The organism is Mesorhizobium sp. (assembly GCF_004962245.1).
Classification (GTDB): Bacteria; Pseudomonadota; Alphaproteobacteria; order Rhizobiales; family Rhizobiaceae; genus Mesorhizobium.
The window spans coordinates 1-115,343 of record NZ_SUHQ01000006.1 but is presented as its reverse complement, the minus strand read 5'-3'; the positions used below and the strand labels follow the sequence as shown (position 1 = coordinate 115,343).

Annotated in this window: 99 protein-coding genes, 1 pseudogene and 1 riboswitch (1 of these 101 running past the window's edge); of the genes and pseudogenes, 40 read left to right on the top strand and 60 right to left on the bottom strand. The window is 61.4% G+C overall.

Annotation, left to right across the window (positions count from 1 at the left end):
• The 6 genes in view from tssF to tssA are tightly spaced (at most 48 nt apart) and all read right to left on the bottom strand, a layout consistent with a single transcriptional unit that may run on beyond the window.
• Positions 1-1,778 carry the 5' portion of a type VI secretion system baseplate subunit TssF gene (gene tssF / locus E5X88_RS08605; protein WP_292160278.1) on the bottom strand. Its footprint begins 97 nt before the window's first position, so the window shows 1,778 of its 1,875 coding nt (coding positions 1-1,778); it begins with the start codon at positions 1,776-1,778; the stop codon falls past the left edge of the window.
• Position 1,779: 1 nt separating this feature from the next.
• On the bottom strand, positions 1,780-2,535 hold the full coding sequence (gene tssE, locus E5X88_RS08600) for a type VI secretion system baseplate subunit TssE (protein ID WP_292160555.1): 756 nt from the start codon (positions 2,533-2,535) through the stop codon (positions 1,780-1,782).
• Positions 2,522-2,977 carry a type VI secretion system tube protein TssD gene (gene tssD, locus E5X88_RS08595; RefSeq protein WP_145722234.1) on the bottom strand — a complete coding sequence of 152 codons (456 nt, stop codon included), beginning with the start codon at positions 2,975-2,977 and terminating at the stop codon, positions 2,522-2,524. The genes tssE and tssD overlap by 14 nt, the downstream gene beginning before the upstream one ends.
• Before the next feature lie 48 nt (positions 2,978-3,025).
• The gene (gene tssC / locus E5X88_RS08590; RefSeq protein WP_145722233.1) at positions 3,026-4,531 is read right to left on the bottom strand and encodes a type VI secretion system contractile sheath large subunit; all 1,506 of its coding nucleotides are present in this window, start codon (positions 4,529-4,531) and stop codon (positions 3,026-3,028) included.
• Positions 4,532-4,534: 3 nt separating this feature from the next.
• Positions 4,535-5,074 (bottom strand): type VI secretion system contractile sheath small subunit, encoded by a 540-nt coding sequence (tssB, locus tag E5X88_RS08585; RefSeq protein WP_145722232.1) that lies wholly within the window; start codon positions 5,072-5,074, stop codon positions 4,535-4,537.
• Positions 5,075-5,080: 6 nt separating this feature from the next.
• Positions 5,081-6,256, bottom strand: a complete 1,176-nt coding sequence (tssA, locus tag E5X88_RS08580; protein WP_292160271.1) for a type VI secretion system protein TssA — start codon at positions 6,254-6,256, stop codon at positions 5,081-5,083.
• Between the two features lie 330 nt (positions 6,257-6,586).
• Between tssA and tssH the strand changes: the two genes are divergently transcribed.
• The gene (tssH, locus tag E5X88_RS08575; protein WP_292160270.1) at positions 6,587-9,397 is read left to right on the top strand and encodes a type VI secretion system ATPase TssH; all 2,811 of its coding nucleotides are present in this window, start codon (positions 6,587-6,589) and stop codon (positions 9,395-9,397) included.
• Positions 9,398-9,921: 524 nt separating this feature from the next.
• Positions 9,922-10,818 carry a sugar phosphate isomerase/epimerase gene (locus tag E5X88_RS08570; RefSeq protein WP_292160268.1) on the top strand — a complete coding sequence of 299 codons (897 nt, stop codon included), beginning with the start codon at positions 9,922-9,924 and terminating at the stop codon, positions 10,816-10,818.
• A 122-nt stretch (positions 10,819-10,940) separates the two neighbouring features.
• On the opposite strand, the gene E5X88_RS08565 is transcribed toward E5X88_RS08570, so the two are convergent.
• Positions 10,941-12,386, bottom strand: coding sequence for a lipopolysaccharide biosynthesis protein (locus E5X88_RS08565; protein WP_292160266.1), 1,446 nt, complete (start codon positions 12,384-12,386; stop codon positions 10,941-10,943).
• A 986-nt stretch (positions 12,387-13,372) separates the two neighbouring features.
• Between E5X88_RS08565 and E5X88_RS08560 the strand changes: the two genes are divergently transcribed.
• Complete coding sequence (locus tag E5X88_RS08560; RefSeq protein ID WP_292160553.1) at positions 13,373-14,197, top strand: PIG-L deacetylase family protein; 825 nt, start codon at positions 13,373-13,375, stop codon at positions 14,195-14,197.
• 1 nt (position 14,198) lies between these two features.
• The gene (locus E5X88_RS08555) at positions 14,199-16,481 is read left to right on the top strand and encodes a VCBS repeat-containing protein (protein WP_292160264.1); all 2,283 of its coding nucleotides are present in this window, start codon (positions 14,199-14,201) and stop codon (positions 16,479-16,481) included.
• Positions 16,482-16,692: 211 nt separating this feature from the next.
• Here E5X88_RS08555 and E5X88_RS08550 read toward each other — a convergent pair whose 3' ends face one another.
• Positions 16,693-18,033, bottom strand: coding sequence for a nucleotide sugar dehydrogenase (locus E5X88_RS08550; protein WP_292160262.1), 1,341 nt, complete (start codon positions 18,031-18,033; stop codon positions 16,693-16,695).
• Between the two features lie 319 nt (positions 18,034-18,352).
• Between E5X88_RS08550 and E5X88_RS08545 the strand changes: the two genes are divergently transcribed.
• Both E5X88_RS08545 and E5X88_RS08540 read left to right on the top strand, forming a co-directional pair.
• Positions 18,353-19,315, top strand: a complete 963-nt coding sequence (locus tag E5X88_RS08545) for an NAD-dependent epimerase/dehydratase family protein (RefSeq protein WP_292160260.1) — start codon at positions 18,353-18,355, stop codon at positions 19,313-19,315.
• A 23-nt stretch (positions 19,316-19,338) separates the two neighbouring features.
• On the top strand, positions 19,339-20,613 hold the full coding sequence (locus tag E5X88_RS08540) for a glycosyltransferase family 4 protein (RefSeq protein ID WP_292160258.1): 1,275 nt from the start codon (positions 19,339-19,341) through the stop codon (positions 20,611-20,613).
• 796 nt (positions 20,614-21,409) lie between these two features.
• On the opposite strand, the gene E5X88_RS08535 is transcribed toward E5X88_RS08540, so the two are convergent.
• The 4 genes from E5X88_RS08535 to E5X88_RS08520 all read right to left on the bottom strand — a co-directional run bounded on the left by E5X88_RS08535 (position 21,410) and on the right by E5X88_RS08520 (position 26,109).
• Positions 21,410-22,465 (bottom strand): acyltransferase, encoded by a 1,056-nt coding sequence (locus E5X88_RS08535; protein WP_292160256.1) that lies wholly within the window; start codon positions 22,463-22,465, stop codon positions 21,410-21,412.
• Positions 22,466-22,725: 260 nt separating this feature from the next.
• On the bottom strand, positions 22,726-23,973 hold the full coding sequence (locus E5X88_RS08530; protein WP_292160254.1) for an MFS transporter: 1,248 nt from the start codon (positions 23,971-23,973) through the stop codon (positions 22,726-22,728).
• Positions 23,974-24,145: 172 nt separating this feature from the next.
• Complete coding sequence (gene phnF / locus E5X88_RS08525) at positions 24,146-24,931, bottom strand: phosphonate metabolism transcriptional regulator PhnF (protein WP_292160252.1); 786 nt, start codon at positions 24,929-24,931, stop codon at positions 24,146-24,148.
• Complete coding sequence (locus tag E5X88_RS08520) at positions 24,928-26,109, bottom strand: alpha-D-ribose 1-methylphosphonate 5-triphosphate diphosphatase (RefSeq protein ID WP_292160251.1); 1,182 nt, start codon at positions 26,107-26,109, stop codon at positions 24,928-24,930. Before E5X88_RS08520 ends, phnF begins: the two co-directional genes overlap by 4 nt.
• Between E5X88_RS08520 and E5X88_RS08515 the strand changes: the two genes are divergently transcribed.
• From E5X88_RS08515 to E5X88_RS08490, 6 genes are all read left to right on the top strand, one after another.
• On the top strand, positions 26,098-27,087 hold the full coding sequence (locus E5X88_RS08515; protein ID WP_292160250.1) for a PhnD/SsuA/transferrin family substrate-binding protein: 990 nt from the start codon (positions 26,098-26,100) through the stop codon (positions 27,085-27,087). The genes E5X88_RS08520 and E5X88_RS08515 overlap by 12 nt on opposite strands.
• Before the next feature lie 88 nt (positions 27,088-27,175).
• Positions 27,176-27,925 carry an ATP-binding cassette domain-containing protein gene (locus E5X88_RS08510; protein ID WP_292160248.1) on the top strand — a complete coding sequence of 250 codons (750 nt, stop codon included), beginning with the start codon at positions 27,176-27,178 and terminating at the stop codon, positions 27,923-27,925.
• On the top strand, positions 27,918-28,712 hold the full coding sequence (gene phnE / locus E5X88_RS08505) for a phosphonate ABC transporter, permease protein PhnE (protein WP_366664788.1): 795 nt from the start codon (positions 27,918-27,920) through the stop codon (positions 28,710-28,712). The genes E5X88_RS08510 and phnE overlap by 8 nt, the downstream gene beginning before the upstream one ends.
• Before the next feature lie 139 nt (positions 28,713-28,851).
• Positions 28,852-29,226 (top strand): phasin family protein, encoded by a 375-nt coding sequence (locus E5X88_RS08500; RefSeq protein ID WP_292160246.1) that lies wholly within the window; start codon positions 28,852-28,854, stop codon positions 29,224-29,226.
• 467 nt (positions 29,227-29,693) lie between these two features.
• The gene (locus tag E5X88_RS08495) at positions 29,694-30,254 is read left to right on the top strand and encodes a GNAT family N-acetyltransferase (RefSeq protein WP_292160244.1); all 561 of its coding nucleotides are present in this window, start codon (positions 29,694-29,696) and stop codon (positions 30,252-30,254) included.
• A gap of 183 nt (positions 30,255-30,437) precedes the next feature.
• Complete coding sequence (locus E5X88_RS08490) at positions 30,438-30,854, top strand: nuclear transport factor 2 family protein (protein ID WP_292160242.1); 417 nt, start codon at positions 30,438-30,440, stop codon at positions 30,852-30,854.
• Between the two features lie 41 nt (positions 30,855-30,895).
• On the opposite strand, the gene E5X88_RS08485 is transcribed toward E5X88_RS08490, so the two are convergent.
• The 9 genes and pseudogenes from E5X88_RS08485 to E5X88_RS08445 form a co-directional block, all read right to left on the bottom strand.
• On the bottom strand, positions 30,896-31,915 hold the full coding sequence (locus E5X88_RS08485; protein ID WP_292160239.1) for an LLM class flavin-dependent oxidoreductase: 1,020 nt from the start codon (positions 31,913-31,915) through the stop codon (positions 30,896-30,898).
• A 154-nt stretch (positions 31,916-32,069) separates the two neighbouring features.
• Positions 32,070-32,213 (bottom strand): annotated as a pseudogene (locus tag E5X88_RS08480) (aldehyde dehydrogenase family protein); the annotation flags it as partial.
• A gap of 83 nt (positions 32,214-32,296) precedes the next feature.
• Complete coding sequence (locus E5X88_RS08475; RefSeq protein WP_292160237.1) at positions 32,297-33,586, bottom strand: FAD-dependent oxidoreductase; 1,290 nt, start codon at positions 33,584-33,586, stop codon at positions 32,297-32,299.
• Positions 33,579-34,328: an ABC transporter ATP-binding protein gene (locus E5X88_RS08470; protein WP_292160235.1), complete on the bottom strand. Its 750-nt coding sequence runs from the start codon at positions 34,326-34,328 to the stop codon at positions 33,579-33,581. The genes E5X88_RS08475 and E5X88_RS08470 overlap by 8 nt, the downstream gene beginning before the upstream one ends.
• Positions 34,252-35,082: an ABC transporter ATP-binding protein gene (locus E5X88_RS08465; RefSeq protein ID WP_292160232.1), complete on the bottom strand. Its 831-nt coding sequence runs from the start codon at positions 35,080-35,082 to the stop codon at positions 34,252-34,254. The genes E5X88_RS08470 and E5X88_RS08465 overlap by 77 nt, the downstream gene beginning before the upstream one ends.
• Complete coding sequence (locus E5X88_RS08460) at positions 35,079-36,074, bottom strand: branched-chain amino acid ABC transporter permease (protein WP_292160230.1); 996 nt, start codon at positions 36,072-36,074, stop codon at positions 35,079-35,081. The genes E5X88_RS08465 and E5X88_RS08460 overlap by 4 nt, the downstream gene beginning before the upstream one ends.
• Complete coding sequence (locus tag E5X88_RS08455; RefSeq protein ID WP_292160228.1) at positions 36,074-37,024, bottom strand: branched-chain amino acid ABC transporter permease; 951 nt, start codon at positions 37,022-37,024, stop codon at positions 36,074-36,076. Before E5X88_RS08455 ends, E5X88_RS08460 begins: the two co-directional genes overlap by 1 nt.
• Positions 37,025-37,168: 144 nt before the next feature.
• Positions 37,169-38,281, bottom strand: coding sequence for a branched-chain amino acid ABC transporter substrate-binding protein (locus E5X88_RS08450; RefSeq protein ID WP_292160226.1), 1,113 nt, complete (start codon positions 38,279-38,281; stop codon positions 37,169-37,171).
• A gap of 141 nt (positions 38,282-38,422) precedes the next feature.
• A complete protein-coding gene (locus E5X88_RS08445) occupies positions 38,423-39,196 on the bottom strand; it encodes a GntR family transcriptional regulator (RefSeq protein ID WP_292160224.1) in 774 nt (257 codons plus the stop codon).
• A gap of 111 nt (positions 39,197-39,307) precedes the next feature.
• Here E5X88_RS08445 and E5X88_RS08440 point away from each other — a divergent pair, with 111 nt between their 5' ends.
• A complete protein-coding gene (locus E5X88_RS08440) occupies positions 39,308-40,057 on the top strand; it encodes an NAD(P)-binding domain-containing protein (RefSeq protein ID WP_292160222.1) in 750 nt (249 codons plus the stop codon).
• Between the two features lie 43 nt (positions 40,058-40,100).
• Here the strand turns inward: E5X88_RS08440 and E5X88_RS08435 are convergent, their stop codons facing one another.
• The 7 genes from E5X88_RS08435 to E5X88_RS08405 all read right to left on the bottom strand — a co-directional run bounded on the left by E5X88_RS08435 (position 40,101) and on the right by E5X88_RS08405 (position 46,338).
• Complete coding sequence (locus E5X88_RS08435) at positions 40,101-40,850, bottom strand: SDR family oxidoreductase (protein WP_292160220.1); 750 nt, start codon at positions 40,848-40,850, stop codon at positions 40,101-40,103.
• Positions 40,851-40,874: 24 nt separating this feature from the next.
• Positions 40,875-41,798 (bottom strand): 3-hydroxyacyl-CoA dehydrogenase NAD-binding domain-containing protein, encoded by a 924-nt coding sequence (locus E5X88_RS08430; protein WP_292160218.1) that lies wholly within the window; start codon positions 41,796-41,798, stop codon positions 40,875-40,877.
• The gene (locus E5X88_RS08425; protein WP_292160216.1) at positions 41,798-42,664 is read right to left on the bottom strand and encodes a hypothetical protein; all 867 of its coding nucleotides are present in this window, start codon (positions 42,662-42,664) and stop codon (positions 41,798-41,800) included. Before E5X88_RS08425 ends, E5X88_RS08430 begins: the two co-directional genes overlap by 1 nt.
• 1 nt (position 42,665) lies before the next feature.
• A complete protein-coding gene (locus E5X88_RS08420; protein WP_292160215.1) occupies positions 42,666-42,989 on the bottom strand; it encodes an NIPSNAP family protein in 324 nt (107 codons plus the stop codon).
• A 100-nt stretch (positions 42,990-43,089) separates the two neighbouring features.
• A complete protein-coding gene (locus E5X88_RS08415; RefSeq protein WP_292160213.1) occupies positions 43,090-44,379 on the bottom strand; it encodes an acetoin dehydrogenase dihydrolipoyllysine-residue acetyltransferase subunit in 1,290 nt (429 codons plus the stop codon).
• A gap of 11 nt (positions 44,380-44,390) precedes the next feature.
• Complete coding sequence (locus E5X88_RS08410; RefSeq protein WP_292160211.1) at positions 44,391-45,365, bottom strand: alpha-ketoacid dehydrogenase subunit beta; 975 nt, start codon at positions 45,363-45,365, stop codon at positions 44,391-44,393.
• Between the two features lies 1 nt (position 45,366).
• Positions 45,367-46,338, bottom strand: coding sequence for a thiamine pyrophosphate-dependent dehydrogenase E1 component subunit alpha (locus tag E5X88_RS08405; RefSeq protein WP_292160209.1), 972 nt, complete (start codon positions 46,336-46,338; stop codon positions 45,367-45,369).
• A gap of 103 nt (positions 46,339-46,441) precedes the next feature.
• Here E5X88_RS08405 and E5X88_RS08400 point away from each other — a divergent pair, with 103 nt between their 5' ends.
• Positions 46,442-47,188 (top strand): SDR family oxidoreductase, encoded by a 747-nt coding sequence (locus E5X88_RS08400; RefSeq protein WP_292160207.1) that lies wholly within the window; start codon positions 46,442-46,444, stop codon positions 47,186-47,188.
• A gap of 38 nt (positions 47,189-47,226) precedes the next feature.
• On the opposite strand, the gene E5X88_RS08395 is transcribed toward E5X88_RS08400, so the two are convergent.
• From E5X88_RS08395 to E5X88_RS08380, 4 genes are read right to left on the bottom strand one after another with little or no spacing between them, the layout of a single operon-like run.
• Positions 47,227-48,966 carry a cobalamin-dependent protein gene (locus tag E5X88_RS08395; RefSeq protein ID WP_292160205.1) on the bottom strand — a complete coding sequence of 580 codons (1,740 nt, stop codon included), beginning with the start codon at positions 48,964-48,966 and terminating at the stop codon, positions 47,227-47,229.
• Positions 48,963-49,766: an alpha/beta hydrolase gene (locus tag E5X88_RS08390; RefSeq protein WP_292160203.1), complete on the bottom strand. Its 804-nt coding sequence runs from the start codon at positions 49,764-49,766 to the stop codon at positions 48,963-48,965. The genes E5X88_RS08395 and E5X88_RS08390 overlap by 4 nt, the downstream gene beginning before the upstream one ends.
• Complete coding sequence (locus E5X88_RS08385) at positions 49,766-50,542, bottom strand: aspartate dehydrogenase (RefSeq protein WP_292160201.1); 777 nt, start codon at positions 50,540-50,542, stop codon at positions 49,766-49,768. Before E5X88_RS08385 ends, E5X88_RS08390 begins: the two co-directional genes overlap by 1 nt.
• A 9-nt stretch (positions 50,543-50,551) precedes the next feature.
• Positions 50,552-51,088 (bottom strand): cupin domain-containing protein, encoded by a 537-nt coding sequence (locus E5X88_RS08380; protein ID WP_292160200.1) that lies wholly within the window; start codon positions 51,086-51,088, stop codon positions 50,552-50,554.
• Positions 51,089-51,242: 154 nt separating this feature from the next.
• On the opposite strand from E5X88_RS08380, the gene E5X88_RS08375 reads away from it, so the two are divergent.
• Positions 51,243-52,847 carry an FAD-dependent oxidoreductase gene (locus tag E5X88_RS08375; RefSeq protein ID WP_292160199.1) on the top strand — a complete coding sequence of 535 codons (1,605 nt, stop codon included), beginning with the start codon at positions 51,243-51,245 and terminating at the stop codon, positions 52,845-52,847.
• Positions 52,848-53,156: 309 nt separating this feature from the next.
• Here the strand turns inward: E5X88_RS08375 and E5X88_RS08370 are convergent, their stop codons facing one another.
• The 13 genes from E5X88_RS08370 to thiC all read right to left on the bottom strand — a co-directional run bounded on the left by E5X88_RS08370 (position 53,157) and on the right by thiC (position 67,934).
• Positions 53,157-53,849 carry a hypothetical protein gene (locus E5X88_RS08370; RefSeq protein ID WP_292160197.1) on the bottom strand — a complete coding sequence of 231 codons (693 nt, stop codon included), beginning with the start codon at positions 53,847-53,849 and terminating at the stop codon, positions 53,157-53,159.
• Between the two features lie 29 nt (positions 53,850-53,878).
• Complete coding sequence (locus E5X88_RS08365; RefSeq protein WP_292160196.1) at positions 53,879-54,991, bottom strand: hypothetical protein; 1,113 nt, start codon at positions 54,989-54,991, stop codon at positions 53,879-53,881.
• A gap of 153 nt (positions 54,992-55,144) precedes the next feature.
• Positions 55,145-55,873 carry a TfuA-like protein gene (locus E5X88_RS08360; RefSeq protein ID WP_292160195.1) on the bottom strand — a complete coding sequence of 243 codons (729 nt, stop codon included), beginning with the start codon at positions 55,871-55,873 and terminating at the stop codon, positions 55,145-55,147.
• Between the two features lie 4 nt (positions 55,874-55,877).
• The gene (locus tag E5X88_RS08355; RefSeq protein ID WP_292160194.1) at positions 55,878-57,035 is read right to left on the bottom strand and encodes a YcaO-like family protein; all 1,158 of its coding nucleotides are present in this window, start codon (positions 57,033-57,035) and stop codon (positions 55,878-55,880) included.
• A gap of 30 nt (positions 57,036-57,065) precedes the next feature.
• Positions 57,066-60,227, bottom strand: a complete 3,162-nt coding sequence (locus E5X88_RS08350; RefSeq protein WP_292160193.1) for an AAA family ATPase — start codon at positions 60,225-60,227, stop codon at positions 57,066-57,068.
• 1,005 nt (positions 60,228-61,232) lie between these two features.
• A complete protein-coding gene (locus E5X88_RS08345) occupies positions 61,233-61,718 on the bottom strand; it encodes a cupin domain-containing protein (protein ID WP_292160190.1) in 486 nt (161 codons plus the stop codon).
• A 117-nt stretch (positions 61,719-61,835) separates the two neighbouring features.
• Entirely contained in the window at positions 61,836-62,606 is a 771-nt protein-coding gene (locus E5X88_RS08340) for a TIGR01458 family HAD-type hydrolase (RefSeq protein WP_292160549.1), read from the bottom strand.
• Between the two features lie 187 nt (positions 62,607-62,793).
• Positions 62,794-63,570 (bottom strand): hydroxymethylpyrimidine/phosphomethylpyrimidine kinase, encoded by a 777-nt coding sequence (locus E5X88_RS08335; protein ID WP_292160547.1) that lies wholly within the window; start codon positions 63,568-63,570, stop codon positions 62,794-62,796.
• Complete coding sequence (locus E5X88_RS08330; RefSeq protein WP_292160188.1) at positions 63,561-64,166, bottom strand: thiamine phosphate synthase; 606 nt, start codon at positions 64,164-64,166, stop codon at positions 63,561-63,563. The genes E5X88_RS08335 and E5X88_RS08330 overlap by 10 nt, the downstream gene beginning before the upstream one ends.
• Positions 64,163-64,936 (bottom strand): thiazole synthase, encoded by a 774-nt coding sequence (locus E5X88_RS08325; protein ID WP_292160186.1) that lies wholly within the window; start codon positions 64,934-64,936, stop codon positions 64,163-64,165. The genes E5X88_RS08330 and E5X88_RS08325 overlap by 4 nt, the downstream gene beginning before the upstream one ends.
• A gap of 4 nt (positions 64,937-64,940) precedes the next feature.
• On the bottom strand, positions 64,941-65,138 hold the full coding sequence (gene thiS / locus E5X88_RS08320; protein WP_292160184.1) for a sulfur carrier protein ThiS: 198 nt from the start codon (positions 65,136-65,138) through the stop codon (positions 64,941-64,943).
• Entirely contained in the window at positions 65,107-66,108 is a 1,002-nt protein-coding gene (thiO, locus tag E5X88_RS08315; protein WP_292160183.1) for a glycine oxidase ThiO, read from the bottom strand. Before thiO ends, thiS begins: the two co-directional genes overlap by 32 nt.
• The gene (gene thiC, locus E5X88_RS08310; protein WP_292160181.1) at positions 66,105-67,934 is read right to left on the bottom strand and encodes a phosphomethylpyrimidine synthase ThiC; all 1,830 of its coding nucleotides are present in this window, start codon (positions 67,932-67,934) and stop codon (positions 66,105-66,107) included. The genes thiO and thiC overlap by 4 nt, the downstream gene beginning before the upstream one ends.
• A gap of 100 nt (positions 67,935-68,034) precedes the next feature.
• Positions 68,035-68,151: riboswitch (TPP riboswitch) on the bottom strand.
• A 357-nt stretch (positions 68,152-68,508) separates the two neighbouring features.
• Here thiC and E5X88_RS08305 point away from each other — a divergent pair.
• On the top strand, positions 68,509-69,165 hold the full coding sequence (locus E5X88_RS08305) for a TerC family protein (RefSeq protein ID WP_292160179.1): 657 nt from the start codon (positions 68,509-68,511) through the stop codon (positions 69,163-69,165).
• Positions 69,166-69,261: 96 nt separating this feature from the next.
• Here E5X88_RS08305 and E5X88_RS08300 read toward each other — a convergent pair whose 3' ends face one another.
• Together E5X88_RS08300 and E5X88_RS08295 are read right to left on the bottom strand one after the other, a co-directional pair.
• Positions 69,262-70,392: a site-2 protease family protein gene (locus tag E5X88_RS08300; protein WP_292160544.1), complete on the bottom strand. Its 1,131-nt coding sequence runs from the start codon at positions 70,390-70,392 to the stop codon at positions 69,262-69,264.
• A gap of 219 nt (positions 70,393-70,611) precedes the next feature.
• Positions 70,612-71,049, bottom strand: a complete 438-nt coding sequence (locus E5X88_RS08295; RefSeq protein ID WP_292160177.1) for a CBS domain-containing protein — start codon at positions 71,047-71,049, stop codon at positions 70,612-70,614.
• A 407-nt stretch (positions 71,050-71,456) separates the two neighbouring features.
• Here E5X88_RS08295 and E5X88_RS08290 point away from each other — a divergent pair, with 407 nt between their 5' ends.
• Positions 71,457-71,867, top strand: a complete 411-nt coding sequence (locus E5X88_RS08290) for a DUF427 domain-containing protein (RefSeq protein ID WP_292160175.1) — start codon at positions 71,457-71,459, stop codon at positions 71,865-71,867.
• A 53-nt stretch (positions 71,868-71,920) separates the two neighbouring features.
• Here the strand turns inward: E5X88_RS08290 and E5X88_RS08285 are convergent, their stop codons facing one another.
• Complete coding sequence (locus E5X88_RS08285; protein WP_292160174.1) at positions 71,921-72,337, bottom strand: HD domain-containing protein; 417 nt, start codon at positions 72,335-72,337, stop codon at positions 71,921-71,923.
• Between the two features lie 77 nt (positions 72,338-72,414).
• Entirely contained in the window at positions 72,415-73,386 is a 972-nt protein-coding gene (locus E5X88_RS08280) for an SDR family oxidoreductase (protein ID WP_292160172.1), read from the bottom strand.
• Positions 73,387-73,780: 394 nt separating this feature from the next.
• On the opposite strand from E5X88_RS08280, the gene E5X88_RS08275 reads away from it, so the two are divergent.
• Positions 73,781-75,313 carry an FAD-dependent oxidoreductase gene (locus E5X88_RS08275; protein ID WP_292160169.1) on the top strand — a complete coding sequence of 511 codons (1,533 nt, stop codon included), beginning with the start codon at positions 73,781-73,783 and terminating at the stop codon, positions 75,311-75,313.
• Positions 75,314-75,360: 47 nt separating this feature from the next.
• On the opposite strand, the gene E5X88_RS08270 is transcribed toward E5X88_RS08275, so the two are convergent.
• The gene (locus E5X88_RS08270; RefSeq protein WP_292160168.1) at positions 75,361-76,404 is read right to left on the bottom strand and encodes an EscU/YscU/HrcU family type III secretion system export apparatus switch protein; all 1,044 of its coding nucleotides are present in this window, start codon (positions 76,402-76,404) and stop codon (positions 75,361-75,363) included.
• An 83-nt stretch (positions 76,405-76,487) separates the two neighbouring features.
• Between E5X88_RS08270 and E5X88_RS08265 the strand changes: the two genes are divergently transcribed.
• A complete protein-coding gene (locus E5X88_RS08265) occupies positions 76,488-77,288 on the top strand; it encodes a tetratricopeptide repeat protein (protein WP_292160166.1) in 801 nt (266 codons plus the stop codon).
• A gap of 72 nt (positions 77,289-77,360) precedes the next feature.
• Here E5X88_RS08265 and E5X88_RS08260 read toward each other — a convergent pair whose 3' ends face one another.
• The 7 genes from E5X88_RS08260 to E5X88_RS08230 all read right to left on the bottom strand — a co-directional run bounded on the left by E5X88_RS08260 (position 77,361) and on the right by E5X88_RS08230 (position 83,439).
• The gene (locus E5X88_RS08260; RefSeq protein WP_292160164.1) at positions 77,361-77,819 is read right to left on the bottom strand and encodes a hypothetical protein; all 459 of its coding nucleotides are present in this window, start codon (positions 77,817-77,819) and stop codon (positions 77,361-77,363) included.
• A gap of 13 nt (positions 77,820-77,832) precedes the next feature.
• Positions 77,833-79,182 carry a type II and III secretion system protein family protein gene (locus tag E5X88_RS08255; protein ID WP_292160162.1) on the bottom strand — a complete coding sequence of 450 codons (1,350 nt, stop codon included), beginning with the start codon at positions 79,180-79,182 and terminating at the stop codon, positions 77,833-77,835.
• A gap of 39 nt (positions 79,183-79,221) precedes the next feature.
• Positions 79,222-81,375: a type III secretion system export apparatus subunit SctV gene (sctV, locus tag E5X88_RS08250; RefSeq protein WP_292160160.1), complete on the bottom strand. Its 2,154-nt coding sequence runs from the start codon at positions 81,373-81,375 to the stop codon at positions 79,222-79,224.
• Between the two features lie 2 nt (positions 81,376-81,377).
• Complete coding sequence (locus tag E5X88_RS08245) at positions 81,378-81,641, bottom strand: hypothetical protein (RefSeq protein ID WP_292160158.1); 264 nt, start codon at positions 81,639-81,641, stop codon at positions 81,378-81,380.
• A gap of 65 nt (positions 81,642-81,706) precedes the next feature.
• Positions 81,707-82,147 carry a hypothetical protein gene (locus E5X88_RS08240; protein WP_292160156.1) on the bottom strand — a complete coding sequence of 147 codons (441 nt, stop codon included), beginning with the start codon at positions 82,145-82,147 and terminating at the stop codon, positions 81,707-81,709.
• Entirely contained in the window at positions 82,144-83,148 is a 1,005-nt protein-coding gene (locus E5X88_RS08235; protein ID WP_292160155.1) for an EscD/YscD/HrpQ family type III secretion system periplasmic domain-containing protein, read from the bottom strand. Before E5X88_RS08235 ends, E5X88_RS08240 begins: the two co-directional genes overlap by 4 nt.
• Positions 83,149-83,262: 114 nt before the next feature.
• Positions 83,263-83,439, bottom strand: a complete 177-nt coding sequence (locus E5X88_RS08230; RefSeq protein ID WP_164897755.1) for a hypothetical protein — start codon at positions 83,437-83,439, stop codon at positions 83,263-83,265.
• Positions 83,440-83,459: 20 nt separating this feature from the next.
• Between E5X88_RS08230 and E5X88_RS08225 the strand changes: the two genes are divergently transcribed.
• Both E5X88_RS08225 and E5X88_RS08220 read left to right on the top strand, forming a co-directional pair.
• Positions 83,460-84,509 (top strand): MurR/RpiR family transcriptional regulator, encoded by a 1,050-nt coding sequence (locus tag E5X88_RS08225; RefSeq protein WP_292160151.1) that lies wholly within the window; start codon positions 83,460-83,462, stop codon positions 84,507-84,509.
• 85 nt (positions 84,510-84,594) lie between these two features.
• Positions 84,595-93,582, top strand: coding sequence for a DUF4781 domain-containing protein (locus E5X88_RS08220; RefSeq protein WP_292160149.1), 8,988 nt, complete (start codon positions 84,595-84,597; stop codon positions 93,580-93,582).
• Here the strand turns inward: E5X88_RS08220 and E5X88_RS08215 are convergent.
• On the bottom strand, positions 93,567-94,538 hold the full coding sequence (locus E5X88_RS08215) for a LysR family transcriptional regulator (RefSeq protein WP_292160542.1): 972 nt from the start codon (positions 94,536-94,538) through the stop codon (positions 93,567-93,569). The genes E5X88_RS08220 and E5X88_RS08215 overlap by 16 nt on opposite strands.
• Positions 94,539-94,589: 51 nt before the next feature.
• A complete protein-coding gene (locus E5X88_RS08210; RefSeq protein ID WP_292160147.1) occupies positions 94,590-95,300 on the bottom strand; it encodes a L,D-transpeptidase in 711 nt (236 codons plus the stop codon).
• 192 nt (positions 95,301-95,492) lie between these two features.
• Here E5X88_RS08210 and E5X88_RS08205 point away from each other — a divergent pair, with 192 nt between their 5' ends.
• From E5X88_RS08205 to E5X88_RS08115, 19 genes are all read left to right on the top strand, one after another.
• Entirely contained in the window at positions 95,493-96,158 is a 666-nt protein-coding gene (locus tag E5X88_RS08205) for a type III secretion protein (protein ID WP_292160145.1), read from the top strand.
• A 16-nt stretch (positions 96,159-96,174) separates the two neighbouring features.
• Positions 96,175-96,840 carry a hypothetical protein gene (locus tag E5X88_RS08200; RefSeq protein ID WP_292160143.1) on the top strand — a complete coding sequence of 222 codons (666 nt, stop codon included), beginning with the start codon at positions 96,175-96,177 and terminating at the stop codon, positions 96,838-96,840.
• 76 nt (positions 96,841-96,916) lie between these two features.
• Entirely contained in the window at positions 96,917-97,684 is a 768-nt protein-coding gene (sctJ, locus tag E5X88_RS08195) for a type III secretion system inner membrane ring lipoprotein SctJ (RefSeq protein WP_292160141.1), read from the top strand.
• Positions 97,681-98,307, top strand: coding sequence for a SctK family type III secretion system sorting platform protein (locus E5X88_RS08190; protein ID WP_292160139.1), 627 nt, complete (start codon positions 97,681-97,683; stop codon positions 98,305-98,307). Before sctJ ends, E5X88_RS08190 begins: the two co-directional genes overlap by 4 nt.
• On the top strand, positions 98,307-98,921 hold the full coding sequence (gene sctL, locus E5X88_RS08185) for a type III secretion system stator protein SctL (protein WP_292160137.1): 615 nt from the start codon (positions 98,307-98,309) through the stop codon (positions 98,919-98,921). The genes E5X88_RS08190 and sctL overlap by 1 nt, the downstream gene beginning before the upstream one ends.
• Complete coding sequence (locus E5X88_RS08180) at positions 98,918-100,279, top strand: FliI/YscN family ATPase (protein WP_292160135.1); 1,362 nt, start codon at positions 98,918-98,920, stop codon at positions 100,277-100,279. The genes sctL and E5X88_RS08180 overlap by 4 nt, the downstream gene beginning before the upstream one ends.
• Entirely contained in the window at positions 100,266-100,757 is a 492-nt protein-coding gene (locus E5X88_RS08175; RefSeq protein ID WP_292160133.1) for a YscO family type III secretion system apparatus protein, read from the top strand. Before E5X88_RS08180 ends, E5X88_RS08175 begins: the two co-directional genes overlap by 14 nt.
• 64 nt (positions 100,758-100,821) lie before the next feature.
• Positions 100,822-101,847 (top strand): type III secretion system cytoplasmic ring protein SctQ, encoded by a 1,026-nt coding sequence (gene sctQ / locus E5X88_RS08170; protein ID WP_292160131.1) that lies wholly within the window; start codon positions 100,822-100,824, stop codon positions 101,845-101,847.
• Complete coding sequence (sctR, locus tag E5X88_RS08165; protein ID WP_145714106.1) at positions 101,840-102,493, top strand: type III secretion system export apparatus subunit SctR; 654 nt, start codon at positions 101,840-101,842, stop codon at positions 102,491-102,493. The genes sctQ and sctR overlap by 8 nt, the downstream gene beginning before the upstream one ends.
• Positions 102,494-102,525: 32 nt before the next feature.
• On the top strand, positions 102,526-102,795 hold the full coding sequence (locus tag E5X88_RS08160) for a flagellar biosynthetic protein FliQ (protein ID WP_145714102.1): 270 nt from the start codon (positions 102,526-102,528) through the stop codon (positions 102,793-102,795).
• Positions 102,796-102,797: 2 nt separating this feature from the next.
• Positions 102,798-103,607, top strand: a complete 810-nt coding sequence (sctT, locus tag E5X88_RS08155; RefSeq protein WP_292160121.1) for a type III secretion system export apparatus subunit SctT — start codon at positions 102,798-102,800, stop codon at positions 103,605-103,607.
• Between the two features lie 216 nt (positions 103,608-103,823).
• Complete coding sequence (locus tag E5X88_RS08150; protein ID WP_292160118.1) at positions 103,824-104,636, top strand: DUF1445 domain-containing protein; 813 nt, start codon at positions 103,824-103,826, stop codon at positions 104,634-104,636.
• Positions 104,637-104,819: 183 nt separating this feature from the next.
• Positions 104,820-106,181, top strand: coding sequence for an extracellular solute-binding protein (locus E5X88_RS08145; RefSeq protein ID WP_292160115.1), 1,362 nt, complete (start codon positions 104,820-104,822; stop codon positions 106,179-106,181).
• Entirely contained in the window at positions 106,169-108,103 is a 1,935-nt protein-coding gene (locus tag E5X88_RS08140) for an ATP-binding protein (protein WP_292160112.1), read from the top strand. The genes E5X88_RS08145 and E5X88_RS08140 overlap by 13 nt, the downstream gene beginning before the upstream one ends.
• Complete coding sequence (locus E5X88_RS08135) at positions 108,100-109,452, top strand: sigma-54 dependent transcriptional regulator (protein ID WP_292160109.1); 1,353 nt, start codon at positions 108,100-108,102, stop codon at positions 109,450-109,452. The genes E5X88_RS08140 and E5X88_RS08135 overlap by 4 nt, the downstream gene beginning before the upstream one ends.
• A 174-nt stretch (positions 109,453-109,626) precedes the next feature.
• Positions 109,627-110,946 (top strand): extracellular solute-binding protein, encoded by a 1,320-nt coding sequence (locus tag E5X88_RS08130; RefSeq protein ID WP_292160106.1) that lies wholly within the window; start codon positions 109,627-109,629, stop codon positions 110,944-110,946.
• 175 nt (positions 110,947-111,121) lie between these two features.
• The gene (locus E5X88_RS08125) at positions 111,122-112,831 is read left to right on the top strand and encodes an iron ABC transporter permease (RefSeq protein WP_292160103.1); all 1,710 of its coding nucleotides are present in this window, start codon (positions 111,122-111,124) and stop codon (positions 112,829-112,831) included.
• A gap of 16 nt (positions 112,832-112,847) precedes the next feature.
• Positions 112,848-113,945: an ABC transporter ATP-binding protein gene (locus tag E5X88_RS08120; RefSeq protein ID WP_292160100.1), complete on the top strand. Its 1,098-nt coding sequence runs from the start codon at positions 112,848-112,850 to the stop codon at positions 113,943-113,945.
• Between the two features lie 19 nt (positions 113,946-113,964).
• Positions 113,965-114,570 (top strand): histidine phosphatase family protein, encoded by a 606-nt coding sequence (locus tag E5X88_RS08115; protein ID WP_292160098.1) that lies wholly within the window; start codon positions 113,965-113,967, stop codon positions 114,568-114,570.
• Positions 114,571-115,047: 477 nt separating this feature from the next.
• Here E5X88_RS08115 and E5X88_RS08110 read toward each other — a convergent pair.
• Positions 115,048-115,343: helix-turn-helix domain-containing protein (locus E5X88_RS08110; RefSeq protein ID WP_292160096.1), on the bottom strand; the 296-nt coding region annotated here is incomplete at its 5' end.

Sequence of the window (115,343 nt, the reverse complement as noted above, 5' to 3'; positions counted from 1 at the left end):
GCGTGACGGGCAAACAGCCGTGCAAGCAAGGCTGAAAGCAGCAATGTGCTTTGCCCGGCCAGGACCGACTGGTCCACATGCAACGTCACTTCCGTGCCCCGTCCGAAGCACATCGGCCCATCGATCTGCAGCCGTTCGATGACCGACCGCGAGTCGACGCGAACGATCGAATGCACATTGCGGGCGAGACTCGGATCTCCCCGGTCGGCATAGAGATCGAGCAGCGCATGCAGCGGATCGACACCGCGACCCTCCTTGGCAAGGCTGAGAAAGTTGAGCGCCAGCTGCGCCACAAGCCGCCAGGCGAGATTGTCGGCTCGGGATTCGCCTTCGGCGCCCGCGGGCAGGGCGGCCGGGATGGCCGGCTGGGGCGGACGCAACGCACCGAGAAGCCGGACCGTTTCGACAGGGTCGCCTGTCTCCAGCGTCAAGGTTGGGGTGTCGTCGAGGATCGGCAGATCGCGGTTGGTGCAAAGCGCCATGATATCGACACGCTTCAGCGGCCGGTTCGCCGGGCTTCCGACCGGCCGTGAAATCGAAAGGAAGACGTCGTCTCCGGTGTATGAGGTGCGGGTCAATCCGTCGCGCCGCTCATCTTCGGTGGCCCGGCGAGGGCGCCGTTCGGTGGAATAGACCCAGCCGCTGCTGCGGTTTTGCCCCAGGCTGAAGAGCTCCGGAATTTCGGCGTCGGTGCCCTCCGTGTCGGCGTCCTCGACGCGGGTCACCCGATAGATTTCGAAGTCCCGCGCCCGCGTGCGGTCGGCATGCAGCACGTTCCGCGTTCGGCGGGGGTCAAGCTCGATGACGTTGCAGTCACGCTCGAAGAGGTTGATGATCGGCGTTGCAAAAAGTTCGAAATCAGCCGGTGTCACATCGGCAAGTTCGGGCACCGGACGCCGGAACATGAAGATGATCTCGATCCCGGCTTCGCATCTGCGCACGACCGGTTGCAGTCCTGAGACCCGCACGTAGTGAAAGCGCTCGGGCATCATGAAATATTCGCGCAGCAGACGGTAGCCTTCGAATGTCGGACGGGTACGAGGCATCAATGCCTCGTCGTCGCTGATGCCGACCATTTCGGGTTCCGGCAAAGGCGATAGCGGATTGGCCTTGCCCTCCGCTCGTGCACCAACGGCCGAGCAGGCGCCGAAAATCGCGTCAAACAGCAATGGCGCCTTGGTGCGCCCGGCAAAATGGAGATCAAGCCGGTCGAGCGCCAGTTCGTCGAGCTTGCCTTTTCCGGTCCGAGCCAGCGTGATACGCAGCGCCGCCTCGCCGCTCACGCCACCGATCGGCTTTATGCCGGCCGCTGCCAGCCCGCTGCGATCCTGGAAGTAGCTGACCGACGTGATTGTTATCGGCCACAGCGTCATGTCCTGCGCGGTGGTGAATGTGCAGCGCGTCGACAGGCCGGGTTGCAGACTGGACACCAGCCGCGTGTTCCGCTTGACGACATGGCCGGCAATCATCGATTGGACCTGCTGGCCGGGTTTCAGCACTGCCATCGCTGTTGCCGGCGCTGGTGTAACCAGATCGGGATACAGGACATCCAGGACGCTGCGTGAAAACCGCGAACGCTCGGCATCGACCTTCAACCGGGTGCGGGCAGCGAGGAAAGCGACGCCGTCGAGCAGCCGCTCGACATATGGATCCGGGCAGGGGACCGTATCGAGCGAAAGATTGCGCGCCACCGCCGGATGCATGTCTGCAAATTCGGCCGCGAGTCCGCGGATATGGGTCAGTTCCTCCTCGTAATATTCTACGAAGACCCGATCCATCTCAGGTGTCCCTAAATTCGGTCCGGGCCAAGCCGTTATCGAGATTGATTGTGGTGCGCAGGCGCATGCGTTCCGGCGTCGGCGTCATGATCAGCACAGCGTCTATCTCGATCTTCAGGCCCACGCTCTTGTCACCAAGGGTCACCGTTACCTTTGTTGCGCTTTCTTTGAGACGTGGCTCGAACGTGGCAAGGATCGAGCGGATCTCGCGCGCCAGGGTCTCGCGATCAAAGTCTCGGGACGAGCGGCCCGAGAAGGAAGGCACGCCGTAGTTGACCACACTTCGGCGCACTTCCGGAAAGTCGGCAAGCGATGGCGGATTGTCTGCAGCCTGTTCGCTTTCGAGATCGGAAAGAAGCGGAACAGCTTCGAAACGCTCGGTGTTGAACAAGGCCTCGATGTCGCGCCGCACGGCCTCCCTGAGGACCCGGGCCGATACAACCACGCCGCGGCTTTCGATCTCCGCGCGGTGTTGGGTCTGAAAGACCAGGCGGTGCAGACGCCGCTTCTGATCGGACGTCAGCTCCGCATCGGCGTCGATGAGCCGCGCACTGCCCGCAACGAAGGCTTCCAGTCGGTCCGCGCCAAGCTCGTCCTGTAAGGTTTGGCGCAGACCGTCTATCTCGGAAGTCAGGCCCGGCAGGTCATTGACGAGGCGATCCCAAAGAGAGGGCTGGACCGCTTCGCGTTTCGCTCGCGAACTGCCGGTGAGCTGTAGCTTGTCGGCGCCGGGCCGCCGCGCCTCACTTGCCGACATAGACATCCATTTCGATTTCGTCATCCTTGTCATAGACGAACTTGATCTTCTTGTAGGCGAAGCTGACCTCCTCCTCGATCAGGTCTTCCTCGTCCTCGGCCTGCGACATGTCGTATTCCATGATCGAGGCGTCGGTCAGGGTAACGACCAGATAGTCGCTGGTCTCCCCATCGATGGTCCGGCGGGCGGAGAACACAACTTCGTCCAGCGCCTTGTTGTCGAACAGCGCCTTTTTCAGATAGGGCGAGGACTTGTCATAGTGCTTGGTGAACTTGATCATCCCCAGGGACACACGACCGCGGCGTGAAAGCGAATTCGGATCGTACGGCGCGACTATCTTGTAATCGACCCCATGGACTTCGATTTCATCCTCGTGGCCGTCTCGAACGCTTGGACCTTTGATATCCGGAACCTTTAGAAAACCATCAATTTTCACTGGCATTGTCTTTCTCCACCGCTTTTAAACAGAACAAGGTGTGGTTGCTGCGAATCAAGTCTTCACGGACGGTAGTTCCGACACCAGTCGGAGCGAGGCGTTGATGCCTTCCAGCTGGTAGTGCGGACGCAGATAGAAGCGGGCATTGTAATAGCCCGGCCGCCCCTCCACGCTGTCGACCTGGACCTCGGCCGCGGCAAGCGGGCGCTTGGCGCGCGCCTTGTCGTCGGCGAAGGCCGGGTTGGCCAGCACGTAGCGGTTGATCCACTCGGTCAACCAGATCTGCATGTCGGAGCGTTCCTTGAACGACCCGATCTTGTCGCGCGCAATGGCCTTGAGGTAGTGCGCAAAGCGCGAAACCGGGAAAAGATAGGGCAGGTTGGCGCTCAGCCGTTCATTTGACTGGGCGTCGGGATCGACCAGCCGCCCGGCGCGCGTCTCGTCGTCCTGCAGCGAATGCGCACCGATAAAGGCTGCGAGATCGGTGTTCTTGCGGTGCAGGATGGGCATCAGGCCGAGCTTGGCCAGTTCCGCCTCGCGCCGGTCGTCGATGGCAACTTCCGTCGGGCATTTCATCGCGATCGACCCGTCGTCGGTGGGGAAGGAGTGCACCGGCAGGTTGATGACTGTGCCGCCGTTCTCGACGCCGCGGATCTGGGTGCCCCAGCCGTAGAGCTTGTGACTGCGGTTTATGTTGACGCCCATCGGGAAGGCCGCGTTCATCCAGACATATTTGTTGTGATCGGCCTGCACCTCTTCCTCGAAAGTGAAGCCCTTTACCGGAACGGTTTCCGAGCCATACGGCAGTCGCGCCAGAACACGTGGCATGGTCAGGCCGATGTAACGCGCGTCCTCGCTCTCGCGCAGCGATTGCCACGAGGCATAGGCCGGGTTCGAGACGATCATCTGCAGGTCCTGCGGGTTCGGCAGTTCCTGCCAGCTGTCCATGCGGAACAGGCGTGGCGAGGCGGCCGCGATGAACGGCGTGTGGGCGGAGGCGCAGATGCCCGAGATGTTGCGCAACAGGCCGACGTCACGCGGATGGTTAGAGAACTCGTAGGCGCCGACCAGGCAGCCGATCGGCTCGCCGCCCAGCATCGAATACTCGTCCGTATAGACTTTCTTGAAGATCGGGCTTTGATCCCACATCTGGCCTTCATAGTCTTCAAGCGTGTCGGCGAGCTGCTCCTTGGAAATGTTCATCACCCGGATCTTCAGCTTCTGATCCGTCTCGGTGTTGTTGACGAGATACCACAGGCCGCGCCACGTGCCTTCCATTTCGCGCACTTCCGGCGCGTGCAGGATCTCGTTGACCTGCTCCGACAGCATCTTGTCGATGCCCGCGATCAGCGACTTGATCGACTTGATCGCGTTGGACGAGATGGTCGTGGTGTCGGAACGGGACTGCGCCGCCAGCGCAAGATTGCGCACGAGTTGCTGCAGCTTCTCGCTGTCGTCCTTCTTGACCTTGAAATCCTTCTCGAGGAGCCCGCTGAATTCTCCCAGATCGATGGCTTCCGCCTCAGCGGCGACGGCTGCGGTTTTTTGTTGTTCGGCCATGATTTACTCCTGAACCTTGTCGTCGTCGGATAATGCCTGGTTGGCGATCTTGCCGAGAAGCGGCTCGTTGTTCAGAAGCTGCGCGATGCGCTTTTCGGCGTCGACACGGCCGTCCATGAAGCCGAGAAGTTCCTCGAGCTGACGACGCATCTTGAGGATTTCGGCCAATTGCGGAACTTGCTCGGCGATCTTGTCTGGCGCGAAATCACCCATTTTGGTGAAGGTGAGGTCAAGCGCCAGTTCCTCGTCCCGCTCGGCGCCTTCAGCCTGGGGCAGCGTATTCTTCACGCGGGCTTTCACGCGTGGCCCGAGTGCCTCCATGAACTTGGGGAAGCGGTTGGCGTCGGTCTCGACAAAGGCGCGGTCCAGCACCGATTTCGACGCTTCCTTGGTCTGTGAAGCGCCGGAAAGGTCGGCCATCACGCCCATGACAAACGGCAGTTCGATCGTCGTCGGGCTGCCGTAGGTCTCCACATCATAGGCGATCTGCACGCGCGGTGCGCGATTTCGTTCGATGACCTTCGCTTTGCTTTCGGCTGGCATGGCTTGTTACCTTTCATCCTTCTGAGCCATCTTCTTGGCATCAGGAACGCCAGCAAGAAGCCGGAATTCCTTCAGCCCAGACGGGGCGAGATCTTCCATCAGTTCAACAAAATCCATATGCACCATCCGGCGCACGCGCCGCGCCAGGTGCGGGATCGGGCTCGACGGCTCGGTGCGGTCATAGAAGGCGACGACAAGGTCGAGGCATTTGACGACGTCGTCGCGCGAGGAAATCCGATCAGGCAGCCCCGTGCTCGGTTCCGCGTAACTTGCCATACTTGCCATAGGATCGGCTCCGTGACCGTTTCGAATAGGCATTTCCGGACCTGCAGTCGTGGGGGCTGGCTTCGCCGCGCCGTTCGTCGTTGCGCCGATTGTGGAATTCCGTTCGAGGGTCGACAGCAAACGCTGCAGAAAGCGTTTCAATTCCGGGACGGCGGCGCCGCCGCCCTCCAGACGAACGTTGAGAGCCGTCTCGACCGCATCAAGAGCCGTGATCGCCGCTTGGGCGTCGGCGATGAGCGACGTCATCTGCGCATTGGCTTGATCAGCCTGTGCCGCGCATCCGCTGCGCACCCGATTGAGAAGCTGACTGTGCGCGCTGACAAGCGCTGCCTTTTCGGCCGCATTCAATCCTGAAGCCGCCTCCAGAAGCATGACCCGTTCGTCGAGCGCGCCTTGCTCCAGATCGCGTCCGCTGATCGGTCCGATCGCGCGCGGTGCGAAGAACGTCATTTGCCGCAAGTTCGCCAGCAACCCGTCCTGGCCATTTTGGAGGTCGAGCAGGGCGTTGATACGACGCAAGGCGGCGTCGCGTGGCGCAGCATTGGGCCGCAGCGCCGGATGCATGGTGTCCCAGTGCTGGTCGAAGGTCCGCGCAATAAGGGTCAGACCATGGGCCAGCCCGGCGAGCCCCTGCTCGTTGGCCAGCGCGCGTGTGACAATGACAAGCAGGCGCAGGTCCCGGCCATGCGCGCGCAATTCCTCCGCCTTGTCGAGAACGGCGGGCCAGTCGACCGGAATGGTGCTTTGCGACGAGGGCTTGTTGCTCCCGTCATGGACGACCTTGACCTGGGGTTCCGTGAGGCGCTCCAGCTCATGAAACGCTGGATCGTTGCGCAAATCCTCCCCTGACGGATTTTCACCGTCCAACGGATTCAGCCAGAGTGCGAGATCAATCACACCAACCCCCAGCAAGCGGCCCCTGTGCCGTGCGTGACCCAACGTTAGCACACTGCGACACTTTACCACAATTCAGTTACCGCTCAATCTTAATGGAAGCTTGCAAACCCGGTCCTGAGCTCGAAATCGGCAGCACAATTGTCGAATTCTGAAGGTGAATGCATCGCAAAAGATGGGCGTTCCATGGCTGTTTGCGGCCGATGGCGTGGGCTTTGTCGGACGTACGAAGTCGGTGGAATCGGACACTCAGGCGCCTGATCCATCACACGCTTTGTCAAGTCGCTGCTTATGTGGCAGTTTATTGACTGGCAGATCGCAGGAGCAAGTTCGATGGAACAGCGCCGGTCGTCGCAGAGCTTCAAACGCAAGGAACTGGTCGGTAAGCTTAATCCCGTCTGTTTGCGCGCCTTCAAGGCTGCGGCCGACACCGCCAAACTGCGCGGCAATCCCTACGTCGAGCTCGTTCATTTCGTCGAACAACTGGTGCTTTCCGAGCGCTCGGATGTTCAACTGATACTGGCGGACGCCGGGGTGGATGCGAGCCGGCTCACGGCCGATATGACCCGCGCCGTCGACAAGCTGCCTTATGGCGCCACGTCGATCGAGGAGTTTTCCGATCATATCTTCCACGCCATCCAGGAGGCCTGGAGCCTGGCGGGGCTGGAATTCAGCGTCGAGGAAGTGCGCAGTGCACATATTCTGCTTGCCTGCCTGAAGACGCCGGTGCTGGAAGGCTTGCTGTCAAAGATCAGCGGTGAATTTGACAAAATCGATGCCGACGCCGTCATCGCGCGGTTCGTGGAAGTCATGGAGGGTTCGCTCGAAGCGGGTGCCTCGGCTGCGGTTCCCGCCGCCGAACCGGCGCGGCGGGCTCCGGGCGGGGATTCGGCGCTGGCGAAGTACGCGACCGACCTGACCCAGCGCGCCCGCGAGGGCAAGATCGATCCGGTCGTCGGGCGCGATCCGGAAATCAGGCAGATCGTCGATATCCTGATGCGGCGCCGGCAAAACAACCCGATCCTGACCGGCGAGGCCGGGGTCGGCAAGACCGCGGTCGTCGAGGGCTTTGCCTTACGCATCGCCGAGGGCGACGTGCCGCCGACGCTGCAGGGCGTCAGCGTGCGCATGCTCGATGTCGGCTTGATGCAGGCGGGCGCAAGCGTGAAGGGTGAATTCGAAAAACGGCTGAAGGCGGTCATTGATGAGGTCCAGTCCTCTGAAACGCCAGTCATCCTCTTCATTGACGAAGCTCACACCTTGATCGGCGCCGGCGGCGCGGCTGGAACCGGTGACGCGGCCAATCTGCTGAAGCCGGCACTGGCGCGTGGTGAGCTTCGCACGATCGCCGCAACGACCTGGGCCGAATACAAGCAGCACATCGAAAAAGACCCTGCGCTGACTCGCCGTTTCCAGGTGGTCAAGATAGATGAGCCGTCGGAAGCGGTCGCCGTTCTCATGCTGCGTGGTGTGGCCGGTATACTCGAGCAGCACCACAAGGTGCAGATACTCGATGAGGCGATCGAGGCGGCGGTCAGCCTGTCCCATCGCTACATCCCGGCGCGGCAACTGCCGGACAAGGCGGTCAGCCTTCTCGACACCGCCTGCGCCCGTGTCGCCATTTCGCAGCATGCCACCCCGGCCGAGGTCGAGGATATTATGCGCCGCCGCCAGGCGCTGGAGGTCGAGCGCGGCATCATCGGCCGCGAGGCAGCGATCGGCATCGACGTGGCCGACCGGCAGGCTCGGGTCGAAACAGGGCTCGCCGAGACCGAACTCACGCTCACCGCCGCGCAGGAACGTTGGGATCGGGAAAAGGCGCTGGTTGGCGAGATACTCGAATTGCGCGCCAGGCTGCGCGGCGAGGGTGTGCCGCTCGATGCTGTGGAGGCTCCGGAGGCGGTCGCCGAAACGGCGGGCGCCGATGCGCCTGAGATCGAAACATCTGAGATCGAAACGCCGGCGATCGAAACATCTGAGATCGAAACACCTGAAACCGAAACGCCTGAAACCGATGCCGAGGCAATGGCCACTGCCGGTCCCTCTCCACCCGATCCGGCCGCTGATCTCGCGCGACTGCGCGAACTGATGGCCGAACTGGCCGAAGCGCAGGGTGAGACGCCGCTGATCCTGCCGTCAGTCGACCGCAATGCCGTGGCTGCCGTGGTACAGGATTGGACCGGCATCCCGACGGGACGGATGCTGTCGAGCCAGACCGAAAAGGCGCTGCGGCTCGCCGCCACATTGTCCGAACGCGTGGTCGGCCAGGATCATGCCATGGAGATGATCGCCAAGCGCGTGCAGACCAGCCGCGCCGGGCTCGGCGCGCCCGAAAAACCAGTGGGGGTCTTTCTGCTCTGCGGTCCTTCGGGTGTGGGTAAGACCGAAACCGCGCTCGCCTTGGCCGAGATGCTCTACGGCGGCGAGCAGAACCTCATCTCCATCAACATGTCCGAGTTCCAGGAGGCGCATACGGTCTCTACCTTGAAGGGCGCGCCGCCCGGATATGTCGGTTACGGCAAGGGCGGCATCCTGACCGAGGCGGTCCGGCGAAAGCCCTATTCGGTGATCCTGCTCGACGAGGTCGAAAAGGCGCATCCGGACGTGCACGAGATCTTCTTCCAGGTTTTCGACAAGGGGATGATGGACGACAGCGAGGGCCGGCGGATCGATTTCAAGAACACGCTGATCCTGCTCACCTCGAACGTCGGCTCCGAGGTCATCATGGACCGGACCAGAAACGGCACGCTGCGGGCGGGACTCGACGATCTGGACACAGCGTTACGCTCCCCGCTGTTGAAGGTCTTCCCGGCCGCCTTCCTTGGCCGGGTGGTGACCATTCCCTACTACCCGCTGTCGGATTCGATGATCGAAGCCATTACCCGCCACCAGTTCGCCAAGATCGCCCGCCGGCTGCGTTCAAGCAACGATGCCGAGCTGGTGATCGGCGACGGTGTCATGGACCTGGTCAAGGCCCGCTGCACCGAGATCGAATCCGGCGGGCGCATGATCGATGCCATCCTGACAAATACGCTTCTGCCGGAATTGAGCCGAGGGGTGCTGAACAGGTCGCTCGAGGGCCAAAAAATGACGAAGGTGACAGTCGGAGCCTCCGAAGGAGGTTTCACCTATTCTTTCGAATAGCTCGGGAGCAATTCGAACGAAGCCTGCGGACGGCTTTTGAGGAGAGCGCTACGAATTGAGAACAGTCGCCGGGGCGGTGGAGATTTGAAGCAGCGCCACCGGAAAATCCTTTGTTTACAATGGATCATTAATATGTGTTAATCCAGACTCTTAACAGCCCAGAACAATATCCAGTGAGCGGTTCAAGCGTTCGCTGCGGCGGCTGATCGCGACAACACAACACTGGAAATCCGAAAATGGGGCGTCCGTCGCGATTCGCGCGCCCTGATGCCAATGGAGCTATAGAGCAGGCTCGGGCCTTATTGATCAGGGCCACTAGCCGAAGCGCATGGTAATGCGGTGCTAGTCCTTGCGCCTGCCAATATGATCTCGATACGCCCGCGCGTCCTGTACGTTGCTTGTCGCGATCGCCTGAGCAATATGATTTCTAACAACCGAGCAGAAGCCCCTTGTTCCGTAGGGTCGCTATGGGGTCGAAGCGGTTGTCAGCCTCAAAGATGCGTGTACGAACATTGAAAGGGACGATGATGAATAAGCTGGGAGTTCATGCGCTGGTCTGGGAGGCGGGCTGGAGCCATGACGAGTGCGCGCGTGCCATTGCAAAAACGGCGGAGGTCGGGTTTGACTACATCGAGGCGCCGGCGCTCGATCCGAGCTCCATCGACGTCGACTTCACGCGTCGCCAGCTGGAGAAGAACGGCATCGGCATCAACCTCTCGCTGGGCCTGGACGCCGATACCGACATCTCGAGCGGCGACAGGGCCAAGGCCGCCCGCGGCAAGGCGAGGCTTGAACAGGCGCTGAGCGTCGCGCGTGATGTCGGCGCGACGCATGTCTGCGGCATCCTCCACTCGGCTTTTCAGAAGAACGCGGTGCCGACCACCGCCGCCGGCGTCGCCATGTCAGCCGACATATTGGCGCAGGTCGCCGAAACGGCCGCCAGGAGCGGCATCACGCTCGGACTTGAGGTGGTAAACCGCTACGAATCCAATGTGCTCAACACGGCGTCCCAGGGTGTCGAACTGTGCAAACGCATCGGCGCTCCCAACGTCAAGGTTCACCTCGACGTCTACCATATGAATATCGAGGAATCCGATATTCCGTCGGCAATCAAGGAGACCGGCGACTATCTCGGCTACTTTCATACCGGCGATTCGCATCGCGGCTATATGGGGTCCGGAAGCATCAACCTCGCCGAAGTGTTCCGCGCCATCGTGGCCTCCGGCTATGAAGGCCCGATCGCCTTCGAGAGCTTTTCCTCGCGCGTTGTCGGTCAGCCGCTCGAAGGCATTCTGGGCATCTGGCGCAACCTTTGGGAAGATGGTCACGACCTGGCGTCGCACGCGTTGATGTACACGCGGGCCCAGTTGAAATCCGCACATGAAAGTCTGAGGCAGGCGGAGCGCAGCCGCCTGCCATGAACAATCTGCCCGTTGCCGGTCGGTGGATCGATGGAGCGGCTGTACCGGCGCTGGTCATGATTTCATCGGCGCGCGCGCGGATGGGCCTCGAAATCCCGCATCTACAGGCCGCGCCCGACAACCTAGCCGCGAAGCCTGAGGAACAAGTCTCGCGCATTGAACAGCTCAGAGCGCACCAGCAAGAAGAGAGCCGTACCATAGACAGAGGCTCCAAGGAAAATTGCGCTAATAAGGAGTGTTTCCTCGGCGGCGTGCTCAGGCGCGCTGCGCAGCCACGCGCTGACGGCGCCGAACATCAGCAGGGCGGCGAGAGCCAGTCGTGGGAAGATCTCAAGGGGTTTCAGCACGTCGATACGCGCGATGCGCTGCGCGTAGAAGAGGAAGATTGGTAGGAGGACCAGGCTGCAGGCTACGAGCGCCACCATTGTCATCTCAAGGCTGATCTGCGCAGTGACGGACAACAGCATCGTTGCGACAACAGTGTAGGCTATGTTCAACATCAGGATCAACCTGGAGTGACCCATTGCAAGGATCGTAAACGCGCAGAGGCTGTCGATAGTGCGTTGCAGGCCCAGCAGCATGAGAATCTGGACAGCGACGACCGCGCTGGCCCATTGCGGGCCGAAGATAAAGGGAACCGCGATCGGTGCGATCGCGGCAAACCCGATGAATGCAGGAAATCCCGCTATCCCGGCCATGCGGACGGTCGTGTTGAAGAAACGGTCGATCTTTTCGGGTTGATCTTGAATCCGCGCCACGGTGGGCATGGTGACAGCCATCAGCGGACTGAGGAATACTTGCACCAGAAGGTCGAGCGGACGACGGGCGAGAGCATAGATTCCGACCGCATGGGGGCCGAGGAACGTACCGAGCAGGACCTTTGGAATTTCCTCGTTCAAAAAATTCCAAAAAGTCTGGACGATAAGCGGGCCGCCAAATCCTAGTAGGTCACGAACCTTCGCATAGGAGAAGGTCAGCCCGGGCCGCCAAGAACTGCCGACGAGAAGAACAGCGGTTTCCACAACCGCTTTTGCTAGGTGCATCCAAATCATGCTCCACACGCCGAAACCGGCTATTGCCAAGACGATGCCGAGTGTGCCGCCGACGAAGGTGCCGGCAATTGTGCGCAACGCGAACAAGCGGAACTCGAGTTGGCGCTTCAACACAGCCCCAGGTACCGACGAGAGGGCCTGAATTACGACGACCACGCTGCTCCAGCGAATGAGATCTTCGAGAATGGGCTGTCCGAACGCTGCAGCAATCAAACCGGCAGACGTCCAGATGAGCCCGCTAATCACAGCGCCGGTCGCGGCGAGAAGCCAGAAGGCCGAGTCAAAGTGTGAGGCCTCGATTTTAGGATGCTGGATGAGTGCCTCCGGTATTCCGATCGTGACCGGAACAGCAAGAATGACGGGTACAACCATGGAGAGGGCGGCGAGGCCGAATGCCTCAGGTCCGAGATGCCTGGCTAATACGACAAAAACGGCAAACATGGCTGCTTGCCGACCCCATGTTTCGACTGCTGCCCAGGCTGCGCCGTTGACAATCTTCGCGCCGATTGATGTCATCGCACGTCTCTTTGCCCGTTGGCATACAGGCCCGCGACTTTCGATCGCGCAGCCAAGGCTTTCCGACTTCGTTTCACGGCTGCGGCGCTAGCGATCCGGCCCGGTCTACGTGAATAGAAAGCAGAGCCGTCGACCTCTCTCCAGCTATCGTTTGTCGAGCTGGAACCTCGCGAACGCAGAGCCGTCGCGGGCCACGGACGGCGTTTAGCGTGATTGCTCGTCATTCTATTCCACCACCCACAAGCACCCATGGCCGAGGATACTGTGGTTGGAGAGGAAGGGTGGCTGCATCCAGTTGTTATTGGTCATAGGCAGCTCCCCTGGAGATCCTCTTTCTAGCGCAATCATCCTGATGTCATCGCCGCGGGCGCGTTGCTGGGGTTGGAATTCGTTCGAGTGCATCGTGCCGAACCTTACGCCGGAGCGTGGGAACGTAAACGTCCCCAAACGGCGTATGTCTGTTTGGTGCAGCCTGATTACCGATTGACCATCCCGCGTTCCACACGCCCATCCGCGCGGGCGATCAAGAAGCGGGCTTGCCAGCTGTCGCTTTGCGTGCCGGCCTAACAACAAGGTGCTCGGTCCGCTCGGCGGTGACCTTTCCAACTTATATCCCCGCTCGACCCTCTCTTTGAGCGCACGCCAGTCACGCAGCGTGGCGTTTCACATTCCCGGGTTGGGCCGTGGACCGTCATGTAATCGCTGAACCAGGGCTTGATGTGCTCGCCCTTTGATCCGAGCGCGATGGGTAGCGGTAATGGCGCATCATGATGTGCCACAGGATCGGCATCGAAGACCGATCTCGACCATCGGCTTGGGACGGCTCTCTGTTTCCTCGAGCCAGCCGCGGCCCAAACCCTGCCCGAGGATACCCATGTTCATAAGCCTTCCCCACCGGCAAACACGGGTCTCGAACGCTCGTGAGTTCTGTTACCATGGCGATCGGCGTTCAACGACGCCAGCGAACCGATGATGAAAGCGCACCGATGTGGACTTTTAGGCGGACCTTCAGCACCATGCTTGATAATCAATTGCGATTGCGACTTAGGCCGTTTGAGATAGGCGACTGGTCGGCGTCTGCTGTCATTGTTGCGCCCCATCCGGATGACGAGACGCTGGGTTGCGGTGGCGTTGCGGCCAAAAAGATTGCCTCGGGCGCCCAGGTCCGTTTTGTTTTCGTCACCGATGGCGCCGCGTCTCATCGCCACCTTATGCATCCTGAAACCTTGCGGGCGACACGCGAGGCCGAAGCCATAGAAGCAGTTCGTCGTCTGGGCGCATCATCCCAAAGTGTTACATTCCTACGCCTTCCAGACGGGGCGGCCAATCATCACCTTCATGAGATAACAGCTGCGGTCGTGTCGAGGCTCAACTCATGGCGGCCGCAGAGCGTTTTCGTGAACCATGCAAAGGATCCGACTTCCGATCATGTCGCCGTCAATGCAGCAGTTCGCGCGGCGCTTCGTGCCTATGGTCGCCCTGTCACGGTATTCGAATATCCAGTCTGGTACTGGTACCATTGGCCATGGACAAGTCTGTGGGGCGATTTGCCGAATATGTGGCGTGTTACTTTGCGGCAGACGATCAGGACGGCGGCAGGGCTGCGGGCGCCGTTCACGCTCAACAGCCTCGCCTATGTTGGCGATGTTATCGGCGTAAAGCGTGAAGCGCTGGCGGCGCATGCGTCGCAGATGCAGCGCCTGGAGAACCAAGATGAATGGCGGACGCTGTCGGACTTGTCGGGGGGAGATTTCGTCGGGCGGTTGCTGGCCGACTACGAAATGTTCACACGCTACGAAATCAACATTTAGCATGTTTGGCCGCCTGATCGCGGTCATTATGATCGGGTGCACCCTCGCAAGTTGCGACGCCGCTCAGGGACAGGGACCTCCCGAAGAAATTCTGGAGTCAGGTCTTGTTTTTGAACGCAAAGAGATTGCCCCCTATTCAGGAGACGTAAAGCTTGTCGGCGATATAGACGGCGATAATCGACTGGATTTCGTCCTTGGCGGCTTCCCCGAGGATGCGATGTCTTGGTGGCGCTGGCCCGATCTGGTCCGCACCGTAATCGCGAGGCCCCACGTCGAGTTCACCACCGACGGCGTGCTTGCCGACATCGATGGGGACGGTGATCCCGACATCGTCACGGCCGATGGGCCCGATGCTGTCAATCTCGTCTGGTTCGAGAACCCGCGGCCGAATGATAACCCGACCCACGGTCCCAGCTGGAAGCGCCGGGAAATCGGTGCAGTCGGCGGCTGGGGCAAAGACATCAAGGCGGCCGATTTCGACGGGGACGGCCTCGTTGATATCGTCGTTCGGGCGCCTGGCGAAGTGATGATTTTCTTCCAAGAAAGCCCCAGTTCCTGGATCCGCGTCGGCTTGTTCTCCTTCAACTTAGGCGAAGAGGGAATGGCAATCGGGGATATTGACGGCGATGCTGATGTCGATCTCGTCCTGCACGGAGTATGGGCGTCCAATCCAGGCGCAGCGACAGCACGCGATCCAGCACTATGGCGCAGCTACGAGCTTGGTCCGTTCAATCCTGCATTCAAGGCGCTCGTAACCGACCTTGACCAGGACGGCCGCGCCGACATTCTGACTTCGAGTTCCGAGCACACTGACGACGTCGCCTGGTTCCGGCCCCTCGCCGGACCGACGGGCCGCTGGATCCGCCATGTCATCCAGCCATCTGTCGCGGGCGCCCATACGCTACAGGCAGCCGACATGGACGGAGACGGGGACATCGATGTCGTGGTCGGGCAGATGCATACGACCGAGGAGCGCACACTCGCGATCCATTACAATATCAACGGGCAAGGAACGCGCTGGGCCCGTCATGTGATCGACGATGTGGGTCTCCACAACGGCGTCGTCGCCGATGTCGACAGGGACGGCGATTTCGACATCTATGGGGCGAACTGGGTGGGCAACCCGCCCGTCAGAGTGTGGATCAATCGGCTGGATCCGCCTGCATCGGTCCGCCTCGACCGCTGGACCTATCATCGCATAACGAACGGGCATGTCCGCTCCTTTGGGCTGGCTTTTTCCGACATGGATGGTGATGGTCGCACAGACATCATCTCGGGTCCGTTCTGGTACCGTCAACCGTCCGAAGCCTGGAGCACAGAATGGGAACGGACCCGGCTTGCTGAGGGTGTGGACGCGGTCGCAGGCCTGGATCTCGATGGCGATGGGCGCGGGGAGGTCATAGCACAGCGCGGCCGAGGCAGGGCGCTGCACCTGGTGTGGCTCCATGCCGAGGACATCGACGCGCACCGATTTGAAGCGCACGGGATCGGAGAGGTTCCCGCCGCCAGTCATGAGCTCGGCTCTCAGGGCCATGCGCTCGCCCAGATCGTAAAAGGTGGGAAGCCGGAGCTGGCGGTATCGAGCGGCGGCGGGGTTTTCTATTTTAAGATTCCTGACGATCCAACAGTCGAGCCATGGCCACGCACCCGCATCTGCGTCGACGCGTCTGATGAAGGGATTGCATTCGCCGATATCGATGGCGACGGTCTACTTGACCTTGTCGCCACGACCGGCGATGCAAAGACGGTCGCATGGTGGCGCAATCCAGGTGACGGCTCGCCAGACTGGGAGCTTCGGCATGTTGGAACAGTTCCTGAAATGGTCTATCCCGACCGCGTGGCGGCCGCCGATCTTGATGGCGATGGACGTGCGGACATCGTCGTGACCGAAGAAAATGGCCAAGCCGACAGCGCTAAGGCGTATTGGTGGCACAACCCCGGCGACAGCTCCTCCGACTGGGAGCAGCACGAAATCACCACGCGCGGTTCCCTTAACAGCCTTTCCGTGTCCGATATGACTGGGGACGGCAGGGTGGATCTCATCATGGGCGAGCATCGCGGCGCACTTCGCCTCTCAAGCTGGCATAATCTGGGTGGGGGACGGTTCATCGAGCAGCTGGTCGGCGAAGGGATGGAAAGCCATCTGGGAGCAAGGACGGTCGACCTCGACGGTGACGGGGATCTCGACATCGTGTCGATCGCATGGGACGCATTCGAAGCCATCCATGTCTGGCGCAATGACGCGGTCGGCGTGGATGCTTACGGCGACCAAAAGGTCCGCTGACGGGGAGGGGTGAGCATCGGCCGGCGCGCCGCATGAACCGTAGCGACCTCGTCCGCCACCACCTGTTTACACCGACTGCGCGGGCGCTCATGCCCCGGCGCTCAAGTCCGGGAAAATTCGATGCGCTGAACGAATTCAACCGCTCGACGTATTAAATCATTCGACATTGTCGATGACAGGTTGACCAAGCCAATGCCGCAAGCCGGGCCGCTCATGCCTTTATGACGTTGTCGGTGCGTGACTGACTACGCGCACAAGCATTTCTGGTATCGAGCACCAGCTTTGCGTGCTTGGCGACGTTCTGCCAATCAATCGCATCATGGTCTGTCGAGATGACAACGGCATCATACAATGCCAGACTGCTAGCGCAGATATCCACAGAGGGGCGACCTGCCAGGGTGGCGTACTCTCTTGTTCCGGGTATTTCCGGTACATAGGGGTCGTGGTAATCAACGACTGCCCCGCGTCGCTCCATGATGTCGATCAGCTTCAACGATGGGCTTTCTCGTGTGTCACCCACGTTTTTCTTGTAGGACATCCCGATCACCAAGATCCGCGAACCGCTCAGGCCGCGGCTGGCTCGCTGGTCCAAGGCCTCCACAAGGCGGGCAACCACATAATGCGGCATGTTCGTGTTGATTTCACCGGCAAGTTCGATGAAGCGCGTTGCTACTTCGTACTCTCTTGCCTTCCAGGTTAGATAGAATGGGTCGATCGGGATGCAGTGCCCGCCGAGCCCTGGGCCTGGATAAAACGCCATATATCCGAACGGCTTGGTCTTGGCGGCCTCGATCACCTCCCAGACGTCGATGCCCATCCTGTCAAAAATCACCTTTAGCTCATTGACCAACGCAATGTTCACAGAGCGAAATATGTTCTCGGTCAGCTTCACAGCCTCTGCCGTTGCGGTGGAGGCCACGGGAACGGTTTGCACGATGATCTGGTCGTACAGTTCCTTGGCAACCTGTAGGGACGATGGGTCGTCGGCGCCTATCACCTTTGCAACCGTAGCGGTGGTGTGTACATCGTTGCCTGGGTCCACCCGTTCGGGCGAATAGGCGAGAAAAAAGTCCTTTCCTAGAGAAAGATTCGTCGCCTCGAGCAGCGGCTGCACGACCTCTCGCGTCGTTCCTGGCCAGGTCGTCGACTCCAGAACGACAAGTTGACCGGGGCGCAGCCGCTCGGCGATCGCACGTGCGCTGTTTTCGACGAACGACAGGTTCGGCTCCCGGTTTTTGGTAAGCGGCGTCGGCACCGCTATCAAGATCGCGTCGGGTTCGCCCAGGTCGGCGAAATCGCTGGTGGCGCGAAACCGCTTGCTGTCGACAGCCATCTTGATGGCAGCACCAGGCAAATGATCTATGCCGGTTTCTCCGCGGTTAAGAAGTGCAACCCGAGACGCGTCGATGTCGAAACCGATGACCTTGAACCCCGCGTCCAGCGAGATCATGGCGAGCGGCAAGCCAACGTAGCCGAGGCCCATGATGCCAATGGTGTAGTCCCGCGCTCGGATGCGGTTAACCAGTTCCTGAAGGTCTGGAGCAGTCTGCATGAGATGCTGGCAACTTTCGCTTCAATGTCGACAATAAAGGATCGCCTCAATTACCGCGGGGAAGCAGTTCACAGCAATCAGCAAAATGTATGCGCTTAGCCAGCCCCAGAGCTGAAAATAGCATGGGTTGCACCATTGGGAGAACAGCCGAAGTGCTTACCCCAAGCCAAGTTGTCAAATAAATCTTGCGCTGCCACATTTAACTCTCAAGCGTCCTAAGGATCTGCGAGCCACGTTCGCTCGCGAGATCGAAGATGCCGCGTTTGGCGAAGGGACGCACATTGCATCAGTCGATTAAACTGTTCGGTTGAGGTGGATTATGACGCAATCGATCCTGGTAACTGGTGGAGCGGGCAATATCGGCAGTGCCCTCACTCGTGCGTTGGTCAAGCTACCTCAGACCCAGGTGGTCGTCGCTGACAACCTGTCGACCGGAAGTCGAGACAAGGTACAAATAGACGCGGGCAATCTGACCGTAGTAAAGGCGGATGCGAACGATTTCGACGACATCTCATCGTTGTTCTACCGCTTCCATTTCACCCACGTCTTCCATTTCGCAGCCGTGGTCGGTGTGCAGCGGACTTTGGCAAATCCGTTGCTCGTGCTGCGCGACATCACCGGCATCGAGAACGTGCTGAGGCTATGCAAGAACACCGGCGCCGAGCGTGTCTACTTCGCTTCGTCATCGGAGGTATATGGCGAACCTTTCGAGATTCCTCAAAACGAGAGCACCACGCCGCTTAACTCACGTCTGCCGTATGCAGTGGTGAAGAATCTTGGAGAGGTCTATCTGCGCACTTTTGAGCGTGAGTTTGGACTGCCATTTACCATTTTTCGCTTCTTCAACACCTACGGGCCACGTCAGAGCGAGGATTTCGTTCTGCCGCGATTTGTGCGTGCAGCCCTGCGCGGCGAGCCCCTGACGATTTACGGGGACGGTTCTCAGACCCGCACCTTCTGCTATGTCGACGACACGGTTGACGCTTGCATCGCGGTTCATCGAACGCGCGCGCACGAGAACGAAGTGATCAACGTTGGCAGCGACGTGGAAATGAGCATTCGACAGCTGGCCGACTTTGTCATCGAAGTGCTGGGCTCGTCATCGAAGTTGGAATTCCGACCGCCCCTTGCGGAGGGCGACATGACGCGCCGCTGTCCTGACACGAACAAGATGAAGGCTATATTGAACCGTCCCCTGGTGCCGCTCGAAGAGGGCATTCGCCGCCTCGCCGATCACCTCTCCCGACCGGAAGACCGCCCTGCACTTAGAAGAGTCGCCTGAACGAGCTGGCGGTGGGGAGTGACATGAAGCTCGTATATGTCGGTCAGCCGTACGATAGACTTTTTCCGCCTGTTCAAAACTCAATCGGTCTGATCGTCTACAATACGGCGCTGCGGCTCGGCGAAGGCCTGCAGATTACGCTCTATGGCAAGCATTATCGAGACGACACGGTGCCCGCGGACCTGCCGTTCGCGGTGCGGCGGGCTCCGGCGCGGCGTGACCGCGCGCTGCAGCGGGTCATCCACCAGTTTCCGCGTCTGGCGCGCTGGTTGCGGCTGGATCGGAAGGCCGATGACCACTCGCAATATCGTAACAAGGTTCGTCGCTACCTCGCCGTCGATCAACCAGATATCGTCCATGTGATGAATTACTGGGCATGGTGCAGGGAACTGAAGGCAGCCAACTCATCTCATCGGCTCGTGCTTGAGATGCAGTGTGAGTGGCTGTCACAGCGGGACCACGCTCAGGTGGCCCGTCAGCTCAAGGTGGTCGATGCGGTCGTCGCCGTCAGCGACCACATCGCAACGACCTTTCGTTCTGCATTCCCGGACTATCCTGGCGTCGTTGCCACTGTCGGTAACGGCGTGGACGTTTCTTACTTTCGGCCGAGCGAGCAGCGGGCTCCCGCATCCACCAGAACCCGACGTGTCATTCTGTTCGTTGGGCGGGTGTCGCCAGAGAAGGGGCTTCACACACTGATCGAGGCCTTCAGTGAGGTTGCGGCCAGGTTCGCGGACGTGGAACTGCGGATCGCAGGGCCGCATTCTCCGCTTCCGGTGGACTTCCTGACCAGCCTCTCGTCGGATCCGCGGGTAACCGCGTTGAGCCGTTTCTACGATCGCTGGGGCAATTGCCAATATCGGGAACACTTAGAGGAACTCATCGAGCGCCACGGGTTACGTGATCGAGTTCACTTCATGGGTAACGTGCCCCACAAGGACCTCGTAGCGACGTACCATGAGGCCGACATTGTTGTGAATCCGTCCCTCAGCGAGAGCTTCGGAATATCGGTCGTGGAGGGCATGGCATGCGGGATACCGGTGGTGGGAACGCGCGTGGGCGGGATGTGTGAATCCATTCTGGCTGGCAGGACCGGGATGCTGGTCGAAGTCGATGCTCCTGGCGAGCTCGCCCAGGCATTGATCACGATGCTGGAGGATACGGTCCGGGCAAGCGAAATGGGAAGCGAAGGGCGCAAGCGTGCCGTCGAGCTGTATTCGTGGGAGGCGCGCGCAGAACGGCTCAAGTCCGTCTATCAGAAACTGCGCCCAGGCAAGCGGGTCCATGTTTCCACGTGAGCCATTGAGCCTTGGCGGTGGGCGGCGATCGCCAAGTGCTCGCAGCTTGTAGGCCGATGTGATGCGCATGCGGCGATCCTCAGTGTAGCGCTCAACCCGGTATCGGTCTACGGACCAACCCATGTCGGATTGGAATGGGCCCGTCAGGCCCGCCGCTCTCTTCACCAACGGCCGTCAGGTGCGCCCAGCCCAAAGGGCGGGGTGAAGGAGGCCGAGTGGACCTGGCTTTAACGCTCCGCAACCTGTTGTCCAAATCGCAACGCATTGCTGGTGGCGAGGCGGGTGGCCTCAGGATCGTAACGCGGGCGGCGACTGAGATTTTGCGCGGGGCGCGCCTGCGAGCCGCCGGTCCAGCAGCACTTGCATCGAACCTGAACGCAGGTGGACCAATGTCTACGACATCGATTGCGCCCCACCGCGTGGGGCGGCAGGGCGCGTCTACGCATTTGAACCGGTGTCGCAAAGCGCTGGCGCGATTGAGCAGAGTGCTCGGCCCAACAGGTTCGACACCATGTGCATGTTCGCCGAAGCGGTCGGTCCTAGGCGAGCGCCTCCCGCAGGTGATCAATGAGCTCGACGACGCCAGGCGCGAAGGCTTCAGCGCAAGGCCCGGGCAATCACGTCATTTATGGCATCGATGGACTACCATTCTGCCCGCCTATACGCCAATGGCAACTGGCACGCCGAGCATGTGCTGGCGGTCCGGCGAGCGAAACCGCGCCTATCCGACGGGCGGAGCCGTCGGCTTCGACCGAGGTCGTCTTCAAACATGGGCACCGGCCCAACGACAGCCGAACTATGCAGTGCGCAGGATCGGCAGCCGCTTATGGATCGCGGGTTTCTCAACAAGATGCCAGCTGAGAAAGCCCGCGCAGACTGCTATAGGCAAGGTCAAGATCGTAAGCAGCATAGGCGTGATTGCCGGAACATACATGATCATTAGCTTCTGAATCGGCCATGCGTAGAGATACACGCCGTACGATATATCATTCTTTCGGTTGATCGAATTCAAGACGCTGTTCTCGTTCAGAAACGCCAAATACAGGAGCAGATAACCTCCAAACACGCCCACTGCGAGGGGCGCTAGCCGTTCCGAGAACATCCCAGCGATGAGAAGGATACAGCACAAAAGCGCTATCCGATTGCTCCTCCTCAAATTCTCCTTGAGCAACTGAAACAACGCCCCGATGGAAAATATCATCGTAAAACGTACGGCATCGTCCACGTTACCGATGGGCTCAAAGTTTCCTAGATCGTAGCGAAAGTAGACACCTTGCGAAATGGAACTAACGAGGATTATTGCCAGTAAAACCGAAATGATCGAAAAGACAAGCGTGGCGTGACCGAGGCAAAATACCACAATTGCCACAAGCACATAACAGCGAAACTCGTATGCAATAGTCCATAGTGATCCATTAACATCTGGTGCATGGGAGCCGGCAAACGCCGATCCTACCTGCGCCGGGTTCAGCAAGAGCGCCATTTTGGAAAGCTTAGCCGCCCACCGGCTCGGAGATAGTTCATCAAAGTCACCACCTCCCAGCCAAAATACCAGACTAATGCTGATCAAGTATGCTACAACAAATCCTGGAACTATACGAAGTACACGTCTAGACAGAAAGGCGTAGATGCTGCTTCGCATAGCGCTGTCGAGTACGAGGAAGCCACTAATGAAGAAGAAGCCGTAAACGGCTACCTGACCTGAGGTCAATGTACCGAAGATATTCTTCAATATCTCACGATTAGAGTTCCCATCTATAAGTTCCGGCGAATGAGATATAATAACAAGTGACGCAAATAGTAATCGGAATAAGCTTAGAGCGTTTGGCCTTCGTAAGTCGAAATCACTCATTTGGTCGCCCCCCCCGCGATGTGATCTCTTGCGTTGCGCCCTTTGCGACTCAGCAAGGAGAGTCGTTTTTGGGCGGAGCGCGTCAAAGTAAGCTTAGAGGCCGCCGGCGGGTATTATAAGTTCGTCCTTTGAGTGCCGAATACATCCTTTCGAAGGTACGTGCCTCACGACGGATTGGATGATTCCAACGTTTCCGAAGCAAGCGGAACAATGTTACTTTCATCGGTGCGATCGGTGGCCGCGTTTCGGATGACTGGTCGTCACGATTTCTTTGGTCTCGCCTTCCGACAGTGCCCAAGTGCCGGCACACGCCAGCGGACAAGGCCAAGACCAAGCAGCGCCAGCGCCGTGAAGCCCGCGCCCGCCAGGAAGGTCATCTGCGGTCCAAAAGTATCCCAGAGCAGGCCTGCCAGCAGGCTGGCGGCCAGCAGCGCGAGCCCGCCTGACAGGTTGAACATCCCGAACGCGGTGCCTCTCAGCTCCGGCGGCGCGGTATCGGCGACGAGCGTTGCCAGAAGCCCTTGTGTGAGTCCCAGATGCAGGCCCCAGAGGGCCACGCCGAGCGCGACACCAGCAAGACTCTCAGGGAGCGCCAGCACAAGGTCCGCAGCAATCAGGATCAGGAAGCCGAGAATTAGCATGGTCAGGCGATTGACGCGATCGGAGAGCGCGCCGGCCGGGTAGGCCGCGAGCGAGTAGACCACATTCATGACCACGAGCACCAGGGGAGCGAGAACGATCGGCAAACCCATGTCTTGCGCGCGCAGTATGAGAAAAGCCTCGCTGAATCTTGCCAACGTGAACACCGTGGCGACGCAGACAACGAGCCAGAAGGGCAAGCCCAGGCGCCGCAGCTCGGGCAGACTCAACGGCGCGCGCACCTTGCGCAGGTCCGCAGGTCGAGCCGGCTCGCGGACGGCAATGACCAGCACTGCAACCGCCAGAAGGCCGGGAACAACAGCGGCCCAGAACACGGTCACAAACTGATTGGCGGTGAGCCACATGAGGCCGATCGCCAGGAGCGGTCCGACAAACGCGCCAACCGTGTCAAGCGACTGGCGAAGCCCGAAACTGGCGCCGCGCGCGTGAGCCGGGGCGATATCTGCGATCAGCGCATCGCGGGGCGCACCGCGGATGCCCTTGCCGATGCGGTCGACAAAACGTGCCGCCACCAGCCAGTCGACCGAGGCGGCCAATGGGAAGACCGGCTTGGTGAGCGCGGCGAGACCGTAACCGATGACAGCCAGCAGTTTGCGTTTTCCCAGCCAATCGGACAACGCTCCAGAGAAGACCTTGGTGATGGCGGCCGCCGCTTCGGCGATGCCTTCGATGATGCCAACCGTCACCATCGATGCCCCCATGACGGTCACGAGGTAAATCGGCAGCAAAGCGTGGATCATCTCCGACGAGACATCCATCAACAGCGAGACGAAACCAAGCGCCCAGATTCCAGTGGGGATGGTGCGAAGCGAGGTGGGGGTATCTTCTGACGTCTCGAACTGTTTCATACTCCCGCCTCGACGGTTCGATACTGCCGCGATCGCCGCCTTTCCAGGTCGTGTTCAACGTAACGAAGCCGTGCTGGTCATGTCCATTCAGATCAACATCACGGCGCACTTTGACGCTTTGTGACTTCGGCGAATGAACGATCGCCGAATCATGCAGACGACAGCGCCAGAATCAGAACACGAATTCGACGGAAGTCAGCGGCCAGGAGCCGCGGGTCCATTCGATTGGTACGCCGTTGCGGTCCTCGTTGACGGCATTGATGCGGAATACTGGCGTTCCGGGCGTCAGCCGCAGGATTTCCGCTTCGTCGGGGGATGCAAAGCCGCCGCTGATGCGCGTCTCGACCCGCCGGTAATTTTCGACGCCATGCGCGCGGAAAACATCGGTCACCGACTGACACACGCCGTAACTCTGCTCGAAGTCTGGAAAGAGATGGGCTGGAAAGACCTTGGTGTTGACGTAAACCGGCTGCTTATCGGATGTTCTGATCCGGCACAGCCGGATAATGGTGGTATCTGGCGCGAGGCGCAACCGCTCCGCTACGGCCGGTTCGGCCGGTTCCCGAAGAATCAGCAGCGTCTGGGTGCCGATTTCCTGGCCGTGGGCTTCGAAATTGTCGAGAAAGCGCTGTCCGTCGCGAACCGTGAACGTCGAGGGCAGGTTTCGCACGAAGATGCCGACACCCTTGCGGGCGGTGAGGTGACCTTCGTGCTGTAACTGCAGCAGCGCCCGCCGAAGTGTGATGCGGGTGACCGCGAGTTTCTCCGCAAGATGCGTTTCTCCAGGAAGTTGGCTGCCTGGCGGAAGACAGCCGCTCTCGATCAGATTGAAGATGTGATCGTAGATCTGCTGCCAGATTGGCGTATCGCTGCGTGGCCGAAAGACCAGTCCGTCAAAGGCCAGAAGGCGATTGCCGCTGCGCTCGTGTGGTGCTGGAATTTTCGTATCCTGGTTCATGAAGCCTTGCTCATCGGCGATCGTTGTGCCGACCGTCGGTCTAAGCGGGAGAGTCCGGCGGAATAGACGATTTGTCCATGAACCATGGTGGCCACCACACGCGGATGCGCCGGATCGCCGGCGTCGACGAGGATCAGATCCGCCCGACGGCCGGCAACAAGCAATCCGCGGTCGTGGAGGCCGGCTACCCGAGCCGGATTTGCCGAGACCAGATTCCAGATCGAGGGGAAGTCGCTGGCGTCTGGCGAAGACAGCCTGAACGCCGCATGTAGCGGCGAAGGGTAGTGATAATCGCTGGTCAGCACCGTGCAGAGCCCGGCTCTGATGGCCTCTCTGGCATTCAGCGCACCATTGTGACTGCCGCCCCGCACGACATTGGGTGCGCCGAGGATCACATCCTCACCCATTTGCCGCGCGGCCTTCGCTGTTTCAAGCGTCAGCGGAAATTCCGAGGCCTTTGCGCCGAGATCGCGGAAATACATGCGTTCCTCGGGAGATGCTTCGTCATGGGCAAGAAGCACATTGCCATTGGCCCGTGCGGTCGCCGCCAGCTTCTCGATTGCGATCGCCACCTCGGCACGGCGGGACCAGATCTCGTCGAGCAACCTCATATATGCCTCCCGGCTCAAGCCGGATCGTTCCGCCATCTGGCCGATCTTGCGGGCGATCGTGCCGTTCAATACCGATCCGGTCGTGTGATCGTTGAAGGCGATGATCGGTCGCGGCGAAAGAGAGAGCCATTGTATGACCTGCGCCATCTGATCAAGCGCGAAGGTCTCCCAGCGCAGATGCAGACGCGTATCGCAGCCAAGAGTATCGCGCAGATCGCAGAGCGCGCCGATCAGGTGCTCGGCAGCTTCGAGCGAGCGAAGTCCAGGCTCCCACGACACCGTGACGCCGTGAAAGGCCGTGGTTACGCCGTTGGCGACAAGCTGGCGGTCCGTATCTTTCAGTGCCAGCGCTGTGTCGAAGCGGACGCCCGGCCGCGGCATGATTTGCCGCTCGAAGCCGTCGCCGTGGATATCGACGATTCCCGGAAGCACGAGCAGACCATCGGCATCGATTGCGGATGCACAGGTCGCTTGTACCTCTGACAGTATCCCGCCCGTAACGCTCAGGTCTGTCGTTGCAAGCCCCCGGTCGGTAAGGACGCGACCGCCCTGAATGTGCCAGTTCACTGTATCCCTCAAAAAGAAAAGCCTGCCCGGTGGCCCCGACGAAATGTCACGAGCACGTCATCTGCTGCGTATAGGGGTAAGCGGGTAACAGTTTCCTGTCTATACAGCAAAGGAAAAATGATGATCCGCACCATCGCAGCCGCACTCGCCATAATGCTCGCCTCCGCCCTTCCGGCTTTTGCTGAACCGGTGAAATTCGCGGTAACCGACATGGAGGGACTGGAGGCTCTTCAGCAGGAATTCGGCGCTTTCCAGGCCGCTCTCGAAGAGGCGACCGGCCTGGACATCGAACTGTTTCCGGTCAGTTCGCGGACCACTGCCGTCGAGGCTATGAAGTCCGGGCAGGTCGATCTTGTCCTGACCGGTCCTGCTGAATACGTGATCATGAAGGAATTGGACCAGCCGAAGATTGTTGTTGCCTGGCAGCGCCCCGATTATTTCGCTCAGATCGCCGTACTGGCGAATGGGCCGATCCGCTCGGTTGAAGACTTGAAGGGCAAGAAGGTCGCATTCGGCTCGATCGGCTCCACCTCCCAGCACCTCGGCCCCGCGCAGGCGCTGGCCGATTTCAACCTGAAATATGCCACCGATTACGAACCGGTGATCATATCGCGCAACATTGCGGCCGAGGCTCTCGTCCGCGGTGACATCGCCGCTATCGGTTTGAATTTCGGCTATCTGAACTCGGTCCGTGAAGCGTTCCCCAACGTCGCCTTCTCGGTAATCGCACGGGGCCGCGATCTGCCGAACGACATCCTTGTCGCTCGCAAGGACATTTCAGACGACGTGTTCGTCAAGGTCCGCGATGCCTTTGCGAAAAACGGCAACGAACTGATGAAAGCGATCCTGACAGGCGAAGACAACCAGAAATTCAAGGGCGGGTTCTTCCTGACTGATGTCAAGGATTCGGACTACGATTATGTCCGCTCGATGTATCGCACGATCGGGATCGAGACCCTCACCGACTCCGTGAACTGAGGCCTGCGCCTTTTGCTTCGTCGCAAGGCCGGCGGCTAATCGCCGGCCTACTTCGTAATCCCGATCCGGTCAGGGCCAAGAGGTTCATATGACAACAATCATTCGCGCGCACGACCTTGCGAAGAGCTATCCGAATGGAAAGGCCATTTTCTCCAATATCGGCTTCGACATAGCATCGCGCGAACGGGTTGCCTTGATTGGCTCGAACGGCGCTGGAAAATCCACGCTGATCAAATGCCTGATCGGCCTTTTGCCGTCGAGCGGTGGCGAGGTCGTCACCCTCGGCGAAAGTTTCCGCTCAACGCCATCCGTCGCCCAACTGCGGCGCATACGAAGGCAGATCGGATTTGTCTTTCAGCACCACGGATTGGTTAGCCGCCAATCCGTTCTTACAAACGTTTTGCAAGGAAAGCTCGGACTGCCCGGCGGCTGGCGCGGCTGGCATCATTCGATCGCAAAGCAACAGTGGCGCGAGGAGGCAATGCAAGCACTCGCCGACGTTCGGCTTCTCGGCAAGGCATGCGCCCGCGCCGACGCGCTTTCTGGAGGGCAGGCGCAGCGGGTGGCGATCGCCCGGGCGCTGATCCGGCGTCCGAAGCTTTTGTTAGCAGACGAGCCGGCGGCAAGTCTCGATCCGGCGGCGGGACACGATGTCATGCGCGTTTTTTCCGAGCTCACCCAGGAACATGGAATTACCTTGGTCTACACCACACACGACATGGAACATGCTCTCGACTATTCCGATCGCATGATAGCGCTCAAGGCGGGCAGGATCTTCTTCGACCGGCCAACAGCGCAGGTGGCCCGTGCCGATCTGAAAGACGTCTTCGATGCATGACCGCCTTTCGCCGAGCCGGGTTCCATCGATCTCGCCCCTCACTTTCAGCTTTGCCATCGCTTTGGCGGCTCTCGTGATCGTTTCCGCCGGGCAGGTTGCACCTTCACCTGAACAATTGGCAGGCGGAGTGCCCCGCATGGCCAATCTCGTCGGCCGCATGATACCCCCAAATATCGAGCCAGGCTTCCTCCTGCGGGTTTTCTGGCGCATGATCGAAACCTTTCAGATAGCGCTCGTGGGAACAGCAATCGGTGTCGTTCTGAGCCTGCCATTTGCCTGGCTCTCGGCCAAGGACTTGACCCCGCTCGGCCCGTTCCGGCATGTCTCCAGGATGCTGGTTTCGCTGTTCAGGACCGTTCCAGATTTGGTCTGGGCGCTTCTTTTCGTGTCCGCCGTTGGTCTCGGGGCGGTTGCCGGAACCATGACCATCATCGTCGATACAATCGGTTTTTGCGGACGGTTCTTCGCCGAGGCGATGGAGGATGCCGACAAAAGACCGCAGGAAGCGCTGTTTGCAATCGGCGCCAGACGGTTCTCGGTCCTCTGCGGGGCAGTCCTGCCCGACGCCATGCCGTCCCTGATAAACACCACGCTCTTTGCGCTTGAAAAGGCAGTGCGCTCGTCCGTGGTTCTTGGTCTTGTCGGAGCAGGTGGCATCGGACAGGAACTGAAGGTTGCGTTCGATCTTTTCCAATACAAGAATGCCTCGACCATTATTCTCGTGATCTTCGTCATCGTCGTGTTGATGGAGTTCGTGACGGAACGCTTGCGCTCAAAGGTCCAGTAGTCGCAGGCCAGCCATAAGGTGCGCGGCGCGTTGATCCTGATCAATGAAGGCGCACGGTACCGCTTTTAGTGTAGCCATCGAGGCTCGTGCATACCGGGCCGATCCATCTGTCGCCTTACCTCTCAACAGGAGTGCGAATATGCAACCCGCAGCAGATCAGCCCAATTTCTTCTCGCCTGCCATGGCCAACGGCCAAAAGGCCTTTCTCGCAGCCTCCCGCCTTCAGGCGCAAGCGTTCAAGGCGATCATGCGCTACCAGATCGAAACGCTTTCCTTCCTGAAGCACCGCTACGAGCAGGACGTGAAACTGGTCGACGACCTCGTCGGCAGCGACGAGTTCAGCGATGTCTTCGACGTGTTCAGCAACTTCGTGCAGAACGCGACGTCGGAATATGCCATGGAAGCCGGCAAGGTCGCTTCGATCGGCTCGAGGCTCGCTACGGAAACGGCCAAGGGCGTCCGCAAACAGGCCGAAGCCACGATCGAGGATATGGCGGCCACAACGATCGCCTAATCTGCAGATCCAGCTACACCATCGGCGTGCGCCTGCATCTTGCAGCCGATCGGCCGCCCAGTGTCTTCACCACGAGGCTCTACAACGATGTCGTGGAAACCGCCGACGGCCGGTTGTTCCATCGCCCGGTGTGGGAGATCGCTCCGGAGTCGGTTCTCGTTTCCCCGGCTCCGGGAGCGATTCTGGCCCGCGGCCAGCCAACGGAGGTTTGGGGGTGGGCCTGGTCCTTTCGGCCCGCTGCACTCGTGGAGGTCAGTCTAGACGGGGGCGCAAGCTATCGTGCGGCCAGCCTCGAACCTCGCCGCGGTTGGGCATGGCAGCGTTTCTCCCTCTTGTGGCGGCCGAATGTTCCGGGGAAACTGCGTTGCGGGTGCGGGCGGCGGACGAGGATGGGAACGTCCAGCCGGACAACGGCGCGCGCAACGCCCTGCATACGGTCCACGTCACAGTCGAGTGAGGGAGATTTAATGCCGGTCATCTCGAAGCAGGGCATTCGCCTGGCAAGGCATGAGGAACTGGATGAAATCAGCGCGCTGGTCTCCGATGCCTTCACATCGTTTCAGCACGCTCTGCCACGGCACATCTTTGAACCTTACGCAAACGATGCCTGCGATCTTGCGGGGCGATGGGAGGATGCGAGCCTGGCGGTGTTCGAACACCAAGGACGGCTCGTCGGGACAGTCAGCTACTACGCGGAGGCCGTCCACGAAGGCATGGGCTGGCCTCCCGGCCTGGCGGGCCTCAGGACCCTCGCGGTTGCTCCCTCGGCACAGGGACACGGCTATGGCCGCGCGCTTTGCGAATGGTGCGTGATGCGCGCCCGCCAGCAGGGCGCAGGTGCCCTTGCGCTCCACACTGCCTCGTTCATGACGTCGGCATGCATGCTGTATGAGAACCTCGGCTTCCAGAGGCGCCCCGCCTATGACCTTTTCGCATCTGATATTCTCGGCTTTGATCCGGCTCTCGGCGATCAAAAGGTTATCGCTTACCTATTGCCGTTTCAGCATGGCGACAGCCCCGATCGATAAGGGTCCGACCACTGTTGGACGGAATGGACCATTTCGCTTTCCGAGATGCCGTCTCGCAGCTTCCGCCGGTTGTCCCTGCGCCTATGGATCCTAACTTGGGCAACCTCCACCCGAAGGGCGGTTGCCGACGAACCCGACGGGAGTTGGCCGAGTCTAACGTTGTCGAGCAATAAGGAGCCTGAAATGGGTGCACCCTCTCCTGAACTCTGCAATCTTTGGCTGGCGCGCGCTTTCAATGCCCAGGACGTGGAAGCCGCTGCTGCGATGTATCATCCCGAAGCGTCGATCGTTCAAGTCCATGGCGGCACCAGGACAGCGCGCGGGCGCGACGGCATCCGCGAGACGATGGCCGCCTATATCGGCATGAAGCCTCACATGGACGTTGTCACGCATCACACCGCTGTGTCAGGCGACTTCGCCATGACTCGTGGGCAATGGCTTATCAAGGGTGAGGACGACCAGGGCAGGCCGGTCGAAGTGCATCATCACGGGATGGAGGTGCATCGGAAGCTGCCTGACGGCACTTGGGCCTTCTTCATTGACTATCCTTTCGGCGCCGATCCTTCCTGGGCAGTCGAAGCTCCGCCTGCGACCAAATAAGGAAGCCGGGTGGGGAGAAGGCCGTTGTTCGGCCGCAGGTGTCAGCGCCAACCCAAGGCCGGCGCGATATGGGTCAGGATCGCCTCGATCACATGCGCATTGTAGTCGACGCCGAGCTGGTTGGGGACGGTGAGCAGCAGCGTGTCTGCCTCCATGATGGCGTCGTCCTTCTTCAGTTCCTCGATGAGGACGTCCGGCTCGGCGGCATAGGTGCGGCCGAACACGGCGCGCGTGTCCGCTTCGATGTAGCCGAAGTGATCCTCGCTCTCACTGCTACCGAAATAGGCGCGGTCACGGTCGTCGACCAGCGCGAAGATGCTACGGCTCACAGACACCCGCGGCTCGCGTTCGTGACCGGCCGCCTTCCAGGCCGCACGAAAGGCCCGGATCTGGTCGGCTTGCTGGATGTGAAAGGGTTTCCCGCTCTCGTCGAATTTGAGCGTGGAGCTCTGCAGGTTCATTCCCGATTTCGCCGCCCACTCCGCGGTGGCATTGGTGGCGGCGCCCCACCAGATCCTGTCGCGCAGACCCTCCGAATGCGGCTCGACGCGAAGCAGGCCGGGAGGATTGGGAAACATCGGCCGCGGATTGGGCTGGGCAAAGCCTTTGCCGCGCAAGACTTCGAGCAACACCTGCGTGTGTCGCCGGGCCATGTCGGCATCGCTCTCACCCTCTTGCGGGGCGTAGCCGAAGTAGCGCCATCCGTCGATCACTTGCTCGGGCGAGCCGCGGCTGATGCCCAACTGCAAACGCCCGCCGGCGATCAGGTCGGCAGCGCCCGCGTCCTCGGCCATGTAGAGCGGATTCTCGTAGCGCATGTCGATGACGGCCGTGCCGATCTCGATCCTACGGGTCTTGGCGCCGACGGCCGCCAGCAGCGGGAACGGCGAGCCGAGCTGACGGGCAAAGTGATGCACGCGAAAGTACGCCCCATCCGCGCCCAGCTCTTCGGCAGTGACGGCAAGCTCAATGGACTGCAGGAGTGCGTCGGATGCCGACCGCGTCTGCGACTGGGGCGAGGGTGCCCAGTGTCCGAACGACAGAAAACCGATCTTCTTCATAAGGGCGCCGCGTCAGGTAAGAGGTGCTTGCATTATCTAGTTACGAAACCGTTGGCGCGCCACACCGAATTCGGGCCTGAGAGATGCGGAGAAGAGCAGGAGAGGGGTTTTGCCAACCACAGCCCGAAGCAACTCGCGCCTCACTCTGCATCTCCGTCACAAATTTTGTCCGCAGATAGGCGTCAAGCCCTTCGATGCCGCTCTCTGAGCCATAGCCGGATTCATTGACGCCGCCGAACGGTGTTTCCGGTGTCAACACCATCATATGCTTGACGCCGACCATGCCGGTTTCCAGTGCGTCTCTTCTTCAGGTCCCTTGGCTCGAACTCTTGGCCATGCTAACCACCAGCGCGAAATTGGTGTCGTCTGCCTATGATTTCATCAGGAGCGGTGATCCTGCAGCCGGTTCCAGGCATGCATGCGGTTGGCGACCTGCACCGCGACCGGATGGAACGGTACCGGCTTCATGTTCGTCACCGGCAGCGACATCTGTTCGTCTGTGCGCCGGCCCGCTGCCCAGCGACCGATCTCCTGGCCGAGCGACAGCGATATCGCGACGCCACGGCCGGAATAGATGCCGCCAAAGACGAGACCGGGCGCCAGGCGATACAGGCGCGGCCTGCGGTCAGGCACTACTGCGAAAGTCCCGTGCCAGTATTCCTTCATCTTCGGTTCGCCACCAAATGCCGGAAAGGCCTTGCCTAGCATACGCGAGACCTTGGCACGGCCGCGATCGGCCTCGTCGAACCAGAAGGTATGCGTGCCACCGCTGACCAGGCGATTGTCACGGTCATAGTGGAAATAGCGGATGTCGTTGCGCATGTCGGAGACGGCCGGATTGCCGACAAGGATTTTCGCGCGCACGTCTTCCGGCAGAGGATCGGTCGCCGCCTGGAACACCTTGAAGGGTACGAGCGTCTTCTTCAGCCCTGGCCAGATGTCATCGGTCAACGCATTCGTCGCCAGCACCACTTCCGATGCCGTGACACTTCCCGATTGAGTGAACACACGCCAGCCGCTTTCCACCTTCTCGAGCCGCGTCGCACGGGAGTTCTCGCAGAGGGTCACGCCTTCGCGCTCCAGCGCCGCCGCAAGACCGATGGTCATGGCAAACGGATTGATATGGCCCGAATTGTGCGCCATCCAGCCGCCGAGATAGGAACTGCCGATGCGCGCGGTGACTTCAGTGTGGTCGAGCCAGGAAACGTTTGCGCCGAAGGCTTTCCATTCCTCGTAGAACTGACGCGTGCGGGCGAGCGTCGTCTCGGTATGAGCGGGCTGGATCCATCCTTCCTGTGCCTGGTGGGCATCGATGTTGAAGCGTTGCATGAGGCCGAAGGCGACACCGGCCGAATCCGCCACCATGCGGTTGTAGCGGGTGCCGACGGTCTTTCCATAGGCGGCCTCGAATTCCGAAGGCGATGCCTTGGAGTGGTGCGAGATGACAAGACCGTTGTTGCGGCCGGAAGCCGCCGATCCGATCTCGTTGCCTTCGAGCAGGATGACGTCGACGCCGCTGTCTCGCGCGCCCAGTGCTGCGGCCATGCCGGTGAAACCGCCGCCGACGACCAGCACGTCCGTCTTCAGATCGCCTTGCAGCGCGGGCGCTGTTTCACGCAGATTTGCGGTCTTGCGCCAGAGATGCGGCGTCTTCCAGTCGACTTCAAACACGAAGGACGTCCTCGCTGGCGCTGCCGAGATAGTGCTCGCTCAACGCGGAATGCGCGGCCATCTCCTGTGCGGGGCCGTGGAGCTTCACTTTGCCGGTGTTCAAGAGATAGGCGTAGTCGCCGCATTCAAGCGCCAGCTGAACATTCTGCTCGACGAGCAGGATGGAAATGCCGTTGCGCGACAGGTCGAGGATAATGCGGAAGATCTGGTGCACGATCTTCGGCGCAAGGCCAAGAGACGGTTCGTCGAGCATCAGAAGTTTCGGCTCGGCCATCAGCGCGCGACCGATCGCAAGCATCTGCTGCTGGCCGCCGGACATGCGACTCGCCAAGCCGTTGCGCCGCTCCTTCAGCACCGGAAACAGATCGAACGCCTCGGCGCGCAGCGTTTCAAAGCTCTTGCCGCCACGGCCGATATGGGCGGCGACCAGGTTTTCCTCCACCGTCAGGCGCTGGAAGATCTGGCGGCCTTCCGGGCAATGGGTGATGCCGAGGCGCACGACCTGCTCGGGTCGCATGCCGGTGATGTCGCGCCCTTCGAAGGTGATGCTGCCTGCGGTCGGACGCGCGACGCCAGAGATGGAGTTGAGCAGCGTCGTCTTGCCGGCGCCGTTCGGGCCGAGGACGACGACGATCTCGTGCGGATCGACTTCGATGTCTATGTCTTCAAGAACGCCGACGCGTCCGTATCCCGAGCTGAGCCCGGCGATCCTGAGCAGCGGCCCGGATGTCGTCGATGTCATTGGCGGTTCCCAGATAGGCGAGTTGGACGTCGGCACTGGCCTGCACCTCGGCGGGTGTGCCCCGAAAAAGCAGCTTTCCGTGGTGCATGACGATGATGCTGTCACAGAGTGTCATGACCAGATCCATGTCGTGCTCGACGACGATCATGATCCGGTCGGGCGAACGCAGCGCGGTGAGTTTCGCAGTCAGATCCGCCGTCTCGTGATGGTTCAATCCGGCGGCGGGCTCGTCAAGCAGCAAGACGCGCGGATTGCAAATCAGGGCGCGGGCGATTTCAAGCATGCGTTGGCGGCCATACGGCAGGCCGCCGGCATCGACCTCGGCGTAGCCTTGCAGGTCGAAGAAGCGCAATATCTCCATGCACTTTTCGCGACGGCGCTGCCGCCGGGCCGTAGCGTAGGGCGGCCAGACCACTTCCTTCCAGGTGCCCGCGACCTCGGCGGGATAGAAACAGACTTCGAGGTTCTCGATCACCGTCATCTGGTCGAAGAGGCGGATGTTCTGATATGTGCGGGCGATTCCCGAATTGGCGATCTGGTATTTCTTGAGCTTGTCGAGGCGCTTGCCGTCGAGCGTGATCGACCCGGAGGAGACCGTGTAGGAACCCGCGGTCATGTTGATGAGCGTCGACTTGCCGGCGCCGTTGGGTCCGATGACACCGTGGATCATGCCGGGGGCGAAGGCGGTCGACACGTCGTCGATGGCGACGACTTCGCCGTACTCCTTGCGAAGGCTCTGAAAGACCAGCGTCATTTTCCGAAAAGCCCCCGGATGAGCTTCTCAGGCCCGAAGCTGCGCGGCACGATGCCAGCCGGGCGCACGATGATGAGGAAGATCATCAGCAGCCCGAGGAAGAGAATGCGCCATTCGGCGAATTCGCGCAGCACTTCCGGCAGCAGGATCAGGATTGCCGCGCCGGCGACGATGCCGAGAATGTTGCCGATGCCGCCAACCACGATCATCAGTACGATCAGCACGGATTCCTGAAGCGTGAAGCTCTCCGGGCTGACGAAACGCTGGGAGGCGCCGAAGATCGCGCCGGCGATCGAGCCGATCGTCGCGGACGTGGCGAAGGCGGCGAGCTTGGCGTTGGTCGTGTTGATGCCGACGCCGCGCGCGGCGTCCTGGTCTTCGCGGATCGCGGCCCATGCCTTGCCGAGTATCGAATGCTCTAACCGCCAGGCCACCACGCCCGCAACGACCACGACGACAAGCAGCAGCCAGAAGAAGTCGACGGGGCGAGCGATCTGCAAGCCGAGGATCGAGGCCTTGTCGAGACGGGCTATGCCTTGCGGTCCGCCGGTGAGCCAGTCGAGATTGTTGATGATGATGCGGATGATCTCGCCGAAGCCAAGCGTGACGATGGCGAGATAGTCGCCGCGCAGTCTGAGCACCGGGATGCCGAGCAATATGCCGGTTATCGCGCCTAGGCAGGCGGCGATGACCAGGATAAGCAGGAAAGGCAAGTGCAGGTCGAACTGGGGGCTGGCAAGCAGCGCATAAGTGTATGCGCCGACCGCATAGAACGCGACGAAGCCGAGATCGAGCAGCCCCGTGTAGCCGATCACGATGTTCAGGCCGATGCCGAGCAGGATGTAGATCAGCAGGCTGTTGACGACCCGGACGTAATAGTTGGGCAGAAAGGGCGTCGCCACGATCAACGCGATCGTGATGGCGAAGACGAGCAATGGAACGATCCGGCTTGAACGCGGCCTGACAGCCGTACGGGCTTCGGCGACGGACATCAGAATTCCCTCTTGTACACGACGCTTTCCTCGGACACCGCCTCACCCAATATGCCGGCGGGACGAACGAGAAGCACGAGTATGAGGATCGCGAAGGTGAGCACGTCGCGATATTCGGTGCCCAGCACGCCATGGGTGATAACGGGCAGCAGCGCGGTTCCGCCAACTTCGACGAAGGCGAGGATGAACGCGCCAAGCATGGCGCCGGGAATGGAGCCGATGCCGCCGAGGATCGCGGCTGTGAACGCCTTCAGCCCAATGACGGCGCCCATGGTCGGCGACATGATGCCGTAATAGCTGGCATAGAGGATGCCGCCCGCCGCGCCGAGCAGCGGCCCGACGAAGAACACCATCGAGATCGCGCCGTTGACGTTGATGCCCAGAAGCTGCGCCGTGGGACGGCTTTCCGACACGGCACGCACGATGATGCCGATACGGCTGCGAGTGACGAGGAAATGGAGGCCGAACATCAACACGAAGGCGGCGACCAGGATGCCGATCTGCATCGAGGTGATGGTGCCGCCCATCACCTCGTAGCGGACGACGGGAAAGAAGCTCGGGAAGGCGACCGGCTGCGGGCCGGCGAGAATCTGAATGCCGGTGACCAGCGACAGCGAGACGCCAAGCGACGAGAGCATCGGCGCAAGGCGAGTGGAGTTTCTGAGCGGCTTATAGGCAACTCGTTCAATGCCGACGCCCACGGCGCCCACCAGGAAAATCGCTATGACAAAAGCCATGGCAAGTGCAATCGCGCCTGCCATGCCCACATCGCCGACGAGCATGCTGAGCAGCAGAAAGGCGACATAGGCGCCGAGCATGAACATCTCGCCATGGGCGAAATTGATCATGCGCAGCACGCCGTAGACCATGGTGTAGCCGAGCGCGATCAGCGCGTAGATGGAGCCGATGGTCAGAGCGTTGACCGTCTGTTGAATGAGGTTTCCCAGCATGGGCTGCCGTCCTGTGCAATGGGTTCCGATCGACCGGTCGAGCCGGGAAGGCAAAGACTCGACACGGCCGCCGCGCTTCAGGCGAGGCCGTCGACAGGCCAAGGGAGCCGCATGCGAAGGGCAGGCGGCTCCGGCGCCGAGCTGCTATTTCGAGCCGACAAGCTGGAAGTTCGACCCCTCGACCTTGTAGAGGTAGGATGGGGCGACTTTAAGTTCGCCTGTCTCGTCGAATTCCAGGTCGCCCACGGCGGTCTTGACCTTGACCGCGTGCAGTGCCGCGTTGATGTCCTCGCGCGTCAGGCCCTTGGTCGTCTTCAGCACCTGTTCGAGGATCTGGCCCTGGACGTAGCCGTAGATCGAGTAGGGACCGGCCTCCTCGCCATACTTGGCCTTGTAGGCCTTGGCGAAATCGGCAATCGCCGGCGAGGCGTCCATTGGCGGCACCTGGATGGCGACGAGCGTGCCTTGGATGCTGGGTTCGCCGGCCTGCTTGATGAGGTCCGGCGTATAGCCGCCGTCGGGTACGATCAGCGTGGCGGTGATGCCCTGCTCATGCATCTGCTTTGCAAAGAGCGCCAGTTGCGGCATGACGGCACCGAGATAGATCACGTCAGGCTTCTTCGGCTTGATCTGCGCCAGCACGGCGGCGAAGTCCACGTCGTTCGGCGCAACGGCAATGGTGTCGAGAAGCGTGCCACCGCCAGCCTGGAAGTTCTTGGCGAAGATTTCGGAGATGCCCTGCCCGAAGACCTGCTTGTCGTTGACGACCAGGGCAGTCTTGGCGCCGAGCTTGCCGATCGCGAATTCAGCCGGCAGCAGCGCCCCGGCCAGATCGTTCGCGACCGGACGCACCATGAACTCGTAGCCCTGCTTGGTAAGCGACGGATTGGAGCCGAAGGTCATCGTCGGCAGCGTGCAGTCCTCGTAGATAGGCAAAGTGGACTGAGCGACGCCGGAATTGAAATTGACAAGGCCAAGGACCACCTGGTCATTGTCGCAGAACTTCTGCGCCACGAGCGTTCCCTCGCGCGGGTCTGCCTTGTCGTCTTCCTGCTCGTAGGCGACGGTCACGCCATTGACCCCGCCCTCGGCGTTCAGCTTGTCGACATAGAGCTTGAATCCGTTATGCCATGTGGTGCCGAAATAGGCCTGCGGGCCGGAGAGCGGAGCCGACAGACCAACCGTGACCTGCTCGGCCATGGCCGGCGCTGCGAATAGCGATGCTCCGAAAAGAAGTGTGGCGGCAAATTTCCTCATGATGATTCCCCTTGACTACTGATGACTGCGGGAGCGGCCGTTGCGGTCTTCAACTCCCCTGTGATCCATCGAAGCAGACAAAGGGATCGCCGTCAAGAAAGTGTCGACACTATTGCGTTCAATTTTGTGGTCAGATATCGATTAAGCGTCGCGGGTCCTTCCGCGACGCTTCAGTTCGGCGCCGTTGTCGGGCGCGAAAACCTTGAGCAGGGCGTCCTTGAGCGCTTGCTGCGTCGCGGAGACGGTCATTTCGATATGCTCGCGCAACAGTTTCGCGCCATTTTCGGCATCGCGCCTGACGGCGGCGTCGACGATCGCCGAGTGGGAGGTGATCTGTGCCTTGTCATGCGAGGGGTGTTCGATCTGGATGCGCCTGATGAAGCGGATGCGCGCATTGATGGAGGCAAGCTGGCCGACGATTTCCGGATTGCCGGAGAGTTGGGCGATGAGCATATGAAAACCTTCGTCCTCCGCCAGAATGATGTCCGGCGGCTGGTCGCGATAGCCATCGACGATCGCTTCCCAATACTGCCGCAAACGGTCGATTTCGCTGTCCTCCGCGCGCTCGCACATCAGCCTGAACGCAGCGCATTCTATGATGGAGCGCAATTCGTAAAGGTCGAGAAGACCCTCGGTGCTAAGGCTCCTGATGAAGAAGCCGCGATTGGGCGTAAGCGAAACGAAGCCTTCGGAGGCAAGCCGGTTCAGCGCCTCGCGGATCGGCGTGCGCGACACGCCGAGGCTGCGCGAAAGCTGAACCTCGTTGATGCGCTCGCCGGGCTTGAGCTTGAACTCGACCAGAAGCTTGCGGATGGTGTGATAGGCGCGTTCGCTGCTGTCGGCGCTGCGGCGCGTTTCAGTGTCGTTCGCAAGGGACGGCTCGCTGTCGGCGCCGGTCTCGGCTCGTTCGGTCATGAAGATTCCAATCTGATTTGTCTGCAGGCTGTGTCGACACTTTATGATACACCGTTCTTTCCCAACTTCATGTGAATGGCAAGCCGCAGGTTCAACCCCGGGGGGACAACAATGATCATAGGCATTCTTGGCGTCGGGCATCTGGCGGCGTCCATGCTGGCCGGGTTCCTGCGTTCCGGGCTCGACCCCGCTGCGATCGTCCTGTCTCCGCGTGGCAAGGCCACAGCGCTTTCCGCCCGGCACGGCTTTCAGCTCGCAGCTGACAATCGCGACCTCGTCGAACGCTCAGATGTCGTGCTTCTTTCCGTGCGGCCTGCTCATGCGCCGGAGGCGGTCGCAGGCTTGCCGTGGCGCATGGGACAGACAGTGGTTTCGGTTTGCGCCGGCGTACCGCTGTCACGGCTTGATGTTGCGCCTGCTCGCATTGTACGCGCCATGCCGTTCACCGCTTCCGAGATTGCCGCAAGTCCGACAGTCTATTTCCCCGATCTCGGAGAGGCGCAGGCGGTTCTCGACCGGCTCGGGCCTTCGATTGCGCTCCCCACCGAAAAGGACTTTGAGGTGGCGACGGTCAGCGCCGCCGTCTACGGCTGGGCGCAGGATCTGATCCGCAAGACGGCTGAATGGTCGAGCGCCGAGGGTCTCGACCCGACGATTGCCCGCCGGCTGGCGGCGATGACCTTCGTGGCGGCCGGGCAGCTGATTGCCGAGAAGGACGAACCGATGGACCAGATGCTCGAGGAACTGGTGACACCGGGTGGCATCACCGAACGGGGCCTGCAGGTGCTTTTGGCGCGCGATGTGCCGGCGGCGTGGGAAGAGGCGTGTGGGGCGGTGCTCGACAAATTGACAGGGGCGTAAGTGGGGCTGCTGCGAGGCGTCGCCGACGCCACGCGGTCCCCGGTCAGCGCTGTGGCGCAGGCGGATAGATCTGGCCGCCGGCTGCCTGTTCGCTGGGGGCGACGAGCAGTTCGGCGATATCGACATGATCGGGCAGTCGCAGCGCAGAAACGAGCACAGTGGCGATGTCCGCCGGGCCAAGCGGCCGCTGCACGGAATACATGCGTTTGCGCAGGCCTTCGCGATCGCCGTCGAAGGCCTTCAGGTAGAAATCCGTTTCCACGCGCCCGGGGGCGATCTCGGTCAGCCGCACACCCGTGCCTGCCAGATCAAAGCGCAGGATACGACCGGCCTGCGAGAGGCCGGCCTTGGCCGCGCCATAGGCCGTCGTACCGGGAAATACGGCGCTGGCCGCAGTGCTGGTGAGGTTGAAGATGTGACCACGCCTGCGTGCGATCATGCCCGGCAACAGCAGGCGAATGAGCTGCAGCGGCGCGGTGAGGTTTAGAGCCACCACCTCGGCTGTCTCCTGCGCGTCCTGCTCGTGCAGGGGGCGCACGCTTTCCAGCCCGCCGGCGTTGTTGACCAGCACGTCGATTTCAGCCGCGCCAAGCGCGGACGAGATTGCTTCGCAGTCGCGCACATCGGCGACAAGCGGCCTTACGCGTGGCCCCAGCCGCTCTTGCAGGGCCTGCAGCGCGTCGTGGTTGCGCGCGAGCGCGTAGACGGTCAACCCTTCCACGATCAGGCTCTCGACGATTGCCGCGCCAATGCCTTTCGAGGCGCCGGTGACGAGGGCGGTTTGGTAGGCCATTGCCGTTCTCCTGAGCCATGACGATTAAAGCGCGCCGCGTTCGGCCACCGTTTTCAGAATGCCGACGAGGCCAGCCTCTCGTGCGGCTTTCAGTTCCTCCTGGCTGCGCCCGTCCGCCGCGGCATCCGTCGAAGCGGTGATCGCGCGGATCGTCTCGGGGTCTAGCTTCGCGTCGAGCAGCGTGTCCCAGATCGCCTGGTATGTCGGGCCATATTTGCGCAGGAAGTCTTCAATACCATCGGCGTTCAGGCTGTTGGAAATGAACGAGCCTTGCAGCGTCCATTTCGGGCCTGGTCCGTACATGAAGGCGCGATCGACATCCTCGACGGAGGCGACGCCGTCGCGCACCAGCGCGATCGCCTCGCGCCACATTGCGCCCATCAGGCGCAGGGCAATATGGCCCGTCACTTCCCGGTTGAGCGTTACTGGCTTCTTGCCGGTCGCTTCATAGATCGCGCGGGCGCGAGCCACCGTCCGCGGATCGGTTGCCTTGCCGCCGACGATCTCGACCAGCGGCATCAGATGCGCCGGATTGAAGGGATGGCCGAGCACGATGCGGCCGGGCAGGCGGCACTCGGCCTGCATGTCGGACACCAGCAAGGCGGAGGAGGAGGAAGCGATGATGACCTCGTCACCGACATGGTCTTCGATCTGGGCCAGCAGATGGCGTTTGAGCGGCAGGTCTTCCGGACCGTTCTCCTGCACGAAATCGACGCCTTCGAGCGTCTCGGCGAGTGTCGGGAAAAGACGGATCGAGCCGGGCGCGACCGCGGCTCCCTTCAAGGCGTCAAGGTCGGACATGAGCGCTGGCAACGTCTCGCTGAAAGCCGCCTCGCGCCGATCCGTGGGATCGAATACACGCACCGCATGGCCGGCATGGGCAAAGCAGGCCGTCCAGCGCTGGCCGATCACGCCGAAGCCGACGATACCGATGATCATCTTTTCCATTACCCGGCCCTCCTGCTATCAAGCGCTGCCCGAAAGGCCTCGTTGAGGTCGTTCCACGGGATGAGTAGGTCAAGCCAGGCGCCCACCCGTCCGGCCACCAGGATTGCCTCGTCGATCAAGGCATCGAAAGCATGTCCTTCGCCCATCGCCGCCTTGAGCCGGAAAAGCAGGGCTGGCGTTTCCTCCATGTGGCAGAAGTCACGCAGGCGGGTCGCGGCCTTGTCGAGCGCGAGCGCGGCCGTCTGGCGGCGCACCGCCTCGTCCTTGCCGCGCTCGGCGCGAATCCACCACAGGAATTCATGCAGCACCCGCGCTTCCGACTCCGCGGTGAAGACGGGACCTGCCGGATGCATGATGGCGCGGGACGTGGTGATCCGGCTGATGTCGGCGGGACATGCCGCCCACAGCGTCTTGCGTGCGGCGACGATATCCTGCGGCAGCGGCGGCGCAGCCGATGGCTCTGGCGCAACGCCATCCGGCCTGCCGAGCGTGCCTTCCAGGATACGACGACCCTGGTCGCGTTTCAGCGTCGCGGCAAGCTCGGCAATGCCTTCCACCGGCGCGTCGAGATGGCCAAGAACGGTGATCTCGGCATTTTCCGCCTGCAGTGGGGCGAAGGTGATTTCGAGAAACTGCCGCACCGGCCAGTAGATGAAGGCGCCGGCGGTTGCGGAAAGCACATGCGTCGCGCCCTCGAGATCCTCGACGAAGGGCGCATGCCAATAGATATGGCTGCCGGCGATCTTGGGCGTGTGGAGTTGCAGGCGCATGGGCAGGGCGCAAAGTAACGCCCGGCGCGTGCGCTCGGCATCGCCGGTGAGCCGCAGCGGCCAGCTTTGCCGCCCGACCGAGAAAATCAGGTCCATCTTATTTTCCCGGATTGAAGAAGGAGACGGGTTTCAGGATCTGGTTGCGCATGTCGAGAAGATAGTCGGTCTCGATCACCTTGTGCCGATAGGCCTGCCATTCAGGATCGGCCTCCATGCGGTCGCGGCGCTCTTCCCTGTCGGCAAGGCTTTCATATTTCCACAGATGCACGGTGCGCGAGAGATCGCCGATATGCGTCTGGAAGAAGCCGAAGGGCTCGCCCAGATAGTGCCGCTGCATCGGCAGGCCGACCTCCTCGTAAAGCTTGAGGAAATGCGAAAGCTTGTTTGGACGGGCGGTATAGGTGCGATGGTCGAAGATCATTCTGGTCACTCCTTCTGGCATTTTGTTTTGGCGCCCCTCGGCGCAGGTGTGGTCTTGTCCGCCCCTCGCGGTTGATCCGGCGGGCCGGGTGTCTGCCGGCTCAGCCGGCGCTGCGCACCGTTTCTGCAATGAGCCGGGCGGTCAGTGCCGGAGCCTCCATCTGCGGTACATGGCCAATGCCATCGAGAAGGTGAACGGCGACGAAGCCGGGCGCGCGGGCCGCATGGGCGACCGGAATGACGCGATCGAGCCTGCCCCAGACGAGCCGTGCCGGCACGGCAAGCTCTGCAAGCGCACCGACGAGATCGAAGCCCTGCGTGCCGTCCGGGAACAGGCTTTCGGCCATCGCCGCGAGAGCGCTGCGATTGCCGGTCTTTTCGATTTGTCTGAGCGCAGCCTGCGCATAGCCGTCCGGCAGGGCAGAGGGGTCTCCGACCATGACCGTCAGCCACTGTTCCAGGGCCCGCACCGTGGTCACGCGGGCAAGGCCGGCAATAAAGCCTGCATTGATCTCGGGACCAAGCCCGCCGGGAGCGAGAAGCGTGACCGAGCGCACAGCGAGACGACCCAGCCTGGCGAGTGCAAGAGCCGCTGCACCGCCCACGGAATGGCCGACCAGATGCGCATCCTCCACGCCCATGTCTTCCAGCCGGTCGGAGAGGTTGAAGGCGATCTCCTCGATGCTCGCAGCCGGCCTCGCGGCTTCGGTACCGTGGCCAGGCAGGTCGAGGCTGATCGTCTCGATCCCAGGCTCGAGCAAGGGAACAACCTGACGCCAAACGGAGCGATCCGCCCCAAAACCATGGATGAGGACGACCGGTGCCGCCTGCCGGGCCGGTGCGGAAACGGCGGGCGCCCGAAGGCCGTCCGAAGCCGGCCCCGGCCGGACAGCGATGCGGTGCCCGTCTTCGAGAGCGGCAAGGGTGGCATCGATGTCGCGCTTCTTGATGCGCCCTTTTGGACCGCTGCCTGAGATCGCTGAAAGATCGAGCCCCGCCGTGGCCGCAAGCCGCCGGGCGAGAGGGCTGGCGATCACGCGGCTGCCGGGCTGATTGGTGCGCGAAGGGGCGTCCGCAGGCCCGGGCAAATGGGACGCCGCAGGTGTCGCGGCTGGCGCGACCGGAGTCGCCTGACCAGACACAGGCTTCTCGTCCGCGATCGTGCCGAGCACGGCACCCACCGGCGCTTCCTGCCCCTCGGCGAAGAAGATTTCAGCGAGCCAGCCATCGCGGTCGGCCTCGATTTCGGTTGCCGCCTTGGCTGTCTCGACGGTGACGACAAGATCGCCCGCTTTGACCGGATCGCCTGAGTTCACCGCCCAGGCAAGCACCAGCACGGCTTCCATATATTCACCGCCGGCGCTGTCGATGCTGATCGGATGGGTCGCCATTGCCGTCCCCCTCACTTCAGCGTCTTCAGCGCGGCGGCGCGGATCTTCTCGGCACTCGGCAGCATCGCCGTTTCCAGAGGTTCGGAATAGGGGATGGGCATGTCCGGCAGCGTGACGCGCGCGACGGGCGCGTCCAGCTCGTCGAAGGCGTGGTCCATGATCGTTGCCGAAAGCTCGGCGGCGTAGCCGCAGAAGCGCCATCCCTCGTTGACCGCTACGGCATGGTGCGTTTTCGAGATCGAGGCGATGATGGCGCTGACATCAAGCGGGCGCAGCGACCGGAGATCGATGATTTCGGCCGAAACGCCGTCGGCAGCGAGAAGATCGGCAGCTTTCAGCGCCTCAATCACCATCTTGGAGGTGGCGAATACCGAAATATCGCTGCCCGCGCGCACGGTTGCCGCCTTGCCAAGGGGTACGGTCACGTCGCCTTCCGGCACCTCGCCGCGGGTGTTGTAGAGCAGCTTGTGCTCGAGGAAGACGACCGGCTGGTCGTCGCGGATCGCGGCCTTCAGCATGCCTTTGGCGTCGGCCGGTGTCGATGGGGCAACGACCTTGATGCCGGGTATGTGGGCCAGCATGGAATCGAGCGCCTTGGAGTGCTGTGCGCCGGCGCCGGCGCCGCCGCCGCCCTGCGTGCGCAGCACGAAAGGCATCTTCACCTGACCGTTCCAGATGTAGTTGTAGATCGAGGCCTGGTTGACCAGCGCATCAAGTGTTAGCGGCACGAAATCCGCATACATGATTTCCAGCACCGGACGGGTACCGGTCATGGCGGCGGTCACCGCCATGGCGGCCAGCGCCTGCTCGGAGATCGGTGTGTCGCGCACCCGCGTCTGACCGAATTCCTCCATCAGCCCTTTCGTCACCTTGAAGACGCCGCCATAGCGGCCGATGTCCTCGCCGAAGAGGAAGACGGAAGGATCCGCCTGCATCTCTTCGCGCAGTGCCGCATTGAGCGCTTCAGCGTATCGCATCATGGCCATGTCAGTGCGCCTCGCTGTAGGGATTGCAGGCTTCGTCGATGGAAAATTCCGGCATGGGATCGGAAAGCGCGGTATCGAACGCCTCTGCAACCTCGGCCTTGGCCGCCGCCTCGATCCGGGCGAGCTGCGCCTCGCCGACTTCGCCCAGAAGTGCCGTGCGCGAAATCTGCAGCGGGTCACGTGCCTTCCAGTTGGCGATATCTTCCGGCTTCTGGTAGCCGCCCATGTCGGACGTGGAAAAACCTTCGATGCGGTATGTCTTGCATTCGACCATGCCGGGGCCTTCGCCGCGCCGGGCACGTTCGACCATGGCCGAGACAGCGCGGTAGACGGCCACCGCGTCGTTGCCGTCGACGATCTCGGCCGGCATCGCATAGCCAGCGGCGCGAATCGACAGGTTCTCGACTGGCGACTGGACATCGGAGGGAACGGTCAGGCCGAACTGGTTGTGCTCGAGCACGAAGACGACGGGCAGCTTCCACAGCCCCGCCATGTTCATCGCCTCGTGACAGATGCCGGTCTGGGCGGCGCCGTCGCCGAAAACGCACATAGCGACATTGCCAGTGCCGAGGATCTGCATGGACAGCGCCATGCCGGCGGCGGCCGGAATACCCGCGCCGACAATGGCGTTGCCGCCGATCACGCCTTTTTCCGCATCGGCTATCAGCATGTGGCCGGCGCGCCCGCCGCAGGCGCCGGTGGCCCGCCCGAGAATCTCGGCGACCACAGGACGCATCGCCATGCCCTTGCCGATATAAACCGCATGGCCGCGATGGGTGGTGGCGACCTTGTCGCCCGCTTCCAGCACAGCTGTCGCGGCGACGCCGACGGCTTCCTGACCGTCGCAGCGATGGATCGGACCGCGCGTGCGGCCCTCCTTGTGAAGCGCGCCAAGGCTCTCTTCCAGATGCCGCACCAGCAGCATCCGGTGATAGATTTCCAGCTGTTGTTCGACGGAAGGAGTGTTTTTCACGGTGGTCCCCGATCTCGTGCCGAAATTAAATACAAAAGTGTCGACACTTTGCAAGAGCTTCTGCAAGATAGGGCAAAACAAGTTTTTGAAAAGGGGATTGATCATGCGTTTGAAGGGCAAAGCGGCCATCGTCACTGGAGGCGGCGCCGGTATCGGCGCCGCCGTCACCGAACTGTTCGCGAAGGAGGGCGCGCGCGTTCTGGTCGTCGACCGCGACGGCGCGCGGGCCAGCGAGGTGGCCGGCGGGACCGGAGTGCTGGCCATGGAGGCGGACGTCTCGGACGAAGCCTCCGTCGCGACCATGGTGCGCCGCGCGCAAGAGGCATTGGGTCGGGTGGACATCCTGGTCAACAATGCCGGTTATGGCATACGTGGTTCGGTCGTCACCACTGCGGCGGCGGATTGGGACGCTCTCATGGCCGTGAACCTCAAGGGCGTCTTCCTCTGCTCCAAATATGTCATTCCCGTCATGACCGCGGGTGGCGGTGGGGTGATCGTGAACACCGCCTCCAACGTTGCCCATGTCGGACTTGCCGATCGGGCGGCCTATGTCGCCTCTAAGGGTGGCGTCGCGGCACTGACTCGCGCCATGGCGCTTGACCATGTCGCAGACAATATCCGCGTCAACGCCGTGGCGCCGGGTGTCACCTGGTCGAGCTATTTCCAAAGCATGCTGGAAACCCATCGCGATCCCCAGGGGTTTGTCGCGGCATTGAATGCGCGTTCGCCGATGAACCGCGTCGCGCAACCGGTTGAAATCGCAAATGCAATCCTATGGCTCGCCGGCGACGAATCCTCTTTCGCCACCGGCTCGATCCTGACAGTCGACGGCGGCATGACCGCCTGGTGAGGTGCGCCCGTCGGCGGCGGCAAACGGAGCCTGCCGCCTCAGGCGGCAGGCTGGATGGCGCGGATGGCGCTCAGCATCTCGTCGAGGTCGGCGCAGGGCAGGCAGCCAAGGTTCGCGATATCCCTTGTCACGTCCACCGGCAGGCCCGAGTTGGACTCGTCGGGCACTTCGTTCAGTCGTCCACCGATGAGGACCGGCACGGCAAGTCCGCGCGTGGCAAGCGCCGTCTTCACCGCCTGCGCATAACGCAGTGCCACGCCGTTATAGGTGCTGATCGCAATGGCATCCGCCCCAGTTTCGGCGGCGCGGGCGACGAGCGCTTCCGGATCGACGGCAATCCCGGCATCGGCAATGGTGACGCCCATGCGTTGGAGCGCCTGTTCGACGAGATATTTGCCATGCTCATGCACGTCGGTGGTGCCGATGCAGATAGTGAGGGATCTTGCCGTATCCAATGGCTGTTGCGCCGCGACCCAGGTGACGGCCTTGTGGTTCAGCTCGCGCGCCCATTCGGCATGGATCAGCGGCGTGCGCGCGCTCGGGCCTGCCGCACCCGGGCCGAACAGCGCTTCCATGCGCCTTGGTCCCATGCGCCGGATCGCCAGCATCAGGGCGGCAGGGTCCTCGATATCTACGCCCCGTTCCGCCAGACCCGCCAAGGCGGCACCGGTAAAGCGGCGCCCGCCTTCGACCAGCACATCGGCCATTGCCTCAACCTTTGCCCAGTCGAAGACCGGGTCGTAGAAAGGCGCGTGCAGCGTCAGCCGATGCGCGAAGGTTTGTGCGTCGATGATCTCGTCGACATCTGGAATGCGCTGGTTCTCGGTCACCGGCACCGGATTGATCGCATGGCCGGACGGCCATCGCCCCACAGCGAGTATGTCGGCCAGGAGATAGCTTGCCAGGCTTGCGTAGTTGCCCGCCGGGATCGACTGGTAGGAGACGGTATTGCCGAAGATCATGGTTCCTGGCGTATCGCTGACCCGGACCAGCGCGGCATGGAAGGCGGTGCGCGAAAGCGGATCGCTGAAGTGGTGGCCGTAGCAATGGCCTAGCCGCGCGCCGATCAGGTCCTCGACGATGTGCTTCTCGATCAGCACCATGCCGAGCGCGCAGGCCATGTCGATGAACAGCCCGGCGAATCCATCATCGAGATTGGAATGGACGAGGATCTCGGCATCCTGCGCGGCAATCAGGCCGAGCGCGGTGACGGTCGCCTCGGTGGTCGCCACGTCATCGTCCCAATAGGGCAGCCGGAAGGTGAAATACTGTCCCAGATTGCCCACGGCCGTCGCCCCGGCGGCGATCGCGGCGCGCGTGTTTTCCATCGCAGCCGGCAGTCCAAGCATGAAGTCGCCGAAATGGGCGGCGGCGGGCGCGGCATTTGTGATACGGGCGAAATCCTCCGGGCCGGTGAGCACGATGCCGGTGCCGCGGGCGGCCTTTGCCCGCATGGCTTGCGGATAGCCCATCGACCAGTCGAGGGTGATGCCGAAACGGTCGACCGTCACCCCGGCCTTTCGGCATTGGTCGTGCACCTCGCCGATCGCCGCTACGGTACGGTCGACGCTGCGAAAGCCGATATGGGCGTGCTGCATGACCCGTCTCTCCGTCGCCGCCTTGCGTTTCCATGCGGCTTCGGACGGCATTCCGGTCTCGGCGAGGAAGCGGCAGCTGCCGAGCCGCCAGTCGCGCGCCATCGCGCGCCCTTCAGCAAGGAGGTCGGCGCCAGGCTTCAGGCGTGGGTCAATGAGAGTGGGGTCGACTTCAGCGGTCATGATTTGCGGTCGGCTTCGGCAATGAACTGGTGAACGATAGCGGCAAAACCCTCGGGATCGGCGAGGGGATGAAAATGCGCGCCACCAACGGTTACATAGGTCGCCTGCGGTATCGCAGTGGCAATAGACTGGGAAAGAGCGGGCGGTGTCAGTATATCGCCCGCGGCGGCAATCACCTGAACCGGGACGGCGATATCAGGCAGATCGGCGAGGCGATCATGGTCGAGCAGCATGCGCACGCGCGCGGCGCTGACGGCAAGCGGGGCCAGGGTGCGAGGGGAGGCCGCGACCGCCGCCTCGAGTGGCCCGGCATGCGTCTCGAGATAGGACGGCTCGTAGCAGAGCACATGGCCAAGGCGCTGGTAGGTCTCGGCCATGCCGGCCTCCAGCAGCTCGGCGCGCGCTGTGAAGAGCGCGCGGAAACGGGCATCGGCCCGCGCCCAGGAACTGCTGATCGTGTAGCTCAGGCCGAGTTCAGCATGATCGAGCGCCAGCACCTGCGCGATGGCACCGCCGGTGGAATGACCGACAATGTGCGCCGGTCCGCTTGTGCGTGCCAGCAGGCCGGCAATGTCGCGCGCGATCAGGGGAATGGAGTACGGGCTTTGCGGGCGGTCGCTGCGTCCCGCGCCGCGATGGTCGGTGACGATCACGCGATGGTCGACTTCCAGCAGGCGCACCACGCCTGACCAGAACCTGCCGTCGCCGCCGAGCCCCGGGATGAGGATGAGGCACGGGCCAACGGCACCTGATGTCTCGTAGTGGATGCGGCAGCCATCGGCGGCGGTGAAGAAGGGCATCAGCGAACGCCTTCCGTATCGAGCAGCTCGCCAAGCGCCGCGACGAGGCTGAGCGCCATGAGCGCCGAGGTTTTCGGATTGTCGGGCGACGGCGCGTTGGTGAAGCGGAAGGAGGCAGTGCCGGCGGCACTCTCAGCCTCGATTTCATGGGTGTTGCCGGCCGCCTTCGGATCGGCAACCACACGCACCGTCACCTTGTCGGCGCCCGCTGCGAGCGCCACGGCGAACGCGGCGTTGAGGTTTTTCGGGTAGGCTCTTGTCGCTTCTTCAGGCGTGCCCTCGAAAAGCGTTAGCTCCTCATGTTCGGCTGACAGGCCGAGAGCGGTAAGTTCGGCCGTCCAGGCAGCCGGCGGCTTTCTCGATGTGTAGCGCACGCGCGCGTCGGGAAGGGCGGCTATCGCTCTGAGGTAGTCGAGGCCGCCCAAGGCGCCCGCGGGCAGGATGGCGCGCGCGCCACCATTGCGGCGGAGGATGGCGATCCGGTCGGCAAGCACCGGATCAGAGAGGGCGCCGACCGAAGCGATGACGGTCGGGATGCCGGCTTCGAGAAGCGCGGGCACATAGGCGGCCACCGCCGCCTGGCCCGCCGCCTCCACCACCGCCTTAGGGCGCGCGTCGATCAGCCTGTCGAGCTGCGCGACCGCACGGACATTTGCCGGCAGGTCGGGACTGGCGCCTTCGCGCAGAAGCGCGATCCAGCCGACCGAGTCCGGTGGGAAAGCGGAGACGATCCCGCGCGCGACCGAGCCGTAGCCAATGAGGCCGAGCGTCAGCATCCGAGCTTCTTAGGGGTTCTGTTTCGTGGGATCGAACTTGTCGGCAAGGTCTGCCCCGAACACCGTCTTGCGCTCGATCTCAAGCACGTTCTCCGGGCGCGGAAAATTGGAGGGCACGCGGTCGCCCGGCTTGCGCGGCTTGCCGATAAGGCGAAAGAAGTCCTCCAGCCCGTTGGGCACGATCAGCCAGATCCAGCGAAGGCGCGTCTCGCCGTCATTGATGAACATGTGCCTGACATTCTTCGGCAGGAACACCACGCTGTCCGGGCTGAGCGGATATTCCTTGCCCTCGACGACGGCGCGGCCGTGGCCTTCGATGACATAGATGGCCTCCTCGTTGCGCTCATGCGTGTGCTCGCGCACATAGCCGCCGGGCGCGACCGATTGCGTGCCCAGCGCAAAGGGATGCTCCATGCCGACGATGTGCGGCGCGAGCGCCACATCGATATGGCCGTTTGCCGGTACCGGCTGCCAGTAGCTTTCGCGTGCGTCGGATCCGGAAATATGGATGCCGGACGGGGCGGTTGGAAGGCGGGTATCGTCCATGGTTCTGCCTGTTGCAAGGAGCTGCGAGGAACATGCCGGCAAGCTGCCGACCTCCAGGGGAAACTACAGCGCAAAAAGTGTCGACACAATAGTAGACAGATTTAATTTCCTACCCCTATAGTGCTGCGGCGATGAAAAAAGCAGGGGGACGCCAATGGACGAATGCGACGTTCTGGTCATCGGTTCGGGGTCGGCGGCCTGCTCGGCGGCATTGAGAGCGGCCAAGGGCGGTCTCAAGGTGCTTGTGATCGAAAAGACCGAATGGCTTGGCGGCACCTCAGCCATGTCAGGCGCCGGCGTATGGGTGCCCGCCAATCATGCCGCAGCCGAAGCCGGCATTGCCGATAGCCGCGAAGATGCGCTGACCTATCTGCGCCACGTCTCGCCAGAGGGCTGGGCCGGAAAGGAGGACGCGCTCTGGAGCGCCTTCGTCATGGCCGCGCCGGACATGTTGCGCTTCCTGTCCGGCAGCACGCCGCTCGATTTTCGCCTGGTCAACGAGCCGGACCCCTTTGCCGAAGCACCGGGCGGCAAGCTCTACGGACGCATGGTCTCGCCCAGGCCGCTCAGCCGCCGTATCCTGGGCAGGTTCGCGGCCCGGCTGCGCCACTCCACTTTGCCACACAGCTTCACCTATCAGGAGGTGGTCGACCTCGATCTTTATCACCATCCCATCCGGGCCGGGTTCAAGGTTTGGCCAAGGCTGCTTTGGCGATGGCTGACGAATTCCGGCGGGCAAGGTACGGCACTGATGACTGGGCTCATCAAGGGCTGCCTCGACGCCGGCGTCACCTTTCGGCTGGGAACACGCGCCGTCACCCTGCTTCAGGAACCGGACTCCCGCATCACCGGCGCGGAAGTGGAGAGCGACGGCCGGCGAACGAAGATTCTCGCGCGCCGCGGCGTGGTGATCGCCACCGGCGGCTTCGAATGGGATGCCGAAATGCGCCTGCGCCATTTCCCCGGTGCCTTCGACCGGATCGGCAGCCCGCGCAGCAACGAAGGTGACGGCCAGAAGCTCGCGGCTTCCGTTGGCGCGCAATTGGACCGTATGGACCAGGCGAACGTCTATCCCTGCCTGCCGACGCGCTACCAGGGACAGCCGCACGGCCTGCCCATGACCTTCCAGGCGGAGCCGCATTCGATCGTGGTCAATCGCGATGGAAAGCGCTTCGTCAGCGAAAACGACTTCAACATTGGTGAGGCGATCGATGCGCGCAGGGCGGATGGCTCACCCGCCAATCTGCCCTGCTATCTCATTGGCGATCACCGCTTCCTGAAAACGTCGCTGCCTTTCCGCTGGTATGCCTCCTACGAACGCGATTGGGTCAGGAAGGCCGATACGATTGGCGGCCTTGCAGCCGAGCTCGGGCTGCCGGCGGTGGCGCTCGAGGAGACGATCGCCCGCTGGAATGATTTTTGCGCGCAGGGCCGTGACGCGGATTTCCGCCGCGGTGAGAACGGCTGGGAGGACTACAAGGCGCATGGCCCGGAGAACCGACTGAAGCCGATCGACAAGCCGCCCTATGTCGGCATGACGATCAATCGCTCGATTCTCGGCACCAAAGGCGGCGCCCGCACCAACGAGCGAGCGCAGGTGCTGAGACCGGACGGCTCGATCATTCCCGGCCTCTATGCGGCAGGGCTCGCCATGGCCAACCCAGTCGGTACGCGCGCTGTAGGAGCCGGCACGACCCTTGGCCCCAACATGACATGGGGCTTTATCGCCGCCGAGACGATCCTGCAGCAAAATCGATGATCGCGGAACCATACGGAATAATGCGGGAAGGTCTCCAACTCCGGCCCACAAAAAAAACCAATAAAATCCATGTTTCCGGCGCATCCTCCGGGCCCATCAAACTATTTGATTTTGTTGACGAAAATTGCCGTAGGCACTTGCAGCGAAGCGACCCCGGACCGAGCCCGGGTGCCAAGCCCGGAAGTTGATTGGGCAGCCCGCAGCCAACTTCGACGCCCCAAGCTTCGCGAGGTCATCGTTTCCTATTGCACCAAGCTCGGGCCGGCTGACACAACCCCTCGACGGCCGCTAAGTAGCAGGAATCTATCACTACTCAGTCAGCCTGCCACTGCGGTGCCCAAGCGCCTGCCTGGCGGCGTACATGGTCGGCGAGCGCTTCCCGGGAAGGTTCGCTTCGAGAACAAGCTGTTCGACAAAACCCTGGTTAATTTCAATCTCCACGCATTGGTCGAGTTTGTCAACGATCCAGACAGCATAACCTTCGTCTTCTTTCAATTTATAGTCAGAGTCATCCTTTGGGATCTCCAATTCTGGGAATTTATTAACTAGCATTATCTTGGGTTTTGGCAGATCAAATGTATGACCTTCGTAGGCGTAGCCGACAATCAACCCGCAAGAAAGCTCTTTCTCTGGCTTGCTGCCCAGCATATATGTTTGTGCAGTCACAGTAACAACGGCTGTGCCAAATTCCTTTATATCCAATTTAATACTGAAGCTGGCTCTTATCGGTATATGAGGCAAATTGCCTTTGCCGAGCATTATGCCGCGGCGGACCTTATTCGATGTGGCTTTCTTAAGTACTTCTTTCGCTGCGTTGACTTCCCGTTCGTCGGCGCTAACGTCATGTGCTGTTTGGACATAAATGTTGGTGTTCGAGATTTCGCTGGCCTGTCCGGGAATGGAAATACCAATTTCCGCCTCAATTCCGTAGAGCCTGACCTGCGTTGCATTATATGCACCGTTGGGGAATGTCAGTGTCGGACGGTGATAGTCGTCGCTCATGATGCTCCTCCTCGCTTCGGCAATTCAGTTCATGAAATTTCCCGCCATCTGAAGTTTTCTTCAAACTTTTCGCGCAACGCCGGCGCGATGCGGCTGCCGGCTTCGGCAACGGCCATCGCGGCATTCTCAAAGGTCAGATCGTCAGCTTCGAGGCTGGACCAGGTCCGGGCAAGGGTCAGCGCCACATCGTCACGCGCCCGGGTAAGCGCGCTCTTGAACAGGAACGGCCTGGCACGGAAGGCCAGCGCCGTGAAATCCGAGATGCGGTGCATGGCGGCCTCGTCGATATCCCTGATGTCGATGTCGAGAAGCCGCTCGTCGGCTAGTCCATCACCCACGAGATTCGCGTGGTAGGTGTCTACGATCGTATCGAATACCGCCCCCGTGAAAGGCCGCGACCTGTCATGGATCTCATCGGAGACTTCAGACATGCGGCGCGAATTGCTGGCGAGGCGAATCTGCTGGTCGCCGATCAGTTCGGCAATGCGGTTGAGTTCGTTCATGATGAGGAGGTTGCCGTTGCAGTGGCGCAGCAGCCGGTCGAGACCGCTGTCGAAATGCAGGAAGGACAGAAGCGACGTTATGTCGGCGCTCGCCTCATGGAACGACGCGAAGTCGCCGGTCTTCAAGCCATTTGCCGGCACCCCAAAAAGGGAAAACAGAATCGCATGACCGACCTCATGCGCAATCGTATCGAAGTTGAGGGCATAGGGATAATTTCGACCGTCGGGCGCCCTGTCCACGCCAAGTTCCAGATAACCATAGCCAGACTGGGCGTTGTTCCAATCGACCCACGGAATGATCTCCAGCCGCTCATAGGTTTCGGCGAAGTACCAGGTAATCGGCCGCCCAAGGTAGCTTTCCCAGATGTCCAGGACCCGGCTGACTGCCCCGAAGGCGTGTGCCGCCAGGAACTGACGTGAATTCAATGAAATCTGGTCGAAGTGACCGTCGTAGGCGGGTTCCGCCGGCGGGAAGACCTCGCCAACGAAGGGCGGCAGATAGGGATATTCGTAAGGTTCCTTGTCGAGGAGCGGATCGCGGACATAGATGCGATGGTCCTCCGGACCGGAGCGTAACCGGCCCGGCGGGGTCGATATCCAGACGGTCTCGGGTGTGCCGTAATCAGCGAGGTGGGGCACCTGGGGAAATAGCAGGAAGCGCGTGCCGACGGAGCGACTTTGGTCGCTGGATCGATCGAGCGTCCCCAGTAGCTCAGCCCCTCTCATTCTAATACATTAGCAAAATGCCATACGTATTGTAAATTGAGATTGAGAATTCTCGCCCTGACGCTTTCAAATCTTTAACCCGGCTTCGTCGAGATCCCTTGAGAAAGCCGCCGTCAATTGGAAATCCGGCAGGGGTACCGGCCTCTTGAATAAACCGTGATGCAATAGCTGGAGTGCATCACGCGCATCCTGCTTCTTTTGCTGAACAAAAGCTGCGGCGAGGATCTCCTGATATTTCTCGACAACGAGATCACCTTCGCATGACAAGGCGTCACCGACCATGCGGGCGAGCGTGCGCTCGCGAAAATTGAGAACTTGCGCGGCGCGCTGCAGGCTGGTTCCGTATTCAGCCGAAATGATGCCTCGACGGCAGGCCCTGCGAACCGTCATGCGAAGATCGATCAGCGCGTGGGTTATGGGCGCGGAGTTTACCTCCCATGGTCCGTGCAGCACGGCCACTGCATCGTCAGGCGCAAACGCAAAACGACGATACCACCGGTAGATGAGCCCCACTCCCTGCATGTATGGAAAGAGTTCCGCAGCGCGAAGAGCCCCCATGCTCGCTGCGCCTATTACCGGAACACCTTTCGCCATTGCCCAAAGGATTTCCTTGTGCCTGACCGCCGGCTCCGATTGAAAGCCACCGTCGATGATGACTATCGCACTCGGATCAAAATGCTGCACAGCCGCAATGATCGAACCCTGCACAGCCGGCGGAAGGCAGATCGCCTCCACCACTTCCAGCACTTCGCCCTGTGACAGGGTGGGACCGGCAAAGACCAGCTTGGGACGCATTTGCCTAGCCATGCAACAGCGGCGTTAAGGCCGGTATGACGATCCTGACGACCGACAGGTCGTCGAGCGGTCTCGTATCGATTTGAATCCTATACACTGTATCAATTCCTGCGGCCTCGATCTGTGCGAGAAGAGCGTACATCCTATTTCCCGCGCTGGCGTAATACTGCCCGGCAATCGCATGGAAATGAACCTCTCGGGGGCCGTCGGACAGGAGGCGCCGGTGCGCCGCAATTTTTTGCCAATCGGGATATTTTGGATAGGACGCACGCGTCAGGTCATCACGGGCGCCGGAGATCGCCGTCAGTCGCGACTGCGCCGCCTCGTAGATTGCGTGAACGATCGCGGACGCGGCATCGAAACCTGCAGCCGAGCCCTCTGCCGGATGGTGAAGAATTGCAGTTTCCGGCGGCCGATCCTCCATGAGATGGCACCAGATCACCGGTAGTCCCAGCGGTGAGGGGGCGTGCCAAAGCGCCACCAGCAGGCCTTTGGCTTCCAGCCTTTCGAGAAGGCTCGCAACTGTCGGATCGTCGATCGTTCTTGGGTCAATTCGATGGCGCTGGAAAAAGCCATGGATTCGCTCCGCCCGCGTGAGTGCGTCGCGCTCGATGCATTCCATCATACCGTGCAGGATAGAGTCCGTTTCCTCGAAGGAGGCCGCCAGGCCGGACGTCGATGAAGCGAAGATTTCCTCGTGGGGCCACGGCGGGAACACGTAGGCAGTGTGTACAAGCTCGAATGGAACCCAATCCTGTAGACCACCCTTGAGGATATTCTCGGCATGAATCCAAGCTATCTCGCTGCTGCGCCAGCCTGGGTCGACACCAGGCTGGAGATGGGCTTCGAATCTTTCAGGAGGAATATTCAGGGAGTCTGCGGAGGCCACGATGGGGTCGTAGTGCGCCAAGCGCTCGGCAAAGTAGGACTCTGCGGCCTCGAGAATGGCCGATACCGCAGCTTCGGTTCTGGTCGGCCCCTTGCCTTGCGAAACGGAATTTAAAAGGGAGAAAGGCCTGACCGCCTGAACCACGGGTATGTCGAGCACGTCGAGACCTGTGATGTCTGCAATCCGTGTGATGCCCAAGAGCTCGCGCATCGTCATTAGCCGCATGAGTGCTTCGCGCGGCGGAGGACCCGAGCGCTCGTATCGTTCCAGCATGGAGGCTCCCTGATCTCCCAGCCGCGCGGGCTAGTGGCGCAGGCTCGGTTCTAGATTGACGAACAATGCCGCGCCTTGCTCGATGGCTGATTTCGCTAGGTCGACGCGACTGCGGTACTGCCGGGATAGTTCCTCTGATACGCCCCATGTCCTGAGCATCTCGTATGCATTGAGCAGGATTGGCACCGCGTTTTGCTCATCGGCGGTAGCCAGGCTTTTGGAGAGCGCGGCAACAACATCCGTGCCTGAGGAACCTGTAAGTAGAAGGAGATGGGCCTTTCGCCGATAGAGTTCGGCGAGCCAAGAAAGACTGCCACCTGCTTCGGCTTCCGCGACCGCGGAAGAGACAAGCGCAAGGGCCTCGTCAGTCTCGCCTGTCCGGGCCAGAAGCTCCGCCAGCATGCCGTAGTAGACAGGATAGTCTTCCGGCGTCTGGAGTTCGCCGTGGATCGCGAGACCCTCCTTGATCTGGTCCCTGCCTTGCTCTACCCGAGCAGCATTTCCTTCGCACCAGCCTTCGAGAATTTGCGCCAAGGCGGCAAGGGAGGGCAGATGGTGGCGCTTCGTCAATTCGCGGATATCGGCGATGACCCCCCGGAGCGCTGAGAAATCGCGGCGATAGCAATCAAGCATCGCTTCGTTGATATAGACATGGGCGATACTTCCAACATGCGCCGTTTGCATTGCCCAGCGCCTGGCTTCAGCCAACGACCGAACCGCGCTTGCGGCCCGGCCGGTAAACCATTGAGAGAGACCCCTGTGCGACAGGCCGCAGACCCTGGCGTCATGGCCGCCGAACAGAGTGGCATTCCCTGGCCTTTGGCCCGTCCCATAGAGCGCAAGTCCTTCGTCGACCGCCGCGATGCAGTTCTTGTGATGTCCAAGATTGAATTCGATTGCCCAAACGCAGTGTCTGGCCTGAAACTGCACTTCGGGGTCGTCGACATCCCTCAGGTCGGCGAGGACTGTCCGTGCGCGTTCCCCGTCGATGGTGGGGCCGGTGAACCACCAACCCCAGTAGATCGGAAACCACTTCGCACGCTCGGCGAGTGGCCGCCGCCTGGCGATCTCTACCCCGTCCTCGTAAAGTTTGCGTGCCGGCAGCGAGTTTGGACCTTCCGTGGCTGTAAGTATCGGCCCGAGCGGCATCATCGCGGCGAGGCGCAAAACATCCTGCTTATCCGGCCTTCTCACGCGCTGGCAAAGGGTCATGGCATGGTCGAGAATCTGTCTCGCCTCGGCCATTGCAGAGCGGACGTAACTCTCCCGGCCGGCTGCGATGAACTGATCGATCGCTTCCTCGATAAGGCCAGCGCGTTCAGCATGTTCTGCCAGTTCAGCCGTACCCAGCCACGGCGCCAGATTTCGGTCGCGGCCGACAGCGGAGAAAAGCGACTGATGGAGGGCCTGCCGTCTCCTCCGCAGCAATGCATTGTAGATTGTCTCCCGGATCAGGGCATGACGAAATCCATAGTCGGGCTCGCCGGAAGGCCTGACCCGGATCAGGAATCCCGTCTCGATGAGGGTGTCCAGTGCATTCCCGATCGTCTCGTCACTGTATTGCGCCAACAGCTTCCGGAGCAATTCCAGATTGAAACGATTGCCGGCGACGGCGGCCGCTCGTGCCACATCCTTTGCGGGTCCCAACGCTTCCAGTCTGGCTTCAAGGATGCCTTCAAAAACCGATATTCGGCTTGATGAGCCGGCTGGCGCAAGGCGATCCGTTATGGAGGCTGCATTCTCGGCGATCCATTGGCAGATTTCCTCGATGAAAAGAGGTACGCCCCCGGTTACTTCCTCCACCATGCTAATGAGTTCCGAATGCGCGGCTGACCCGATTTCCGGCCGCATGGCCATGATTGCCTGTCGCGTTTCCTCGCGATCGAGCGGCTTCAGAGTAATATGCGGCAAGTCCCGGAACCCTGAATAAGTCTCAGATCCAGGTCGCGCAGTCATTATGAGAAGCACGGGCACCCGATGAATGAAGAGTGCAAGTTCCGCCAGCAATTGCCTCGACGTGAGGTCGATCCAATGTATGTCTTCGACCACCAGGATGAGTGGTCCGCGTTCGCATATGGCTTCGATGCTTCTGCGAACTGCCCAGGTGGCTTTCTCCCGGATGACCTTGAGATCAGCCTCCTTCAGAGCGGGATTCGATCCTTCAGCCCCAAGCAGAAACGAGAAGATGTCGACCACTTCGTCATCGTGAACGTTTTGATTTGCGAAGACCTCCGCTACGTCTGAAGTCTCCAGCCGACCCTCTTTGCCAGCCAGGTCACTCCGAACATTTTGCAGCAGAGGATAAAGGGCCGAGTGGGAGCCGCCGGGCTGACATTGAAAAAGCAGCAATTTTGCTCGCTGAAAGCGTGTCCTCTTGCGGACTTCATAAAGCAGGCGGGACTTGCCGATACCGGCCTCACCCTGCACTAAAATGACGCCGCCCTTGCCGGCGACGGCATCACGCCAACATGCGGCGATGGTGGCCAGTTCGTCCCCACGGCCTATAAAGGTACTGTTCAAGCGCCCGAAGGCGAAGAAGCGGTCAACGTCCCGCTTGTGGCTGATGGCACGCCAAGTCCGCTCCGGCTCCGCGAAACCCTTAATAACGTGAATGCCACGAAAACTGAAAACGTGGGACCGCCGCGCCAGATTTCGGGTCTCATCGGACACCAATACTGCATCCGGCTGAGCCATAGCCTGGAGCCGCGTCGCCATGGCCAAAGCAGGGCCCGTGACGCTGGCATGCGCCGGGTCACTGCCGTCCCCGTGAACGAGGATGATGGATGTAGCAATCCCGACCCGAACATGTAGGTCCGTATGGTCTTTCTCCAGCCCGACCTGCTTGCACGCTTCAATGATTTCGAGTCCTGCCCGGATCGCTTGCGAAGCCGCGTCCTTTGCCTCCATCTCTGCTGGAAAAAGTGCGACACCGCCGTCGCCGGCCTCGCTCACGATAACGCCCGAGTACGATGAGATTGCCTGTCTTGCCTCACGCCGAAAGGCCGACATCAGTTCTTCATAGTCCTCGATATCCAGAACTGCGAGCAGGTCGGTTGATCCGACCAGATCATAACAGAGAGCTGTCATAACGCGCCGCTCGCTTCGAACGTCGGACGCACTGCTGTCGTCCTTGCTCAGAATGCCCTTGGCAAGGCCCACGATTGGAGGCTCTGCTCGACGCTTTTCCGACATGCTTCATTGCCTTGGCTGGCGGAGTGGAGCGATACTATCAAATGCGCTAATATTCACCAGAGCGCTCGGACGACCCTCATCTCATCATAGGCGATACTTCGGACGAAATGCGTCGCGCTCCCTGGCCGCCTAATCTCACGAGATTGCCGAAAGCAGGATGAGTCTCTCGCAGTTCGTCCAGCTCAGCCACGTGCCGCCTGTCCGAATCCTAAATTGCCGAGCAACGCGCGATTCTGGCCGATAGTTAGCGGCTATTCCCTATCTCGGAAGTGGACGACACACTGGTGATTCTTGAACCGATTGCAGGAAGCGAGACTATTCGAAGTGGCGCCAGGCGACGAAAAGTAGACTCGACTGTCCACTAAGGGTTGGACCGAGACCGTCGGCCGGTAATTGACCAATGACTGCTCGTGGCGTGGAGGAGGCATTGGGTAAATTCGACTGTACGGTTCGCGGAACCATACGGAACGATACGGAAAGGATGTTTGATCTGTGTCCACGAAAAAGACAAATTAAATCAACTATTTGATGACGTCCTCCGGGCCTACCATTCAGTTCGCCAGTCTTGGCGGCTTTCTACCGTCTCAGAATAGCTGCGATATTCCCGTCGGTTAGCGACAGCTGATCGGCAACAGTTTGCCGAGACGCCACCTTCAGAGGCCAGAATCCTCCGATTGTCGGACTGCGTCTCTGTCGGGGCGAATCCCGTGGCCAACTGTTTGGAAAAACGATGCCCGGCTGATGGGCCCAGAGTCAGAGGCCGAGGAGCTCAGCCTGGTCGGTCCAGACAAAGCCCCAAGCCGGCAGAGGCGAGCGTGGGCTCGGCATCTCAACCGTGCTCGACCGCCTCATCCAGCAGGCCCTGGTCCTGCAACCGCCGTTCGATCCGACCTTCTCGAAGGCGAGCTTTGGCCCTTGTCGAAGGACGGTTCTCCCTCCAGCGCACAACCAAGAGCAACTGGGTTGTGATCGCTCACCTGCATCAGGACGTCGGCGTTGAGGTGGTCACGGCCGCATTTGCCAGCCCAGCGCCGCCTTTGGCCAATCCGAGAGCAAAGTGATGCCGAACCTTGGTGACGCTTCGCGGAGACGCTCGATCTCCTCGGCTGTCGGCGGCCCTACGACTTCGTCCGGTTGAAGTTCGTGGCCACCTTCCTCGAGAAACCGGTCGAACAGAGCTGGGACCCCGATCAAGATATATCTGCAAGGATTGCCGCTCATGTTCATAAGCTGGTGCGGAATGCCGCGCGGCAGGAAGATGCTGTCGCCTGCGGTCAGGCGTCTAGGTTGGCCGTCGAGCACCGCAGTCAGCTCGCCTTCGATGATGTAAACCGTCTCGTCGTCCTTGGCGTGGACGTGGATCGGCGTCCTCGTGTTTCCGTCGCTGTTGTTCTCGAAGAGGCAGAACTGCCCCGCGGTCTGTTCTCCGGATAACAGGCGTTTCATGACGACCCCCGCAAGAACGAACTCTTTGCTGTCGATATCACTCATCGTCGTCTCCTTTCCACGGATCGTGCAGGTGAAGGGTGGCAGGATCTCCATTCAGCGGAGTTGGGATACCCAAAGACGATCGGCGCCGCGATGCGCCGGTCCTGATACGAGCCTCGATCAGTCTTGGTGCGCAATGATCCAGTCGGCTGCCGCCGCGAGATCGGCGACGGTTGCGGTCGGGCGCGGATCAAACCGTTCCTCGTCGCCCTGCCGGTATTTACCTGTCCGCACCAGCAATGCGCCCGAAAGTCCGGCGCGCAGGGCGCCAGCTATATCGGCCTCTGCATCGTCGCCGACCATGATCGCCTGATCTGGCGGACAGTCCATGCTTGCCAGCGCCGACAGAAAGAATGCCGGCGAGGGCTTGCCGAGAACGGTCGCGCGTTTCAGGGAGGCAAATTCCAATGCCGCAACGAATGGCCCGGCATCGAGGCTGAGCTCGCCGTCGCTATCCCGGAACGTCCGGTTGGTGGCAAGGGCCAGCAATTCGGCCCCCGCGCTCAGCTCGCGGAACGCGTCATTCAACGCCGCATAGGTGAAGGCCTCTCCGGCATCGCCGACGATGACAGCACGCTTGTCGCGATCCGGCAGTTCGTAAAAATCCGGCGCAAGGCCGGGGTGAATCAACAAATATGGCGCACGGCCATTCCGAAGGAGCCATTCGCGCGCGGCGTGCGCCGGCGTGAAAACATCTGCCTTGGAAACGGTGAGTCCCATCGCCTCCAGACGTTCGAGAATCCTCTGTTTCGATGAGCGCGTGGTATTGCTTACGAAGCGTACGGCCAAACCCGCCTGGCGCAAACGCGCGATGGCGTCGACTCCGCCTGGTATGGCGGTCTCGCCATCATAGATGACGCCTGCAAGGTCCAGCAGCACACCCCTTGTCATCCGTCCAGCATGACCCACGAGTCCGCCGTGCGTCAAATCCGGAACAAGGCCCTGGCTATTCCTTCTGGGATCAGAGCGGGCAGGGGGACACGGTCAGTGACGATGGTCTGCGTCCGCGGCGGCAGTTCGTCGGCAACGTCGAACGGAAACCTATGGGGACGAGCCGCCAAACCCGGGTCATTCCGATCTAGGGAACCCTCAGTCCCGAGGAACCGATTTTCCGAAGCTTCTCGAAAACCAGCAGCTTGCTTCTGCGCACACCGTCTTCAAGCAGGCTTCCGTTTGCCAGATGCGCGGCGATGGCGCTGGCCAGCGCGCAACCCGTCCCACGCATCGATCCGGCAAGACGCGGCGCGTCGAAGCGGACAGGTTCTCGACCTGAGCGCAGCAGGATGTCCGTGGATCGACATCCCACGGCGTGGCCGCTCTTGATCAGCAGGGCCTGCTGCTCAGCGGTCAGCAATTTTTGACCCTGTTGCAATGCGCCGTCCTCGTCCATGGCCAGTTCCGAGCCGGCCAGGATAGCCAGTTCGATGAGGTTGGGCGTGACGAGACGGCAAAGCGGGATGAGTTCATGCTTCAGGACGCCGATGGCGCCTATTTCCAGAAGCGGCCTGCCCGAAGAGGAGGCCAGTACCGGGTCGACGACTGCCGGTATCTGTGGGTTTTCGCGCAACACATTCGCCACGGCGACGATGATCTGCTCCGTTGCGAGCATGCCGATCTTGATGGCCGCTACCTCGTTGGCTTGCAGCGCGGCACGCATCTGATCGGCCACCAGATCGGGTTGCAAATTGTGGATTTCCGTGACGGCTTCATGCGTCTGCACCGTCACGGCGGTAACGGCAAGGCAGGTGCGCACGCCGAGGGCCGAGATCGTCTCGATGTCGCGGGCTATGCCGGCGCCGCCGCTGGAGTCCGATCCGCCGACGACAAGCACATGCGGTTCGCGCCTCAGCGCCATCGGCTCGACTTTTCGATCCACTCGCATGTTCGCGCTTCCGGGTCGGCATTCAATGTAATGTCGGTCACGACCGCGGCGCTGTCCGCACCTGCACCGAAGACACCCTCGATCCGGTCAGGGTTGAGGCCGCCAATCGCGACCAGGGGTGTCGGCGCGATCCGGCGCTTCCATTCGCCAATCCGATCGAGCCCCTGCGGCGCCCATTTCATCTGTTTCAGGATGGTCGGATAGATTGGGCCGAGCGCGATATAGTCCGGTCTGGCGGCAAGGGCTGTTTCGAGCTCGAGATGGTCGTGCGTGCTGAGGCCGAGACGGAGACCTGCAGCCCTTATCTGGCGGAGGTCCGCCGCTTGCAGATCTTCCTGCCCGAGATGAATGAAATCGCAGCCCTCCTCGATCGCCAGCCGCCAGAAGTCATTGATGATGAGCTGGCATTTGTAACGGGCGCACAAGGCCTTCGCCTTGCGGATCTCGGCGCGCAGCGCGGCCTCGTCCAAGTCCTTGACGCGAAGCTGCACCAGCCTGACGCCGAGCGGCGCCAGCCTTTCGATCCAGGCGGCGCTGTCGACGATCAGATAAAAAGGGTCGATATTCATTGAAGGACAGCCTGGCCAATTGTCGGCGTCGATGGGACGGCGACGTCGCGCGGCTCGAGCAGGCCCGAGCGATAGGCCTCACGGCCGGCATCGACTGCCTTGCCGAACGCGCGCGCCATACCGACCGGATCGGCGGCCCTGGCCACTGCCGTGTTGAGGAGCACCGCGTCGAAGCCGAGTTCCATCACGAGCGCCGCGTGGGATGGGCGGCCGAGGCCCGCATCCACGATCAGCGGGACCTCCGGGAAATGGCCGCGCATCGAACGGAGCGCGGTGACATTCACTGGCCCGAGCGCCGAACCGATCGGCGCGCACCACGGCATGAGCACCCTGCATCCGGCTTCCAGCAACCGTTCGGCGACGACGAGATCGTCCGTAGTGTATGGAAATACAGCAAAGCCGTCTTCACACAGGATTCGCGCGGCCTCGACCAAACCGAAGACGTCAGGCTGCAGCGTGTCATGATTGCCGATCACCTCGAGCTTGATCCAGTTCGTGCCGAAGATCTCGCGTGCCATCTTTGCGGTGGTGACGGCTTCCTTGACGGAATGACAACCGGCGGTGTTGGGCAAGACGTGCAGCCGCAGCGATTGGATGAGCGACCAGAATTTCTCTCCACCCCTGCCGCCTGCCATTTCGCGGCGCAATGAGACGGTCACCGCGGATGCGCAGGACGCCTTGACCGCGTCGGCAAGAATGGCGGGCGAGGGGTACTGTGCGGTGCCGAGAAGAAGGCGCGACGCAAGCTTCGTTCCGTAAAGCTCGAGCACGTTGCTAACCTCCTTGCATGGGTGAGAGAATTTCGATCCGGTCGCCGTCCTTCAGCTGAAACAGCGCCCGTTCCGCCGCATGCACGAGGTCGCTGTTCACGGCCGTTGCAAGCCAGTTGCCCTCGTAGTCAAGCGTAGCGAGAAGCTCCGCCAGGGTGGCGGTGGCGATCTCATGCGCTTCGCCGTTGACCGTCAGTTTCATCTGCAAGTTCCACTGGTTTGTCAGAATCGAAAACAAGCTCGGCGGCCCAGCGGGCCATGGCGGGGGCCAGAAGGAAACCATGGCGGTAGAGTCCGTTGATCGCGACGGTTCTGCCATGCGATTCGACGCGCGGCAGATTGTCGGGAAAGGCCGGGCGAACACCGACGCCGGTCTCAACGATCGTGGCCTCGCCGAAGGCGGGGTGAACCGAATAGGCGGCGTTCAGGAGTTCCATCATCGAGCGCGCCGTGACCTGTCCCGTGGACAGACTCTCGATCATCGTTGCGCCCGCCATGAAATGGTGGTCGGCGCGCGGCGCCAGATAGAGCGGCAAGCGCGGGTGCAGCAGCCTGACCGGGCGCGACAGCGAAATATCCGGCGCATGCAGGATCAGCATCTCGCCGCGAACGCCGCGAAGCCTGTCATCGCGGGATGCCATTCCCGCGCAGTCGATCTCGCGGTCGAACCCCGTCATGTACTGGGCGTCCGCTCCAAAGTGGAATTCGACGCCGCTTCCGGCGAGCTTTTCATGCAACGCAGCCATGGCACGGCGCGGGTCGAGATGGGCTTCACCCGGGAAGAACAGCCCGCGACGGAAACGGCCGGCGAGATCGGGCTCCAGGAGCGCAATTTCGTCTTCGTCGATCCACCGATGGCCCGACGTGCGGCTTGCAAACCGGTTGAGTTCGCCCGCATCCCGCGACATCGCCAAAACGAGCGTTCCGGCCCGCGTGACGTGGCCCGGCAGCACCGCATCCCACCAGTCGGCGGCGTCGTGTCCAAGGTCCAGCACCGGCTGCTCGGCGCTTTCGCGCTCACACCAGGGCGCCAGCATGCCACCGGCCATCCATGATGCGTTGCCGCCAAGGCCATGCCGGATCTCGGCGATGGTCACCACCGCACCGCGGGCGGCGAGTTCGAAGGCGGCGGTGAGACCGGCGACGCCGGCCCCCTTGACCAGCACCCTCATGATGGCTCCGTCACCTTCGGCCCAGGCGGTTCGCCATTCACCGCCATATAAAGATCGCCGCCCTCGCGGTATTTTGCCGCCATCGCCGCCATGCCCTCTTTCTGGGCCTCGGCCCGAATGTCATGGGAGATGCGCATCGAGCAGAATTTCGGTCCGCACATGGAGCAGAAATGCGCCAGCTTGTGCGCCTCCTTCGGCAAGGTCTCGTCATGGAAGGAGCGCGCCGTTTCAGGGTCGAGCGACAGATTGAACTGGTCTTCCCAGCGAAATTCGAACCGCGCCCGCGACAGTGCATCGTCACGGAGCTTGGCTGCCGGATGACCCTTGGCGAGATCGGCGGCGTGAGCGGCGATCTTGTAGGTGATGACACCGGTCTTGACGTCGTTGCGGTCAGGCAGGCCGAGATGCTCCTTGGGCGTGACGTAGCAGAGCATGGCCGTGCCGTACCAGCCGATCATCGCCGCCCCGATGCCGGAGGTGATGTGGTCGTAGCCTGGCGCGATGTCGGTCGTCAGCGGCCCGAGCGTGTAGAACGGAGCCTCGCCGCAGACTTCGAGTTGCCTGTTCATGTTCTCCTTGATCTTGTGCATGGGGACATGGCCCGGCCCCTCGATCATGACCTGGCAATCCTTGGCCCACGCGATCTTGGTCAGTTCGCCAAGCGTTTCCAGTTCGGCGAATTGCGCCGCGTCGTTGGCATCGGCGATCGAGCCGGGGCGAAGGCCATCGCCGAGCGAGAAGGACACGTCATAGGCGCGGCAGATATCGCAGATTTCCTCGAAATGCTCATAAAGAAAGCTCTCGCGGTGATGATGCAGGCACCACTTGGCCATGATCGAACCGCCCCGGCTGACGATGCCGGTGACCCGGTCGACCGTCAGCGGGATGTAGTGCAGCCGCACGCCGGCATGGATCGTGAAATAGTCGACCCCCTGTTCGGCCTGTTCGATCAGCGTATCGCGGTAGACTTCCCAGGTCAGATCCTCGGCGATGCCGCCGACCTTTTCGAGCGCCTGGTAGAGCGGGACAGTACCGATCGGCACCGGAGAATTGCGGATGATCCATTCGCGGATGTTGTGGATGTTGCGGCCGGTGGACAGGTCCATGACGGTGTCGGCTCCCCAACGGGTCGCCCAGACCATTTTTTCGACCTCTTCGGCCATCGAGGAGGTGACAGCCGAATTGCCGATATTGGCATTGATCTTCACGAGGAAATTACGGCCGATGATCATCGGCTCGCTCTCCGGGTGGTTGATGTTGGCGGGAATGATCGCCCGCCCGCGCGCAACCTCGTCGCGCACGAATTCCGGCGTGACGAAATCCGGGATTGCCGCGCCGAAAGACTCGCCGTCGCGCTGCATCCCGCCACGTAGGCTCTCGCGGCCGAGATTTTCGCGAATGGCGACGAACTCCATTTCGGGGGTGATGATCCCGGCGCGCGCATAGGCAAGCTGCGTCACCGCCTTGCCCGCCCCGGCCTTGAGCGGTCGGTGGCGGACAGGAAATTCCGGCGTCAGCCGTTCGCCTGACACGAACCCATTGTCCTCCGGCCTGACACTGCGGCCTTCCTGGAATTCGACGTCCCCGCGCGCCTTGACCCACGCGTGCCGAAGCCGGGCAAGCCCGTTCTCGATACGCGTCTCGACGGTCGGATCTGTATAGGGGCCGGACGGATCGTAAACGGTGACAGGCGGTTCGCCGGCCGTTGGATGGACGGCGATTTCCCGCATCGGCACCCTGATCTGCGGGTGGATCGTGCCGGGTTTGTGGATCTTCCTGGAGGCGGGCAGCGGTCCCGTCGACACGGCGGGGGTAATGGCATTCATTTGAGGCTCCTTTGCTCATGCATTGGAGACCCAGTTCTGTGCCGGAAGGATGAAAAGACGCTTTGGCCTGCCTGCTTACAGGTTTTCGGGCATCGACTCCCGCAAAGCGCTTGCACCGTCCCTACGCCAGTATGAACTGGATCAGGTTCAACGGGTCACTGCGCCGCGAAAGCCAGCAGTATCTCAGCCCCTTGCCGGGACTCCCCTGGTGAATGCGTCAAGTTGAGCGGGCGATCGCCATCTTGTCAAGCGCATTCGGACTGCCGCTGGCCGAAAGGGCACCCCAGGAAACCGATAGCTGGACCGCGCAGCCAGGGCGTGACGCCTGGCTTTCGCACACCCCGGACCACAATTCAGCTTGAGTTTCTCGCTTCCTGCCATTAGCTAGGTGCTACCAGGCCGGGCCCCTCTGGCAGTCCATCAGGACTGTGATGTCGGACTGGAACTCCAATCTGGGTGGCCTGGCTTTGAGATCTCCTCAGCTGTAGCGGCATTCTTCTTGTCATACGCGGTATCCGCGTTGCTCTACGGTTATGCTCGCAAGCCGCGTCACCCCTGAACGCAAGGGTGCCGTATGACAGAATTTTTCAGTCCCGAAGCAATGACCGCTCTCTTGCAGGTCATCATGATCGACCTGGTGCTGGCCGGCGACAACGCCATCGTTATCGGCCTTGCCGCCGCCGGGCTCCCCAAGGAGCAGCGCAGAAAGGCGATCTTCGTTGGTATCGTCGCAGCGGCCGTTCTGCGCATCGGCTTTGCGGCTGCGACAACCCAGCTCCTGCAGGTCGTCGGCCTACTGCTGGCAGGCGGTGTGCTGCTGTTGTGGGTGTGCTGGAAGATGTGGCGCGAACTCCGGCAAAACCATGCACAGGAAACACAGGCGATCGAAGCGCTGTCGGAAAGTGACGTCGACCACGACGGCATCATAGCCGGCAAAGCTCCACGCAAGACTCTCGCGCAGGCAACCTGGCAGATTGTCATCGCCGACGTCTCCATGTCGCTCGACAATGTTCTGGCGGTAGCGGGTGCCGCGCGCGAGCATCCGAACGTATTGATCTTCGGCCTTATCCTCTCCGTCGCGCTGATGGGCATCGCCGCAAGTTTCATTGCCAACCTGCTTCAGAAGTATCGTTGGATTGCCTATGTCGGCCTGGTGATTATCCTCTACGTTGCCGGCGAGATGATCTATCGCGGCGTGCTTGAACTTCTGCCTCACGTCGCGGGTTCTTAAGACGCAAAAGGCAGGCAGGCCGGAACAACGTCGTTTCGGCCTGCACGTCTTCGATCTCCAGCTCTGTGCCGACGACAGGGCGCATCGCCCTCGTGCTCAGATCCGTGTGAGTCGCGGCTTGTCCCCACGCAAACGGCCAAAACGGAAGGCATCTGAAACGGCTGAGCGGACCATGAGCATCTCGCCTATCGTTTCGTGTGTCATGAGCCCCACCAGCCGTTCGGAATTGTCCACGACGGCAACGGCAGGCACGTCTGACTGCTGCATGAGCCGCAGGCTTTCCTCGAGGCTTTTGCGGTAATGTATCTTCGGGATATCGTTGCGCATTGCGCTCGTAACCGGTGCAGCGGGTCCCTTTTCCTTCAATGTCCGGATCATGTCGTCGCGTGTCACCAACCCCTGGAGATGGCCAGCGGAGTCGATGACAGGGAATTCGTGCTGCGTGGTGGCGAGCAGCATCTCGATTGCCTCGTCGAGCGTCGCCGACCGTTCCAGCCGGGCGAACTCGGTGATCATCACGTCCCCGACCAGGACGCTAGTGGCAACCTCCCGGATCTGTGCGTTCTGCGCTTCCGCCGCCGCGGCGAGATAGACGAAGATGCCGATGAAGATCAGCAGCGGGTTGTAGAACAGCCCAAGGAAACCGAAGACGAAGGCCAATCCCTGCCCGATCGTGGCAGCGATCTGGGTCGCGCGCGACCAGGAAAGGCGGGCGGCGAGGGCGGCGCGCAGGATACGGCCGCCATCCATCGGGAAGGCCGGGATCATGTTGAAAAGCACCAGGAAGACATTGACCCCGGCAAGCCTGGCGAGAAAATTCGTACGCGGATCCTCGATCCCGGCCATCTGTTCGACACCCACCGACCCGCCGAGCAAGGCGAAGATCAGCGCAGCGATCGCGACATTGACCAGCGGCCCCGCGACCGCGATCACGAACTCCTGCCCCGGCTCTTCCGGCATGCGTTCGAGCCTGGCCACGCCGCCGATCGGCAAAAGCGTGATGTCGGGCGTGCTGATGCCGAAGTACCGTGCGGCGGCGATGTGGCCGAACTCATGCAGGACCACGCAGGCAAAGACGGCAATGATGAAGGCAACGCCTTCCCAGGCTGCTGGCGCGCCGCCAATCTGATAATGCGTCAGCCAAATCCAGACGAGCAGAAGCAGGAAGGTAAAGTGAACGCGCACGGTCGTGCCTGCGATCGTCCCGAGATTCAGCGACCAACCCAAATCCATCCACTCCGAAAGGCCACTCCATCATAGGCCTTGGCGGGACGCTTGCAATCGTCCGAAAACATCTGCGCTCATGCCTAGCGTCTGCAACTGAGGGCCACCCCGGCCGCGAGATAACGTTTGGACATGGTTGACGAGCTTGTCCTGCGGAGCGTCAGCGTCGGCCGACGCTCCGCAGGACAATCATGTTGACCCGGCGTTAACGCGTCACGTCAGTCAGTGAGCGGTTTGCGAATGTTCGCCTCCCGGCATCGAGATGCCGCTTAAGGCCTCTCCCGCTTCTGCCGCTTCGCCATTCGTCGCGAGATCACCAAGGGAGATGATGCCGACAAGCCTCTTGTCGCGGTTCAGAACCGGTAGCCGACGCACCCGCAGGTCGCCCATGTTCTCAAGCACATGCTCGACGTCTTCGTCTTCGAAGCAGTATTTGACCTCCGGGCTCATGACATCACGCACCTTGGTGTCAGGTCCCTTACCCGATGCTACGCCGCGGATCGCGATATCACGATCGGTGATCATCCCGACCAGCCGATCGTTGTCACCCACTGGCATCACCCCGGCGTCGAGCCTGCCCATCATCTGCGCTACCTCGCCAATGGACTGTTCGGGGTTCGCGATCTCGACATTCCTCGTCATGCAGTTACCGACTTTCATGGCAATCTCCCTTCACGTTCGAAGCCCACCGCCGTTTTGGTGTCGATGACCTGGGGAACGAACTCTTCGGCGGTAATGTTCCCTTGAATCTGGATTGGATAGCCCGCAGCAGATGTTTCAACCTGCGGCTGGGGAGGGTTGGGAAGCCTGGGTCGCGGGAATCTTGCGGAATGTCTTTGACGCGAAGTCGAACCACCCAACCAAAGCGCCCACCGCTACAGCTGCCGCGGCAGCAACATTTTCCGTCGCGGCAGACGCACAGAGGCAGCCATCGCTGCCAAGATCTCGGTTTGACGGAACTCGGGTAATCATCGATGCATTTGTCGAACGCCAATGACTAGCCAAACTGGAACCTCGATGGGCGATATGACGTTTCAGAAAGACAGCGCAGTCAACGGAGAAGTCGAATGCAGCCCTTAGCCGCAAATTCCGCCCACCGCCGCAGCGCGCTTACGATCACCCCGTTCAATGGAACCGTGACGGTCAGGTTCTCCGACGCGATCATTGCCTCAACCGATCGGGCAAAAGTACTTCACGAAGAAGGACATGATCCTGTTTTCTATATCCCTTTCGAGGATATCTATTTCGACCTTCTCGAGAAGACGAACACCACAAAGCGCGCCCCGTTGAAGGGCACGGCGAGCTATTGGCGGGTTCATGCGGTCGGCGGATCGGCGAACGACTTCATGTGGGCCTACGAGACGCCCGACACCCCTGCATTGGCCATCGCCCGCCATGGCGCCTTCGATCCCGACAAGGCGCGGATCGATGCCGATCCTGCCGAGGATAAGCGACATACGCCTCACATCCCCGAGTAGAGCGGCGCTTGAAATTTCCACATCCGGTCACGCCGCAGCCGGCAATCTTTCCGTCAGCCGGCGAATTCTTCGTCGAGGATCCGCAGGCCGTCTTCATATTTCGATGTCGATGTGCCGACCTGCCGTGCCTGCCACAGATTGTCAGCGAGATCCGCGCGCTTGACCGGCAGCGCCAATGGATTGGCTGCTGCTCTGCGCACGAAAGCGAGCTCGTCCTCGTCTGGCCTGCGTGTCATGGCCTCGACGGCCGACACGATTGATGTTCCGAAACCGGCCGCCTCGAGTCGATCGCGGTCCCAACCGTCTCCCTTCTCAGGAACGTCGTGAAGGTAGGCAACGGCCTTCTGGTCGAGCGTTTCGACGGCATCAACGACCCGGCGGCAATGTTCGATGTAGGGCCGTCCGGTCTTATCCGTCTGCCCGGCATGAGCCTGTTCGGCGATTTTTGCCGCGCGGTAAAACATGCTCATCGTATCGATCCTTGCGTTGCCCCAGACGAGGTCCTTGATTTCGAGCCAGTCGTCCGGGCGAGCGGGTATTTCCGCCGTCAATAGCCTCCGATAATCGGCAATATCTCGCCGGTGATGTAACTCGAGCAGTGCGGCGACGCGAGGAACACATAGGCGGGCGCGATCTCCTCCGGTTGCGCCGGTCGCTTCATCGGCGTGTCTGCGCCAAATTTCGAAACGTCACTGGCTTCCTTGTCCGACGGGTTGAGCGGCGTCCACACCGGACCCGGCGCCACGGCGTTCACCCTTATGCCCTTGCTGATCAGGTTACCCGAAAGCGCGCGCGTAAAGGCATGAATGCCGCCCTTGGTCATCGAATAATCGACAAGTTGCTTTGAACCCTCGATACCAGTTACAGAGCCGCTGTTGATGATCGCCGAACCGGGCTTCATATGCGGCACGGCCTCCTGCGCCATGTGGAAATAGCCGTAGAGGTTGGTCTTCAGCGTGGTGTCGAAATGCTCTTCGGTCAGATCGCCAAATTCGCTGGAATGGATCTGGAAAGCGGCGTTGTTGACCAGCACGTCGATCCGGCCGAATTCCTTCACCACCTCGGCCACCGCATTGTGGCAGTGGTCGCGCTCGCTGACGTCGGCCTTGATCAGCATGCAGCGCCGGCCTTCGGCTTCCACTGCCGCCTTTGTCTTTTTGGCATCCTTGTCCTCAGCCAGATAGACGATCGCCACGTCCGCGCCTTCGCGCGCGTAGAGCACGGCCACCGCTCGGCCTATGCCTGAATCGCCCCCGGTAATCAGCGCCACTTTGCCGTCGAGCTTCCTCGACCCGATATAGAACGGCGCATCGTAAAGAGGCGCCGGCTCAATCGCCCATTCGTGCCCCGGCTTCGGCTGGTGCTGTTTGGGAAAGGGCGGCTCGGGATATTTGCGTGCTCCAGCCTGCATGGCGCCTTGCTGCTTGCCGCTGGATTTCGATTTGTCCTTGGCATCGATGCGACGCTGTATATGGCGCTGCTTCGCAGCTTCGCCGGCGATCTCGGATTTCATTTGCATAGCTGTCTCCTTGGTTTGCGAATGAACAACGCATGTGCAGCGAAAAGGTTGATGCGATGGCGTCATCCTTCAGTCCGGCGACGCGCTCGAGAAACGGCCGTTGCAGCCGCGGCAACGAGTGATGAACGCCAGCTGGTTCTCGCCAAAGCGCCGATGAGAATCGCCCTTCCAATTGCCAGCGCCGAATGTTGTTCCTGATCGCAGGGAACCCAAAATCGACGGCGCGTACTGCCCAACTGGCAACGAATGACGCAGCCGGGCGTTTGGGCACAAGCGGTGTCGAGAACCTGAAGTCGTGCTAGCAGAAGGTATTCCGAGGCTGGTAAGCTGAAGATTTCCCGCGTCTCGGCCGTACAGGTAATTTTGACACAGGATCGCGCCAAGGGAGAGGAAAATGGCTGAAGGTCATTCCAAATTAGACGGGCCGGATCTGGCCCAGGGCATCGCGTTCGCCGATCTTCCCGAGGGCGGAAAACTGGTCGGCCATTGCGGCGATGAACAGGTGCTGCTGGTGCGCCGCGGGGCCGAGGTCTTCGCCATCGGGGCGACGTGCACACATTATGGCGGGCCGCTCGCCGACGGTCTTGTGGTGGAAGACACCGTGCGGTGTCCCTGGCATCACGCGTGCTTCGATTTGCGTACAGGCGAGGCCTTGCGCGCCCCTGCTTTTAATTCACTCGCTTGCTGGTCGGTGGAACAACGCGATGATCGGATATTCGTGGGAGAAAAGCGCAAACGGACGGCACCGAAGCGGCGCAATGGAAGCTCAGGCCAGGTCCCGGAGAAAATCGTCATTGTCGGTGGCGGCGCGGCCGGTTTCGCGGCGGCCGAAACACTGCGGCGCGAACACTATCAAGGCAGCATCGTCATGCTCAGCAACGACAAAGCGCCGCCCGTTGATCGGCCCAATCTTTCCAAGGACTACCTCGCCGGCAAAGCACCGGAGGATTGGATTCCGCTGCGCGGAGAAAGCTTCTACTCAAAGAACGATATCGACCTGCGCCTCAATGCTAACGTCGCCAGCATCGACGCACGTTCTGGCGAAGTTGTACTCGCGGACGGGCCCCGGATTCCTTACGACAGGCTACTCCTTGCGACTGGAGCCGAACCGGTTCGCCTGACCATACCCGGCGCCGACCAACCACACGTTCACACGCTGCGCTCGTTCGCAGATTGCAAGGCGATCATCGAGCGAGCCACGACCGCACGCCGCGCCATCGTGCTTGGCGCCAGTTTCATTGGTCTGGAAGTTGCCGCGGCCCTGCGCTCGCGCGATATCGAAGTTGATGTCGTGGCGCCGGAAAAACGACCCATGGAGCGGATCCTGGGACCGCAAATGGGCGATTTCATCCGCGCCCTCCACGAGGAGAATGGTGTCGTTTTCCATCTTGAGGACACCGCGCGCAGCATCGACGGCAAGAAGGTGAAACTCAGCAGCGGCGATACGTTGGCGGCGGATTTCGTCGTCGCTGGCATCGGCGTGCGACCGCGGACGGGGCTTGCCGAAACGGCGGGGCTCATCCTTGACCGCGGTGTCGTCGTGAACGCCTTTTTGGAGACGAGCGCACCAGGGATCTTCGCGGCCGGCGACATTGCGCGGTGGCCCGATCCTCACAGTGGCGAGAACATTCGGGTCGAGCATTGGGTGGTTGCGGAGAGGCAGGGGCGAACCGCGGCCCTCAACATGCTCGGCCATCGCGAGAAATTCGTCGCGGTGCCGTTCTTCTGGAGCCAGCATTACGATGTTCCCATCAACTACGTCGGCTATGCCGCGCAATGGGACGAGATCGCGGTCGATGGAGACATTGCCGCCAAGGATTGCCTACTCCGCTTCAAGCGCGAAGGGCGCACAGTGGCTGCCGCTTCGATTTTCCGCGATATCGAAAGCCTGGAGGCCGAGGTGGAAATAGAGCGCCAGATCACCTAGCGAAGGATGCTGTTGAAAAGCTTGAACTGCCGGGTGATCGGTTTGCATCATGTCAACCCGAGCCGAACCAGGTGGCCGGTCACGGGTGAGAAGTGTTGCTCATCGATATAGCCGCCGGTGCGCGTAGTCTCGAACAGAGAGCCTGCGAGCGAGGGATCCTCGACGATCGGTATTGCAAGGCGCTTGGATTCGACGACCATCTCATCGGCGATGCGACCCTGCCCCTTGGCAACGACCACCGGTACCTGCGTTTCTCCCTTGACGTAGCGCAGCGCCACCAGCCGGTCGCGTTCGACGATGACCAGGATTGCATTCTTCAAGCCGAGCTTCACCGGATTTGACACTGTCTCGCGCCGCTGGCGCTGGAATTCCTGCCTGATCAGCGGATCCCCCTCAAGGTCCTTGTACTCGCGCTTGTATTCGGTCTTGGTCATGCGCATGTCGCGCAGGAAAAGCCACCGCTGGATAGGCATGTCGATGATGCCGATGGCGACAAATGCAAGGGCGCCAGCAATTCCGAGCGGGGTGAGCACCGCCATGATCATGAGTTCAATACAGGAGTCACCGCATGCTGGAGTGTCGAAAAGCGGCTGCAGCCAGGCCACGAGGATGATCACGAACAGGCTGGCCAGCATGACAACCTTTGCCAGGCTCTTGATGAACTCAATGACGTTGCGCAATGACGCGATTTTCTTGAGGCCCTTTGCCGGGCTGATGTTGTCGAACTGTGGCTTGAGCGGTTCGAAGGAAAAAACCGGCCCGTAGGTGGCGATCACGCCGAACACCAGCGTGAGTACGACAATGATGCCGACCAGTGGCCCCATGACGACGAACAGCGCCACGATCGCATAGCGGCCCGCCCTCACGCTGGTTTCCTTGAACGAACCGTTTGCCGACCCGGCCACGATCTGCACAAGCTGGTCCAGGTATTCCCACATCGTCGGCCAGACGAAGAACAGGTATGCGAGGGCGGCAAAGAGCGTGAAGCCCGAAATGAGGTCGCGGCTTTGCGGAACCTGACCTTTCCGCCGCGCTTCGCGCAGTTTCTTGTCCGAGGCGGGTAAGCCTTTTTCCTCAGCTTCTTCGCTCATATCACGACCTTAGAGCGCATCAGGTTCTTGTGTGAGATGTTGCCGTGTGTAAGGTCGTCGCGGGCTTGAACGGAGAGGTGGATATGCGACTGCGTATCGTGTTCATGGCTGTCGTTACGACGGTGGCGTTGTCCTCCTGTCAGACAGCCAAGACTGAAAAGGATGCCGAAGCCCAGAGCGCATCGACCCAATCCGATCGGTTGCTCAAGCTGGCTGCCGACATTGAAGCGCGCGGCGAAAGCGGCACGGCGATCGCGCTTTATCAACGCGCGACGGCCATGCCTGATGCGAAGCCTGTCGCCTTCGTCAAGGCGGGCGAAGCCTATATGCGCGCCGGCTATCCGGCCGAAGCCCAGAAGGCATACCGCGGGGCTCTCGCCAAGGCACCCGATGACGGACCGGCATTGCTTGGGCTCGGTTCGGCAATGATCGATTCGGGGGATGTCGAGGCAGGCATCCGCGCCCTTGCGCAAGCCGCGCCGATCGTCAACACCAGCCGTGCCTACAACCGGCTTGGCGTCGCCCAGATTTTCGCCGGACAGGTTGAGGAGGCGCAGGCCACCCTGGCGCATGCCCTCACGCTGGAGCCTGGCGACCTCGATATCCAGACCAATATGGCGCTTGCCGCTGCCTTGGAGGGCAATTCCGCGACGGCGCTGCCCCTCGTTCAGCGTGTGGCTTCGGCGCCGGGCGCGCAACTGCACCACAAACGCAACGTTGTGGTCGTCTACGGCCTGCTCGGGCAGGCCGAGCAGGTGAGAGCAGCTCCCCCTACCGGTCTGACGACGAAAGAAGTCAACACATTGCTCGCCAACGCCAAATCGATCCGAGGCAAGGCTACCATCAAGGCGAGGGCAAAGGCACTCGGTTCGATATCGGCCTAGCTCTGCGCAGGCGCCGCCACGCTCGTATCTCGGCACTACCACCGGCGCGCCCGCGCAGCGCCGGCCCATGGGTCAATTGCCCTCCTGAAGCGGCGCTTGTACAGCCGCCCCACCGTCATTGGCGCCACCGATGGGGATGTCTTCTCCATAAATGTACCGCCGGGCCGCCCTGGCAGTGGGAGCCCCGGCCGCCGCGCCCATGCGCCGCCCTTCGGCCAGATCACGCTGGCTTTCGGCCATGCGCTGAAGATTATAGGCATTGGCGCAACCTGCCGGCAGATGCGGCCCGACATCCGATACGATCGTCAAGTCCGTCGCTGCGGGAGAGGGGGAGACATCAGCCGGATCGTCGAGGCAGGCATCGGGTGCGAGCACTGCGACATCCGCGCCCTTTTGCGAGCCCGCATTGGTCGAGACATAGCTGTAGCCGGATGAATAGTCCTTAGGCGGTGGTTTGCCGTTGACGCAGCCCATGAGCGCGGCAAACGGAAAGACGAGCATTGCTGTGCGGAAAACAGAAAAGTTGGTCATGGTCGGTCTCCCGCTACTTCACGATCAGGCCCATCGCGGACGGGTCCTTGGTGCGTCTGCGTTTGGCCGGTCGATCGATCGGCGTCGCCAGACTGTGATCGCTGACCGGCTCCACCAGAAAAGGCGTGATCAGGATAACCAATTCGGTCTCTTCTCGCTGAAAACGCTGGGACTGGAACAGGGCGCCCAACACCGGAACGTCTCCCAGCACGGGAAATTTTTCCAGGTTGCGTGTGAAATTCTGCTGAAACAACCCGGCAATCGCGAATGTCTGGCCACTGGCGACTTCCACGAAGGTGTCGGCCTTGCGCACCACGAAACTCGGCAGGTTGAAGCCGTTGGCGCTGACGGCGGCAGCATTGGTCGAGATCGAACTGACCTCGGGACGAACATGAAGGCCGATGCGGTTGCGGCCGATGAGCGTCGGCGTGAAGGTCAGCGAGACACCGAAGGATTTGTATTCGACGGTTACGGTGTCCTCACTTTGAGGCACCGGAACGGGGATTTCACCGCCGGCGAGGAAGCTCGCGGTCTGGCCTGTGACAGCAGTCAGGTTTGGCTCGGCTAGTATCTTGACGATGCCATTGCGCTGCAGCGCTTCGACCAGCACATCAAAATTGAAGCCGGTTGCCTGTTCTATGCCTGCGCCGAAATTTCCGCCGTCGGCTGACGGCACGGCGTTGTCTTGGAACATGCTGAACTCGAAGCCGCTGGACTTGTAACCGACCGACCAGTCGACGCCGTAGGACTGCAACTCGCTGCGCGAGACTTCCGCGAACCGGACGCGGATGTTGACCTGCTGGGACCCCTGGATCGTGGTGTCGTTGATCGGCGGCGCCTCCGGCGGAGAATAGGTGCGGGCAACGTTGTCAACATCGACGGCCTCCTCGACGCTGCGCGTCTGTCCGGTCGCCACAATACGATTGCCGAAGATCATGAGTTCCGTAGAGGAGGTTGGCTGTAATGCCTGTCTCGCCTGGTTCGCCGGTGCCGACTCAGCGGAAACGCGGAATTGCGCGGTCGCTTCGATGCGCTGATCGGCGGTGATTGCGATCAGGTTGGTAAGCCCGGGCTTCAGGCCGAATACGTAGATCACATCCGGCGAAACCACCTGTAGATCCGCAATGGTGGTGTCGGCGATCAAAACCGATTCCACTGGTTCGTTAAAACGCAGGATGCGCCCCTGGCCGACAGGCAGGTCGATCATCGGTTGGCTCGGCAACGGCGTCACCTCCTGCGCCGACACCCCCGTTACTATGCAAAAAAGCGCTACGAAATACCAAAACGCCGCGATAGCCAGCGAGCGGCATTCAATCGGCCCAAAAGGCGGCCGAATACCCGCAGCCATATCGTGGATTCTCATTCTGTCCCTCTCTTGAGCATGCATCGCCCTCTGGCTCGGTCATGGAATCGCCCCGCTCTCTGCGCTCCCTGTTGGGAGTGAGTGTGAGGTTTGCCGGCCGTTCTGAAGCGACCCGCCGGTTATGGTGGCGAGTGGCTGTACGTTGAATTCGGACGACAGCTCCTGATAGGAAAGCACCGGAAGCTCCAGGCCGTGATGCACGAGCAGGCTGCGCATGTGGCGGCGCACGTCCGCGGCGGTCAGTACCGCCGGCAGAACCCCGGCCGACGTCTGCGCGAGTGCACGCTCGATCTGCGTTACCAGCGCTTGCGTATCGTCGCCGGAGAAATCGAGGAAAGTGCCGGTGGGCGATGACTGCACCGCCGCCCTCACGACGTCCTCGGCCGACCGCTGCAGCACATAAGCTGCGATAATGTTGTTGCGGTCGGCTGATCGAAAACTGATCTGCCGCTTTAGCGCTGAGCGCACATGTTCAGTCAGCAGCACGACATCCTGCTCGCGCCGGCCCCATTCGATGAGGGCTTCCAGGATGAGCCTCAAGTTACGGATCGGCACATTTTCTGCGACCAGTCGCCGCAAGACTTCGGCGATCTTCTGCAACGGTACCGCGTCTTGCGCTTCCTTCACCAGGTCCGCGTAGTCCTGTTCCATGTCGGAAAGCAGCCGGCGAGTTTCCTGTATGCCGACGAAATGACCGGCATAGAGTCGAAGTGCGTAAGACGCCCATTTGGCAGACGTTTCAGCGGGCGGCAGGAAGCTGAGACCGCCTTCCTTCAAGATCGCTGTCTTCGCCTCGTCGACCCAGATCGTGTTGGGACGGTCGGCCACCGGCGGGCCTGCCTCGTAGGCGACGCCGATAAGGTCAAGATGCGCTTCGTCCTCCTCGACCAGTACGCGGCCGGCAGGAATCTCGGCTTCCAGGACGGGGGCGCCTTCCAGGTCGATGCGGAGGCGCTGCGGCGTCAGGGTTTCGTCGATGTGGAAGCCAATTGCCGGCACATCGACACCGAGATCCCGAAAGAGATCGCGACGAACGCGATTTGCATGCGCGCTGAAGTCGGATTCGGTGATCGCGTTGCCGAGACCGTGGCCAAAGCGCGCAATGATCCGGAATGACGATTGCAACGTCTCGATGTCGCCGCCGGAACTGGCATCGGAAAGCATGTGCTCTTGCGGGGCCGCGGCCGGTAGGCCTGCTTCCAGGGCATCGGGTTTCGGGCTTTGCCGGCGGATGAGATATGCACCACCACCGAAAGCGGCGGCGAGCGCCAGGAAGGCGATCGACGGAAAGCCGGGCACCAGGGCGAGCCCGAGCATGATCACGGCGGCGAGTGCGAGCGCGCGCGAGTCGCGCAGCAACTGGCCGGTGATCTGGCGACCAAGGTCGCCCTGGTTGTCGGCTCCGGCGACGCGCGTGACCATCGTGCCGGCCGCCACTGCCACGAGCAGTGCCGGGATCTGGGCAACCAGGCCATCGCCAACGGTCAGCAGAGAATAGGTGGATGCAGCATCGCCGAGCGACATGCCATGCTGGAGCGTGCCAACCGCAAAACCGCCGATAAGATTGACCAGGATGATGACGATGCCGGCGATGACGTCGCCCTTGACGAATTTCATGGCACCGTCCATGGCGCCGAACAGCTGACTCTCGCGCTCGAGCTTCTGGCGCAGCCGGCGGGCTTCGGCCTGGTCGATGTCGCCGTTGCGCAGTTCCGCGTCGATGCTCATCTGCTTACCGGGCATGGAGTCGAGCATGAACCGCGCCGCAACCTCGGCGACACGCTCGGCGCCTTTTGCCACGACGATGAACTGGGCCACGGTGATGATGAGGAATATCACCAGGCCGACCGCTATGCTGCCGCCGACGACGAAGGTTCCGAAGGCTGTGATGATGTCGCCCGCATCGGCCTGAAGCAGGATCAGTCGCGTCGTGGTGATGGTGATCGCCAGCCGGAACAGGGTTGCAATCAAAATGACGGAGGGCAGCGAGGAAAATTCCAGTGGCTGCACGACATAGAATGAGACCAACAGGATCAGCACGCTGAGCGCGATGTTGGCCGTGATCAGCGTGTCGACCACGAAGGTCGGCAGCGGTATGATCATCATCACGATCGCGACGAGTATCAGGATGGCGATGACGAGATCGCCGCGCCGCGACAGTTTGGCCAGCAATTGCGTCATCCGATCCAACACGGCTAGTTGCCCTCCCGCCGCGAAAGATATGTCCGGAACATGGCGCGTGCCTCCGCCGTGCGGCCCGCTGCCAGCAGCGCGCGGCTCTTCAGCAGAGCAAGCGTGGGATGTTCCATGCCTTCCAAAGTCTCCAATCTAGCGATCGTGGCGAGCGCCTTGTCTGCCTCGCCGTCGAGTATCAGCAGGTGAGCGAGCGTGCGCAGCACTCCGGGGTTTCCGGGCGAGAGCTGGGCGGCGATGAGAAGATAGGCTGCCCCCCGTTTCACCTGCCCATGACACCCGTAGAGATAGCCCAGGACGTGCAAGAGCTGGACCGTGTCGTGCGGGTCGGTCAGGTCTCGTTTCCTCCCTGCAACTGGCCAAGCAGATCCCGATGGCGGCCGATCTCGTCCCGCATCAGGGTTCGCGCCAAATCCTTGAGCTGTTCGCCTCCATCGAGATTGGGCACCAGGTGGGTAATGCAATGTTGGAGGATCGAGACCGACCGTCGCAGGATCACCGGGTCGGAAATACGCGGCATGACAAAATCGATGAGGGCATCTTCCAGGGATGTGCCCGCGGCATCCTGAGACGCCTGAGAATCAGTTGCCTCTGGTCTATCGGACTGTTTGGCTGCACCCGCTTGATTGGTCCGGCTGGTGGTTTTGCCGATGCCATTCAGCCGCCGCCGATTGATGGGTTGGCTGCGAAGGCCTTCGGCATGCTGCGCACCGCGCCCAGATGTATCCAGTCTGGCCGAATCGAGCCGGGGCCCTTCCAGGCGACGGCTCACTGGTATTTCAGCGCGACCCTGGCGCCACCTTTTGTCAGCAGAAGTTGTTTTTCGCCGATGCTTTCGATGATCCAGCCGTCATCGGTAAAGGCGCCTTCATGGTAGCGCGCGCCTTCTGACGTGATGATATAGGGCCGCTCGCCATACCAGATCGCCTGCATGGTCAGACGCGGGGCACGCGTGTCGGCATTGCCGGTGGTGACGTCCGAGGCGAGCAGCAGATGCTCTCCATAGGTCCGATCGAACCACGACTGGACGTCGGTCCAGGCCTGGAGCTGCGGCGCGGGAATGGTGCCTGAAACCGTCAGGCGGCCGGCGGACTGTTCGATGGCGAGCCCATCGATGCCTGCCTGTTCCAACTGGAACTCGAGTTGCCTGCCGGCAGCGTCGGCGGTTGCCGGCGGCGTCGGCCCGCTATCGGCATGCGAGGCGTCGGTGAGCGCATATTGCTGGATGCCGTCGGCGAACGCCACTTTCGTCAAACCCGCATCCGAACGGGCTATTTCGGGGCCGGCCACGGACAGACTGTTGGCCGCCACGACGGCGGTGGATGCAACCGCGAGCAAACCCGCGACGACCAGCCAGGACCGCCTCGATAACCGTGACGGAACTTCGGCTTGGGTGGGGCCGGTGAGCTTCAGCCGCGCTTCCCCAAACGATGCTTCAAAGGGCAATTTGCAGCGACGCCCATGTCCGATGGGCACGACATCGCCGTTTGCCAGTACGACATCTCCTCCGACAGCTTCGACCTCGACAAGGCCGGCCTTCCGGCGAAGGCGGGCATGTTCGGCAGCGATTCCCGAATCCCTCAGAACTATGCCGGACCCGACGCTCGAGCCGATCGTGTAAAGGAGTTTATCCAATTCCACCTTGGCGCCGCTATGCAGTCCGCCGACGATCTCCAGGATGGCTGGTTGCATTGCCGGCTGCCTGTCGGTGCGTTCGGCAAAAAGCTGCGGCAATGCGGCGTTCCACCGTCCGAGAGTCGATTTTGCGGTCATGCCGATTGCCCTTCCATCCACCCATTTGACACGGGGCTGGTGTGCGAACGTTTCTCAATGCCGGACAAAGCATGTGCGCCGCCCAGGTTCAGGCGGCGCACATGAATAACGCTATTACGAACTCGCTCGGGCAATTCCTTCCGCCATGCGGTTCATCGCTGCCTGCTTGGATTCCTGCATTGCCGATTCGAACTTCAGGCCAAGCATTCTGATATCGTGAGCCTTTTGCTTCTCGAGCAACTGCTCCGGTGTCAGCTGAGTGTTGTTGTTGATACCGGGTACGTCTCCCATCTCGCTCGTCCTTCATCTGGTTGAACTTCGAAGACCCAAAAGATGCCGGAGGCACTCAAGGTGCTTCACGGCTACAATCTATGTCAGCGCGATCCGAAATGGAAGTCCATTTGGAATGGAATTGGATTCGAAGTTCCATATGTTGCGTTTATTGCGTTCCAAGAGTAAAATCGGCGAGGGGTGAACGGGTGAGGGTTATGGAAAAAGGTCCTTTGACGGAACAATTGGTGGAACGATTTGAGGCAATGCCGCCGCAGCTGCAGATAGCTGCCCGGTTTGTGCTGGATCATCCGCAGGATGTGGCGCTGATGTCGATGCGCGAACAGGCGCATCAGGCCGGCGTTTCGCACACGACGATGATGAGACTGGCGCGGTGGCTTGGCCTCGACCGCTACGAAGACATGCGCAGTCTTTATGCGAAGGCAATGCGCGCGCCGGGCTTTTCCGCTGGCGGATCAACTGGCCTGGATCGCAGAGGGGAGGGCGATGGCGGCCATGCCACAGCCGGCGTTGTTGCCGATACGCTCGCAGCACAAATCGCAAGCCTTGGCGAATACGGCACCGCCATGCAGCTGATCGCCGCGGCCGAGGTTCTTGCCGGCTGCCGCAGCCTTTTCAGTCTGGGCTTCCGTTCGGAGCATTCTGTTGCGCACCATTTCTCTTACACGATGTCGCAACTCGGCAAGCGGGCGGTGCTGCTCGATGCGGCCGGAGGGCTTGGCATCGATCTCCTGCGCGGAGCCGGTCCGGCCGACGCGGTGCTTGCCGTGAGCGTGGCGCCCTATTGCCGGATGACCATCGAGACGGCGCGGCAAGCCACCAAGCAGGGCGTGGCGGTCGTCGCCATTACCGATAGCAGCGTTTCGCCGCTCGCCCGTATGGCCAAAGAAAGCGTGCTGGTGACCAGCGGTTCGCAATCCTTTTTCAGAAGCATGGCACCGGCCCTGGCTGCGGCGGAAATACTTGCCGCGCTGATTGCGGCCAAGTTCGGCGCAAGTACCGATCAGAAAGCCAAGGACGTCGAGCGCGAACTTGAGGCGCTTGATGTTTTTTGGATGCCGCCTCGATAGCCGTCCGACGGATTTGTCGGGCGCGGGGGCGTGACGGCAGTCTGACTGCTGGAACAGGATTTGACGTGTTTCCGGAGATTGTTCGATGGTCCGCCCGATTACCCTGAAGCCTTCAAATCCACCAAATCCGCCCCAGAAAGTCGCGTCGAAAACGAATGCCGATCGGACATCGAGGCTTCAAAATGAGGCGGCCAAGCTGCAGGAGCAGATCAGGCTTGCCAACAAGATGGGTGAGCGAGACTGGGCGGCGCAGGCCCGTCAAAGGCTTTCGCAAGTCAATTCCGAGCTGAGTTCTCTGCAGACCCCGCCGATCACGACGACCGCCGCGCCCGCTGGGCCCCGTGTCAACGGCACCACGGGCAGTCTGTTCGGCAATGGTACGACGACGCCGGCGCTTTTCACGACGCCGGTCACCTTTAACGCCACCAACGGCACGCAGCTGGTGACGTTGGACGGCGCCACCGGTCAGAACCCGCAAACCACGGCCAACGGCATCGTCAAGGACATCACGGATGGCAAAAGCATCGACAACATCGCTGCCGACCGGGGGATGACGCGTGATGACGTGCTCGCCGCGCTGAAAGCTGGCGGCATGACGGTATCGACAACCGACCCGACCAGCGACAATGGCGATGTGCGGACCACGCGGATAACCGACGGCAGCGGCAAAACCGTCACCGAGTACTACGATCTTCAGCATGGCAACTATCATGCGCAGGTGACCGGCCCGGGCGGCACGGAGACGACCACGCCGCTTCGCGACGGACTCGGCCGCAAGCAAACAAACAGCTACAACCCCGACACCGGCGCCATCACCACGCGATACGAGGACGATCTCGGCAGCGGCACCGTCACGACACGGACTTCCCGGCCGAATGGCGCGACGGTCGAAACGACGGCGCCGGGGGCCGGCCCTGCATTGCCGGTGACCGTGGTGACCTCTCCCGATGGTCGCAAAACGACGCTGGCCGCCAAGCAAGACCCCGGCGGAGACAGCACGAAGGCAATCAAGGATGGGCTTGCCGCGGGCAAGAGCCTCGAACAGATTGCCACGGAACAAGGGCTGACCCGGGAGCAGGTGGTTGCCGAGTTGGAGGCGAGCGGCCTGCAGGTCAAGTCGACCGACCCGAAAAGCGACAACGGAGACATCCAGACCGTCGAGACCGTCGATCCGCACACCGGCGACAAGGTCACATATCGGAACGACTATCAGCATGACGTGCAGACCGTCGTGACTGTTGTCGACGGCAAGGAAACCAGTCACTCCGTGGACGGCTTTGGCGGTACCCGCCATAGCGTCAAGAACATCAAGACCGGTGAGAGCACGACGACTATCGTCGATCCGAAGGCGAATACCGAGGTCAAGATCGTCGTCGACAAGGAGGGCCGCACAACCACCACGACGACGGAAAAGCTCAACAATGGCACCCGCGAGACCGTCAAGGTCACGTTTAATGGCTATACGCTGACGACGCACCCCGACGGCAACATGACGCTGCATGACGACAAGCTGGGTACGGACCTGAAGCTCAAGGCCGGCAGTCGCAACGCGGCGCTGGCCGAGACGCTGATGTCGGTCAACCCCAATAGCAGCGATCCGGCGCGCGCCAGGGAAGGCCAGGTCGTCAAGACATTCGTGGAGGGTGTGTTCGCTGGCGAGGCGTTGCCGGGCCTTTTGGCGGCCGCCAAGCAGAAGGGTGTCGACAAGCAGCAGCTCATCGACAAATACGGGCTGGGCGTGGTCGCATCGCCGACGCGCGATGAAAACAACAAGGTCATCGACCCGTTCGGCAATCCGCCGCAGGGCAACGCGCCATCGGGCGGCAAGTGGATTCCGATAAAGGTCGACGGTGTCTATCGCTGGGTTGACCCGGAGGTCGGCAAGGCGATCATCGCTGAAAACACGGCGTTGTCGCGGGTCACCGAGGCGCAAGCGCGGGCCACTCAAAAGCAGGCGCAGACCGACGTCTATCTGCTCGACCCGGCCTATAAGGACGCGGTTGGGGGAGCCCGGACCGTCATCAACAAGGCACTCGCTCCGCACGATCTGATCTGGGTCCCGGAAAAGCCGAAAGGCACTCTGGCCGAGGCCAATGCCCGGCTCACCAAGGCGAACACACTTCTGGAGAATGCGACGAATGCGCGGATCGAATATGAGAGCGCCGAAAGCGGTCTCGCCGACGCGATCGCCAAGAATGCGCAGCTGAAGCCTCTGAGCGATCCCAACGCACCTGCCGCCTATCCAGCCGACGGTCCGCGTGTCGATCGCCATGCCGAATATGCCCAAGGGCTTGCCGACCATGCCAGCGTGAAATCACTCTTCGCCGATATCGGTCTGCATATGAGCAAGGGTGATAAATTCACGGTCGACTATATGGTCGGCCAGGCAGAGTTTCTCGGGGTTTCGCCGGATTCCGAAGAATTCAAGAAACTCAAAGCTATGCAGGAGGCGGCTGACAGCCAGGTTGAACTCGCCGAAGCCTATCAGACGTTCTATAGCGCGCATGCGAATGCCGCCGATATAAACGCGCAGGCAACAAGCCTCGAGAACCAGCTTCTCGTTGAATACAACAAGAAAAACCAGCATCTGTTCGAGCCGGACAAGAAACACAGCACCTATGGTGGTGACTATCTCGGCAAGTTCGTACGGCAGGAGATAAAATACCACGAAGACGGCCAGATTTCGGTTATCAATCATTTCGAGGAAGGCACCACCGAACAGAAACTCACCGTCAACCTCAGCGACAAGAACACGACTGAGGAATACCGCGACAGGGCTCTCAACCGGCAATGGCAGGAACTTCTTGGCTGCGGCTCGGATGGGCTTCAGGGCGCGAGGATGGCCGAAGCCCAGGCCGGCAAAGACCTCAATACGGTTTTTTCCGATCAACTCGGCAACGGTCTGGAGGATCTGACGGCGCAGCTCAAAACGCTTCAAGCCGACTACGACAAGGCACTCACCGATTTCGGGCCAGGTAGCGTGGCCCCTCCGAAAGGGACTTTGCCCGAAGGCGTCGAGCCGGTCGAGATCACCATTGGCGGACAAACGATCAAGGTGGCGCCGGATGTTGCAGCCGAGGTCGAGAAGAACGGCATCGATGCGCTGACGCAAGCCGGCAAGGCGGTCTGGATCGATCTCGATCCGGGCGATTCCAGCCAGGGCCGTTGGGTCGATCCCAGGCTGGCGGTCGCCAGGATCAAGCTCGTCGACACCCGAAACCAGTTCGACAATACTGAGGATCTGCGTCGGCAGGTCGACGGATTCGTCAGCTGGCACGATCTGCGCACCCGCGAGCCGGGCCTGCTCTACGATCGCAACAACTATTCGGACAAGGCCTATCTCGACAGGCACCAGCAGGAAACGCTGGACGGCCTCTTTCAGCCCCAGTTCCAGAGCCTGCTGGAGAACGGCTTCGACAACCAGTTCCGCCCGCTGGACGCCGATGCGCTCGACCGGGACGTCACGACCGCGCTCCATCTCGACACTTCGACGGAACAGGACCGCGACATCCTGGCCGATGTCACCGATGAGATCCGCGAGATCGGCGGCGACAACGCACAGGTCCGCAAGGTTCGCCTCTACTACGTGAGCGATGGCGCGCCGACGGAAGAGGTGACCCTGTTCGCCGTCAAGAATGGCGACGGCGTTCGCTATGTCGACCGCACCGGCAGGGCGTTCGACAATCTCGGGGATTTCCAGGACAACAACATACAGTTCAGCGAGCACGGCAAGCTGGTCGCGCCGAAAGGCCTGGAGATGAAGGCGGGCGATGACGGCAACGTGGCGCTCGAGGTCGTCAAGGCGCGCAATGTGTCGGTCATGGACCGGGTCGTGGACCCGGTGATCGGCATCGGCACCGGACTGGCGACACTTGCTTCGTTCACACCGCTTGCGCCGGTGGCGGCACCCCTGGCCTACGGCGGCGCCGCCTACCTGGGAACGCGGGCGGTGATACGGCAAGTCAACCATTTGAACCATGGCGGTGAATGGGACGACACCGAGTCCGTGATGAACGTGGCGAGCGTGGTCACGACCGTCCTGCCGACAGCGTCCAGCGCTTTCCGTACATTCGGTATGGCAAGAACGACCTCGATGACGTGGACGCAAGCCTTCCGCGGCAGCATCGGCGCGACGAAGGCCAATTCCACCCTCGCGCAGCAGACCCAGACCTACATGCAATCCACCGCCGCCCTCAACAAGGCGGCCTGGGGCATGGATGTCGGCGCCATGATCGTCGGTGCGCCGTTGCTGGTCGCATCGGGGTACGACCTGGCCGCCAACGGTGACCAGATGACGGGCCTCGAACTGGCCAACGCGATCACCGGTCTTGGAACCGGCATCGCCGGCACCGGCCTCGGCATCCGAGGCCTACGCCACCTGCGGCCGGGTTCCGGCGGCCAAACCCCCGCCAGCCCCAATGCGGCGGTGCCGCCGAATGCGGCAATCCCGCATGCGCCGAACCAACCACCATCGCCGCCCTTGGCCGGCGGTCCAAAGGGAGCAAATCCGCCGGCAGCGCCGATCGTGGTCAATGCGGCTGGTCCCAACGTGCCTGTCGGACGGCAAGGCGGCCAACAACCCATTGTTGTGCCAACCGCCTTGGGCGGCAATAGCGGCCTTCGCCTGGTCTGGGATCCGGCGACAAAAACGTTCTCCGGCACGCCGGAGCGCAATCCAGGAGAGTATACCTACACGAGCGGCAAGGACCCCAGGACACGTTCGGCCTATCTCGACGGCCTGACGCCCGAACAGTTGTTGGCCAGATATCAGCGCGAATCCGGGTATTATTCCGCCCGTGAAATGGCCGAGCGCTATGGTCCGGACGGTTTGCAACTGCCGGCGAAATCGCTGAAGGACGGATTGCCCGACTTCCGGGTCGGCGTCACCTTCCGGGTACGGCTGAATACCGGCCAGTTTGCCGGCATCGGTTCGCCGACCATCTCTGCGGTCGGGTTCGGCATCGGCACAAAAACTGATTTTGGTGTCATCGGATGGTCGATCCTCGACAGTTTTAGCCAGAAAAGCATGGCGCCTCTGAAAGACGCGCTCAGCACGCAGGGGGTTGTGTCGTTCCGGGCGAGGGAATACCTCAACATCACCGGCCTGCAGGCCGGCGTCTGGCCGGTCTCCAATCAGACGGCATTCCCGGTCCGCGCCAAGGATCTGGCAAAGGTAGCCCAGGAAGCGCTGTTCACCGACAAGGCTGGTTACGACGCGCGAGTGCGCGATGTCCGCGTGGCCGGAAAGACGCCCGACGAGGATGGCGCCGCCACCGTGATCGAGCTGGGCTATACCCCTTCGCTGAAAGGTGAAGAGGTGTCGCTTGCTCCCGGCGAGCATGATTTCTTCGGCGTCCCCGCTGAAAGCAACGGCGGTCATGTGCGCCTGCAAGGCACGCTGCCCTTCGACCGGGTTATGACTGAATTCAAGGCGGGCCTGCGCCTGCCGGTGCTTGCCAATCATATCGATACGGTCGATCAGCTGCCAAGGGCGGGTTTTGAGAAGCGCCCGGAATCGCCGGTGAAAGACACGCTTAAGGCCGGCGATGTCGTGTCAAAGCAGGCGTTCGACCAGATCGAAGCCGCTTTGGGTTCGACCACTTTGCATGTGCGGTTCACGGTCAAGGATCCGGCCAAGGCGGCCGACCTCGTCGCCGCGTTGAAAATGGGCGATGTCGACGCAATACGCGCCCTTGTCGCGGCTGGTGAGATCGATCCCGCGAAAACTGTTTCGTTTGTCGAGAATCCGATTACAAGCGGGTTTCGCCTTTCGGCAGTGCCCGGCAAGACACCCTCAAAGGATATCAATCTTTTGACGGGCGAGACGGTTCGCATGGGCAATCCCGATGCGATGCTGATCGACGTGATCTTCAACGACAACAACAGGCTGCCGGGCGTGCTCGGCTTCAATCCCGACAAGATGACCACGTCGGCCAGCTACAAGGTAAAGGGCAAGGTTCAGTCCTGGCTTCCGGAGGGGATGCAGCCCAACCGGCCGCCCCAATCCAGATCCATGCCGACGGACGGCAACATCTACCAGGGCCTCTACGGTTCCTACGGCACGCCGGCCACGCGCTATACGGCCTCGCTTTCCACGCCTCCCTTGCCATCCGGCCCCTTTGCCTACAGCGCCGAGGTGAGGGTGCAGTTCAAGTCCAGCGCTCCAAAGGCGCCTTCCTCGATCGCGAAGGGCAAGAATGCCGTCCTGACATTCGACGGAGTGGACGGCAAGCCGGTGGAGATCACCGTTCCCGCCTGGCTTGCGCATGCCCTTGGCGAAACGCCTGCGGGGGCGGCGACGGTTGTGCCGAAGGGCGGCAAGGCTTCACTCGACAAATTCCTGGGCGACCTGGAAAAGCAGGCGCGACCTGACCAGGCGAGGGCGATCGCGCAATTCCGAAAGGATTTCGGCGATGTCATTGCCGACGGCAAATTCCTGCGCTCGGATGCGGCTGATGCCGTGGTGACCTTCCTTTCCCTGCAGGTGGGCCGCCGTGGCAGCGGACCGATCCGCATCAGGGACGAGAACGGCGAGTGGATAACGGCGACCCGGCTTGGGTCGGTACCGCGCAATGCAGATAGCGTCTACGTACCGCCGGCAGGGGGACCGCCTGCGCGCGGCGATGAACCGAACCTGACGCACAAGTCGCACAAGCTGGTGCGCGATCCCGATACCGGCGAGGCCTTTGTTTTGCCGTGGATACGGGGCGCTTCGGATGAGCACGTGCCAGGCAGTTTGCCGAAATCCGCGAGCCAACATGGGCCCGACCCCGCAGCAAGCCCAAAGCCGGCGCCAGACGCCAAGGCTCTGAAGCAGATGTCCGGCGAAGACATGGCGACGCTGGCGGAGGCTCAACTGCAAGGAATGGCGCCAGCGCTCTTCGGCCGGCTCAGTGTTGAGCAGGTCGGCGGGTTCACGCCCGAACAGATCGGCTGGCTTTCGGCACAGCAACTGGCGGCGATGAAGCCGAAGCAATTGCGGGCATTGACCCCCGTACAGCTGCAGGCGATCAAACCGGAATTGCTGAATGCCATTCCGGCGGGGCGCATTACGCAGTTCAGCCTCAAGCAGGTTGCAGCGCTTTCACCCGAACAGCTCGCCGCTTTGACGGTCGCCCAGACCAAGAAGCTGACCCCGGCGCAACTCGCCGGGCTGTCGTCCGAACAGTTTAACGCGTTCACTGCCGAACAGTTCAAGGCCCTGAGACCGGCACAGATCGCGGGGCTCAAGCCTGAACAGATCGGCTCGTTGAAGAAAGAACATCTGGAGGCGTTTTCACCAGAACAGTTCGCGGCGCTCACAACCAAACAACTGGCGGCATTGTCCGGGGAACAATTCGCCTTGTTCAAGCCGGAGCTGATCGGCAGCTTGAGCACGGAACAGTTGTCCATACTCACCGCGGACCAGTTCAATTCGCTTACGAAGGAGCAACTTGGCGCTATCAAGCCTGGTCGGCTGGGCAAGGTCAGTACTGACCAACTCGCCGCTTTCAAGCCGGAGACAATCGCGGCATTGTCGCCGGAGACAATCGCGGCATTGTCGCCGGAGACAATCGCCAGCCTGACACCGCAGCAGATCGCGGCGCTGACCGGCAGCCAGCTCGGTGCGCTGACGGTTCAGCAGGTTGGACGGCTGACATCCAGGCAGATCGCGGCGCTGACGCCCGACCAGCTTCGGTCGATGAGCCCAGGCCAGTTACGCAAATTTGCGCCCGATCAGTTGCTGGGAATGACCAGCGAACAGTTGGGTGCCCTGTCGCTCCTTCAACTGACCACGTTCCGGGCCACGCACAAAAAACAGCTGACAGCCGAGCAGGCGGCCGAACTCAAGCAATTGATAAAGACCGCGCGCAAGCAGGAGCTCAAGCAGGTGCTGCTTACGTTTGGCGTTATGGCGGGCGTGTCAACCGCAATGTGGACCACACTGCCGCGTGGTTGGGCCTTGACCATCGGCGGCGTCGCTTTCTCCGTGCGCGGTACGGTGTTCACACTGCAATCGTTCTTCCCGAATGCGACCGGAATGAACACGCGTTTCGGGCGCACGCTCAACACGATTGGAGGACTGACTTTCTCCGCGGCAGCGCCGGGCGCGTTGCTGCCTTCGATGGAAGGCACCAATCTCGGCGTGAACGGCACGTATTCGGTGGGCAACCTCATCTATGGCACGAAGACCTCCCTGCAGGTCGCCACGCAGCGTCCGGTGCTCCGCAACGCTGCCGAGCACGTCGCCGGGCCAGCCTACATTGCGGGGTCGGCGGTCTATATGTGGCAGTCGATCAAGACCGGCGATCCGGTCGATATCACGGCCGGCGCCATGTTTACCTTCGGGTGTGCGGAATTCTGGGTTTCGGCGTTAAGAACCGATTTCCGGAATCGCAAACCGGTGCCGATCACCGATCAGCAAGTCGCTGCCGCTGCAAAATCCGATGCCCGTTGGGCGATGGCGGATCGTGTCACGCTCGGCGTCACATTCGGCATCGGCATGTTCCTGTTTTCATGGTCGGCGCTTCGCTCCGAGCCATGGAACAACGCTGCGCCGGCGAGCGATCCCGATGAAGACATCGATCCGGCCGACACAGTCGCGCCGCCAGTCGACGAAGTTCCAGGGAAGCCGGAACCGGAACCTGAGAAACCCGCCAAGCCGTATCCGCAACTCGTCGTGCTCGCAGACGACGGCTTGAACGTCAGGGCAGGGCCCGGACAACAGGCGGACGTGATAACCGTCCTCGAACCCGGAACGCTCGCTCAGCAGACGGGTGGACCGTCGAATGCAAACGACGGTGCCTGGCTTCCGATTGAGGGGTACGGCGTCGACGAAAAGCTCCATGACGGATGGGTCGCGGCCGAGTATGTCGAGCCACATCCGCAAGGTTCGCGCAATGCACACGGCAGAACGAATCCCGCGCTCGAGGCGCAAGGCTATCGTTGGGTCGATGCCCGGCCTGGCCAGAGCATCGGGCTGATCGCCAGGAGCAGGTCAGCAGATGTGGCGAAGACGGTCGCGTTGAACATGGACCATATTCGTCGCCCCGAGGCGATCTTCGAGGGAGACCGGATCTATCTGCCGGCGTAGTCCCGCAACAATCTGGCGAAACCGTCGGCTGGCGACTTTACGACGGCGTTGTCGTTGCGGGCTGCGTAAGCCTTTGCGGTACGCAAGGCGAGCCCGGCTGCATGTTCAGCCACCGGGTTTGTGGGTTCGGTGGGATAGGATGCGGTGAACAGCAGGTCCGAGGGATGCCAGTCGCAGTCGACGATCACCAGTTTGCCTTCGGCGACATGGTCGCCGACCAGTTCGCGTGGAAGCGAAGCGATCCCGATCCCGTCCAGTGTCATTTTGATGGAGGCAGCAAGCGAGTTTGCCGGGAACACCCGCGGAGGCTCGTCGAATTCGCTGCTGAGCTTGCGGTAGATTTCACTGTAAGGCCGTGTGGTTCGGCCATAGCTGATGATCGGGAACTGCGTCAGTTGGCAAAGCGTCAGTTTGCTCGTGTTCGCCAATTTGAGCTGCGGGGCGCAGACCCAGACCAGCGGAACCGGTGGCATTCCGACGTTTTCGATACGAAATTCCAGAACTGGGCCCATCAACACGGCGAGATCGATTCGTTGCGAGATGAGTTCGTTGCGCAAGTTCGTCGTCGCGTCGACGAGAAGATCCGTCTCGATCAAGGGAAAGTCGACCTGAAACTCTCGCAGGAAATCGGGGAGCCAAGTCTGGACGATTGTCTCCGACACGCCGAGCCGTAGCACGCCGCCTGTCCCGGCATCCGGATGCGCAGCCATCTGCAGCTTGTCGGCCATGCGAAGAACGCGTTTTGCCGCCGGCAGCAACTGGTGCCCTTTCGCGGTCAACCGGACGGCGCTGCTATGGCGCTCGAACAGCTTGACGCCGAGTGCCTCCTCCAGGCCAGCGATGCGGCTGGAGATTGCGGGCTGAGTCGTGTTCAGCCGTTCCGCGGCTTTTCGAAAGCTGCCGAGCGTCGCCACCCAAAGAAACGTTTCTAGCTGTTTGATATTGAACGGGATCATCGGCAACAATCTGTCTGATGGCCTGCAGCGGCAGGCGCGCGAAATGGATCATCAATGCCGGACGATCACCTGGGCTCCGACATCGACGCGTTCGAAGAGGTCGATCACATCCTCATTGGTCATGCGAATGCAACCGGAAGAATTGGCCTGGCCCACAGTCCACGGTTGATTGGTCCCATGGATACGATAGAGGGTGCTGCCGATATAGAGCGCGCGGGCGCCAAGCGGGTTGTTGGGGCCGCCCTCGACATAACGTGGCAGTTCGCGCCCGTTGGCAGCTTCCCTTGCCACCATTTCAGCCGGCGGCCTCCAATCTGGCCATTGACGTTTGCTCGATATCCTGTCGCGGCCCGACCAACTCAACCCCTCCTTGCCAACACCAACCGCATATCTCAACGCTTTCCCATTCCCCATGAGGTAATAAAGGCGGCGTTCGGAGGTGTTGATGACGATCGAACCCTTTGGCTCGGCTTCGCTGGACGCAACGACCTCGCGCGGGATCGGCGCGCGGTCAGGATTGTCAACGTAGCCGGAGTCCGGCTCGGAGTACGACGGCGAAATCAGCATGTTCTGCGCCTCGTCGTAGCTCCATGTCCTGGGATCGTATCCGCTTTGTGCTCGCGCGCCTGCAGGCGCGCAGAAAAGCAAGGCAAGACCTGCAAACAGGCCTATCCAGCCAAGCAACACACAACCGTTGGTGGTTGGGCGTGTCGCGGCAATGGATCCGGTTGTCAGCGGTTCGACAAGAAGGGCGCCCGACACGTGGATTTCTCCTGCTTTGCCTAACTGACATGCGCGCGAGGCATGGCGCGGGACACCATACCCGTTTGGAACGCAAGCGCAACATTTGGCACCGAAAGTCTCCTGACATTCCAAATGGACTTCCTTTTTCAATAGTGGCGCACTACAATGAATAAACGGGTAAACCAGCAACGCTGCCCGCAAGTTTTAGCGATGTTGCACTTTGTCAGGGCACCGATGGTGACGGAACGCGAGACCTGCAGGCCGGATCATCGCCACTGGGCCGTGCGGGGGCTGGCGGCGGCGGTGCTCGTGGCCGGCCAGATGCTGGGCGCCGCTGGTGCGGACGCTGCCGAACCGCACTGGCCGGACGGCACCTACAAATACATCACCATCAACCAGGCGGTCGCTGACGCACTGGTGGAATTCGGGCGCAACATCGGCACTCCGGTGCATGTCAGTCGTTCGGTCAAGGGGCGTCTCAGCGCCGGCATGCCGGTGGGCTCCGCACGGGAGTTCCTGGATTCGGTTTGCAAGCGCTACGGGTTGGTCTGGCACTTCGACGGTTCGGCGATCAACGTCGTGGCGGAAGCCGAAATGCAGACCGAGGTGATCAAGCTGGACGCCAATGCGGCGGCCGGAGCGACCGAACGGTTGGACGCACTGGGCATCAGCGAAGCGCGGTTTCCGATCAAGGTATCCGAAAAGGACGATGTGATCTCCGTGTCGGGCCCGCCATCCTACGTGTCGCTGGTCAGAAAGACTCTCGGGGTTTCCGCGTCACGCGCAGCTCAAAACACTGGTCTCATTCCAGTGCGCGTCTTTCGCGGCAGGCAGGCGGAAGCACAAAACTTTCCGGCCAAACAGCCGGATAATTGAAGGGAAAGGCAAGCTCATGCAGATCGCACCCGTCGGCGCCCTTGAGGTTGTACTCGCCAACATGGCCACCAGCGTGGCCTCGCAACAGCAGGCTGCTGTCGCCGCTACGGCGCAACCGGGCAATCGCATGGTGGGCGCCATGCAGGAAAAACAGGCGGCGTCGAAGCTCAAGGCGCCGGATCGCAGTGCGGACGTATTGCCTGCCGGTGCGCAAGTCGCACAGTCGCAATCAAACAGTGCCTCGGTCAAAACCGCGCAATCCTTGAAAGCCGAGCCGGCCTTGAAGACCGAGCCGGCGAGCCCGCCCGTCGAGCAACAACTCTTCCGTTATCTCACCGAGCTGGAAAGTTCGGGGTTGGCGACGGGAAATGTCGATCCCTCGGCGCTGGCCAGGAAGGGGTTCGATTCGCTCGGCGCCGCGATGGAGCAGTTCCAAAAGGCTTTCGATGCCGCCGGCCGGCCAGCGTCTCCAGGCCCCGAAGCGGGGCCGCCGGCCGGCCCCGAAGAAGGATCTGCCCCTCACAAACCCATCGATGGCGGAGCAGGCAACGGCGATCAAATCGTCGAAAAAATGCTGCAGAACTATATCTCGGTTTCATGGGCGGTGTTTGGTGCGTCGCTGGCCAGCAACAGCGTGACTGCCGCGACTGCGTCCCTCAACACCCTCATCAAACAGCAATAGCGGGGGGATTTTGCAGAACCCAAGGCTCCTTGCGAAATGGCTGCCGACCTTGAAGCGGTGCAGCGTACTATGCCGCTTGGCATTCGTTGTGCTGGGCATCCTGCTTCTGCAGGCCTGCTCGGTCGAACTCTACACCGGCCTCGACCAGCGTCAGGCAAACGAGATCGTTGCTACGCTGATGCGCCACGGCATCCCAGCGCAACGCCAATCGGACAAAAGCGGCACGATGACGGTCTCGGTACAGAAGGGCCGCTTTGCCGACGCGATGGCTATTCTCGACGAAAGCGGGCTCCCCAAACAGGAGTTCGCCACGCTTGGCGAGGTGTTCAAGAGAGACGGCCTCGTATCATCGCCGGTCGAGGAGCGGGCGGCGATGATTTATGGTCTCAGCCAGGAATTGTCGCGTACGATCTCGGACATCGATGGCGTGCTTTCCGCGCGCGTTCATCTGGTGCTGCCGGAGAACGATCCGCTAAGGCAGCGGTTGGTGCCGTCCTCGGCTTCAGTTTTCATTCGGCATCGCGTGTCGACACCGATGAACGACCTGATACCGCAAGTGAAGATGCTTGTGGCCAACGGCATTTCCGGGCTCACCTACGACAATGTCTCGGTGGTGCTCGTTCCGGTCGAGGCGGCGGCACTCAGCCCGGCATCCGGCGACGCTGGTTTCGCGACATTTCTCGGGCTTTGGTTGCATCCCGACAGCCTCGTCGCGGCGATGTGGCTGTTCTACGGATTGTGTGCCGCAGTGATCGCGCTTGCCGGCAGGCTCGTCTACCTCCATTGGAACCGGCCGCGCGGCGTCTATGCACTCGAAACACCGCTGTCCGTGAAGAAAACATGAGCGGATCGATCTCGACTGCGCCGCGCAACAGTATCGAGTGGCGATCATTTCTGGAATGGCCGGCCGACTATGCCGAGCCGCGACGGTTGGCGGAATGCTTCGAGGGTACAATCGGTGAGGATGCTTGCGAGCGCATGCTGCGCACGCAACGGCTAGGCCCCAGACTTTCGGCGCTGCTGCTGGATCATTACCGGCTTGACGCTTCCATGCCGGAGGTCGAGGAGCTTGACGCGACGATAGCGCTGTCATCTGCCGAGCAACTCGAACAGACCGCGCTTCGCGCCGGCGCCATTTATTGGTCGGACAGCTTCGCCGGCAGCATCCTTGGGCACACGACGGCGGCGTTGCACGAACAACTCGGCGAAGCGCTTTGCACTTTCGCGATGAAACACCGCGATCTGGCGGGACCAGCACAGCCGCTCGATCCGTTGGACGGCATTCGCGATCGCGTTTTTGCGGACGGATGGCGATGCATTGGAGCGTGGTGCCACGCCGCGCCGGCATCGATGGGACGCCGCGTGCTTCTAAAGCTGCCACCCGACGATCTGGTTGACAGGCTTCCAGACGCGCCCTTCGCGGATACCGGAACGGCGATCGTCCGGCGGGCAGCCGGTACGGCGTGATGGCAAGCGAAGCCGCAGCGAACCAGGATTTGCCCGTGCGGCCGCGCGGCGTCATTCTGCGTGCGGCCGAAGCCGCAGCGTGGAGTGACGGCTATGCCTTTCTCGAAGCAGCGCGGCGCGAGGCGAATGAGTTGCGCGACGCCGCGCGCAAGGTCTACGCCAGCGAGTATGCCCAGGGCTACGAAGACGGCATGGCCGCAGGCAGCAGCGAAGCTGCGCGCTTGGTCAGTGAGACCGCCGTCAAGGTGGACCGCTACCTCGGAACGTTGGAGCGGGAAGTGATCGACCTGGCTCTCGATGTGGTGCAGCGCATGCTCGGCGAATTCGACGTCACCACGCTCGTCGCCAAAGCGGCTCGTCAAGCCGTCGCGGAGGTCCGTCGGGCGAAATATCTGAAAATATCCGTGCATCCCAATGCGTTGGCCGCCGTGAGGGACGAACTGGACGCCGTCCTGCGCGACAGCGATGTCGGCTTTACGATCGAAATCAACGCGGACAGCAAACTTGCCGAAGGCACCTGCCTCGTCACCACCGATGTAGCTGTCGTCGATGCCAGCATCGATGCCCAACTCGCCGCCATCACGTCAGCAGTGGCTGGAAAGGAGCGGGCATGACGGGCACTTTCGCCGGCAGTATCGACAGCAAGCTTGCCAGGATTGTTCCCAATCTTCGCGAGGGACTGCGCGAGGACACCAGCAGACCTCGAAAAGGGCGTGTGCGGCGCGTAACAGGTGTCGTCATCCACGCGACAGTCGAGGAGGTTCGGCTCGGCGAAATCTGCGAACTCGTCGATCCCAGGACAGGATTGAGGACGAAGGCCGAGGTCGTCGGCCTGCTCGACGAATCCGCCGTCCTGGTTCCGCTCGGGGATCTTGTCGGCCTGTCCAGTCTGACTGAAGTGATTCCGACCGGAAAAAATCTGCAAGTCCCGGTGGGGCCGGGTTTGCTCGGTCGGGTCATCAGCGCGCTTGGAGAGCCGCTCGATGGCCGCGCCCTGTCGCTTGACGGTATTGTTTCCCACTATCCGGTCGATGCCTACCCGCCATCACCGTTGGAGCGCGCGATGATCACCGAGCCGATCCAACTCGGCATTCGTGCGCTCGATGGTTTGCTGACCTGTGCGCGTGGGCAGCGCGTCGGCATCTTCGGCGAACCCGGGGTAGGCAAGTCGATCCTGCTTTCCGATATCGTGAGCGGTACGAATGCCGACGTCGCCGTGGTCGCGCTGGTTGGCGAACGCGGACGCGAGGTGCGCGAATTCGTCGAACGCCATCTTGGGCCTGAGGGCCTGTCGCGCGCCGTTGTTGTCGTGGCGACCTCGGACCGGCCGGCAATCGAGCGTGTGAAAGCGGCGTACGTCGCTACCACGATCGCCGAATACTTCCGGGATCAGGGCAAGCACGTCCTTTTGGCCATGGACAACATCACCCGATTTGCGCGCGCGCAGCGCGAGATAGGCCTGGCTTCGGGCGAGCCGCCGACGCGCCGCGGTTTTCCGCCCTCTCTGTTTGCGGCACTGCCACGGCTGCTCGAACGTTCCGGCCTCGGCAAGGTCGGTTCCATCACCGGCCTCTACAGCGTGCTCATGGAGGGCGACGGCGCCATGGACCCTGTTGCGGAGGAAATCCAGGCGCTCCTCGACGGCCATGTGTTCCTGTCCAACGAACTTGCTCAACGCAATCACTTTCCGGCGATTGACATACCGCGCAGCCGCAGCCGCCTCATGGATAGCGTGGTGTCGCCCCGCCAGCGAGCGCAGGCCGGGCGCCTTCGCGAGCTGATCGCTCGCTACGCCGACATCGAGCTGTTGCTGCGGATCGGCGAATACGAAAAAGGCAGCGATCCGGTCGCCGACGAGGCGGTGGCCAAGATCGACAGGATCAATGCCTTCCTGCGGCAATCGTCGGCCACCCATGAGCCGATGGAAAAGACGCAACAATGGATGCGGGAGATCGTCGATGAAAGAGCATGAGATGATTTCCCGGCTGCGGGATCTGCGTCAGCGGCGCGAGCAACGTTCGCAGAAAATGGTTATTCGAAGTCAGGCCGAAGCCAGACGGGCTGCAAGCCACGTGCAACAAACGGCTGACGCGATTGCGGCGCATCGCCGGCGCGCCGTTGCCGATGAGCAGGCCGCATTCGACGCAATGATCGGCCAACCGGTGACCATGCCGAGCCTTCACCGGTTACAGGGAAAGTTCGAAAAGGCGGCCGCAGAAGCAATGCAGCTTGAGGACAGCCGCAGGGTAGCAGGCGCGGCGGAGGAAAAGTGCAGCGCGGACCTTGCGGAGGTGCGGCGCCGTCACCATTCGCATTTCAAGGCGGTCACCAAACTGGACAGGTTGCTGGAGCAATTAACCCGTCGGGCAGTGGGCCGGCAGACGGCAATCACCGAACTGGGCGAAGAAGACGACCGTGGCGGGATGCCGACCTCGGGCGACCGGTCGTGAGTCGCTGATGCTTCAGTCCATGCCGCCAAAAAAGAGAGCGACTTCCAAGGTATCGGCAACCCGGATGGCTCGCGCGGAGCCGCTTGAGCTGGCACAGGTCCCGGCGATCTATCTCGATGCGTTGAACGCCTTCTATTGCCGCCGTCCGCCGGTCGAGGTGGCCGTGGGTGGCGAATCCATGACGATCGAGGCTGTCTGGCCACTGGTTGTCGGACAGGAACCAAGCAGCAAGATTGCATTCGAGATCGCAGGTTCCAAGGCATCATTGGAGCTGCCGCGGGCGCTGCTCGACAAATGGCTGGTGCGGGCCGACCCTGCCGTAGACCTCGAGCGCATTGCACCAGGGCACGCAGCGCTGCTTCTGGAATCCTTCCTCGCCAGCGAATTGTCCTGGCTGGAGGCAAGGCTCGGGGAAGCGATCACGCTGAATGCGGTGAATGGCACAAACAAGACGGCATCGCCGCCGTTCGCGTTGGTCGTCAACAGCGGCGAAGGGGCGTCTTCCTGCGCTCTCCGCTTCGAGAATGCCGGCCATGCCGCTGCTCTTGCCGAGCTTATCGAGGCCGTTTCGGGCGAAGGCGCATCGCTACCGGAGGAGGTTCCGGTACCCGTCGGTCTTTGGCGTGGGGCGGTCGAGGTCAGCATCGGTGAATTGCACAGCCTTCGGCCGGGCGACGTCGTGCTTCTGGATGGCATCGGATCGACGGCGCTGCTGATGATCGCAGAGCGCCTGGTCGCACCTGTCGAGCTGATCGATGTCGGTCCCCGATTGATGGCTTCGCCCTGTCAACTCAACGGATCAAGATGGGAGTGGATCATGAACCAGAAGACGGCCCCGGATGCCGTGCAAACACTCGATGATGCCGCGTTGGACGACCTGCCGGTGTCGCTGGTTTTCGAACTTGGCCGTACCGTGCTGCCGATCGGTGAGATCCGGCAGCTGGGGGCCGGCACGATCGTGCCGCTCCCCGGGCACGAGCGCGAGACGGTGGACGTCATTGCCAATGGCAAACGTGTTGGACGCGGAGAAATCGTGCGGATCGGCGAAAGTCTCGGCGTGCGTCTCCTCGGCATGTTCGGCAATGCTTGAAAGCTCGCCCAACCTGCTTGGCATTCTGGTCGCGGTGGGCCTTGTCGGCCTGCTGCCGCTCGTCGTGGTCACGATGACGGGTTTCCTCAAGATCTCCGTCGTGCTGTTCCTGATCCGCAACGCCCTTGGCGTTCAGCAAATGCCGCCGAACATGGTGCTCTACGGCATTGCGCTGGTTCTCACCGTCTACGTGACCATGCCGCTGATCAGCGAGATGTCGCGACGCTTCGAAGAGGGACAGATCCAGCTCCAGACGGCCGATGACATCGCGAATGCGGCACAATTGATGCGGGAGCCCCTGAAACAGCACCTGATACGCTTCACTCAGCCGGAGGAGCGGCAGTTCTTCCTCGCAGGCACCAACCGGCTGTGGCCAGAACATGCGCGCGAAAACCTTCGCGATGACGATCTTTCCATTCTCGTACCCGCCTTCGTTGCATCCGAACTTACCCGCGCCTTCGAGATCGGTTTTCTGCTCTACCTGCCGTTCCTCATCGTCGATATGGTTGTCGCAAATATCCTCATGACGCTCGGAATGATCATGGTATCGCCGGTGCTCATTTCCGTTCCTTTGAAGCTGTTCCTCTTCGTCGCGATCGATGGCTGGTCCCGGCTCATGCACGGGCTGATACTGAGCTATGGGTGACGCGGCCGGTTTATTCACGGGGGCCACGCGCCATGGCCGATGACATTCTGCTGGCCAAGGTCCAAGGTACTTTGCTGACCATCCTGTTCGCCTCGGCGCCGGCAATCGTCGCGGCGCTGGTGATCGGCCTTGTGGTCGGCCTTGCCCAGGCGCTTACCCAGATCCAGGATCAGTCGTTGCCCCAAACGATCAAGCTGGTGGTGATCATGGTCGTCATCCTGCTGTTCGGACCGCTGCTCGGCCAGCAGATCGCCGAGCAGGCCTCCACGGCGCTGGACGAATTCCCAGTCATTACACGCTGAAGATGGATCCAATCGTCGCGGTACTGCAGGAATTCCAAGCCTATATTCTTGCTGCCGCTTTCGCGCTAGCCCGGATGGCCGGTCTGATGCTGTTGATGCCGCTGTTCTCGCGTGTGCGGCTGACGGGCGTGCTGCGCAATGGCGTGGCGCTGGCGCTGGCACTTCCGTTGATCCCAATGATCGCCGATGTGCTCGCACGCTCGGACCTGACCTTGACGCTGCTCCTCGCCTTCATGCTGAAGGAAGTCATTGTCGGCGCTACGCTCGGCATCGCGATGGGAATTCCCTTCTGGGCCGCCGAAGCCGCAGGCGAAATACTCGACCTTCAGCGCGGCTCCACAATGGGCTCGCTGATCGACCCGATGATGACCCACGAAACCAGCACCACAGGCACCTTTCTGGCGATCATCATGGTGGCGCTCTATCTCGCCGCCGGCGGACTGGAACTGACTTTGAACAGTTTCTATGACAGCTACAACCTGTGGCCCATCGACCGCCTGTTGCCGGTTTTCAGCCAGGAGGCCGCAACGGTCTTCCTCGGGTTGCTCAATCAGGTGCTGACAATGGCGCTCACGATGGTGTTTCCGCTCATCGTCTGCATGCTGCTTTCCGATCTGGTCCTGGCCTTCCTCGCGCGCGCCTCACCACATCTCAACATTTTCGCGCTGTCGCTTATCGTGAAGACGCTGGTTTTCAGCCTCGTCCTGGTGCTCTACGCTGCCTTCCTGATTGCCTATATGAGCCGCGATCTCGGTTTTCTCAATGATGTCACGCAGAAGATCGAGGCTATTGGATGCCGCGACTGCGTGTGATCTTGATCCATTCGGCTGGCGTTGTTTGTGCCAAAACCAGCAACATAGGACTTATATTAGCGGTATGCGGTAATAAGCTGGATTTATCGACCAGAGAAAATTCTGACGATTTGACAGTCCGCTGGCCGCCGTCGATCCTGCACCACCAATGCGTCCATGACAGGACAAGAATGCGTCCATGACAGGGAGACGCTTGTGGAATCGATCGCTCGCCTGTTGCCGCCGATCTACGAGGACCTGCGCCTTGTCGACGTTGCCCGGTTGCGCCGGATCATCAGGCTGGGGGCCTATGAAGGCCATACCGGAGGTCTGGCTGTCGGCAGATTGCAGGCAAGCCTGGTCGTCGTGCCGCGCAGCTTCGCTTCTGACTTCCACCGGTTCTGCGTCAGCAACCCGAAGGCGTGCCCGCTGGTGGCCGTGGGGCGCGCCGGCAGCCCGTTCATGCCGACGCTCGGCGACGTCGATGTTCGAACCGACATTCCTCAGTACGAGGTCTATCGGTTTGGCGAGCTGATCCGCCAGCAGCCGGATATCCTGGACATCTGGCGGGAAGATTTTGCCGCCTTCGCGCTCGGTTCGTCATCGACATTCGAACATGCCCTGATCGAGCGGGGCGTCGCGCCCAGGAATTTTGTCGTGCACAGGACGGCACCGATGTTCCGCAGTTCGATCAGGACGACGCGGGTCGGGGTGTTTGGAGGCAATATGGTGGTTTCGATGCGCCCGGTTCGCTTGAGTCAGGTCGATATAGTGCGCGCGGTTACCGCGCGTTTTCCGCATGCACACGGAGCGCCAATTCATGTCGGTGATCCCAGGGTGATCGGCATCGAGGATATCGGGGACCCGGATTGGGGCGACCCTGTCGAAGTCCGGGAAGGCGAAGTACCCGTGTTCTGGGCCAGTAGCGCCACCGCTCAAAGCGCGGTGGCCGGCGCCAGGCTCGAAGTCGCGATCGGACAGACCCCGGGGCACATGCTGATCACCGATGTCACGGCGCGGGAGAATATTGGCGCATTCAAGATTTATTAGGTCACCGCAGCTCCGATGCTCTCAGGGCGAGGCTGCATTTCGCACTATTGCCGGCTTTTGCTTTCCGTTTGCAGCTAGTTTGAGACAAGAACGAAAGATCTCCGCACCCACGATCACCAGGAATTGTTCCACTGCGTGCGGAACAGATGGATAAGGATTGTGCGCGGATCAAAGTCGGTTTGCATGAGGGTACGGGGCAGCTGGCCGGTGCAACTGCGCGCGCTGGCGATACTGTCCCTGTGGTGCGGTGCCGCAATGGCGATGGAAGCCGACAATCTGACCGTCGTCACATCCTACCCGCCGTCATTCTTCGAGCCGTTTCAGAAGGCGTTTTCGGCCAGGGAGCCGGACATCCAACTAACCGTCGTCCAGCGCAACACAGCAAGCGCGGTGCGGTTCATCCGGGAAAAGCCGGATGTTCCGGTGGACATATTCTGGGCGTCCGCTGCCGATGCGTTCGAGGTGTTGAAGCAGCAAGGCCAGTTGCGTCGAACCGCGCCGCGGCCGACGGGCGCGCCGGATACGGTTTCCGGCTACCCCGTGAATGACCCGGACGGTTTCTATCTGGGGTTTGCTCTTTCCGGCTACGGCTTTGTCTATAATCCCGCCTATCTTGCGGAGAACCGGCTGCCGGTTCCTAGAACCTGGTCGGACCTGACCTCGCCGATCTATTCCGGCCATATCGGCATCAGCGCGCCTTCCCGCTCCGGCACCACCCACCTCATCGTCGAAGCGATCCTTCAGACATATGGCTGGGATGCCGGCTGGGCGTTGCTGTCAAAGCTCGGTGGCAATCTTTCGACCGTAACGGCACGTAGTTTCGGTGTCGCCTCCGGTGTCGCGCAGCGCCGTTTTGGCGTCGGCATCACGATCGATTTCCTGGGTTCTGCGCCGAATTTCCCCCCCGACAGCACGAAATTCGTGCTGCCGCCCGATACAGTATTCGTGCCGGCCAGCATTGCCATCCTGGCGCGCAGCCGCAACGTGGCCGCCGCCGAGCGTTTCGTGGATTTTGCCCTGTCGGAAGAGGGCCAGGAGCTTTTGCTGAGGCCGGAAATCAATCGTATCCCTGTGCTTCCCCAGGTCGCTGCGAAAGCAGATCGGAACGGCATTGCTCTCCATGCCGGCGTCGGGCTGCTGCGTGGAATGCGCTTCGACGCCAATCTTTCCGCCCGCCGCTACCAGTTGGTCAATTTGGTGTTCGACGAATACATCGTGCGAAAACGCGCTGCCCTCGCAAGGCTGTGGAGGCAGGCTGCCGAACTGGCGGCGATCAACGATCCGGGCAGCGAACTTGCAGGAGCGCTGGCCGAGGCGGTGCAGTATCTCGGCCGGCCGCCCGTCCCGCGCGAACAGGCGACCGGCGACAACGAACTTGCAGACCTGAGCGACGTTCCGACCGGCCTGCCTCTGCCTCCGAAACAGGCGGCGTTCATGGACGCAGTCCGCACGTCGATTGAGCATAATCTCGCCGAAGCCGAGAGGATCATGTCCCAAGCCTCCAGCAAGTATACGCTGCCCGGTTTCAAACCATGGAGGCGGTGATTCCGGCAGGGGCGAAACAATGGGCAGCCGAGCCGGAGGGAAAATGGCGTTTTGGCATTGGCGCGCGGCTCGTCACGGCCTTCGTGGTGATCGTCGGCTTGGCTGTCGGTGCGTGCCTTGTCGGATGGCTGTCCTATGTCCGGCTGGCAGGGGAATTGTCGCAGATTGCCCAAGCGCATATGCCCCAGCTCGCCTTTGCTACACGCCTTTCCAAGGCGGGAGCCGACATCAACGCGGTCATGGCGAGCCTTGCCGGCGCGCAGACACGTGGCGCCTACACCGAAATACGGCAATCCTATTCCGAACGCCTGGAAGCGCTGCAAATTCTGCTGGATGGGGCTGGCAGCAACAGCGTCGGCAACGATCTTCTGCTGCCGCTCGCCGACGCGGTTCACCGCAATCTGGAACAGATCGATCTGGCTGCCGGCAAGCGTTTTACCCTGGTTGAAGAAATGCGCTCCGCTGTCGACGAACTCCGGTGGGTTCAGGCCGACCTGCTGGAGGAGGCCGATCCGCTGGTCGAAGATGTCCGTTTCAACATGGAGACAGAGGCTGACCATACCGGTTTCAACAGTGGGGTCTTGCTCGAGGAGCAGAGGAAGAGTGAGGCTCTGCTGACGGTTGTATCGCAGGCGAACCTGGCTACGGGATTGATCGGCCGTCTGGTAAACATCGGCACGCTTGAAGACCTGCAGGAGACAAATGCTTTCCTGGGAGACAGTGCTGATGATCTTGCGATCCGCATTCGCAGCCTCTCCGACTGGCCGGACAGCATCACGGTCCGGCAGTTGGCGGAACGCGTTCTCAAGCAGTCGGATGTCCACACCGGGATTCCAAACCTCAAGCGCTCGGAGATGGCTGAAGCCAGCAGGCTGGAGACGCTGGCTGCGGAAAACCGGAGGCTGGTGCAGGACCTCGGCGCCCGCATCGAGGCTGAAGTCGTTGCCACCGAGGCAAGTGCTGCTGAAGCTTCCGCTCGTGCTGAGACGGCGATTGCCACCGGCCGCAAACTGCTTGTGGCGATCGGAATACTGGCGGTCACGCTGGCTATCGTGATCGGATATTTCTATGTGCACCGAAACCTTCTGGCGCGAATCCGCTTGCTTGCCGGCGTCGCCGGCAATATCAGCGCCGGCCGTTCCGGCACGGCGATTCCGTCGGGCGGCCGCGACGAGCTTGGCGATCTTGCCCGCGCCCTGAACATATTCCGGCAGACTCGCGACGAACTCATCCAGTCGGCAAAACTGGCAGCACTTGGCCAGATGGCGGCCGGCATCGGCCACGAGCTCAATCAGCCGCTTGCCGCGATCAGATCGCATTCGCACAACGGAATGCTGCTGATCGAGCGTGGGCAGGCAGATCAGGCCTTTCGGAATCTCGACAAGATCAAGTCGTTGGCGACACGCATGGGAGGGCAGATCAGCCATCTCAGGCGTTTTGCCCGCCGGCCGGAGTCGCATCTCGGTCCGGTCGATCTGGGCACTATCGTCAAGGACGCGCTGAGCCTGTTCGACCATCGTTTCGACGAGGAGGGGGTCGAGCTTGATCTGGCCCTGCCGAAGGAATCGAAACTCCACGTGTTGGCCGAGCCGGTGCGGCTCGAACAGGTTGCGGTCAATCTGATCGCCAACGCCCTCGATGCGGTGGCCGGGCGCGAAGTCAGGCGGGTGAGCATCCGGGCGTGGGCGGAGGGTGCGAAAGGATTTCTCTTGGTCGGGGATTCGGGCCGCGGTATCGCACCGGGAGATCTCGACTCCATATTCGACCCTTTCTTCACCACCAAGTCCGCAGGTTCGGGCCTTGGGCTGGGGCTCTCGATTTCCTACAATATTATCAAGGATTTCAACGGAACGATCTCGGTCAAGGACACTGGTCCCACTGGTACGCGGTTTCTCGTTTCGCTGGATGAGGTCCACAGATGAAGATGCATGACGTCATCCTGATCGACGACGATCCAGAGGTGCTGGAGGCCTATTGCCAGACACTTGAGCTGGAAGGGATGACCGTCGCCGCCCATGCCTCCGTGGAGGAGGGGCTTTTCGGCCTTGGTTCCGACAGCGCTTCAATCATCGTTTCAGATGTGCGGATGCCGAACCATGACGGCTTCGATCTGGTCAGCATGACGAAGCAGATCGATGTGGACATACCCGTCATTTTGATCTCCGGTCATGGCGACGTACCGATGGCGCTGCAGGCGATGCGGGCCGGGGCCTGGGATTTGATCGAAAAACCCGCCGATCCGGTCCATCTGGTGGAATCGGTTCGCCGCGCACGCGAGCACCGCCGCGTCGTCCTGGAAAACCGACGACTTCGCCTGGCTTCGCTGCCGGACGGATGGGAGACGCGGGTGATCGGTCATTCACCGACGATGGTTGCCATGCGCAATACGCTGGCACGCATCGCCGGCGCCAAAACGGACGTGCTGATCACCGGGGAGACCGGGACCGGCAAGGAGGTCGCCGCGCGTGCCATTCACGATTTCGGCAGCCATGCGAACGGCCGCTTTGTCGCCGTCAATTGCGGTGCCATTCCAGAAGCCATGCTCGAGTCCGAGCTTTTCGGTCATGAGCCAGGCGCCTTCACCGGCGCCCGCGAACGTCGCATCGGCAAAATCGAGTATGCGCATGGTGGAACGCTGTTCCTGGATGAGATCGAGTCCATGCCGCTCGCCGCGCAGGTGCGGCTGTTAAGAGTGCTCCAGGAGCGCACCATCGAGCGGCTCGGCTCCAACAAGGAACTGCCAGTCGACATGCGCGTCATCTCGGCCACCAAGCACAATCTTCACAAGCTGGCCGCCGAAGGCAAATTCCGTGAAGACCTTGCCTACCGCCTCGACATCGCACGCATTGAAATCCCGCCGCTGCGTGATCGCAGGGGTGACGTCGCATTGCTGTTCCATCATTTTCTCGACCTCGCCGCGAAACGTCAGGGCTGGGTCGCGCCGAAAGTCGACCCGGGCAGGCTGTCGGAGCTCGCCGCCCGTTCCTGGCCCGGCAATGTGCGCGAATTGCGCAATGTTGCGGAGCGTTTCGTGCTCGGACTGGAGGAAGATCTCGCCGACGGCACCGGCGCGCACGTCCCGGCGGATCGAAGCGATACCCTGGAAGCCCAGCTCGACCGCCACGAGCGCCTGGTCATCCTCGACGCACTCTCCGCGCACGACGGCAAAATCGGCGCCACCGCGGATGCCCTGGGCATCTCGCGCAAGACGCTTTATCTGAAAATGCGCAAGTTCGACATCGCCGCGAGAATGGATAGTGCGGCGGAATAAGTGCCCGGGCTGTTACGGTTCTTTCCCAACCGGAGCACCGCCGATGTTACCCTGACGACCCATCGCTTACCGGGAAAACCTGCGTTTGCGGGCTTTTCTAAATTGGCACGGCAGTTGCAGTCCTCTTTCAGCGAGCCGCCCCGTCAAAGGGCGCGGCCCAACGGAGGAGAAAACATGCTCAAGACCATTGCCGTGGCAATGCTGGTTTCGGCTGCCGGATTGATGACCGCCTACGCGCAGGGTGGCGGAAAGGTGACGGTCGTCACCTCGTTTTCCAAGGATGTGACGGATCCTTTGAAGGCTGGCTTCGAGGCTTCCAATCCCCGCTTCACCCTGGATGTGCAGAACAAAAGCACCAGCTCGGGTGTCAAATATCTCGACGAGATCAAAGCCAATAACCAGGTCGATTTGTTCTGGGCGTCGGCGCCCGATGCCTTCGACAGTTTGAAGGGTAAGAACCTGTTGGCGAAATTCACGCCAGCGGTCACCGGATTGCCCGACAAGGTCGGTTCCTACACTGTCAACGACCCGGACGGGTTCTATTTCGGTTTCGCCGCTTCCGGATACGGCATCATGTGGAACGAGCGTTATCTCGAGGCCAACGGCCTGGTGAAACCGGCCGAATGGAGCGATTTGACGAAGCCCGAATATTTCGACCACATCGCGATTGCGGCGCCGTCGCGCTCGGGCACGACGCACCTGACCATCGAGACGATTCTGCAGGGCGAAGGCTGGGACAAGGGCTGGGGCACGCTGAAGGCGATGGGCGGTAATCTGCAACAGGTGACCGAACGCTCCTTTGGCGTTCCAGATGCGGTTAATTCGGGGCAGACCGGCATCGGCGTCGTCATCGACTTCTTCGCTTTTTCCGCCCAAGCCAGCGGCTTCCCGGTCGGCTTCGCCTATCCGTCGGTGACGACGGTGGTCCCGGCCAACGTCGCGATCGTGACCAATGCGCCGAACCGGAAGGGCGCCGAGGCGTTCATCAACTACCTGCTTTCGGAGCCGGGTCAAACGGTGCTTCTGGAACCTTCGATCCGCCGGTTGCCGATCAATCCGGCACTCTATGCCAAGGCGCCGGAGGGCTTCCCGAACCCGTTCAAGGATGCCCGCTTCCAGTCGATGATCGCCTTCGATGCCGACGTCTCGAAGAAGCGCACCGACGTTGTCGATACGCTCTACGATCAACTCATCACCTTTCAGCTCGACAATCTGAAGGCCGCGACGAGGGCCATTCACGACACCGAAATCGCCCTGGCGGCTGGCGAGAATGCCCAGGCGCGGGCTCTGCTCGACGAGGCGCGCGGCATGATTGCTGCAATGCCGATCAGCGCCGATCAGGCAGCGAGCGCCGAGATCGGTGACGCCTTCACCGGCGGCGATCAGAAGACGGCGCGTCAGGCCGAGCTCGAACAGCAGTGGGCAGCCTTTGCGACCGAAAAATACGCTGCTGCCAAGGCCAAGGCGGAAGAAGCGCTGGCGCTCACCCAGTAACAACGCCTGCAATCTGCCTAACGCCACTCGAAGGCTGTCCGGTTTCCGGGCAGTCTCACCGGAGCGGCACAATCGTCATTCACGGCGTCGCCGGGCGATCGCCTTGAACGTCTCACGTCGAGGTCGAACGCGTGACAGCGCGGTCGCCGAGCGGCAGCTTTCATCGGGAGTCAGCATGGCCTACGCCCTTTCCAGCCCCTCGCAGCGCGTATCGTCGAGACCAGGACAAATGGCAGCAGTGCTGCTGATCGCACTCTTCCTGGGAGTGTTCCTCATCGTTCCGGCAGGCACGGTCATCTACACGGCGTTCACGGAAAAAGGCACCGGGACGTTTACCTTCGTCAACTTCTTCGATTTCTTCGGCACCGACCTGTTCGTCCGCTCGTTCTGGAACTCGGTGTACGTATCAGGCATGTCTGTGGTCTGGGCAACGGTTCTCGCGCTGCCGCTTGCCGTGATCACCACGCGTTTCGAATTTCGCGGGGCCATCGTCATACAGACGCTGGGTTTCGTGCCGCTGATCATGCCGCCCTTCGTTGGCGCGGTGGCGATGCAGTTGCTGTTCGGCCGCAACGGAACGGTGAACCTGCTGTTCAACGACTGGTTCGGCTTCAAGCTGCCTTTCATGGACGGCCTGAACGGTGTCATCTTCGTGCAATCGCTGCACTATTTCCCATTCATCCTGATCAATCTGTCGACCAGCCTGCGCAATATAGACCGTGCGATGGAAGAGGCCGCCCAGAATCTTGGCGCGTCCGGATTTCGCCTGTTCAGGCGCATCGTCTTTCCGCTCGCCATGCCTGGCTATCTTGCCGGAGCCTCGCTGGTCTTCGTGAAAGTCTTCGATGACCTCGCCACGCCGCTGCTGCTCAACGTCAAGGACATGCTGGCGCCGCAAGCCTATCTGCGCGTCACCTCGGTCGGCCTCACCGATCCGATGGGATATGTCATCTCGGTCATCCTGATCGCGGTGTCGATCTTTGCCATGTGGGTATCGGCGATCGCCATGCGCGGCAAGGACTATTCGACCGTTCAGCGCGGCGGTGGCGGCCTGTCGCGACGCCAGCTTGGACCTGGAGAAAGCGTCGTTGCCTATGGCGTCGTCCTGCTTATCCTGCTTCTGGTGCTGTCGCCGCATATCGGCCTGCTGCTTCTCTCCTTCGCCACGGTCTGGTCGTTCAGCCCATTGCCGGATGCATTCACCGTGGCGCATTACGGCCGCGTCTTCGGGGAGAGTTCGCTCTACATCAAGAACACGCTGATCTATGCATCGCTCGCTGGCCTGATCGACGTGGTCGTCGGCGGTGCCATCGCGTATCTCGTACTTCGGACCAGGATCGTCGGCCGCCGCTGGCTCGATTGGGCCGCAACCTCGGCGCTCGCCATCCCCGGCGTCGTGCTTGGCATCGGTTATCTCCGTACCTTCTACGGCGTCACGTTGCCCGATGGCACGCCGCTGGCGACGCTCTGGGTCATGGTGGTCGTCGCGCTTGCGATCCGCCGCCTGCCTTATGCGCTACGCGCCTGTTATGCGGCTCTCCAGCAGATTTCGGAATCGCTCGAGGAGGCCGCGGAAAATCTCGGCGCCACTAAATTGCGCACCGTCAGGCGGATCGTGCTGCCGCTGATGATGGGGGGCCTGCTCGCCGGTTTCGTTACCAGCTTCTCCACCGCGGCGGTGGAATTGTCGGCGACGCTGATGTTGATCCAGAGCAATTCAGACGCGCCGATCGCCTACGGGCTCTACGTCTTCATGCAATCGCCTGCCGGCCGCGGCCCAGGTGCCGCGCTCGGTGTCATCGCCGTCGTCATGGTGGCGCTCTGCACCCTGCTGTCCCACTACGTGATCGAACGGCGCCAAAAGGCAAACGGAATGGCCAAGTAAGCCAAGGGAGAAAACAATGGATGCAATGGTCACTGAAACCGGCCTTGCCGGCTCGGCCAAGGAAATCAACATCCGCGATGTCGATCTATTCTACGGCGATCTTCACGTGCTGAAGAACGTCAACCTCAACATCCGGCCAGGTGAATTCTTCGCCTTTCTCGGTCCATCGGGTTGCGGCAAGACCACGCTGCTGAGGCTGATTGCCGGCTTCAACACGGCCCGCAACGGCCAGGTGATGATCGCGGGAAAGGACGTGCTCGGCACGCCTCCGTGGAAACGCGATATCGGCATGGTGTTCCAGTCCTATGCTTTATGGCCGCATCTCACGGTCAGGAAAAATGTCGCGTTCGGCCTTGAGCAACGGCGGCTGCCGCGCGCCGAGATCGACCGCAATGTCAACGCGGCGCTCGACCTCGTCGGGTTGCGGCATCTCGCCGACCGCCGGCCTGCGCAACTTTCCGGCGGCCAGCAGCAACGCGTCGCCGTTGCGCGCACCATTGCTATCGAGCCGAAAGTCCTGCTTCTCGACGAACCTCTTTCCAACCTGGATGCCAAGATGCGGGTCCAGGTACGTCGCGAATTGCGCGATCTCCAGCAGCGGCTTCACCTGACCACGATTTTTGTCACTCACGACCAGGAAGAGGCCAACACAATCTGCGACCGCATAGCGGTGTTCAACGACGGTCAAATACAGCAAGTCGGAACGCCAATGGAACTGTACGAAAAGCCGACCAATCTGTTCGTTGCCAATTTTCTCGGGACAGCCAACATCCTGAATGGAAAAGTCAGTGGCGCCGGCACCGCCAAGACATTCTTGGTGGAGGGTGGTGGCGTCTTGCCGATACCGGAAGGCGCGGGCGTTCCGGAAAATGGCAGACTGGTTTTCCGGCCGCAGTATGCGACGCTCGGCAAAGCAGCCGAAGGCGCGGTCCGCTTGCCTGGGACCATCGTGCATCGAGAGTTTCTCGGGGCCACGGTCCGCTACGGTGTCAAAATCGGTTCATCGGAGGTTCTGGTAGACCAGCCGTTCCATTCCGGCGCGTCGATGCTTGAAACGGGCACTGCGGCCGACGTCGGATTGCAACCGGCATCCGCCCTATGGCTGGCAGCGTGATCGCGTGGAGTATCGACCGGTGCGGCTGATATTGTTGCGTCACGGTGAAACGCTGTGGAACGCCGAGCAGCGTCTTCAGGGGCATGACAACTCCGATCTCTCCGAGCACGGTGTTCGGCAGGCCCTCAACTTCGCCCCATATGCGAGGGCTCTCATGCCGGTGGCAGTGGTGTCCTCGGATCTCGGTCGGGCCCGGCAAACTGCCGCATTGATCGGTTGCGCTACGGCCCCCTCGGACAGGAGGCTGCGTGAAATCGATACGGGCGTATGGACCGGACGCACCAGATCGGAACTGCTCGCCGAGCACCCCGGCGAATATCTCGCGTGGCGGGCAGGAGCCTATACGCCGATCAAGGGCGAGGCCTGGAGCACGTTCAGGGCACGGGTAGCGGCGGGGCTGAGAGACTGGCTGGCATGGACCGCCGGAGACGTGCTCGCAGTGGTTCATGAAGGCGTGGTGCGCGCTGCGTGCCACGAGTTTCTCGATCTGCCACCGGGAAACGCTGTCCCCGTGACCCCGGGAACGGCGACCATCCTCAGTTTCGCTTCCACCGAAGCAACGGCCGCCAAACTCGAAGGCTACAACATCGGCCCGTTCCTGCCGGATTACTTGGCCACGAGCTGAGGGCAGGGGCGCCGCAACGAGCTTTGAACCGCAATTGAGGACTCCGGCAATGGGCGAAAAACTGCGCAAGAAATTTATGGGCGTGGCGCACAGAACTCGACCGCTAGGCATCCTAAGCATGAACAGTTGTACTTCCTATTGGAGGGGTCCTTGCGCTCACTTCGGAGCGACCGGCATAGCAGGTGGTGCCGCTTGGGATCTGGCCAAGAAGGGCGACACAAGAACGACGCTGGCGATCGATGACGACATCCTGGTCGCGACGCCTCACCGACGACTGCGGGCGTCACGCTGCACGACACGGACGTCATCTACGGCGTCTATCGCGAGCGGATGCTCGAGGCGCAGAAGAAGCATCTGCCGGCGTTCCAGGTGACCATGCGGGGCGAATGACAAACCAGACCGGGAGGCTTTGGAAATCTCAAGGCCTCCCGAACCGCTTTGTGCGCTTCTCTCCACCGATGCTGTCGAGGCCGCAGATCATTCGCTCATATTGCGAAGCGCGTCGTGCTTGACGATTTCGATGCTGCGCAGGTTGAGCAGGCGGATGACGCCCTTGTCCTTCAGCCGGGTGAAGACCCGCGATACGGTCTCGATGGTGAGGCCGAGATAGTCGCCGATATCCATGCGCGACATCGGCAGTTCGACCTGCCGCAATCCGCCCTGCCGCTCCGCCATGTCGACCAGGAACGCGGCGATGCGTTCGATGGCGTTCTGGCGGCCGAGCACCAGGAGGTGTTCCTGAGCCCTTGTCAGTCCCTTGAGCGCCAAGGGCA

Coding starts and splice junctions, on each gene's coding strand:
- tssE (WP_292160555.1), bottom strand. CDS start 2,535: ATGTCGGCAAGTGAGGCGCGGCGGCCCGGCGCCGACAAGCTACAGCTC.
- tssD (WP_145722234.1), bottom strand. CDS start 2,977: ATGCCAGTGAAAATTGATGGTTTTCTAAAGGTTCCGGATATCAAAGGT.
- tssC (WP_145722233.1), bottom strand. CDS start 4,531: ATGGCCGAACAACAAAAAACCGCAGCCGTCGCCGCTGAGGCGGAAGCC.
- tssB (WP_145722232.1), bottom strand. CDS start 5,074: ATGCCAGCCGAAAGCAAAGCGAAGGTCATCGAACGAAATCGCGCACCG.
- tssH (WP_292160270.1), top strand. CDS start 6,587: ATGGAACAGCGCCGGTCGTCGCAGAGCTTCAAACGCAAGGAACTGGTC.
- E5X88_RS08570 (WP_292160268.1), top strand. CDS start 9,922: ATGATGAATAAGCTGGGAGTTCATGCGCTGGTCTGGGAGGCGGGCTGG.
- E5X88_RS08565 (WP_292160266.1), bottom strand. CDS start 12,386: ATGACATCAATCGGCGCGAAGATTGTCAACGGCGCAGCCTGGGCAGCA.
- E5X88_RS08560 (WP_292160553.1), top strand. CDS start 13,373: ATGTGGACTTTTAGGCGGACCTTCAGCACCATGCTTGATAATCAATTG.
- E5X88_RS08555 (WP_292160264.1), top strand. CDS start 14,199: ATGTTTGGCCGCCTGATCGCGGTCATTATGATCGGGTGCACCCTCGCA.
- E5X88_RS08550 (WP_292160262.1), bottom strand. CDS start 18,033: ATGCAGACTGCTCCAGACCTTCAGGAACTGGTTAACCGCATCCGAGCG.
- E5X88_RS08545 (WP_292160260.1), top strand. CDS start 18,353: ATGACGCAATCGATCCTGGTAACTGGTGGAGCGGGCAATATCGGCAGT.
- E5X88_RS08540 (WP_292160258.1), top strand. CDS start 19,339: ATGAAGCTCGTATATGTCGGTCAGCCGTACGATAGACTTTTTCCGCCT.
- E5X88_RS08535 (WP_292160256.1), bottom strand. CDS start 22,465: ATGAGTGATTTCGACTTACGAAGGCCAAACGCTCTAAGCTTATTCCGA.
- E5X88_RS08530 (WP_292160254.1), bottom strand. CDS start 23,973: ATGAAACAGTTCGAGACGTCAGAAGATACCCCCACCTCGCTTCGCACC.
- phnF (WP_292160252.1), bottom strand. CDS start 24,931: ATGAACCAGGATACGAAAATTCCAGCACCACACGAGCGCAGCGGCAAT.
- E5X88_RS08510 (WP_292160248.1), top strand. CDS start 27,176: ATGACAACAATCATTCGCGCGCACGACCTTGCGAAGAGCTATCCGAAT.
- phnE (WP_366664788.1), top strand. CDS start 27,918: ATGCATGACCGCCTTTCGCCGAGCCGGGTTCCATCGATCTCGCCCCTC.
- E5X88_RS08500 (WP_292160246.1), top strand. CDS start 28,852: ATGCAACCCGCAGCAGATCAGCCCAATTTCTTCTCGCCTGCCATGGCC.
- E5X88_RS08495 (WP_292160244.1), top strand. CDS start 29,694: ATGCCGGTCATCTCGAAGCAGGGCATTCGCCTGGCAAGGCATGAGGAA.
- E5X88_RS08490 (WP_292160242.1), top strand. CDS start 30,438: ATGGGTGCACCCTCTCCTGAACTCTGCAATCTTTGGCTGGCGCGCGCT.
- E5X88_RS08485 (WP_292160239.1), bottom strand. CDS start 31,915: ATGAAGAAGATCGGTTTTCTGTCGTTCGGACACTGGGCACCCTCGCCC.
- E5X88_RS08470 (WP_292160235.1), bottom strand. CDS start 34,328: ATGACATCGACGACATCCGGGCCGCTGCTCAGGATCGCCGGGCTCAGC.
- E5X88_RS08465 (WP_292160232.1), bottom strand. CDS start 35,082: ATGACGCTGGTCTTTCAGAGCCTTCGCAAGGAGTACGGCGAAGTCGTC.
- E5X88_RS08460 (WP_292160230.1), bottom strand. CDS start 36,074: ATGTCCGTCGCCGAAGCCCGTACGGCTGTCAGGCCGCGTTCAAGCCGG.
- E5X88_RS08455 (WP_292160228.1), bottom strand. CDS start 37,024: ATGCTGGGAAACCTCATTCAACAGACGGTCAACGCTCTGACCATCGGC.
- E5X88_RS08450 (WP_292160226.1), bottom strand. CDS start 38,281: ATGAGGAAATTTGCCGCCACACTTCTTTTCGGAGCATCGCTATTCGCA.
- E5X88_RS08445 (WP_292160224.1), bottom strand. CDS start 39,196: ATGACCGAACGAGCCGAGACCGGCGCCGACAGCGAGCCGTCCCTTGCG.
- E5X88_RS08440 (WP_292160222.1), top strand. CDS start 39,308: ATGATCATAGGCATTCTTGGCGTCGGGCATCTGGCGGCGTCCATGCTG.
- E5X88_RS08435 (WP_292160220.1), bottom strand. CDS start 40,850: ATGGCCTACCAAACCGCCCTCGTCACCGGCGCCTCGAAAGGCATTGGC.
- E5X88_RS08430 (WP_292160218.1), bottom strand. CDS start 41,798: ATGGAAAAGATGATCATCGGTATCGTCGGCTTCGGCGTGATCGGCCAG.
- E5X88_RS08425 (WP_292160216.1), bottom strand. CDS start 42,664: ATGGACCTGATTTTCTCGGTCGGGCGGCAAAGCTGGCCGCTGCGGCTC.
- E5X88_RS08420 (WP_292160215.1), bottom strand. CDS start 42,989: ATGATCTTCGACCATCGCACCTATACCGCCCGTCCAAACAAGCTTTCG.
- E5X88_RS08415 (WP_292160213.1), bottom strand. CDS start 44,379: ATGGCGACCCATCCGATCAGCATCGACAGCGCCGGCGGTGAATATATG.
- E5X88_RS08410 (WP_292160211.1), bottom strand. CDS start 45,365: ATGGCCATGATGCGATACGCTGAAGCGCTCAATGCGGCACTGCGCGAA.
- E5X88_RS08400 (WP_292160207.1), top strand. CDS start 46,442: ATGCGTTTGAAGGGCAAAGCGGCCATCGTCACTGGAGGCGGCGCCGGT.
- E5X88_RS08395 (WP_292160205.1), bottom strand. CDS start 48,966: ATGACCGCTGAAGTCGACCCCACTCTCATTGACCCACGCCTGAAGCCT.
- E5X88_RS08390 (WP_292160203.1), bottom strand. CDS start 49,766: ATGCCCTTCTTCACCGCCGCCGATGGCTGCCGCATCCACTACGAGACA.
- E5X88_RS08385 (WP_292160201.1), bottom strand. CDS start 50,542: ATGCTGACGCTCGGCCTCATTGGCTACGGCTCGGTCGCGCGCGGGATC.
- E5X88_RS08380 (WP_292160200.1), bottom strand. CDS start 51,088: ATGGACGATACCCGCCTTCCAACCGCCCCGTCCGGCATCCATATTTCC.
- E5X88_RS08375 (WP_292160199.1), top strand. CDS start 51,243: ATGGACGAATGCGACGTTCTGGTCATCGGTTCGGGGTCGGCGGCCTGC.
- E5X88_RS08370 (WP_292160197.1), bottom strand. CDS start 53,849: ATGAGCGACGACTATCACCGTCCGACACTGACATTCCCCAACGGTGCA.
- E5X88_RS08360 (WP_292160195.1), bottom strand. CDS start 55,873: ATGCGTCCCAAGCTGGTCTTTGCCGGTCCCACCCTGTCACAGGGCGAA.
- E5X88_RS08355 (WP_292160194.1), bottom strand. CDS start 57,035: ATGCTGGAACGATACGAGCGCTCGGGTCCTCCGCCGCGCGAAGCACTC.
- E5X88_RS08350 (WP_292160193.1), bottom strand. CDS start 60,227: ATGTCGGAAAAGCGTCGAGCAGAGCCTCCAATCGTGGGCCTTGCCAAG.
- E5X88_RS08345 (WP_292160190.1), bottom strand. CDS start 61,718: ATGAGTGATATCGACAGCAAAGAGTTCGTTCTTGCGGGGGTCGTCATG.
- E5X88_RS08340 (WP_292160549.1), bottom strand. CDS start 62,606: ATGACAAGGGGTGTGCTGCTGGACCTTGCAGGCGTCATCTATGATGGC.
- E5X88_RS08335 (WP_292160547.1), bottom strand. CDS start 63,570: ATGGCGCTGAGGCGCGAACCGCATGTGCTTGTCGTCGGCGGATCGGAC.
- E5X88_RS08330 (WP_292160188.1), bottom strand. CDS start 64,166: ATGAATATCGACCCTTTTTATCTGATCGTCGACAGCGCCGCCTGGATC.
- thiS (WP_292160184.1), bottom strand. CDS start 65,138: ATGAAACTGACGGTCAACGGCGAAGCGCATGAGATCGCCACCGCCACC.
- thiO (WP_292160183.1), bottom strand. CDS start 66,108: ATGAGGGTGCTGGTCAAGGGGGCCGGCGTCGCCGGTCTCACCGCCGCC.
- thiC (WP_292160181.1), bottom strand. CDS start 67,934: ATGAATGCCATTACCCCCGCCGTGTCGACGGGACCGCTGCCCGCCTCC.
- E5X88_RS08305 (WP_292160179.1), top strand. CDS start 68,509: ATGACAGAATTTTTCAGTCCCGAAGCAATGACCGCTCTCTTGCAGGTC.
- E5X88_RS08295 (WP_292160177.1), bottom strand. CDS start 71,049: ATGAAAGTCGGTAACTGCATGACGAGGAATGTCGAGATCGCGAACCCC.
- E5X88_RS08290 (WP_292160175.1), top strand. CDS start 71,457: ATGCAGCCCTTAGCCGCAAATTCCGCCCACCGCCGCAGCGCGCTTACG.
- E5X88_RS08285 (WP_292160174.1), bottom strand. CDS start 72,337: ATGAGCATGTTTTACCGCGCGGCAAAAATCGCCGAACAGGCTCATGCC.
- E5X88_RS08280 (WP_292160172.1), bottom strand. CDS start 73,386: ATGCAAATGAAATCCGAGATCGCCGGCGAAGCTGCGAAGCAGCGCCAT.
- E5X88_RS08275 (WP_292160169.1), top strand. CDS start 73,781: ATGGCTGAAGGTCATTCCAAATTAGACGGGCCGGATCTGGCCCAGGGC.
- E5X88_RS08270 (WP_292160168.1), bottom strand. CDS start 76,404: ATGAGCGAAGAAGCTGAGGAAAAAGGCTTACCCGCCTCGGACAAGAAA.
- E5X88_RS08265 (WP_292160166.1), top strand. CDS start 76,488: ATGCGACTGCGTATCGTGTTCATGGCTGTCGTTACGACGGTGGCGTTG.
- E5X88_RS08260 (WP_292160164.1), bottom strand. CDS start 77,819: ATGACCAACTTTTCTGTTTTCCGCACAGCAATGCTCGTCTTTCCGTTT.
- E5X88_RS08255 (WP_292160162.1), bottom strand. CDS start 79,182: ATGAGAATCCACGATATGGCTGCGGGTATTCGGCCGCCTTTTGGGCCG.
- E5X88_RS08235 (WP_292160155.1), bottom strand. CDS start 83,148: ATGACCGCAAAATCGACTCTCGGACGGTGGAACGCCGCATTGCCGCAG.
- E5X88_RS08230 (WP_164897755.1), bottom strand. CDS start 83,439: ATGGGAGACGTACCCGGTATCAACAACAACACTCAGCTGACACCGGAG.
- E5X88_RS08220 (WP_292160149.1), top strand. CDS start 84,595: ATGGTCCGCCCGATTACCCTGAAGCCTTCAAATCCACCAAATCCGCCC.
- E5X88_RS08215 (WP_292160542.1), bottom strand. CDS start 94,538: ATGATCCCGTTCAATATCAAACAGCTAGAAACGTTTCTTTGGGTGGCG.
- E5X88_RS08205 (WP_292160145.1), top strand. CDS start 95,493: ATGTTGCACTTTGTCAGGGCACCGATGGTGACGGAACGCGAGACCTGC.
- E5X88_RS08200 (WP_292160143.1), top strand. CDS start 96,175: ATGCAGATCGCACCCGTCGGCGCCCTTGAGGTTGTACTCGCCAACATG.
- E5X88_RS08190 (WP_292160139.1), top strand. CDS start 97,681: ATGAGCGGATCGATCTCGACTGCGCCGCGCAACAGTATCGAGTGGCGA.
- sctL (WP_292160137.1), top strand. CDS start 98,307: ATGGCAAGCGAAGCCGCAGCGAACCAGGATTTGCCCGTGCGGCCGCGC.
- E5X88_RS08180 (WP_292160135.1), top strand. CDS start 98,918: ATGACGGGCACTTTCGCCGGCAGTATCGACAGCAAGCTTGCCAGGATT.
- E5X88_RS08175 (WP_292160133.1), top strand. CDS start 100,266: ATGAAAGAGCATGAGATGATTTCCCGGCTGCGGGATCTGCGTCAGCGG.
- sctQ (WP_292160131.1), top strand. CDS start 100,822: ATGGCTCGCGCGGAGCCGCTTGAGCTGGCACAGGTCCCGGCGATCTAT.
- sctR (WP_145714106.1), top strand. CDS start 101,840: ATGCTTGAAAGCTCGCCCAACCTGCTTGGCATTCTGGTCGCGGTGGGC.
- E5X88_RS08160 (WP_145714102.1), top strand. CDS start 102,526: ATGGCCGATGACATTCTGCTGGCCAAGGTCCAAGGTACTTTGCTGACC.
- sctT (WP_292160121.1), top strand. CDS start 102,798: ATGGATCCAATCGTCGCGGTACTGCAGGAATTCCAAGCCTATATTCTT.
- E5X88_RS08145 (WP_292160115.1), top strand. CDS start 104,820: ATGAGGGTACGGGGCAGCTGGCCGGTGCAACTGCGCGCGCTGGCGATA.
- E5X88_RS08140 (WP_292160112.1), top strand. CDS start 106,169: ATGGAGGCGGTGATTCCGGCAGGGGCGAAACAATGGGCAGCCGAGCCG.
- E5X88_RS08135 (WP_292160109.1), top strand. CDS start 108,100: ATGAAGATGCATGACGTCATCCTGATCGACGACGATCCAGAGGTGCTG.
- E5X88_RS08130 (WP_292160106.1), top strand. CDS start 109,627: ATGCTCAAGACCATTGCCGTGGCAATGCTGGTTTCGGCTGCCGGATTG.
- E5X88_RS08125 (WP_292160103.1), top strand. CDS start 111,122: ATGGCCTACGCCCTTTCCAGCCCCTCGCAGCGCGTATCGTCGAGACCA.
- E5X88_RS08120 (WP_292160100.1), top strand. CDS start 112,848: ATGGATGCAATGGTCACTGAAACCGGCCTTGCCGGCTCGGCCAAGGAA.